Below are 115,343 nucleotides of genomic sequence, written 5' to 3'. Positions count from 1 at the left end.
AGTTTTCCCTATGATGATAATGTTCTTAAGACCTGTATTTGAAAGAAAAGAGAAGTTCTTAGATGCTATAAAAAGATTTTTCTTAGATGGAAAGTATTTATTATCATTTTTACTTGTTCCATCAGGAATATTTGCATATATGGTTTATCTATATAACAAAGTAGGAGATCCATTTGCATTTAAAAATATCCAAATAGCTTGGGGAAGAGAAAATAGTAACCCTATAGATGTTTTAATCGGTGGGTTTGTTACTTATGATGGAAAAATTAACTCTCCATTTTGGATTTACCTAGGGGTCTGGGCTATATTTGGGATAGTTATATCTTTATATATGTTTAAAAAGAAAAAGTTTGAAGAAGGAATATTTTCACTTATAACAATAATAATCCCGATGTTATCTAGTCTTCAATCAATACCTAGATATGTTATGGGGAATGTTTTAGTTATAATATTCTCAAGTTTATTTATAGAAGAACATTTTAAAAAATCTAGATGGATAGTTTTAGGATTGCTTATAGTATACAACGCCGTATTATTGTGGCTTTGGTTTAATGGAAATCCTATTATGCCTTAAGGAGGAATACTATGAAAAAGAAAAATATAATTTGTTATAGTATATCGATAGTATTAATAGTTTCTTATTTTGCTATATTAGGATTAAATTTAAAAATTAAAGCGCCAATAGAGTACAAGCTATATTATATTAAAAAAGAAATTGCAGGATGGCCTGGATATGGCGGAATGGAAATAGACTTTAATACTAAAAAATACTTTAATGAAGATGCTTTTGAAGATAAGGAAATTTATCAAGCTGTAAATAAAGGAATGATGAAAGACGAGTTAGGTAAAAAAATCCACGACGTAGGAGAAGTTTACTTTACAGTTCCTAAAGATTATACAGGAAGCAAAATTAAAGTTAGAGTTAATATGAAAGGTTTAGAAGATGATAATACAGTTTCTATAACTTTAAACGATCAGGAAGTAACTACTGTTAAAACTAGTAATGAATATAAAGATTATGATTTTGTAATAGATGAATCAATGCTAAATAGTGATAAAAACATTTTAAGATTCACACCTACAAAACATACTAATTTAAAATCAATTGAGTTTTTCAAAGATTAAATAAAAAGCAGACAAGCCCTAGTGGTTTGTCTGCTTTTTTATATATTGAATTATAGAAAAATTAAAAGTTTATCGGAGTTAAAAGGGTTTAAATAAATTTTTAAAAGCAAATTTAGTTTGGTGAAAGTTTAAATATCGTTTAAATGAGTTTATTTAGTTCTAAATGATTAAATTTTTTAAAATACGCTTTTAATTTAAAACTATAATTCTATAGTAATATTTTGATTATGGACAAAAATTTTTATTTATATACAAGCTTTAGAAAATTAATTCATAAATTTTCTTCTTTTGTGGAAACTAAAAAAAAGAAGACTTTCAAAAGGAGTAGATAATTGTGAAGAAAACAGATGTATACAAAAGTAGAAATTATGTTTTAAAAGAATTAAAAGAAAGTTTCTATAAGATAAATAGGAATTATAGATATATTAAAAAACTATCAGTTGACGGAGAAGAGATAATAGGTTCAGGGGAATGGCTTTTAGATAATATCTATCTTATAGAAAAAGAATATAAGGCAATTAAATTTAATATGCCTATAGAATATTTTGAAAGCTTACCTAAAAAAAATAATTCAAACTCTAAAACTCCTAGAGTTTTATGTTTTGCAAACGAATTTATAAGTAAAGAAAATTTAAAAATAAGTAAAGAGGAAGTTATAAAATATCTTTTAAAGTGTGAGCAAGATTTAAATATGGGAGAGATTTGGGCATTTCCTATAATGCTTAGGATTGGAGTTATTAAAAGGCTCGCTAAAATTACAGAAAATCTTAGATTAATTCAAGAAAATAAGTTTAATGGAAAAAGACTTGCCTACAAGCTTATAAGAAATAAAGAAGATAAAGAAAAAATAATAGAAATATTAAATAACAAAGAAGGTAAAAAAGAAATATTTTATAGCGAGTTTTATAAAGCATTAAAAGATAACTCTTACGGAGACAAAGATATTCTTAATGTTTTAAAGAAGACTTTAAAAAGAAGTGATAACGATATGGAGCTTCTAAAATCTAAGTTTTTAGATGGAAATTTAGAAGAAGAAATCGGGCACTCTATTATTTCTTTAAGAGAAATAGAGAGTATAGATTGGACTTACGTATTCGAAAAAACATCAGTGATAGAAAAGATTTTATTAAAAGATCCTGATGATACTTACGCTTTGATGGATTTTAAATCTAAGGAGTATTACAGGCACAAAATCGAAGATTTAGCAAAAGAATTTAGTATAACTGAAAAAGCAATAGCAGAGAAATCATTATTTTTAGCTAAAAGAGCTAAAGAACAAGGGAAAAGATTATATAAATCTCACGTAGGCTATTACATAGTAGATGAAGGAATAGAAGAATTATCAGAAAGTATATCGAAGGCTTCAGTAAAAAAAGATACTATGAGCCATAAAAAGTTTTGGGCTTTAAATATTTTAGGTACTTTATTTATAGTTTTTCTTACACTTCTTATAAGTAGATTATTTAAAGTTAATTACACAAAGCTTCAATACTTAATAGCAGGGCTTATAATTTTAATTCCAGCTAGTGAAATAGTAGTTGCACTTACTAACTACATAACATCTAAAAAAGTTAAAGTTAGGCATATTCCAAAGATTGACTTAAAAAATATATCTACAAAAGATAGAACAGTAGTAATAGTTCCAACTATGATTAACACTAAAAAGAAAATAGATTCTTTAATAAGTAAACTAGAAGTAGCTTACCTTGGAAACAAAGAAGATAACTTGTATTTTGCAATACTTGCAGACTTTTCTGATAGCAAGGAAGCGACCTTAGAAAAAGACGTAAAGTTAAACGAATACGCTCTCTTAAAAACTAAGGAATTAAATAAAAAATACAAAAAGGATAAAGAAATCTTCTTCTTTTTAAATAGAAAGAGAAAGTTTAATAAGAGTGAAGGGGTTTATATGGGCTGGGAAAGAAAAAGAGGTAAGATAATGGAATTTATCACGCTTCTTAGAGAACCTGAAACCTTAACTTCATTTAATGTAATTAGTACTTCTTTAGAAGAAGTTAGAAAATCTAAATACATAATAACTTTAGACACTGACACATTTATAAAAAGAGATACTTGCAAAAAGCTTATAGGAAGTATGAAGCACACTTTAAACAAAGCATTCTTAAAGGATAAAAAAGTAAGAAGAGGCTACGGAATCTTGCAGCCTAAAGTTAGTATTTCTCTTGAAAGTATGAATAAAAGCAGATTCTCTAAGGTATTTGGAGGAGAAGGAGGGGTAGACGGCTACTCTACAGCTTATTCAGACACTTACCAAGACCTCTTTAAAGAAGGTTCTTTTACAGGTAAGGGAATTATAGATATTGATGTTTTTTATAAAGTTTTAGATATGAAAATAGAAGAAAACAAAGTTTTAAGTCACGATCTTTTAGAAGGGTGTTATGCAAGGTGCGGTTTAGTTTCTGATGCAGAACTTATAGACGATTATCCTAGTACTTACCTTAGCAGTTCTAAAAGGCTAGAAAGATGGGTAAGGGGAGATTGGCAGCTTATAGGGTGGCTATTTAAAAACGACTTATCATCTCTTTCAAAGTGGAAAATTTTCGATAACCTAAGAAGAAGTCTTTTAGCTCCTTCTATACTAATCGGATTATTTATTACAGTATTTTATTTAAGAGGTGGAAAGGCAGTTACTATACTTTTATTTTTAGCGCTTATAACACCGCTTTTGTTTTCAATTACTGATTTTGTTGTAACGCCTAAAAACAAACTAAACGGAACCTTCAAAAAAACAGAAGAGATACTTCTAATAATCAGCTTTATTCCTTACCAAAGTTTAGTTATGTTTTTAGCTATAGTTAGAGCTATCTATAGGATGGTATTTAGTAAAAAACACCTACTTATGTGGCAAACAGCAGAAGATATAGAAAACAATATAAAAAATACTTTAAAAGGATATTATCTAAAAATGTGGATTTCACCACTTTTAGGTGTAATATTTTTCGCTTTAGGTTTAACAACTTCACCTCTACTTTCTATTTTGATTGGAGCTATATCTATTTTGTGGATAATAGCACCTTATATAGCTTTTAAAATAAGTAAGCCGATAGAAAAAGAAGAGATAGAAATCTCTAAAGAGGAAGAAAGCTATTTAAGAAACATTTCAAGGAGAACTTGGGCTTACTACGAAGACTTTGTAAATAGTGAAAATAACTACTTAGCACCAGATAATTATCAAGAAGAACCATTTAAAGGAGTAGCTTATAGAACTTCCCCTACAAATATCGGAATGGGGCTTATAAGTAATATAGTATCTTATGATTTAGGCTATATAACTATAGGAGAAGTTATAGATAGGTTAGAACTTATTTTAAGTAACATGAAAACTTTAGAAAAATATAAAGGCCATTATTACAACTGGTATGATACTAGAACAAAAGAACCCTTAACTCCTAGATATATTTCAACTGTAGACAGTGGAAATCTTTTAGGATATATGTGGATAATAAAAGACTTTTTAGAGAAGTCTTTAGATTACAAACTTATAAGAAAAAGCGAGATATCTAGCCTTAAAGATATCTACAAAATATTAAAATTAGAAGAGAAAGATCTTTTAGATAACCCTAAAGGATACAACATAAAATCATATATAAACACTTTAAAAGAAGAATTAAATAACTTAGAACAATTAGATTTTGAAGAAGAAAAAGAAAAGGAATATTGGCTAAACAAATGCAAAGCTGAAATAAAGAAAAAAATAGGGTATTTTGAGTTTTGTTACGATGGAATAAACAAATTATTTAAAAGTGAGTGGGAGAAAAACCCTCCTTCAATTAACGAAATTGAAAAACATATGGCATTACTTTATAACTCTTCAGGAGAAGAATATAAAGATACTATTATGCTTATGTCAGAAAAGATTATAACTTTCAAAAGCAGAATTTTAAATTTAATAAACGAAATAAAAGAAGATATGGATAATATGAAATTTGATTTTCTATATAAAAAAGAGAGAGGTTTATTTTCTATAGGATATAACTTAGAAGAAGATTCTTTAGGGAATTCTTATTATGACCTTTTAGCATCAGAATCAAGAATAGCTTCATTTTTAACTATAGCTAGAAGTGAAATAGATGAAAAACATTGGTTTAAACTAGGTAGAGCTATGACTAATGCTTACGGAATAAAGAGCTTAGTTTCTTGGAGTGGAACTATGTTTGAATACTTTATGCCATCTCTTATTATGAAAAATTTCGAAGGAACACTTTTAGATATAACTTACAAATCAGTTATAAAGGCTCAAAGAAGATTTGCAAAAGATAAAAGAATTCCTTTTGGAATATCAGAATCTGCATACTTTGGATTTGATGTAGGAGAAAACTACCAGTACAAAGCCTTTGGAATACCAGGAATAGGACTTAAAAGAGGGCTTGAAAACGAACTTGTAATTTCACCTTATTCAAGCATTATGACATTACCTTATGACTTTAAAAATTCTTATTCTAATTTAAAACTTTTAGAAGAAGTAGGAGCCATTAAAAGATATGGTTTTATTGAAGCTATAGATTACACTCCAAACAGAGTAAATAAATACCTAAACGAAGATATAGTACACAAAGAAATAGATAAAAAAGAAAAAGGAATAAGAAAAGGTGGAAGAAAAGTTAATTGCTATATGGTTCACCATCTAGGGATGTCTTTTTTAGCTTTAGATAATATTTTAAATAAAAATATTATGCAAAAGAGATTTCATAGTATCCCAGAAGTTAAGGCAACTGAAACTATCTTAAAAGAAAAAGTTCCAAAAGTAATAACTTTTGAAAGAGAAGAAGAGTTTATTCCAAAGAGGGATGTACTTATAAGAGAAGAATTTGAACACAGGATATTTAAAGGGGCTAAAAGGGAAAACCCAGAAGTTAATATTTTATCTAATGGGATATTTAGCACTATGGTTACTTTAACTGGTAGCGGGTACTCTAAGAAAAATGATGACTTGTTATACAGGTGGATTGGAGATAGCACAACTGACGATAGCGGATCTTTTATCTACATCAAAAACTTAAACTCTAACGAGTTTTGGAGTGCAACTTACGAACCTTGTAAGAAGGAAAACGAGGATTATTTAGTAGACTTTTCTATAGATAGCTCTAAGTTTTCAAAAAGCGAAGGTTCTATAAAGAGTGAATTAGAAATAGTGGTTTCACCTGAAGATAATATAGAAATAAGAAAATTAAAAATAAAAAATACAAGTGATAAAATTCGAGAAGTTGAACTTACAAGTTATATGGAAGTTACCCTTACAAGCTTAGCTTCTGATACAGCTCACCCTAGTTTTTCAAACCTATTTATAGAAACAGAATACGATGACTCAAATAAAATCTTAATAGGAAAGAGAAGAGCTAGAGTAAAAAACGGCAAGGTGCCATACATTTTCCACAAGCTTATATCAGAAGAAGACACTGATATAAGTTACGAAACTTCAAGGCTAAACTTTATAGGAAGAAATAGAAGCTTAAAAGAACCAGAAGCTTTAGATAACGACAACAGTTTAAAAAACAATACAGGTATAGTTTTAGATCCTATATTAAGTTTAAGAAGCAGGGTTTCACTTGAAGGAAATGAAGAAAAAACAGTTTATTTTATTACAGGTATAGCCCTTTCTAAAGAAGAGGTTTTAGAGTTAAGTTCTAAATATTCTTTAGATTTAAAACTAGAGAGTACTTTTAATATTTACAACAAATCTATGCAATTAGAACTAAAATCTTTAGCTATAACTTCAAAGATGGCAAACATCTACCAAAGATTAGCATCATATATTCTTTTCTTAAATGATGGAAGAAGAGACAGAGAAAAATTTATAGAAAATATAAGTAAGCACCAACAAGACCTTTGGGCATTTGGTATTTCAGGAGATTTAAATATTATAATGCTAGAAGTGGATTCAGAAGAGGATATTGATGACGTTAGAGTTTTAGTTAAAATGCATTATTACTTCAAACTAAAAGGGATTAAAGTAGATTTAATAATCTATAATAACGAAGAAGCAAGCTACGAAGAGCCTATGCAAAAGGCAATCCTTCAAGCTATCCACCTTCTTAGAACTGACGACGTCTTAAATAAACAAGGAGGAATATACCTTCACAACAAATCTACTATGGGAGAAGATATTAGAGATTTCTTAGTTGGAATTTCATCTCTTTACATCAAAAGTAAAAAGGGAAGTGTTTTAAACCAATTAGAAGACAGAATAATAGAAGGTGAAACTTTAAGAAGGCATAAAGAACTTGGAGAAATAAAACCTTTAAAAAATAGATTAAACGAAGAATCTATAAAAGAAGATAAGGATTTTAATTCAGTAAGGTTAAATAACAACTTACAATTTGAGTTTGGAGAAGAGATAGATTTTAAAGAAGATGACTTAGACTTTTTTAACGGCTACGGAGGCTTTAATAAAAAAGATGGAAGCTACGTTATAAAGCTAAAGGACTTCAAAAATACTCCAGCTCCTTGGATAAACGTTATTTCAAATAAGGAATTTGGTTTTCATATATCAGAATTAGGCTCAGCTCACACTTGGTGTAAAAACAGTAGAGAAAACAAGATAACTCCTTGGAATAACGACCCTGTAAAAGATAAACTTTTTGAAGCATTATATATAAGAAACGATGAAGATTATAAGTTTTCTTCTATCACTCCAGAACCAGTTAGAGATGGTGGAGAATATATTATAAATCACGGCTTTGGTTATTCTTCATTTAAACATAGGATGGGTGATATAGATGGAGAGTTAATAACTTTCGTTCCAACTAAAGAAAAGCTTAAAATAAATAAAATAAAACTTAAAAATAATTCTTCTAAAACTAAAAAGTTATCAATCCTTTATTATTTAGAATTAGTACTTGGTGTAACTCCTAGAGATACAGCGCGTTTTATAACTACCTATAACAAAAAAGATTATGTTTACGGGCAAAACAAATATTCTAAATACTTCGGGGAAGATAAAGCTTACCTTACAGCAATAGGAGGAGAGTCTATTACTTTTAGCTGTGATAGGAGAGAATTTATTGGAGTTTCAAATGATATATCTTCTCCTAGTGCCTTAAACAAAAACATATTAGAAGGGACTTTCGGAAGTATATACGACCCTTGCTTAAGTTTAAATTTAAAAGTAACATTAGAACCTTTTGAGACTAAAGAATTAGTTATTCTTTTAGGAGAAGAAGAAAGTGAAGATTTAATAGAAGAAAAGATAGAAAAATATAAAATTATAGAAAATTCCTACAAGGAACTAGAAAAAACAAAAGAATATTGGAGTAATTTCCTAGGAAATATTAGAGTAAAAACTAGAGATAAGTCGATGGATTATCTTTTAAACGGGTGGCTACTTTACCAAAACTATAGCTGCAGGTATTTAGCTAGAACTGCATTTTATCAATCAGGAGGAGCTTATGGTTTTAGAGATCAGCTTCAAGATTCCCTTTCTTTAGGGCTTATAGACCCTAAGATTACTAAAGAGCAAATTCTTAAAAATGCTAGTAGGCAATACTTAGAAGGAGACGTTCAGCACTGGTGGCACCCTGTTATAAATAGCGGTATAAGAACTAGATTTTCTGATGATTTACTTTGGATGCCTTATGCAGTAGTTGAATATATAAATATGACAGGAGATTATAGCATATTAGAAGAAAAAGCACCTTATTTAGAAGATGCTCCTTTAAATGAAGGTGAAGATGAAAGATATACTATAGTAAATCAATCAAACAAAGAAGGAACTATCTACGAACATTGCCTAAAGGCTATAGAAAGAGGTCTTCGATTTGGAGAGCATAACATTCCTTTAATGGGAAGTGGTGACTGGAACGACGGTATGAGTACTGTTGGAAACAAAGGAAAAGGAGAGAGTGTTTGGCTTGGGTGGTTCTTATACAAAATCCTTAAAGGATTTATACCTTTATGCGAAAGAAAAGAAGATTTAGAAAGATCAGAAAAATACTTAAAAGATTCAGAGTTTGTACTTAGAAACCTTGAAAAGAATGCTTGGGATGGAGGCTGGTATAGAAGGGCGTACTTTGACGACGGAACTCCTTTAGGTTCTAGAGAAAACGGAGAATGCAAAATAGATTCTCTAGCTCAAAGCTGGTCTATCATATCAGAAGGCGGAAAAAGGGAGAGAACTATTGAAGCTATGGAAGCTGTAGATAGAAATCTAGTAGATAAAGACTTAGGTCTTATAAAACTTCTTTCACCTCCTTTTGAAAAGTCAAAAGAAGAACCAGGTTATATTAAAGGGTATGTTGCTGGGGTTCGTGAAAACGGAGGTCAATACACTCACGCTGCAACTTGGGTTATACTAGCTTTAACAAAACTAGGTATGGGCGATAAAGCTATGGAATATTATCATATGATAAACCCTATAAACCATACTGAAACTGAACTTGAGTGCAGAAGATACAAACTAGAACCTTATGTTATGGCAGCAGATGTTTATATTAGAGAACCACACGGCGGAAGAGGTGGTTGGAGCTGGTATACTGGAACTGCTGGTTGGATGTATAAAGTAGGACTTCAAAACATCTTAGGTTTTGATAAAGTTAAAGATGAAGGCTACTCTATAAACCCTTGTATTCCTAAAGAGTGGGATGGATTTGAGATATTTATAAAAAATGAAAAAGAGGATTACTCTATAGAAGTAAGAAGAGGAAGTTCTAAAAAGATAATAATTGATGGAGAAGAAATAAAGGGAGAACTTATTCCAAGAAACTTAGGAAAAGCAAATATAAAAGTAGAATTTTGATTTAAAAGCAAGCCAAAAGAGACTAACTTTAAGATAAATTAAAGAGTCTTAAAGGGCTTGCTTTTAAATTTGTAAATATATTCATTCTTATTTTAGATAAAACTTGATAATACTTTAGAAACAAATAAAAGAGAAAAAGGTGATAGAATATAAAGATAACAACAAAGAGGAGACTAAAGATGAGTAAAACCTTAAATAAAAAGTTAGAGAAATACATCACAGTCCTTTTAATTATGGGATTGTTTTTATTATTTGGAAGTAAAAATTTAATAGTTGCCTTTGGGACAATCATAATAGCAGTACCATTTTATAGGGAGGATTATACTTCAAAACCATTATTATTTATAAATAAGATGGTTTTTATTCAAGTATCACTAGGAATAGCAGCCTATGTTTCAAATTTGAATATATACCTAAATATAATAATCTCATTTATAGTAGTATTTTCTTTATGTTATGGATTCAGTTACGATTTTAAGCCTGCGAAAAGTTCGGGATTTGTAATGATGTATCTATTCTTACTATATTCTAATGTACCTCTTGAAGAAATGCCAAAAAGACTTTTAGCACTCGCTTTCTCAGGACTCGTTATAATAGCCCAATATTATTATTTTACTAATCATAATTTTGAAAAGAAGATTAATTTAGAGATAAAAAAGATAGCAGAAGCTATAAAAAAAGAACTTGAAAGTATATTAGAAGGAGAGGATAAAGATAATTCTAATATAAATATACTTATAAAAAATGCAGAGGTAGAAGTTCATGATAGATTAGAAAATTCAAAAAAAGATACTGAAAAATCTATAGAAAAGTCTATTGTATTATTTACTTTATCTAACCTAAAGAGGAATATAAAAAAAGTAAAAAGAACAGATCAAAACGAGTTTATAATAAGAGAAATAATATTATTTGTAGACCAAATAATACTTTATTCAATCGGAGAACTTACTTTATTAGATATAAAAAATGATATTTTAAAATATCATATATTAACTAAAGATATAAAAGAAACTAAAGGGATAGATAAATACAGATTCTATAATATTTTACTTACAGTTAAAGAGTTTATAAAAGCTATAGATAATAAAGAAAATTATATAAATTTATATAATGATGATAGGGTAAAAAGATTAAAGATAAATAGAAAAAAAGTAGCAAATAAATCAATAAGATATAACTTAGCACTAAAGACTTCAATATTACTATCAATTTCGATTTTTTTAGTTGATTTTTATGGGGTTTACGTAGGTAAGTGGTTACCTTTTACTATTTCTGTTTTAGTTTTACCTTTTGTTGAAGAGATAAATAAAAAGATAAAAGACAGGGTTTTTGGAACTGTTATAGGTGTAATTTCTTTTGAAATTTTATATTTAATAGGAAGGGAAAATAAGGTTGTACTTTGGATAGCTTTTGCTGTAGGTTTATTTTTTACCTTTACTACTAAAGAATATAAAAGGCGTGCGATTTTTATAACTATAATGTCATTAAGTATGGTAGTTCTTTTAGTTCCTAGCAGCCAAAGTGATAAGGTCGGAATTTATAGGTTAGCATTAAACTTTTTAGCTATAATAATAGTAGCTTTAGTTACAAATAATATTTTTCCTTTTAGCGTAAAAGACGATACTATTAGGGCTATAGAGGAAATTATAGAAAATAACAAAGAGGTATTAAAGGCTGTACTTAATAACTCAAAAGAAGTTAAAAATATAGATAATTTAACTCTTATGAGTAACCACTATTATAGAAGGTTAAGTTATAACAACTTACTTATTAAAAGTGAAAACTTAAATATTCTCTTAAGCTATGAAACTGAATTCTTATCTGACGTTAAAGTTATATATAAAAATAATAAGCAAATGAAGGCATTTGATATATATTATAAAAATGTCTCAATAATAGAGAAAAACTTTAAGGGTGATGATATTTTAGAAAAAATAAGAGAATTATTTTATAAAGCGGATAATGATAAAGAAAGATTAATAATAATTAGTATCTTTAGATTATACAGAGATTTTAATTGTATAAATGAAACTGTCCTAAAAATAAAAGAAGAATTAAAATAATAAAAGCCTCTTAGCGTTTTAATGCTAAGAGGCTTTTAAAACCTAATTGAAATTATATATTTTTTTAGTTAATAAATTTCCGTAACCTAAATCATTAAATAACTTTACGTAGTAAGTTAAATCAAAATTACTAGTTAAAACAACTGGTTTATTATTCTTTAGATAAATAGTTATAATATTTTCTTTGTAGTTAAGATTGAAGTAATCTATATCAGATTTTTTAATTATCTTAAACCCTTTAATTATATATTTATCATTTATAAACACGTTTAAATGCTTATAAAGTAAAAATAAAAATGAATATGTAAAAGCTACAGTATAAAATACGTCAGATAATGAATTAATAATAAAAGAAATAAGTATAAAAATAAAGGCAGTAGCACTTTGAAGAAAGTAGTAATAAGCCTTATTTAATTTTGGTTTTTTATTTGCGTATACATAATATGTAGTATTGTCTTTAATAAAATGATAATAATTTACTATGTCTTTATATAATATAAAGGCAAAAAATAAAATAAGTAGCACATAAATTATAAAAAATAAATTAAATTTCATGAAAAATCCCCCTATATTTTGAAAAAAATAGTTACTTTGTTAATTTTCTTACAAAGTCAAATCAGTAAAGTATTTTTAAAAAGCAACTTCTATATTAATAATTACAAAAAAATTTTAAGTAATATTAGAGAAAAATAAGAAGTAGAATTTAGTATTTTTAAATCTCTTTAGTAAAACAAAAGTAGTTATAATTGTAAAAAAGAAATAAAGCTCCATTAAAATTAAAAATTATAAAGTAATAAATAGATTAAACTTATCTCTTTATATTGAATAGAAAATTTGTTGTTCATATTATATCAATAAAATATGTATATAATGTAAATGAAAGGAAGGTGTAATTGTTAATTTAATAACGTTAGGAAACTTATTAAAAATGTGATAATATAGTTAAGGAAAATGTTTACACAAAGGGGATATTCGATGAATTTTAGAAGTATTTTAGAAGATAATCCGATAATAGCTGCAGTTAAAGATGCAAACGAATTAAAGTTAGCTTTAGAGTCAAACTCAGCTGTGATATTTGTTTTATTTGGAGATTTATTAAACATCAGAGGGATAAGCAAATCAATTAAAGAAAATGGGAAAATAGGAATCGTTCATATTGATTTAATCGATGGTTTAAGTCACAAAGATGCAGCCATTAGATTTATCAAAGAGGAAACTGAATTTGAAGGAATTATTAGCACTAGAAGCCAATCTATTAGAAGTGCTAAAAATCAAGGACTTATAGCTATACAAAGAACTTTTATTATAGACACAATCTCACTTGAGAACGCAACTAAGATAGTTAATAGTGATGTTGATGCAGTTGAAATTTTACCTGGTATTATTCCAAAGGTAATAGAAAAACTTGATAGTATGGCAAGAACTCCTATAATAGCTGGAGGTCTTGTAGAAGAAAAAGAAGAGGTTATGCTTGCTTTAAGTTCAGGCGCGACTTCAGTATCTTCAACTAAGTCTGAGATTTGGGATATGTAATTTGTTAATTAATCGATAGCGACAAAAGATTAAAACAAATTTATGTTAGGGGAGTTTTTTTATGAATAAGTATATAATCGCATTAGACCAAGGAACTACAAGCTCGAGAGCTATAATTTTTGATAAGGATCAAAACATATTAGGAATAAGTCAAAAAGAGATAACTCAGTTTTATCCAAAAGAAGGATGGGTTGAACATAACCCTATGGAGATTTGGGCTAGTCAATATGGTGTTTTGCAAGAAGCTTTAGCAAAAGCAAATATAACTCAAGAAGAAATTGCAGCTATTGGTATCACAAACCAAAGGGAAACTACTATCGTTTGGGATAAAAATACTGGAGAACCTATTTATAATGCTATAGTTTGGCAGTGCAGAAGAACTGCTAAAATTTGTGATGAATTAAGAGAAAGAGGTCTTGAAACTTACATAAAGAAAAGTACTGGGTTAGTTTTAGATGCTTACTTTTCAGGAACTAAGATTAAATGGATTTTAGATAACGTAGAAGGTGCAAGAGAAAAAGCAGAAAAAGGAGAACTGCTTTTTGGAACTGTAGATACTTGGTTAACTTGGAAACTTACAAACGGTAAGGTCCACGTTACTGATGTAACTAATGCATCAAGAACTATGATTTTTAATATTGATAAGTTAGATTGGGATGAAAAACTTTTAAAAGAACTTGATATTCCAAGGTCTATGCTTCCAGAAGTTAAAAATTCTTCTGAAGTATACGGATACACAAACCTTGGAGGAAAAGGTGGCGTTAGAGTTCCTATAGCAGGTATTGCAGGAGATCAGCAAGCGGCACTGTTTGGGCAAGCTTGTTTTACTAAAGGTTCTGCTAAAAACACTTATGGAACTGGGTGTTTCTTACTTATGAATACTGGAAATGAGAGAGTAGAAAGTAAAAATGGACTTTTAACTACTATAGCTATTGGAATGAATAACGAAGTTCAATACGCTTTAGAAGGTTCTGTTTTTGTAGGTGGAGCTGTTATTCAGTGGATAAGAGATGAGCTTATGTTAGTTAGTGATTCTAGTGATACAGAATACTTTGCAAGAAAGGTTTCTGATAATGGTGGAGTTTATGTTGTACCTGCTTTTGTAGGACTTGGTGCTCCTTATTGGGATATGTATGCAAGGGGTGCTATCTTTGGGCTAACTAGAGGTGCAAATAGAAATCACATAATAAGAGCAGCACTTGAATCTATAGCCTACCAATCAAAAGATGTTTTAACTTCTATGGAAGAGGATGCTGGATATAAAATTGAGCATTTAAAAGTTGATGGTGGAGCAAGTAAAAACGAATTTTTAATGCAATTCCAAGCAGATATGATAGATTCAGAAGTTACTAGACCTATAATAACAGAAACTACAGCACTAGGTGCGGCTTATTTAGCAGGTCTTGCAGTAGGATATTGGGATAGTAAAGATGATATATCAAAATCTTGGTATGTAAGTGAAACTTATAAACCAGTTATGGAAAAAGAAGAAAGAGAAAAGCTTTATAAAGGTTGGAAGAAAGCGGTTAAGAGAACTGCTGAGTGGGAAGAAGAATAAATTTTTAAGAAAATGTTTTCATTTAGTTGTAGACAAGGGTTAATAATTAGTTTATAATAAAGACATAAATAAATATTAGTGTTTAAGAGAGTTAGAGTCAAGCACGTAAATTAGAGGAATCGGTTCCTCTAGTTTCTGCTTGGCTTTTTTTATTAACAAAAGCTTATGTCGCTATCGCTTAGTTAATTAATTCATGGAAATTAGGAGGAATTGTTATGGTAGATGTTGCAATTATAGGAGCAGGTGTTATAGGAGCATCTGTATTTAGGGAATTAACAAAATACAACTTAAAAGTTTTAGTTTTAGATAAGGAAAACGACGTTTCAATGGGAACTAGCAAAGCGAATTCAGCTATTGTTCACGCTGGGTATGACCCAAAGATAGGAACTCTTATGGCAAAGTACAACGTAAAAGGAAATGAAATGTTTGAAGAGCTTTGCAAAGAGTTAGATGTTCCATTTAAAAGAAATGGATCATTAGTATTAGCTTATGACGAGGAAGATTTAAAAACTGTTAAAGACCTTTGTGAAAACGGTACAAAGATAGGCGTAAAAGGTTTAAGAGTTTTAAGTAAAGAAGAGGTTTTAGAAAAAGAACCAAATATTAATAGAGAAATCGCTGGAGCTTTATATGCACCAACTGGTGGTATAGTTGGACCATTTGAATATACTATAGCACTTATGGAAAATGGTAGAGATAATGGTGGAGAAGTTAGATTAAATAGCGAAGTTATAGGAATTAAAAAAGTAGATAATATATTTGAAATAAATTTAAAAAATGGTGAAACTGTAAAAGCTAAATATGTTGTTAACGCAGCTGGAGTTTATGCAGATAAAATTCACAACATGATTTGCAAAGAAGATTTTAAAATAATCCCAAGAAAAGGTGAGTACTTCGTAATGGATAAATCACAAGGGGATGTAGTAAGTCACACAATCTTCCAATGCCCATCAAAACTTGGAAAAGGTATTCTAGTTACTCCTACAGTTCACGGAAATCTTTTAGTTGGACCTAACGCAGTAGATATAGAAGATAAAGAAGAGTTAAAAACAGAAGGAGATCACTTAGATTATATAAGAGAGACTTCTATGAGAACTACAGATAAGATTAATTTTAGAGAATCTATAAGAAACTTTGCAGGTCTTCGTGCAACTCCAAGTACAGGAGATTTTATAGTAAGAGAAGACGAAGAAGTTAAAGGTTTTGTAGATGTAGCTGGAATTAAATCACCAGGGCTTTCATCAGCACCTGCAATAGCTTTAGATGTAGTTGAAATCTTAAAAGATTCAGGACTTAAAGAAGAAAAGAATGAGAACTTTAATCCAATAAGAAAAGAAATTAGATTTATAGAGTTAAGTCCTAGCGAAAAAGCAGAAATAATTAAAAAAGATAAAAGATACGGAAATATAATCTGTAGATGTGAAAGCATAACAGAAGGTGAAATAGTAGATTCTATAAAAAGATGTTTTGACGGAATGACTTTAGATGGAATTAAAAGAAGATGCAGACCAGGAATGGGAAGATGCCAAGGTGGTTTCTGTGGACCTAGAGTTCAAGAAATTATAGCAAGAGAATTAAACATGAACTTAGAAGATGTAAGACAAGAGAAAAACGGTTCATATATCTTATTAGGAAAGACAAAGTAGGAGGGATTTAGTATGTACGATTTAATAGTAGTAGGTGGAGGTCCAGCTGGACTTGCAGCAGCAAATGAAGCTTATGAAAACGGAGTTAGAAATATTCTTATTTTAGAAAGAGATAAAGAACTTGGAGGAATACTAAATCAATGTATCCACAACGGATTTGGACTACATACATTTAAAGAAGAACTTACAGGTCCTGAATACGCTCAAAGATTTATAAATATGTTAAAAGATACTGACGTTTCAGTTAAACTTGGAACTATGGTTTTAGATATAGAGGATTCTAATGATACTAAAAAAGTCCACGCTATAAATCCAGAGGAAGGATATATGGTTCTAGAAGGAAAAGCTGTAGTTTTAACTATGGGTTGTAGAGAAAGAACTAGAGGCGCTATAAATATACCAGGTGATAGACCAGCTGGAGTATTTACAGCAGGTGCAGCTCAAAGATATATAAATATGGAAGGCTTTATGCCAGGTAAAAATGTATTAATCTTAGGTTCAGGGGATATCGGGCTTATAATGGCTAGAAGAATGTCACTTGAAGGAGCAAAAGTGCACGGAGTTGTAGAACTTATGCCTTACTCAAACGGATTAAATAGAAATATAGTTCAATGTTTAAATGATTACGATATTCCATTATACCTATCACACACAGTAGTAGATATAATAGGAAAAGAAAGATTAGAAAAAGTAATAATCGCAGAAGTTGGACCTGACAGAAAACCTATAAAAGGAACTGAAAAAGAGTTTGACGTAGATACATTACTTCTTTCAGTAGGATTAATTCCAGAAAACGAACTTTCAAAGGGAGCTGGAATAGAAGGAGATAGAAGAACTAACGGACTTGTAGTTTCAGAAAGTATGGAAACTTCAATCCCAGGAATATTCGCAGCTGGAAACGTAGTTCACGTTCACGATTTAGTAGATTTCGTAACTCAAGAATCAAAACATGCAGGAGTTTCTGCAGCTAAATATATAAAAGGTGAATTAGTTAGAGGAGATGTTGTTGAGATTAAAAACGGTCAAAACATAAACTATACAGTACCTCAAAAATTCACAGCAGAAAATATAGATGGAAATATGACTGTTTTCATGAGAGTTAATAATATTTACCACGATAAAGAAATCGTAGTTAGAAATGGAGATAAAGTTATCGCTTCATTTAAAAGAAAACACTTAGCACCAGCTGAGATGGAAAAAATAAATTTACCTAAAAAACTTCTAGAAGGAGTAAAGGGAGAAATCGTAATATCTTTAGAATAATGAAGCAAAAATAAATTTAACTATAAAAATAATGGTGGTGGAATAAATGATAAGAGAATTAATTTGTATAAGTTGCCCAATGGGGTGTCATTTAAAAGTAGATGTAGAAAATAAAACAGTAGAAGGAAACACTTGTAAAAGAGGAGAAATCTACGGATTAAACGAAGTTACAAACCCAGTTAGAGTTATAACTTCAACAGTTAAAGTTAATAATGGTGAACTTCCAGTAATACCAGTTAAAACTACAGGCCCAATCGGCAAAGGATTAAATATGGAATGTATGGAAGCACTTTCAAAAGTTAATATAGAAGCTCCTGTAAAAATGGGAGATATAATAATAAGTGATGTTCTAGGAACAGGCGTTGACGTAGTTGCTTCTAGAGATATTAAAGCTATCTAAATTAAAGGAATTTTCCTTAATTTATTATATAATCAATCAAGTACCTAAAAGAGTTGATAAGATTTTTCTTATCAACTTTTTTGATTTTATGATTAGATGTTTTATAGTAGTTTATAGATAACATGAAGAATCAAATACGTAATAGATAATATAAAGAATCTAATGAGTAAATATATAAGGAAAACCTTACAATAGATAAATTTGGAAAAACAAAGATAGAGAAATTAGGAGAACTAAAGATAGATATTCAGGCTTATAAAATAGTCTTTTAAATAGTCCTTTATTTAGTATTTATATAGCCGTTTAATTAGCCTTCTATATAGTATTATTAATTAAAAATTTTATAAAAATAGTAAAAAACAGCATAACCAACAATTTAGCATAACATTCCTATGGGGCAAGAGAAAAAATAAGTATAAGAAGAGCTAAAAAGCTTGTCTTTAAGGGATATAATCATAAATTAAGATTGTCCTAATCTTGTCCTAAAGAAGGATTTGAGTAGAAAATTGATAGTATATATAAAAAATCAACCTACCAACAATTAAGCAAAACATTCCCATAGGGTGAAAAATATTTATATTATACTAACATAAGAAGAGCTTGTCTTTAATTATATAAGAAATAAAATTTAAGTTAGTCTAAAAATAGTTTATAGTACAAAATTAACTAGTCTAAGTGAGGTATTAATTATACCAACACTAGAATATAACATTCCTATAGTAAAAGAAATAATTCTATACTAAGCCTAATGAAGATTGTACCAAAAGCATATATAATCCTATAAATAATCTCCTATAAAAGGTGGATTAGGTGTGGAAAATTAACAGTATATATAAAGATTTAAAAACTACCAACACTGTAGTATAACATTCCCATAGTAAAAGGGAAAAAATAAAAATACATAGTAAGTAGTAAAGGGGAGTGCTTGTCTTAAAAATTAAAAAACTCCTAAAAAGGAGTTTTGAAAAAGTCTATATTAATCTTATATTTCTTTTAATTGAAGAAAAGAGTTCTAGTCCTATTTCCTCTAAGGATTTATTCTTACTCCACAAAAACCAAAGAGAAGGGCTTATAACTTCCTTGTCTTCTTCAAAGGGGATTATCTTTATATTATCTAATTTATCGTAAAAATCATTAACTATAGCAAAAGAAGGCCCAAAGGATATAGCGATATTTTCATTTACACTATTCATTATTGAAATGAAATTATTAGTTTTAAATAAAATTCTAATATCAGAATCTATCTTATCCTCTGCGTGACTTATAAAATTTAATAAGAATTTATCATCATATATAGCGATTCTTTCGTCTTTAAGGTCCTTGTAAGTTATAATTTCTTTTTTTGAGAGGTTAGATTTATTGTTTACGGAACAATAAAATTTACCTTCAGTAATATTTTTATAATTATAGTTTATATTATGATTTTTTAAATTATCAGTAAAAGCAAGTAAGGCAAAATCACATTTTTCTTCTTTTAATTTATGTAATATTTCATCTGTATTTCCTTCTGAAATGCTAAGTTCAACAAAGGGGAATTCTCTTTCTAAATCCTGTATAGCCTTAATTAAAGGATAATTAATTCCAGGGATTGAACCTATTCTAAGCTTAAGCTTTGGAAAGTTATTTTTATTTTCTGCATAGTTATAAATCTCACGCTTTTTGTCTAAAATAAATCTAGCTTTATTTATAATGTATTGACCTTGGGTTGTAGGGAAAGTTCCGTTTCTTGATCTTTTAAAAAGCTCTATCCCAAGCTCATTTTCTAAAGATTTTACGCCTTGGCTTACAGCAGAAGTTGTAAGGCTTAATTTGTTTGCAGTTTTTGAAAAACTTTTTTCTTCAGATAGGGTTGTAATTATATTTAATTGTTCAAAATTCAACTTTAACACCTTCTTTAAGTTTTACTTAACTTTAAGTTTAATTAATTTAATTTTACTTAAATTAGTCATAGTTGTAAACTAAAAATATAATAAGAAACGAAAAAAGGAGATTGTGATTATGTGTACGAGTTTAACATTAACTACTAAAGATAATAAGCATTTATTAGCTAGAACTATGGATTTTCCTATGGAGTTTGGGCAAAGTGTTCACTTTATGCCAAGAGGTTATAAATGGATAAATGCTATAGATAATTCTGAAAACAAAACAAGATTTGCATTAGTTGGAATGAGTGCAATAATTGATAACCACCCAGTATTTGCAGATGGTGTAAATGAAAAAGGATTAGCTTGTGCGACTCTTTATTTACCAGGCTTTGCAAAATATGATTTAGAGAGTGGAGAAAAATTTGGCTTAGCTTCATACGATTTTGTGCTTTGGATGCTTAGTAAATACTCTAATATAGAAGAAATAAAAGAAGATATTAAAAACATCACTTTTGTAGAAAGAGAATTATCATTATTAAAAATAGCGCCGCCGTTGCATTGGATAGCTACAGATAAGAGCGGAAAAAGTATAGTTGTAGAAAAAACAGAAGAGGGGCTTGAGGTACACGATAATCCTGTAGGAGTTATGACAAACAGTCCAAACTTTAAGTGGCATTTAGAAAATCTTCGTCAATATATAGGAGTTCATCCTATGCAAAACAGCAAGATAAAACTAGGTGAATTAGAACTTTCAGCTTTCGGTCAAGGTTCTGGAACTTTCGGACTTCCTGGAGATTACACTCCACCTTCACGTTTTGTTAGGGCTGCATACTCTAGGCAAAACATATTAGATATAGAAGGGGAAGTTAAGGGGATTTCAGGTGCTATTCATGCTTTAAATTCTTGTAATATTCCAAAAGGAATAGTAATGACTACTGACAGGGGAACTGATTTTACTATTTATACTTCAGCAATGTGCACAGAAAGTGGAAAATATTATTACTCAACTTACGAAAATAGAAGAGTAAATTGTATAGATTTATTTAAAGAAGATTTAGATTCAAAAGAAATTAAATCATATCCTTATAAAAGGGAAGAAGATATAAAATTTTATAATTAAAAACAGGCTTGCAAAAGGCAAGCCTGTTTTTAGTTAAAGCACTTATTTATTCCGTTAGCTATAGATTCTGCAATCTCGTTATGATTTTTAGGATCACTTATAAATAAATCCTCTTTAGGGTTAGAAATAAATCCAAGTTCAAGTAAGACAACAGGAACTTTAGACCAGTTAAAACCAGTTAAATCACTACGAGTCACTAATCCGCGGTTGTAGATTCCAGTTTTTTCAGTGTAAGCATCTATAATTTTCTTTCCGTATTTAGAACTTTTTTTAGATATATCTGAATTTACATATCCTCTGATTTCAGGAACTAGCATCGATGCACCGTACGCTTTAGGAGTATCAACAGCATCACAGTGCAGTCTTATTAAAAGGTCAGCATTTGAATTATTACCAACATCAGCTCTTTCAATATTACTCATTTGATCTGAAACAGAGTCCTTAGTTAATATAACGTTATATCCAAGGGCTTCAAGCTTATCTTTTAATTTTAAACCTACAGAAACAGTAGTCTCGTATTCTGGAGTTTTAGTTTTAACTCCGACAGAACCTGAAGTATCCTTTAGTTTCATCTCTTTTGAATCAGGAGAAATCGGTTCTTTAGAGTTTGATGACTTGTTTGAATGTCCTGGGTCTATAACTATAGTTTGCTTTATTACTTTTTCTTCTTTAATCTTTTCTTTTTCTGTATTATTTAAATCTTCTTTTTTAATGGGCGGTTTTTCATTATCTTTGTTACCTTCAGAAGTAGATTCTGTTTTAGGATTTTCAGGCACGCTTGCAGTAGTAGTATTTTCCTTATTATCTGTAGGTTGTTTTGAGTTAGAACAACCTACAAATATAAAGATAGGCAAGATTAGAGATAATATTATTTTTTTCATATTAGTTATTCTCTAACTTTTTAATTAAATCTACATTTGCTTTTTCGTATTCATTTAAATCACTATCATTTCCTTTAAAAGAAGGGTTTGGTTGATACCAACTCTTTGAATTAAAGTAAGATTTAAATGGTTCTTGATTAAATACGTAACCGTGTCTTGCGTAAATTTCATTTCTTATAAGTGCAAGTGAGTCTTTGTTGTAGCCTGATAATTCTGCAGGTGTTATATAATCTGTATCACTGTTATAGATTATATAGTCACCAGAATATTTATAAATATCCTTAGGGTCTTTTGATGGATTATTATTTTTAAATGAATACTTAGAATCTAATTTATCAGAACCTAAGTTAGCTTCTTCTAAGCCTTTTTGTATTTCATCGAATTTAGGATAAGATTTTAGTTTATAACCATATTTTGATGCAAGTGTTAATGATTTTAATGCTGAATCATAGTTTTTTGAATCACAATCTTTATCAGCATTATTCAAGCATATTTTAATTATAAGATTTGCTTTATCTTTATCTTGTAAGTTAGATAAAGAATTTATTTCAGTTTCAAAATAAGCATCATCTTTTAAAAGGTTATAAATATCATCAATTACAGTATTGTTATAGTTATATTTTAAAGCTTTATTATAATCATATAGTTTTTCAGAAGTTGAATGTTCTTCTGCTGCTGAATTTAAGTAATGGTTATAAAGTAAGTCATCTTTTCTGAAAAATAAGAAAGTACCAATCCCAATAATTAAAAGAATTATAGGGATTGCTATAAATAAAGCTTTCTTTTTTGACTTTCTTTTAGGCTCTTTTGAAATTTCAGAAGGGCTTTCAAAAACTTCTTCTATCTCTTCAGTTTGGATAATTTCTTCTTTAAAATCATCTTTATTAATTTCAGTTTTTGAGACTTCTTCAAAAACAGTATTAGTTTCTTCTAACTTTTCGATATTATCATTTATTTCAAGTGAAGTATCTTTAGTTATTTTATCTTCATTTTTATCTTTTTCTGTTAGCTTTGTACCACATTTATTACAAAACTTAGCGTTATCAGAAAGTTTAGCGCCACATTTATTACAAAATTTCATTATATAAATCCCCCTAGTTTAAACATCTTCTATTTTTGTTAAAAGGAATTCACCATTTGCATCAACCTTAAAAGTATATTTGTTTTTAAAACTTTCTACCTTTGTAGGGTTTACACCTCTTGTGATTCCGTAAACTTCATTACAAATTATAGTTCCTTCATTCTTTTCTTTATCGTATGTATAGTTTAAAAAGTCTATAGAATCGAATCTTTCACGAATATTTTCGTTATAAATTTGAGGAACTACTTTTTCTTGTTCTGAGTATATTTGACTTCCGTACTCTAAATAACCTGAAATAGTTTGGAATGAGTTGTTATTAACAGAGTATGCAAAGTCTTGTGAATAACCTTTAACGAAAGAGAATAATCTTTGTTTAAAATCATCTTCCATAAGCTTTACGTTTTTAAAATCTAAGTAAGCAGAATTATCGATAATAGAAGTAGGTTCTGTAACTAACTTTTTAGTACCTTCTTTTACAACACCAACTATTTTACTGTCATAAGATACTGGGCCAAAGTTTGAGCAATCCTTTACTTTTTTACCTGTGTTTACGTTATTTATATAAACCTCAGCATCAGGTCTATCACTAGTTATATTTATAGTTTTTAAATCTTCAAAAAGATTAAGTTCTATCTTATTTTCTTTAAATAAATTTAATGTTTTATCTTCAGTTGTATTTAAATATTTCGTATTAGTATTTGCTGTTAATTTATAAGTTCCAGGCATTAAAGGCCCTATTTCAGAAGTTTTATCAAAATCTGAATATGTTTTATTATTTATCATAACTTGTATCTTTGGAAAGCTTGTCTTTATATCAACATAAGATGGTTTTACTACAACTCTATATTTAGAGAAGAATAAATATTCATTTGAAACCTTTTCTAAAGATAGAGGAGCATTTGAATCTAGATTATTTAAATTATCATTTACTGAATCTAATGCTGATGGATTATTTTTAAAATAATCTAAAAGTATAGTACAGTTTTCTTTATTTATTTGTAATCTAGAATCCTTAGAATATAAGACTTTCTCAAGCTCTTCATCATTATTAGTAGTTATAGCGGAGTTGAATGTTTTAAAAACTTCATCTTTGCTCATAACTTGAGATTTAGCAAAAAAGAATCCACCGATCAATAGTAAAGCGATTAAGATGGCTATAGGAATCAGTTTTTTGTTTTTATTATTGTTTTTAGTAGTATTTGTCTTTTGTGATGAACACTTACAATTTTCTATAAGTTGTCCACACTTGTTACAGTATTTCACTTTTAAAATCCCCCTTAATTTGTAAAAATATATATTACATTAGTTAATTTATCATTTTTTAGGGAGTTTGACAAATTTATTTAATTATTTTATAATTTTTTGGAAAATCAAATAATAGGGGGAAATTAAAATGTTTTGCAGAAATTGTGGAAAAGAAATTCCAGATGATTCAGTTTTCTGTCCAGAATGTGGAGGAAAATGTTCAGACGAGAAGGCAGAATCTAAAATTCCTAAGGTAGATCCGCATAAAATTTTAGGGTATTTCTTAGGTGCATTAAAAAAACCAGTAACTACTATAAAAGAAAAAGGGGAAGAGCTAAGTTCATCTATTCATATCGGAATTATTGCAGTAATTACTTTATTAATACCACTAATTCATTTAGGCGTATTAAAAACTTTTATCGGTAAGATTATGAATCTTTACGCTAGCATATCACAGATATATAGTTCACATAGTGTAAATTTAAAGGATAGATTAGAAACTCAAAAAGGTTTAAATGAGTTTGTTGATACTTACGTTCCTTTTGGGAAAATTTATACATTAGATATATTAAGTTTTGTTATCTTCTTTGGATTAATGCTTTTACTAATATACCTAGTATATAAATTTGTATTTAAAGCTAATATAGAAACTAAAAAGTTTTTAGGAATAATATCAGTTGCACTTATTTTAAGATTAGCTTTTACAATAGTAAGTACAGTATTTTTATTAATAAGTATAGTGCCAGCTATAGTGGTTAATGTAATTGGAAGTGTTGTAATTTTAGCTGTTGTTATTTTAGGAATGAGAGAAGTAGCACATGAAGAGGACAAGTTAATTTATGTTGTTGCTATTTCTTACGGAATAGGAATAATAGCATCATATTATTTTACAGTAAATTATATAATATCAACTATACAAAGTTACTTTATTTCGTTAGCACCATCACTATTTTAATAAAGAGGTAAAAGAGGCTTGCAAAATGCAGGCCTCTTTTTTAGGTTATACAAATGAGTTTTAAATTAGCATTTGTCTTTTTCAGACATGCTTTGAATGTAGTCAAACTCAGCTGTGACTATATTATTAGAAACAATAGGGTCAGTAGCTGGGTTTGGTAGAGGAGTTATATCTCCGTTTGGAGCTTCGCTGATTAAATCTCTTTCATCAGGAGCATAACCAGCTCTGTCCTTAGGTAAATAACAATTTGATTTATTTTTACTCATAAAACATCACTCCTTAATATATAGTATGGTTAAATTTCAATAAATTATAACAGGGTTATTTTAGGAATTTATATTAAATCCAATATAATTGAAAAGATTGTCGTAAACTGGTATAATTAAAATGTTTTTATAAATTAAAGAAGGTACATGGAGGAGATATCATATGCCAAAAAGAATAGCCATCTTAGGTGGTCCAAGATGTGGTAAAACTACATTAATACAACAACTTTATGTTGATTTAAAAATAAGAGACTTAAATGTAGGTGTAGCTACAGAATATAGCACAGACTATTTAAGAGATAAAGGTATGATAGAAACTATTGCAGAGCAATACGGTATATACTTAGGACAACTTCAATTAGAAGAGTCACTAAACTGTTTTGATTATGCAATAACTGATTACGCAACATTTGTTCCATATATATACGGAAGATTTATGTTAGGCGATAAAAAAAGAACTCAAAAAGAAATTGAGATTCTAAAAGATTTATACATATTAGCATTAAGAGACTTACCAAAGTACGACCACATTTTCTTTGTTCCAAGAGAGTTTGGATATACTAGAGATGGAGTAAGATGGCAAGATGAAGAATTAGCAGAAGCTATAGATAGAGCTATATTATCATTCTTAGAAGCTGAAAATGTTAATTTTGATATAATAACTGGTTCAACAAAAGAAAGATCAGAGAAGATTTTAAAGATTGTAGGATTAGATAAATTTGAAGTAAAGGCTGCAATGCCTGAAAAATAGAATTTTAAGGTTTGGGGTGTTTAGCTTTTAGTCAAAACATCCCAAAATTTATATATTTAAGAGTATAATAGATTTATATAGAAGGATAATAAATAATAAGAGCATAAGAGGCTTGGATTTTGGAGGAATAAATATGAGAAAGATTAAGGTTTTATCAGTATTTGGTACAAGACCTGAGGGGATAAAAATGTGTCCTTTAGTTAAAGCTTTAGAAAAGGATGAAAGATTTCAGTCAATAGTATGTGTTACAGCACAACATAGAGAAATGTTAGATGCAGTTTTAGATATTTTTAAAGTTAAGCCAGATTTTGATTTAGATATAATGGCGCACGGACAGACTATAATAGATATCTCAACTAAAGTTTTAAGAGGAGTGGACGAAACTATAAAGGAATGTAAACCGGATATAGTATTAGTTCACGGAGACACTTCAACTACCTTAAACGGAGCTCTTGCAGCATTTTATAACAAGGTTCCAGTAGGGCACGTTGAAGCAGGACTTAGAACATATGATATATATTCACCATTCCCAGAAGAAGCTAATAGAAAATTAACAGGAGCAATAACAGAAATGCACTTTGCACCAACTAATACTAATAAAGCTAATCTTCTTAGAGAGGGAGTAGATGGAGAAAAGATAATAATAACTGGTAACACAGTTATAGATGCTCTTTTAAGTGTTATAGATGAAGATTTAAAATTCGAGCAAGAAGAATTAAACGATATAAACTACAAGAACAAAAAAGTAATTCTTTTAACAACACATAGAAGAGAAAACTGGGGAGAGCCTATGGAAAACATCTTTAAAGCGATGATAAGATTAGTTAAAGATAACGAAGATGTTGAAGTAATTTTCCCAATGCACAAAAACCCTTCAATAAGAGAATTAGCTCATAGATATTTCGATGAATATAAAGGAAGAGTTCATTTAATAGAGCCTTTAGAGTACGTAGAATTTGCAAACCTTATGGAAAGAGTATACTTAATAATGACAGATTCAGGTGGAATTCAAGAAGAAGCACCAACACTTGGGAAACCAGTAATGGTACTTAGAACTGAAACAGAAAGACCAGAAGCTGTAGAAGCAGGAACTATAAAGCTTGCAGGTGTAGAAGAAGATAATATCTACAACTTAGCAAAAGAGCTTATAGAAAATAAGGAAGAGTACGAAAAAATGGCTCACTCTGCAAACCCTTACGGAGATGGGAAAGCTTGTGAGAGAATATTAGATAGTATATTCAAGAAATTTAATTAGAAGTGATAAAGTGGTATTTTTATACCACTTTTTTTATTTTTCAAAAGAACAATTATATAGGGGGAATACATTTTAGAAAGAAGGGGTTTTTATAATAACTTTAGATGCTAGGTCAAACGAAAAGAAATTAATAGAAAAAACTATAAAAGAATGTTTAAAAAAAGAAAATATTAAGATAGATAACTTTATAAGAGTAGGCGGAATGACTAATAAGAATTATAAAGTTAAAACTTTAAATGAGAGTTTTGTTCTTAGATTTCCAGGAGAAGGAACAGAAAAAATAATAGATAGAAAAAGCGAAGTTTTAAATGTAAAAGCAATTTCAAATAAAGAAATAGATGTAAAAACTTTATATATTAATGAAGAAACGGGAATAAAGATAACTAAATATATTGAAGACGCGGAAACTTTAAATAATGATACAGCAAAAGAAGATAAAAACTTAAAATTAGTTTCAGAGCTTTTATTAAAATTACATAATTCAAAAATAGAAATGATAAATGAGTTTAATCCATTCTATGAGATTAAAAAATACGAAGATATAATAATTAAAAATAGATACGAATTTTACAAAGGGTATGACTCAATTAGAAATAAGGTATTAAATCTTAAAAATGATTTAGATACAAGTCTTGTACCTTCACACAATGATACTTTACCAGATAATTTTATTAAAGATAAAGATGGAAAATTATATTTAATAGACTGGGAATATAGCGGTATGAATAATAGACTTTGGGATCTAGCTGCATATTCTTTAGAAGCTGAATTATTAAACTTTGAGGAAGATAGATTTTTAAAATACTATCTTAATAGAGAAATAGAAGAAAAAGATAGACTTAATTTACTTATAAATAAAATCCTTCAGGATATTCTTTGGTCACTTTGGACAATCATTAAAGAAAACGAGGGAGTAGATTACGGTCTTTACGGTATAGATAGATATAACAGAGGTATAAAGAATTTAGAAAAGTACACTAAAGGGCTAATTTATGAATAAAAAATTTTTTAAAATAAATAAAGGTATAAGAAATGGTTTATTTTCAGCTATAACTTGGGGCGCAGATACTGCATTAGTTGGAATAGTTATAACATCGATTTCTAATATAAATTTTTATAAAGCTATATTTTTAGCGCCATTTATAACAGCATTTTTGCATGATTTATTTTCAGTTATGTGGGTAACGATTTATTTATTTTTAAGAAGAGAGTTAAAAAACTCTATTTCTAAATTAAAACTTAAAAACACAAAAGAGATTATTTTAGGAGGGTTACTTGGAGGTCCTATCGGAATGACTTGTTACCTCTTATCTATAAATTATATAGGTCCTTCTTATACAGCCTGCATTACTTCACTTTATCCAGCCTTTGGAGCCCTTTTAGCTAAAGTGATTTTAAAAGAAAAGCTTAATAAAAAGGCTTGGATAGGGATTTTACTAAGTCTTATAGGGATAGTATTTTTAAGTGATTTTATAACATTTAAAGATATAAATATATTAGGATATACTTTTGCGGCTATTTGCCTTGTAGCTTGGGGGAGCGAGGCTGTTTTATGTTCTTTAGGAACTAGAGGAGAAGAATTAGATACAGATACAGCTTTGTTTGTAAGGCAATTAACTTCAGCTATAGTGTATGGATTTTTGATAATTCCTATAATAGGAGGACTTGATTTAAATATTGCTTCTCTTTTAAAACCGGAAGTTTTAATTATTATATTTATATCACTTCTTGGAACTTCATCGTATTTGTTTTATTATAGTTCAATAAAAAAGATAGGTCCAAGCAAGGCTATGGGTATAAATATAACTTACTTTTTGTGGGCAGTTATAATTGATGCTGTAATATTAAATTCAAATATTTCATTAAAAGTAATAATAAGTGGCTGTATGATTTTGCTAGGTTCATATCTTATAGCTAAGGATTGATTAGGAGATTAATTATGAGAGCGATTATTTTAGCGGCAGGGATGGGCACAAGGCTTAGACCATTAACTATAAAAACACCTAAATCTTTAATAAAAGTTAAAGATAAACCTTTAATTGAAAGACAGATAGAATACCTTAAAGAAAAGGGAATAGATGAAATAATAGTAGTAACGGGGTATTTAAAGGAAAGCTTTGAATATCTTAAAGAAAAATATAACGTAGAACTTTTTTATAATGATAAGTATGATATTTATAATAATATTTACACTATGAATTTAGTTAAAGATTATTTAGGGGATTCTTACGTTATAGATGCAGATATATATCTAGATAGAAATATCTTTAAAAATGATATTAAAGATTCTACATATTTTTCAGTCTGCAAAGAAAAATTTAATAATGAATGGAAAATAGTATTTGATGAGAATAATAATATAGAGAAAATAGATATAGTAGAAGAGGGATTCGGCTACATCTTATCTGGAGTGTCGTATTGGAGCATTGAAGATTCTAGAATTATAAAAGAAGAGCTTGAAAGAATTATGAAAACTTCTGATTTTTCTAAGTTTTACTGGGATGATATAGTTAGGCTTAATATAGGAAAACTTAATGTTAAAATAGATAAATTAAAAGAAGATGATATTTTCGAAATAGATTCATTAGAAGAACTAGAAGAACTTAAGAGAAAACTTAACTTTTAAGGAGTTACCAAAAAAGATAATATTGTGATATAATCGGTAATAGATTATTTTTAGAATAAATTAAAGTTAATATAAATTTAAGGAGGAAAAACCTTGGCTGATTTTATAAAAGAAATAGAAAAAAGAAGAACCTTTGCGATAATCTCTCACCCTGATGCTGGTAAAACTACATTAACTGAGAAATTCCTACTTTACGGAGGAGCTATAAGACTTGCAGGTTCAGTAAAAGCAAGAAAGGCTTCAAGTCATGCAGTTTCAGACTGGATGGAGATTGAAAAACAAAGAGGTATCTCAGTTACTTCTTCAGTTATGCAGTTTAACTATAGCGGTCACTGCATAAATATATTAGATACTCCAGGGCACCAAGACTTCTCAGAAGATACATATAGAACACTTATGGCTGCGGATTCAGCAGTAATGGTAGTAGATGCTGCTAAAGGGGTTGAGGCTCAAACTAAAAAATTATTCCACGTTTGTGCACTTCGTGAAATGCCTATATTTACTTTTGTAAATAAAATGGATAGAGAAGCTAAAGATCCGTTTGGACTTTTAGAAGATATAGAAAACGAACTTGGAATTAAGACTTACCCTATGAACTGGCCGATAGGTTCAGGTAAAGAATTTAAAGGTGTTTACGAAAGAGACAATAAAAGAATCATAGCTTTTAGTGGCGGAAAACACGGATCAGAAGAAGTTGAAGCTATAGAAGGTTCTGTAGATGATCCTAAATTCAAAGAGATTTTAGGAGAAGCTCTTCACGAAAAGCTTATGGAAGATATAGAACTTTTAGATATAGCAGGGGATGAGTTTGATGTTGAAAAGGTAAGAAACGGAGAATTAACTCCAGTATTCTTTGGATCAGCACTTACAAACTTCGGGGTTGAACCTTTCTTAGAGCATTTCTTAGAGATGACAACTTCACCTTTATCAAGACATTCAAGCATAGGAAATGTAGATCCTTTTGATGATAGTTTTTCAGCTTTCGTATTTAAGATACAAGCAAATATGAATAAAGCTCATAGAGATAGAATAGCATTTATGAGAATTTGTTCTGGAAAATTCGAAAAAGGAAAAGATTATTTCCACATGCAAGGAAACAAAAAAATAAAATTAGCACAGCCTCAACAATTTATGGCTCAAGATAGAGAAATAGTTGAAGAAGCTTATGCAGGAGATATAATCGGAGTTTTCGATCCAGGTATATTCGCTATAGGAGACACTATCTGTACTCCAAGCAAGAAGTTTAAGTTCGATGGAATACCAGCCTTTGCTCCAGAGCATTACGCAAGAGTTAGACCTATTGATACTATGAAGAGAAAGCAATTCGTAAAAGGTGTTACTCAAATAGCACAAGAAGGTGCAATTCAGGTATTTAAAGAACTTCATATAGGAATGGAAGAAATAATAGTTGGTGTTGTAGGTGTAATTCAATTCGAAGTTTTAGAATACAGACTTAAGAGTGAATACAACGTAGACATCAAAATGGAAAGACTTCCTTATAGATTCGTAAGATGGATAGAAAATGATAACGACATAGATATAGAAAAACTAAACCTTACTTCAGACACTAAAAAGGTTAAAGACTTCAAAGATAGAAACCTTCTTATATTCCAAAATACTTGGGGAATAAGCTGGGCTTTAGATCACAATAAAGGTATAGTTTTATCAGATGTTGGTAAATCAGAAGAATAGAAATTTTAAGGAGGAGGGCATAAGCTTTTCTCCTTTTAACATTACTAAAGAAAAATTGGGGGATAAAATTGAATAGAGATACAAGATACATAGATGAATCAATTAAATTAGAGGGAATATACAGTGAATGCAATGAGCATTTAAGAGAACAATCTTCAAAGAGAGATCAAATTTTAGCTTTTTATGGAGCTGCTATGGGTTTTGCTATAGCAAATCTAGATAACCTTAAAAAGATAGAAAATATTTCGTATGTTTTTGTGATTATATCTTTAAGTAGTTTAATTTTAGCATTTGTAATAAAGAATTATATTTTCTGGCATGATGTTTACGTGTTTTCGGCTAGGACTTTGCAGCATATAATGTTTTTTGATCAAGGTAGAATAACAAACAATATAATAAGAAAAACATATAAGAATACACTGAGGAAGAACTTCGGTATAAAAAATTATTTTGGTAAAACAGAAGTCAAAATGTTAAACATATATTTACTAATTAGTTCTTTAAATATATACTTAATATTCTATTTTAGTGATAAACTAGGGGGATATTTTATTGTTGCGGTATGTTTAAACATTGCATATATAACATGGATTAATATCAATACATTTAAAATGATTGAGAAAAATTTTGTTGCATACGACAAAGAGAGTAATCACAAAGAAAATATATTTTTTCCTTGGTGCATAGATTTATACTCTAAAGAAAAAGACATTGTAGAAAATATTGATGTTTTTTATTCGAAAACTAAAAATTGAGTTGTTATAAGTAAAAAAGTGTAATCAGTATTAACAAAAAGAGTTAGTTATGGTACACTTTTAAGTGTTGATTTATTATAAAAATTGTAAAATTTTGCAATGTGGAGGAAAAAATGAAATTAAAAATTGAATACGACAGATGGAAAAATGATGAAATTTTCGATATAGAAACTAGACAAGAAATAAGAAGTTTAGTAGACGAAAAGGAAATTGAAGACAGATTTTATAAGGAACTAGAATTTGGTACTGGAGGATTAAGAGGAATAATAGGTGCTGGAAGCAACAGACTTAATATATATACAGTAGGGAAAGCAACTGAAGGTTTAGCAAGATATCTTTTAGATAAATATAAAGAAAACATATCAGTTGCTATAGCATACGATTCTAGAAATATGTCAACTGAATTCGCAGAGTATTCAGCAAGAGTTCTTGCTGCAAATGGGATAAAAGTAAATCTTTTTGAAAGTTTAAGACCCACACCAGAATTATCATTTACAGTTAGACATTTAGGGTGTAATGCAGGGATAGTTTTAACAGCTTCTCACAATCCTAAAGAATATAATGGTTATAAAGTATATGGTGATGATGGATGTCAGATTACAGATGAAGCAGCGAAGGCTATAATAGGGGAAATTAATAGCGTTGATTATAAAGATGTAAAAGTTATGGCTAAAGAAGAAGCTTTAGATAAAGATCTTATTAATATAATAGGTGAAGATATAGATAAAGAATTTATAAATAAACTTAAGAATTACACTATAAGAAAAGACTTAGTAAAGGCAAAGGCTAAAGAATTAAAAATCATATATACGCCGATTCATGGAACTGGATTAATGCCTTTAAAAAGAATCTTAACAGAGCAAGGATACGAAAACTTATACATAGTTAAAGAACAAGAAAAACCAGATGGAAATTTTCCAACAGCACCATATCCTAATCCAGAAGATCAAAAAGTTTTTGAATTAGCGTTAGATATGGCAAAATCTATTCAGCCAGATCTTATATTTGGAACGGATCCAGATGCTGATAGAATTGGAGTAGTTGTTAAAGATTCACTAGGAGATTATAAAATTTTAACAGGAAATCAAATAGGAACTCTATTAACTCATTATATAATAAACTCATTGAAAGAAAGTAATAGTCTTCCAAGTAATGGAGCTGTCATAAAAACAATAGTTACAACTGAAATGGCAAGAAACATATGTGAAGAAAATAATATAGAGATGTTCGATGTTTTAACAGGTTTTAAATATATAGGGGAAATGATGGGAAGATTCGAAAAGGATAATTCAAATGAATTTATTTTTGGATTTGAAGAAAGTTACGGATGCTTATATGGGGATCACGCTAGAGATAAAGATGCTATTGTCACTGGACAAATGATTTGTGAGATGGCTTTATATTATAAAGAAAAAGGACAAACTCTATATGATGCATTTAATTCTTTATGTGAGAGATTTGGATACTATAAAGAGAAATTGATATCTATAGAACTTAAAGGAAAAGAAGGACAAGAGAAAATATCTAAATGTATATCAGACCTTAGAGAGAATCCTATTTTTGAGGTTTCAGGTATTAAGGTTAAATATATAAATGATTATAAAGAATCAATATGCACTGATTTTGTAAATCAAAGCAATGAAGAGATATTATTACCTAAATCAAATGTATTAAAATATATTTTTGAAGATGATTCTTGGTTTGTTGTAAGACCTTCAGGTACAGAGCCTAAGATGAAGATTTATATAGGAATAAAGGGTTCAGATGAGAAATCATCAGAAAATAAAATTGAAAATCTAGAAAATGAAATAATGAAATTGCTTAATAAAAGTTTATAGGTAATTATTTGTTTTTTAGATAAGATTGGGAGTGAAAGAGTGGAAATTAGTAATACAGATACATCAAAAAATATACTTTATGAAATATTTAAAAGATTTATAGATATATTTGCATCACTAGTTGGGTTGATAATTTTATCACCAGTTTTGTTAATTGTATCATTGTTTATAAAGCTTGAATCCAAAGGACCTGTAATTTTTTCACAAGTTAGGGTAGGAAAAAATCTAAGTGAATTTAAGATGTATAAATTTAGATCTATGGTAGTCAATGCAGAGGAACTGAAAAATAAATTAAAAGAACAAAATGAAATGTCAGGACCTATGTTTAAAATGAAAGATGATCCAAGAGTTACTAGAATAGGCAGATTTATAAGGAAAACAAGTATAGATGAACTACCGCAACTAATTAATGTATTAAAAGGTGATATGAGTTTAGTAGGACCTAGACCATCACTTCCAAAGGAAGTCAAAGAATTTGAGCCTTGGATGCTTGAAAGGTTTAGTGTTAAACCAGGACTTACTTGTTTTTGGCAAGTTTCAGGAAGAAATAATATAGATTTCGAAGATTGGATGAAACTAGATATAAAATATGTAAGAGAAAGAAGTACATTAGTTGATATAAAGTTAGTTTTTAAAACTTTCTTTGTTTTATTCGGAGACGAAAATGCATCATAAGGGAGGAAATAAAGATATGCTATGTGCACTAATTATGGCTGGAGGAAAAGGGACAAGATTTTGGCCACTATCAACAGAAGAAAAACCAAAGCAATTTCTAAATTTAATAGGTGAAAAGACGATGATACAAATGACGGTAGACAGAGTGAAACCTATTATACCTGTGGAGAGAATATTTGTTTGTACTGGAGAACAATATGTTGATTTAGTAAGAGAACAGTTACCAGAATTACCTGAAAGAAATATAATAATTGAACCTGAAGGAAGAAATACAGCACCATGTATAGCTTTATCAGCATTTGTTATAAAAAGATATTATAAGGATGCTAGTATGATAGTTTTACCTTCAGATCATTTAATTAAAGATGAAGAAAAGTTTAGAGAAATAGTTAAGGATGGGGAAGAATATCTAAATGAAAATAATAAAGCTATAATAACTTTAGGTATGGAACCAACAAGACCAGAAACTGGATATGGATACATAAAATTTACAGATAATATGGAAAAATCTAATGAAAGTGATGTAATAAAAGTTGATAAATTTGTTGAAAAACCTTCTTTTAAAACTGCACTTGAATATTTAAAAGAGGGAAAATACCTTTGGAATGGAGGTATGTTTATTTGGACTATTGATAATATACTTTCAGAAATGAAAAAATATGCCTCTAGAACTTATGAAGCATTAAGCAACATAGAGTTATCAGAGGAAAGTGAATTACAAGATACTATAAATAAGTCATACGGCAACACAGAACCTATATCCGTAGACTATGCTATATTAGAAAAATCTAATGATATATATGTTATACCAAGTAATTTTGGATGGGATGATGTAGGTAGCTGGGAAGCACTTGATAGATATAGAGAAAAAGATACAGATGGTAATATATATATAGGTGAAGTTAAAGGGGTAGATTCAGAGAATAACTTAGTAATTTCATCACAAAACAATGTAATTATCCACGGATTAAAAGATATATATGTTATTGAAAATGATGGGCATATAATTATTGGTAAAAAAGAGGAAGTTTCAAAAATAAAGGAGCTAAAAGCAAAAATATATGGATAATAAAATCAAAGTTCTTCATATAGCACAAGCTAATGGTGGGGTTTCACAATATATAAAAACTTTTTTAAAGTATGTTGATAAAAAAAATTATCAGCATACTATTTTAGTATCAAACCAATATAGAGACGAAGAAAAAGAATATAGAGAATTGGTAGATAATATAGAATATGTAGAAATGGTAAGAGAAATTTCTTTAAAGCAAGATTTGAAATCTATTTTGTGTATTAGACGAATAATTAAAAGGTTGAATCCGGATATTATATACATGCATAGTAGTAAGGCTGGAGCTATAGGAAGAGTTGCAAGTGTTGGTAGTAAGGCAAAAATAATTTACAATGCCCATGGATGGGCGTTTGATATGGATATTAGCAATAAGAAAAAAAATATGTATATTTTTATTGAAAAAGCTTTAGCTAAGGTTACAGATAAAATAGTTTGTATTTCTAAAAATGATTATGATGTTGCAATAAAAGAAAAAATAAGTAATAAGAGCAAGTTAGAATTAATTCCTAATGGTATTGATATAGAAAAATTCGAAGAAACAAAACTTGATAATAGTATCAGAAAGAGCTATAACATACCAGACAATAATAAAATAATAGGTATGGTAGCAAGAATAAGTGAACAAAAATCTCCAAGAACATTTGTAGAGGTTGCTAAAGAAATTTTAAAGAAAAGAAAAGATGTCACATTTATTATGGTTGGTGATGGTGAGCAAAGGGCTGAAATAGAAGAGTATATTTTTCAAAATAATTTAGAAAATAATATAATTATTACAGGTTGGGTTACAAACACTATACAAATAACTAAAGGTTTTGATATTGCTATGTTAACTTCTAATTGGGAAGGGTTTGGGCTTGTAATTCCAGAGTATTTTATTTCAAAAGTACCAACAATAGCATCTAATGTTGGAGGTATAAGAAATATAATAATAAATGATAAAAATGGTATTTTAGTATCAAACCAAGATATAAATGAATATTGCAAATCAATTGAAAGGTTATTAGATGATGATAAGTATTATAACAAAATAATGAATAATGCTTATAAAGATGCCAAAGAAAATTTTGATATAAAAAGGGTTGTAAAACAACATGAGAAATTTTTTGGTGAAACTTAATTAATGATTGTGAGGAATAAAATTGAAAAAAACAGTTATTTTTAATGCGTTGCAAACAAGCTTGAGCGGTGGGATAGGTAGATATTGCTATGAAATATCTAAATCAATGTATGATAATAAAGGGGATATTAATTTAAAAATTGTTATAAGAAAAGAAGATAAGGATAAATATCTATTTGCGGAAGATAAAGATTTAATAATAATAGAGGGTATAACTAATGGGATAAAAAGAAATATTTTTGAACAGTTTAAATTACCAAAGCTTATAGAGGGAAATTATCCAGATGCATTAATTCATTATCCAGATACTATGGCACCAATTTTCTCCAAGAATAAAATAGTGACTACAATGCATGATATGGCATTTAGAACTTTAGAAGATGAATTTTCATTTAAAACAAAACTTTGGAAAAAATTTATTACAGGAAAATCTGTAAAAAAAGTTGATAAAATTGTTGCTATAACTAATTTTACAAAAAGTGAAATAGAAAAATATTATCCAGAGCAATCAAATAAAATAAATGTAATTTATAATGGATTTAATGATTTTAGCAGTGAGCCAATAGTAATTAAAAATATTAATGAAGGTATAAAAAATATTTCTGGAAAATTTATTTTATCTGTAAACACTATTACGCCAAGAAAAAATATATCCGGTATAATAAATTCTTTTAATCTAATCAAGGAAAAAACAGATGCAAAACTTGTTATAGCAGGCGGAAATGGGTATAAATCTGAAGAAATATTTGATTTGAGTAAAAAATTAGATTTAGAGGATAGAATAGTTTTCACAGGAAAAATTAATGATGACGAACTTAAATATTTATATAAAAAAGCTGCTTTATATATCTATATATCATTTTACGAAGGGTTTGGATTATCGCCGTTAGAAGCTATGAGTTATGGAGTGCCTACTATAGTTTCAAATGTAACTTCGATTCCAGAAGTAGTTGGTAATAGAGCTATAAAGGTAGCACCAAATGATACAGAAGAGATTGCTAAAAATATGTATAAATTATTAGAAGATAACAAGTTTAGAGAAAGTATACTAGAAAAAATGTATACAGAAAAAGTTGGATTTTCGTGGGGGAAATCAGGGAAAGAAATGATAGAATTATATAAAAATATTTAATTAAAGGAGACGGTATGGAAGTAACAGTAATTGGATGGATTGTTATAGCACTATCTATATATGGATTAATAAAAAGTGAAAAATTCTTGTTATATATTACTGTATTTTTTTCAACATTTACAGCAGCATCAGCTTTAAATATAGAAAAGACAGTTACAGGAATTGCTCCATTTTATATTTGTGGAGGACTTTGGATAATAAAAACAATAATATCGAATAAAAATTTATTTACACTTAATAATTTAAAATTTGAATTAAAAACTAATAAATTAATACGCGCATTATTAATTTTTATTATTGTAATAGTAGTTGGAGAGTTATTAAGATTTTTTAATTTTATGCCAATTACATATAATGATCTTAATGCAAATACATCTAATAATATTAGTTTTACGGGGAGTAATATTACGCAACCTATATATTTGTTTTTTATGTTAGTTATAGCTATGCTAATAAGCATAACTGTAAAAGAAAAAAGAGTATTTAAAAATATTATTATTTCATTTGCTATGAGCAGTATTTTTGCTATAGTTTGGGGTATATTACAGTTCTGTATGTATTACTTGAATATAGAATATCCCGCATATCTATTTAATAATAATATTGCACTTGGACAATTATATTTTCAAATGGTTTATGGAATAAAAAGAGTAAATTCAATAGCGTTAGAACCTTCTACATTTGCACTTAATTTATTGCAATTCTTACCTTTAATTTTGGTGTTATGGCTAGCAAATAAAAAAATAAGTAAAAGTGAAAAAAAATCAAATATTGTATTAATATTAATAATTTTTATAACACTAGCAGTTGCAGTTTTAACAACTTCATCTACAGCATATTTAGGTATAGGAATACTTATAATTGCAACAACTATATATGTTTATGTATTTTCAATAAAAGGCGAGGAGTTATATCAAAATCGTAATAGGATTTTGATATTTTATATAATAGGTTTAATCAGTTTAATTGCAATATATATTTTGGCGGTTAAGGTATTTAATATATATTGGGGAACTTTAGTAGATGCCTTTAGAGATATGACCGTAAATAAAAAGAATTTGGAATCAGGACAGTTAAGAGGGAATGCTGTAGAGATGTCATTGAGTATTTTAAAACAATCACCTCTTTTTGGGGCAGGATTTGGTTCATTTAGATCTCTAGATACTATTACGAATTTATTAGCTAATACTGGTATATTAGGTATATTATCATATATTTATATTATCTTTATTACAATAAAGCAAGCATTAGTAAAAAGAAAAAATAATGAAACTATGAGCGTTATATTAATTCTTATGGTACTTATGCCTACGATAGGGTTATGCATATCTATACCTGATCTTAATTTCGGATATTATTGGATAATTATATCTGTTACTTATAGTTACTTTAATTTAAAAAGGAGAATTTGATTTGAAAATAGCAATTGATGGTAGACCACTAATCGAAAAAAAAACTGGAATAGGATATTACTTAGATTACCTTTTAAGAAATATTCTAGAAAATGATAAAGAAAATGAATATTTTTTGTTTTCGGATAGGAAAGTTTATTTTGAAGGTGAGAAATATAAAAATTTAAAAATAATAGAGGATGATAAAGGAAAGTTTAAAAAGACTATTTGGTATTTAATTAAGACAAAATCCTTATGTAATAAATATAAAATAGATGTTTTTTGGGGAACTCAGCACGTATTACCTTTTAACATGAGTGGATTAAAACAAATCCTTACAGTACATGATTTAGTTGCTTTTGATTTTAAAGATACAATGAGTACTTATAATAAAATAATAAATAAATTACTTATTCCTAAATCAATAAAGAAAGCAGACAAAATAATAGCTGTTTCTAAATCAACAAAAGAGAGAATCAATTATCATTTTCCTAAAATTAAAAATGATAAAATAAAAGTTATTTACGAAGATGTTGTAGTTGAAAAGAGTAAAGACCCTATAAATGATAGTTTATTAAGAGATAAAAGTATAGAAAAAAAACAATATTTAATGTTTTTAGGTACAATAGAACCACGTAAAAATATAAAAACACTGATAAAAGCTCTAGATATAATAAATAAATCAGAAAATTTAAAACTTGCAATATGCGGTAAGTATGGTTGGAAATGTGATGAAGAAAGAAATTTAATAGAAAAAAATAAAAAAAATATAGTATTTTTTGATTATGTAACTGATGATGAAAAAAATTATTTAATGAAAAATTCTTTCGCATTTATTTTCCCATCTTTATATGAAGGATTTGGGTTACCAGTTTTAGAGGCGATGAGAAATGGAACTATTGCTATAGTTTCAGATAACACTTCTCTTAAAGAGCTTATAGAAATAGATGAATTAAAGTTTGATACTATGGATTATGAAGAGCTAGCAGATAAAATATTAAACCTTTATAAAGATAAAGAACTTTATAATAAAGCATTAGGCTATTGTGAAAAAAGAGAAAAAGATTTTTCTTGGGATAATATAGCTAAAGAATACATTGATGAGATAACTAGGTGGTAATATGAAGATTTGTTTTATAGTAGGTGCATTTCCTAATATGAAATGTGGTGTTGGAGATTACACACACATGTTAGCAAAATGCTTGTCAGAAGAAAATGATGTTGAAATAATAACATCATCTAAAGTCAAATTTAAAAATAATGACAATACCAATAGAGTAAAAGTTCATGGGATAGTAGATACATGGGATTATTCTTCAAAAAAAATAATATTAAAAAAGATATCTGATATAAATCCTGATATTGTGCATATACAGTATCCAAGTGATGAGTATGGAAAATCATTTTTTATAAACTTCTTGCCAAGATATATAAAAAAAAGAGTTGGGTGTAAGGTAGTTCAAACAGTACACGAGTACTTAAGTTATACTACTAAGGGTAAATTGAGGAATCTTATTAATTATAAAAATGCTGATAATATAGTAGTTGTTGAAAAGCAGTACAAGCCGATGATTAAATCATTTGGAGGTGTATTATCGAAAAATTTACCATTAAAATATATACCAATAAGTTCTAACATACCTAAAAGTGAAATAAATGATACGGGAATTTCAGAAATTAGAGAAAGATTAAATTCTAAAGAGTGTATATTGATTTCATTTTTTGGATTTATTAATGAATTAAAGGGGATAGAAACTTTAATATCATCTATATCAGAACTTATTAAAAAAGGTGAAAATATAAAACTTTTAATTTTGGGAGAACTGAATTTAGAAAACGAATATCATAAAAAAGTATTAAGTTTAATAGAAAACAATAATATTAAGGATAATGTTATTGTTACCGGATTTGTTGAGTCAATACATGAGGTTTCTGATTATCTTAAATCAAGTGATATGAGTATATTGCCTTTTAGAGATGGAGTATCAGAAAGAAATGGAAGTTTTTTAGCAGCGTATAGTCAGGATATTCCTATCATAACTACATCTAATGAATTACAAGATTTTGATGGCGTGTTTTATGTTAAACCTGGTGATTCAAAAGGGATAGTTAATAAATATTATGAAGTGAAAAATAGCAATGAAAAATATAAAAGAAACATCATCTCTTGGGATGATATTAAAGAAGAACATATTGATATATATAAGCAAGGAGATATAGATAATGAATAAAGTAATAGCAGTTACTGTTACATATAATAGGGCGGATACACTAAAAAAGACAATTGATGCTTTAACTAATCAGGAGTATAAGTTAGAGAAAATAATAGTTGTTGATAATGATAGTAATGCAGAAAATAAAAGAAAACTTAGAGAAATTGCTAGAGAGAATGAGTTAGTAGAAGTAATATGGAAAGAAGACAATCTTGGTGGTGCTGGTGGGTTTTATTATGGAATGAAACTAGCTAAAGAAAAATATAACCCGGATTGGTACTGGATTATGGATGATGATGCTTATCCAACAAAAGAATGCTTAAAAAAATTAATTGAGGCTAACATGGATTTAAAAGATGTTGGATTTCTAGCTCCTGCAATTTATGGTATAGATAATGAAGAATATCAAATGTACCATCATAAATTTATATCAGGTGATAAAGTTAATGATGTTACAGCGGTAGAAAAATATGATAATTTAGATAATATAACAGAGATTGAAGCAAATGCATTTGTGGGGCCGTTGTTTTCAAAAGAAGCAGTTGAAGCAGTTGGATTACCTGATAAAGGGTTATTTATCTATGGGGATGATACAGAGTACACGTATAGAGTATCAAGAAAATACAAAGGATATGTGGTAAAGTCAGCGATAATAAATCATCAGGATCCACCATATCAAGGTAAGGTTGTAGCACCAGAGGGATGGTGGAAAGAATATTATATGTTTAGAAATAGATTTTTCTTTATAAATGAATTTATTGAAGATTCAGGTGAAAGGAAAAAATCACAAAGAACATTAAAAAAAGAATTATATAGAAGAATTTTAGCCACATGCATAAAAGGACACTATAAAGGGTTTAGAAAATTAAGAATAGGAACTTTAAAAGCTGCTATTGATGATGGAATGAACAATAACAGTGGTAAAACTATAGATCCAGGAAATTATATTGGTAAAGTAAAAGACTTGAGAAAGAAAATCGAGGGATAGAAATGAGTCTTAAGAAGAACTTCTTTTATAATACAATTTATCAAATATTAATATTACTATTACCAATGGTAACTGTACCCTATATATCTAGGGTATTAGGACCACAAGGAATAGGGGAGTATTCTTATACTAATTCTTATGCACAATATTTTGTTTTGCTAGGAATGATAGGGATATCACTTTATGGAAATAGACAAATTGCATATACTAAAAAGAATAAGGAAAAAATGTCATTAGAGTTTTGGAATATTTATACATTGCAATTATTGACGACTATTCTTTCCTTAGTTGTATATATAATAATATTTGTAATAATTAATAAAGATAATAGGCTATTATATGGAGTACAGGCAATAACAATAGTTTCAGCAACATTTGATATATCATGGTTCTTTATAGGATATGAAGATATGAAAAGTGTTGTATTAAGAAATACAATAGCTAAAATTATAGGTGTATTATTAATTTTTATCTTAGTTAAAGATAGTAGTGATGTAGTTATTTATGCAGCTATAATGGCTATAACTATGCTACTAGGACAAGTTATTATGTGGAAAGAGCTGAAGGGAAAGGTGATATATAAAAAACCATGTTTTAAATATATGGTTAAGCACCTTAGGCCTTCATTAGCGTTATTTATTTCTCAATTAGCTATGCAGGTATATGTTCTTTTAGATAGAACTATGCTTGGGTTTATGACAAATGATTCACAGGTAGGACTATATGATAATTCCCAAAAAACCATTAAGCTTGTTTTAGCATTAGTTACATCAGTAGGGACAGTTATGTTGCCTAGAATGAGTAGTCTTTATTCAGAGGGGAAAATGGATGAATTTAAGGACATGGTATATAAAGCCTTTTCTTTTATAAACTTCGTAGCATTTCCAATGACATTCGGGCTTTTAGCTATATCTAAGGATTTTTCAAGTTGGTTTTATGGACCTAGTTTTAATGGGATACAAATATTACTAATTATCGGCTCTTTTTTAATTTTAGCAATTAGTTGGAGTAATATATTAGGTATACAAGTAATGCTCCCTATGAGGATGGAAAGACAATTTACAATTTCTGTTTGTGTTGGTGCAGTTGTAAATGTTATATTGAATATACTTTTAATTCCTACATTATTTTCTTTAGGTACAACATTTGCATCAGTTATTGCTGAATTTGCAGTTACCTTAGTACAAGTATTATTTTTGAGAAAATTTGTAGATTTGAATAAAATTATTAGAACTGTATGGAAGCCATTAGCAGGATCTATAATAATGATGACAGTAGTTTTTATAGTAGAAAAATATATACATATTAATGGGATTTTAGCAACAATAGTTCAGACTGGAATAGGGATAATAATATATATTTTAGTTATGGCAATTTTAAAAAGTAGTGTTTTAAATTTTGCATTAAAAGAAATTAAAAGTAAAATTGGAGGAAAGTAATTATGAAAAAATATGACTATCTAATAGTAGGTGCGGGACTATTTGGAGCTGTATTTGCTTATGAGGCGAAGAAAATCGGAAAAAAATGCTTAGTTATTGATAAGAGAAACCATATAGGTGGAAATGTATATTGTGAAGAAATAGAAGGAATAAATGTACATAAATATGGAGCTCATATTTTTCACACAAGTAACAAAAAAGTTTGGGACTATGTAAATAGTTTTGTAGAATTTAATAGATATACTAATTCACCGGTAGCGAATTATAAAGGAGAATTATATAATTTACCTTTTAATATGAATACATTTTATTCATTATGGAAAGTTAAAACTCCTAAAGAAGCTTTAGAAAAAATTGATGAACAAAGAAGAGAAGCGAATATAAAAGAACCTAAAAACTTAGAAGAGCAAGCTATAAGTCTAGTTGGAAATGATATATATCAAAAACTTATAAAAGGTTATACAGAGAAGCAGTGGGGGAAAAAAGCAACTGAATTACCTGCTTTTATAATTAAAAGATTACCTGTAAGGTTAACTTTTGATAATAACTATTTCAATGATAAATATCAAGGTATCCCAATAGGAGGATATAACAAAATAATAGAAAAGATGTTAGAAGGAATAGATGTAAAGCTTTCTACAGATTATTTCGATAATAAAAGTGAATTAAATAGTGTTGCAAACAAAGTGATTTTTACGGGAATGATTGATGAGTATTATGAGTATAAATTTGGGACTTTAGAATATAGAAGTTTAAAATTTGAAAATGAGACTTTAGATGAAGGAAATTATCAAGGAAATGCTGTAATAAACTATACAGAATATGAGGTTCCATATACTAGAATAATAGAACATAAGCATTTTGAATATGGAACTCAAGAGAAAACTGTAATTACTAAGGAATATCCTTCTAATTGGGAAAAAGGTGATGAACCGTATTATCCTGTTAATGATGATAAAAACACAGAGATATATAATAAATATAAAGAAGAAGCTGATAAAGAGGAAAATGTTATTTTTGGTGGCAGATTAGCAGAATATAAGTATTATGATATGCACAATGTTATAGAAAGTGCTTTAAATTTATGTAAAAAAGAATTATATTAAAAAATAATGTAAAAAAATTCATAAAATGATATAATAAAAAAGGTTAAAATTATTCATAATTTTAACTTTTTTGATGTATTTTTCAATAATACATCAATCTAAAACTTAAATGTCGTTTAGTACATATTCAGGGGGGAATTATGAAAAGAGTATTAATTAGTATTTTAATCGCATCTTCTGTAGTTTTCGGAGCTCAAGAGGTTGCAAGTGCAGCAAATCAAAAAAATATTGAAGTAAATCAAAATCAAAGTAAGAGTAGCATAAATAATTGCGAGATATTTATAACTAGATTATTCCAAGGGTTCTTAGGAAGACAGCCAGATAAAGGTGGACTAGATTACTGGTCAAATGAACTTTATAAAAATAATGCCTCAGTTTCAGATGTGGTTGTTCAAATGATTAACAGCGAAGAATTTAAAGCCAAAAAATATAGCAATAGAGAATTTGTTGATTCTATATTTAAAGGATTATTCGGTCGTGAAAGCGATAAAGCAGGGTTAGATTATTGGACAAAATCTTTAAATAGTGGGAATTCAAAAGAGTTTGTGTTATCTAAAATGATGAATTCAGAGGAATTTAAGGAGTATCTTTCAGGACTAGGTATAAACAATATAGGTACAATAAAATTAGATAGAAACGATAAAAAAGGTGAAATATCAGGATTAGTAAATCAATTTTTCATAGGTTTCCAAGGTAGAGAAGGAGATAAAGGAGGATTAGATTACTGGACTTGCGAAATAGTAAATAATAGAAGAAGCATAGCTAATGTAATTGAAGGTTTTATGGATAGTGATGAATTTAAGAGTAAAAATTACACTAATTCACAATTTGTAAAAGCAATGTTTAAAGGTATTTTAGGTAGAGATGTAGATAAAGCTGGGCTTGAATATTGGACTGAATCTTTAAATAAAGGAAATTCTAAAAGGTTTGTTGTTTCAAGAATGATGGATTCAAAAGAATTTAAAGAAAAACTTAATGATTTAAGCATAGATAACATAGGATCAATTAAGGTTGATAGATATGATAAAAAAGGAGAAATATCAGGAGTTGTAAACCAATTCTTTATAGGTTTTCAAGGTAGAGAAGGGGATAAAGGCGGTTTAGATTACTGGACTGGAGAAATAGTAAATAATAGAAGAAGCGTTGCAAATGTAGTAGAAGGATTTATGTATAGTGAAGAATTTAAAAGTAAAAACTATACAAATTCACAGTTTGTAAAAGCAATGTTCAAAGGGATTTTAGGTAGAGATGTTGATAAAGCAGGACTTGATTATTGGACAGACTCTTTAGAAAAAGGTAATTCAAGAAAATTTGTAGTATCTAGAATGATTCAATCAGAAGAATTTAAAAATAAATTAAATGAATTAGATGTTACTAATATAGGTTCAATATCTATTGATAGATATGATCAAAAAGGAGAGATATCAGGGGTAGTAAATCAGTTTTTCCTAGGATTCCAAGGAAGAGAAGGGGATAAAGGTGGTTTAAACTATTGGACTGATGAAATAGTAAACAATAGAAGAAGTGTTGCAAATGTAGTTGAAGGATTTATAGATAGTGATGAATTTAAAAGTAAAAATTATACTGGTGAAGAATTTATAAATGCTGTTTATACTGCAATACAAGGTAGAAAACCTGGAAGAGATGAATTTAATTATTGGTTAGGTGAATTAGTTAATGGTAAGAGTCAAAAATATATAATTTCATCTATATTTAGCTCAGAAGAATTTAGTAATAAATTAAAAGGGTTAGGCATCGATAATATTGGTAAAATAGCCCTTTCTGATAAAGATGTACAAGCTAATATAGCGAAAGCAAAGATAATTAATGCAACTATGAATCTAAGAAGCAAGCCGAGTTTACAATCTCAAGTACTAACTACTATGAAGCCAGGATCAGATGTAGTTGTTCTTGAAAGAGTAAAAGGTGATTTAACATATTACAAAGTAAGATATTTAAGTGATGGAAAAATATTTGAAGGTTATGTAAGTAATATGCTAAATGGAATGACTGTAGTTCAGGTATATAAAGATAATAATAGCAATGACTTTTTAGGAGTCTTATCTGAAAAATATGAATCAAATGGAGATCCAGGAAGTGTATCTTCTGGGGTAGGTGATTATGGCGGTAAGTCTTATGGTGCTTGGCAATTCTCATCTAAAATGGGATCTTTAGATGGATTTGTTAATTGGTTACAAAATCATAATTATGGATTTTATAAGAGTCTTATGGATGCTAGAAAAAAAGATGGGAATACTAATTGTGGACCTGAATTTGATAAAGCTTGGAAAAAATTAGCTAATGATCATTATAACGATTTTTATAATTTACAACATCAATATGTAAAAGAAAATTTTTATGATCAACTTTTAACAAGATTATTAACAACTGGCGATTACTCAAAAGTTTTATCAAGCTTTGCTGTTAGAAATGCAATTTGGTCAACTGTAGTGCAACACGGAGTAGGTGGAGCATATAGTATAATAAGTCCTTTAAAATTTGAGAAGGATCCAGCTCAATTTGTAAAGAAAATTTATGCTGAAAGAGGAAGAACTAATTCTGATGGAGTTTTAGTACATTTCTATAGTAGCTCACCTGCAGTTCAAGCTGGAGTAGCTAAAAGATTTAAAAACGAAGAAAAAGATGCTTTACAAATTTATAATTACGAAAAGTAAAAGAATTTAAGAGGTTTTAAAATGTCTAAAAAAACAAAGATAATCACTTTTTCATTAGTTATAGTTGCTATAGTAATAGGAATTTGTAGTTTTAGTTTATTTTCTGATGGAAAAAAGACAGAAGAAAATAATAATCAAAACACAATAACAAAGACTGATGAAGATAAAAAAACTGATAATACAGATAAGAAAAATATAGATACAAAAAAAGAAGATGAAAAAAAAGATAAAAAAACTGAACCTAAAGAATAAGTAAAAAAAGAACCTAGTAAACCTAAAAAAGAAGAAATAAAAAGTGGGTTTACAAAGGATAAAGCTATATCTTTAGTGGAAAAGAAATATGGTAAAGACGACGATACTATATATTCATCATCGGATAATATTCAAAATTTGAATGGAAAAGAAGGATATATAGTTCAAGTAAAATCTAAAAGTTTAATGAAGCAAGGCGGAACGGGTGTGGTATTCACGGTTTTAGTTACACCTAGTGGAGAACTAATAGAAATGTAAATAAAAGAAGCAACTAACAATAGATGTTAGTTGCTTCTTTTTTATTTTGTTAAATTAATGCCTAGAGCTTTCGAGTTAAAGGCTAATGTAAAACCATTTACATTAATAATATCTAAATCTTTAATTTTTTTAGATTTAAGTTCAGTAATTAATGAATAATCAGTTAGTATGAAAAGAGTATTAACATCGTAATTACCTTTTAATAAATCGTCAAATGATTTGTTAGTTTCATTATTTAAAACTGTATTATCGGCGTGAGCGACATATCCTATGTTTAATGTAATATTATTAGGAGCCGCAAAATATGAAAAATTATCGTAGTTGTTTTGGCTAAAAGGAACAACTATAATATGCTCTATTTTTTTTGATAATTCAGACCATAAGTTAGATTGTAGCGGGTTCGCATGAGATATTTCATTAGTGAAAAAAGCATTTTTTGACTTTAGAACAGACGAAATATCATATATTTGAATAAATGTAATAATAAATATCACAATACAAGCCACAAATTTTGATTTGAATTTCTTATACATAGATATTATTAATATAAAAGTAAAAATATAAGTACAAGCCCAAAATAATCTTCCACTTGATCTAAAGATAGACCAAACCTTTAATATACTTTCAGGTAAGGCAAAAGTTAATATTTTATGAGAGTTAAAAGTAATACATGGGCTTAAAGAGGATATAAGTGAAATTAAATATATTGCTCCTAAAGGAATGAGATATTTTAAGTACTTATTTTTAAATTTCTTAAAATCTGATAAATTAGGAGTAAAGTCTTTAAAATATAGTCCTATACATATTGGAATAAGTAAAATTACGCCAAGCCCTAAATATTGAAATCCTTCGTACTGACCTTCTGTAGCGGTAGCTAATGGGTTTAAAATTCTTGACCAATCTAAAGGGTTAAACCATGCATTTAAATTCATAGAGTAAATTCCGAGACCATAAACCACTTCTTGATTTGTATTTAAAAACCCACCTATAATCCAAAAAGTTATACCTCCAAAGATGGATGGCAGAAGAAAATTGATTAATGACTCCTTTATTGACTTATTGATTATATAAGTATATATGCTAACACCTAAGAGTAAAACTAGTACAATAAATGTTAGATAGGGATGAATTAAAACAGAACATATAACAATTAATGACCAAGTTAAAATTCTTTTAAATGTGGTTTTAAAACTATCTGTATATACCATAGCTGCGATAGCTGCTAATATAATCCAATGACTAGCTAAAGCGGTATGAATAAACATTTTCATTAAGCAGGTTGGACTTAATATTATTAATATAGAAGAGATAAATATATAGAACCTGTTTTTTATATATTTTGATAATATTAATACTGAAAACAAACCTGCAAGCATAAATGATATGCATCCCCAGATTCCAAAATACTGAAAGGATTCTGGAAGTACGGGTGATAGAAGTTTAAAAATTATAGCGAATAATGGAATTGAATCCATATAGGTTATGCTAGTTCCAAATGGGTAAATAAGGTTTGATATTTTACCTATAGGAAAGGTCCAAGGTTCGTTTCTAAAGTAATCCCAACCTATATAATGCTGAGTTAAATCTCCAGAATTTTTTAGCCAATCAACATTGGTTACATCTAAAACTTTAAATCCATAAATCGATACAAAGCATATAAAGCCTAAAACTAGACCTATAATGAGGTTTGTAAGTACATACGTATTTTTTTTCATAAGTTAAATTTCTCCTTAATTTCATTCTTTATAAATTATAGTATAAAATTCATATATTAAAAAGATATTTAAAAAAAATGCTAAAAAATGTTATACTAAACATATAAAAAATAGGAGGTAATTTATGAAAATTTTAATTACAGGTGGACTTGGATATATAGGAAGTCATACTACGGTAGAGCTTTTTAAACAAAATGATGAGATTATAGTAGTAGATAATTTAATTAATAGTAGAATAGAAATATTAGATCAAATCGAAAAAATATCTGGAAGAAAACCTAAGTATTATAATGTTGACGTATTAGATAAAGAAAATTTAGATAAAGTATTTAAAGAAAATGAAATAGATGCAGTAATTCACTTTGCAGCACTTAAGGCGGTAGGAGAATCTGTAGAAAAACCATTAGAATATTATCATAATAATATAAGTGGAACTATAAACTTATTAAATGTTATGAGAGAAAATAATGTAAAGAAAATAATATTTAGTTCTTCGGCTACAGTTTATGGAGATAGCGAAGTAATGCCAGGTCATGAGGAACTGCCACTTATGCCAGCTACAAACCCTTATGGAAAAACTAAGGTTATGATGGAAGAAATTTTAACAGACGTTCAAAAGTCTGATGACGAATGGGATGTTGTCCTATTAAGATATTTTAATCCAGTAGGAGCACACGAAAGTGGACTTATAGGAGAATTACCGAATGGAATTCCAAGTAACTTAATGCCTTATGTTTCTAAAGTTGCAGCAGGAGAATTAGAATTTTTAAATGTATTCGGAGATGATTACGATACTATAGATGGTACTGGGGTTAGGGATTATATCCACGTTGTAGATTTAGCTAAAGGGCATGTTGCTGCAATTAATCTTTTAAGAGAAAGATGTAATTTAAAAGTATATAACCTAGGAACTGGTAACGGATATAGCGTTTTAGAAGTTATAAAAGCTTTTGAGAAAGCATCAGGGAAAAAAATTAATTATAAAATTGCACCTAGAAGAGCTGGGGATATCGGAACTTGTTATGCTATTCCGACTAAAATTGAGGCAGAATTAGGTTGGAAAGCAGAAAAAGATATAGATGATATGTGCGAAGATTTTTGGAGATGGCAAAAAACAGGATTAAAAGAAATTATTAATAAAAAATAAAGATTTTTTAAAAAAATACGATAATAATTTAAAAAGAAAAAGCTAAGAATAGAAACTTAGCTTTTTTATTTTGATTATCCAAAAATAATAAAGTTGATTAAAGTCGAAATATTAACTGCTTTTTTGAAATATTTTAAAAATATAATAAAAATTATAGAAAAAATAAGAAATTTTATTTTTTTAATAGAAAAGACAAAAAGTTTTAAGAAAAACTTAAGTATTGATGTTAAAATTATTATTGGCTTTAATTGGTTTTGATTTAGTCAGAGATGGAGGAATTTTAATGAACGAAGAAAATATCAATATTAGCGAAATAATTGATTCCCTGAAAAAAAGGTGGAAGATGATAGTTTTAATAACTCTTCTTTTTACTTTAGCTTCAGGGTTAATCAGTTTCTTTGTAATCAAGCCTGAATACAAGGCTACGACGAAATTATTTATAGGAAAACAAGAAAGCAATAATCAAGATTATAATAGTAATGATGTAATGATGTATCAAAAGTTATTAAGTACTTATTCAGAGGTTATTAAAACTGATGATTTAATTTCTAAAGCCTTAACAAAATCTCATATAGATAGAGAGTCTAAAAAAGTTTTAGAAAAATTAGTAGTCACTCCTAGAGCTGACACTCAGATCTTAGAAATTTCATACGAAGATACAGACCCGTATACTGCAAAAAATGTAGTCACTTCAGTAACAGACGAATTTATAAAATATAGTAAGACTCTTATTAAAAATGGTAACGTTCAAATAATTCAAAAAGCTCAGGTTCCAGAAAAACCTGTTAGCCCTAATAAAGTGCTTAATATAGCTGTAGCGTTTATCGTAGGATTAATGTTAAGTATAGGATTAGCTTTAATTTTAGAATTTATGGATAATACTTTTAAAACAAAAGAAGAGTTAGAAAAAACTATAGGATTACCAGTTATAGGGGTAATTCCAGAACTAAGTGAAAAAGATATTAAAAGAATTAATAAAAAAAGAAGGTAGGGTAGAGTATGTTAATAGTTGAAGCACAACCAAAGTCAATCTCAGCAGAAAAATACAGAGTATTAAGAACTAACATTCAATACTCTTCTATAGATAAAGAAATAAGAAGGATAGTAGTAACTAGCGCAGAGCCAGGAGAAGGTAAATCTACTACAGCTGGAAACTTAGCCTTAGCTTTTTCTCAAGATAATAAAAAGGTTTTATTAATAGATTGCGATTTAAGAAAACCTAGTGTACATAAGAAGTTTAAGATTTCAAATAGTATGGGATTATCAGATGTAATTATTAATAGAGAAAAGATACAAGAAGCTATTCAAGAAAGAAATGAAAATTTAGATGTTCTTTCAGCAGGAAAGTTACCTCCAAACCCTTCAGAGCTTTTAGGGTCAGTAACTATGGATAAGCTTTTAGAATATTTTGAGACTATTTACGACGTAATAATACTAGATAGTCCTCCGCTTCACGCTGTTACTGACGCTCAGATTCTTTCAAAGAAATCTGACGGTTTAGTTCTAGTAGTAAGAGCTGAAAAGACTAAGAAAGATTCGGTACTAGCAGCGAAGGCGCTTTTAGAAAAAGTGAACGCACCGATTTTAGGAGTAGTATTAAACGGTGGAGAAAGCACTAAAGAAAAGTATTATTACTACTACGGACATTAAGGAGGAAGTTATGATAGATATTCATTCACACATCCTTCCAGGAATAGATGACGGAGCTAAGAAGTTATCAGACTCTTTAGAGATGATAAAGAGAAGCTTTAGTGAGGGAAGTACGCACTTAGTTGCGACTCCTCACTACAAAAAAGGACACTTTGAAGTTACATACGATGAAGTTAAAGAAATAGTAAAAGGGATAAATAAATTAATAGAAGAAGAAAACCTAAAGGGTAAGGTATACGCAGGGCAAGAGATTTATTTTACTGAAGAGTTATTAGAACTTTATAAAAAAGGTATTATAGGGACTATTAATAACAGTCGTTATATGCTTATAGAGTTCTCTATGAGTAAGATAGATAAACAAGAAGCTTTGGATTGTATGTACGAACTTAACCTTTTAGGAATAACACCTATAATAGCACATCCTGAAAGGTATAGAGACGTTATGAAAGATCCTAGTTTTCTTAATGACTTTATCGACGAAGGGTGTCTTTTTCAACTTAATGTCGGAAGTCTTAGGGGGGACTTCGGGAAGGAAGTTAAAAAAACCGCTGAAAGAATCGCAAAGCACAGAATATATAGCTTTGTAGGATCGGATGCACATAATAATATAAATAGAGTTACAGGGATTAAGGACGGTATAGAAGAATTAAATTCTATCTATAAAAATTATTGGAAGATACTTCAAAAGAATTCAATAGATTTAATAGAGAATTCAGAGATAGAATTTGAAGGAGAAATTATAAAGACTAAGAAAAAATTTATATTTTTCTAATTTAAGGGGACGGTGTTAATGGATAAAATAAGAAAAATTAGAGTGCCAATTTTAATAATAGCTGATATTATTTTTATAAACTTAGCTTTTATATTTGGGTTTATAGTAAGATTTGATTTTGATGTTCCTAAAGAATATATAGCTAGCTATTTCAAATTAGTACCTATTTTCACTATAATATATATAGTTTTTTTATATATATTTAAAATGTATAGAACTCTTTGGAGTAACGCGAGTATAGATGAGTTTGTTAAAGGACTATTTGCCTGTATTATAGCAGGGACTACAACCGTTATTTTAAATAATATATTATCAACTAGAATTCCAAACAGTATAGTGATTTTAAGTAGCGCTTTGATATATTTAATGGTAGTAGGTTTAAGATTATCTTATAGAATCTATAGAAGACTAGCTATATACGGAAGTGTAAAGGTTAAAAAGGCAAGTCAAAGGGTTTTAGTAATAGGGGCTGGAGCTTGCGGGCATATGGTTATAAATGAGATGTATAAAAACAAGCAGATTAATATGAGACCTGTTGCTATTATAGATGATGATAAAAATAAATTAGGAAAATTCCTGCAAGGGGTTGAAATTGTAGGCAATAAAAATGATATCGAAAATGTAGTTGAAGATTTAAATATAGATACTATAATTATTGCTATTTCTAGCACTTCAGCTAAAAACAAAAAAGAAATTATAGAAGAGTGTCAAAAGACTTCAGCAAATATAAAAATCATACCTGGAGTATATGAGATAATGGGAGGAAAAATCTCACTATCAAAAATGAGAGACGTAGATTTAAAAGATCTTTTAGGGAGAGAAGAAGTAGAACTTGATAAAATCGGAGTTTCTAGCTATTTAGAAGGCAAGACGGTATTAGTAACTGGAGGCGGAGGGTCTATAGGGTCTGAGCTTTGCAGACAGATAGCTAACTTTAAACCTAAGAAACTTTTAATATTAGATATCTACGAAAATAGTGCTTACGATATTCAAAACGAATTAAGAATGAATTATAAAGATCTAGATCTTTTTACAATAATAGCATCGGTTAGGGATAAAAAAAGAATAAGAAAAATATTTAAAGAATATAGCCCTGACGTAGTTTTCCACGCAGCGGCGCATAAACACGTTCCACTTATGGAAGATAACTCAGAGGAAGCTATTAAAAATAACGTTGTCGGTACGCTTAACGTTTGCGAAGTTTGTGATGAGTTTAATGTAGATAAATTCGTATTAATCTCAACAGATAAAGCAGTAAATCCTACAAATATTATGGGAGCGACTAAAAGGCTTTGTGAAATGATAGTACAAGCTATGAATAAAAAGAGCAAAACAGATTACGTTGCAGTAAGGTTTGGAAACGTACTAGTAAGTAACGGGTCAGTAATACCACTTTTTAAGAATCAAATAAAAAATGGAGGACCGGTAACTTTAACTCATAAAGAGATTATAAGATATTTTATGCTTATACCAGAAGCTGCGCAACTGGTGCTTCAAGCAGGAGCATTTGCAAAAGGTGGAGAAATATTTATTCTTGATATGGGAGAACCAGTTAAGATATATGATTTAGCAAAGAAGCTTATAAAACTATCAGGTTTTGAGCCAGAAGTAGATATTAAGATAGAAGTAACTGGGCTTAGGCCAGGTGAAAAGCTTTATGAAGAGCTCTTAATGAATGAAGAAGGATTAACTGAAACAGAGAATAATAAGATTTTTATAGGAGTACCTTCTGAATTTGATATAAATGAACTAAAGTTAAAAATAAATGATTTATTAAAAGTTGCAGTAAATGAAGACAAAGAATCTTTAAAAGTTAAAATGAAGGAAGTAGTTCCAACTTTTAAAGAGCCTGATGAGGCTAATTCAGAAAAAAAGATTGCAAGTTTAGCAATCTAAGGGGGAATCAAAATGGAAAAGAAAAGAATATTTCTAGCATCACCTCATATGGGTGGAATGGAAAAAGAATTTATACAAGAGGCTTTCGATACAAATTGGATAGCGCCTTTAGGACCAAATGTAAATAATTTTGAAAAAGAGGTTGCAGACTATGTAGGTGTTAAAGATGCTGCTGCATTAGCATCAGGAACTTCAGCTATTCATCTAGCACTTAAAGCAGTTGGAGTAGAGTCTGGGGATTATGTTTTTTGTTCTAGTTTAACATTTTCAGCTAGTTGCAATCCTATTATTTATGAAAAGGCAATACCAGTGTTTATAGATTCAGAAAAACAATCTTGGAATATGTCTCCGAAAGCTTTAGAAAAGGCATTTAAATGGGCAGAAGAAAATAATTGTATACCTAAAGCTGTAATAGTTGTACATTTATATGGACAAGCTGCAGATATGGATAAGATATGTGAAATTTGCAATAGGTATAATGTACCTATAATAGAAGATGCGGCTGAGAGCTTAGGAGCAACATATAAAGGAAAACAAACTGGAACTATAGGGTCTTATGGAATATATTCTTTTAATGGTAATAAAATCATTACTACATCTGGTGGTGGAATGCTAGTTTCAGATAATGTTGAGGGAATTGAAAAAGCAAGGTTTTGGGCAACTCAGGCTAGAGATAATAGACCTTACTATCACCATACAGAGTTAGGATACAACTATAGAATGAGTAATATTGTTGCGGGTATCGGTAGAGGTCAAATTAGAGTTTTAGATGAAAGAATAGCTAAAAAAAGAGAGATTTTTAATATCTATAAAGAAGCATTTAAAGATATAAATGATATAGAAATGATGCCGATAAGGGAGTATGGAGAAGCAAATTACTGGTTAAGTTGCATTACAATAAAGGAAACTTCAGTAGTTAAACCATCTGATATTATAAATGGGTTAGAAGATAACAATATTGAAGCAAGACATATATGGAAACCTATGCATTTACAACCTTTTTATAAAGAATATAAGTATTTTACGGATAACGGTGAGTCAGTTTCTAAAATAATTTTTGAAAGAGGGGTATGTTTACCATCTGATACAAAAATGGGAGTTAAAGATCAAGAAGAAGTAATAAAAATAGTGAAAAAAGTATTTAGTGAGGCTTAATAGAAGATGAAAATATTAAAAAGAGTATTTGATTTAAGTTTTGCAGTATGTGTTTTAATATTATTTTCTCCAATTTTTATCATAGTAGGGATATTAGTTAGAGTAAATTTAGGAAGCCCTATATTTTTTACACAAGAGAGAATTGGATACAAAAATAAGAAGTTTAAAATGTATAAATTTAGGACTATGAAAGATGCAAAAGATAAACACGGAAATTTGCTACCTGATAGAGATAGAATGACTAAGTTTGGTAAGATTCTAAGAAGTACTAGTTTAGATGAATTACCAGAATTTATAAATATACTAAAAGGTGAAATGAGCTTAGTAGGACCAAGACCTCTTTTAGTTGAATATTTACCTTTATATAACGATGAACAAATAAAAAGGCATGAAGTTTTACCAGGATTAACAGGATGGGCACAAGTTAATGGTAGAAATAGTTTGAGTTGGACTGAGAAGTTTAACTTAGATGTATGGTATGTAGAACATTGGAGTTTAAAGTTAGATCTTAAGATTTTCTTTTTAACAATATATAAGGTTTTGAAAAAGGACGGAATAAGTGAAGAAGGTCAAGTTACAATGACAAGATTTAATGGAATGAATTAGGAGAAAAAGATGATTGGAAATTTAAATAAAGAATGTATTTGTGAAGAACTAGTTATAATTGGTGCTGGTGGATTTGGTAGAGAGGTTTTATGGTTAATAGATGAGATAAATGAAAAACAAAAGAGATGGAAAGTGGTTGGATTCATTGATGAAAACAAATCATTACACGATAAATATATTAATGGGAAAATTGTCTTAGGTGGATTTGAATATTTAAAGTTAAATAAAAATGTAAAGTATGTTTGTGCTATAGGAAATGCTGATATTAGAAAAAATATAGTAAAAAGTTATTGTAGCGATTTAACGGCGGCGACTCTTATTCATCCTAAAATAAAAATATCAGAGTTCAATAAAATTGGAGAAGGAGCAATTATTTGTTCTGGAACAATATTAACTGTAAATATTAATATAGGAAGTCACTCAATAATAAATCTAGATTGTACAATTGGACATGATGTTGTTATGGAGGAATTTGTAACAGTATATCCGGGATGCAATATATCGGGAAATGTGCTTCTTGAAAGCGGATGTGAGATTGGAACAGGGACACAAATTATACAAGGAAAAACTGTTGGAAATAATTCTATAATTGGTGCAGGAAGTGTAGTTGTTAGAGATATTGCGAAGAATAAGGTAGCTGTAGGAATTCCAGCAAAAGAAATTAAGAGTATAGTATAGAATTATTCATAAAAAGGAGAAATTATGAAAAAAGTGTTATATATAACGACAGTTAGCAGAACCATTAATGCATTTTTAATACCTCATATAAAAATGCTAGTAAGCAATGGGTATAAAGTAGACTGTGCTTGTTGTATAGATAAAGAAATAAATAATGAATTAACTGATTTAGGGGTAGAAATTTTTGATTTACCTTTTTCAAGAAATCCTTTTAGCTATGGAAATTTAAAAGCGTTTAAGAAATTGATAAATATACAAAAAGAAAAAAAATATGATATAGTTCATGTTCATACTCCAGTAGCATCTATATATGGAAGAATGCTGAAATTAAAATTCAAAGGAATAAAAACTATTTATACAGCTCATGGATACCATTTTCTAAAAGGCGGATCAAAGATTGGATGGATAATATATTATCCTATTGAGAAAGTTATGGCAAAGTTAACTGATGTGACTATAAATATTAACATAGATGATTATGAGATAACTAAAAAAAGATTAAAACCAAAACAATGTTATTTAGTTCCAGGTGTTGGTATTAATCTAGAGGAATATAAACCTTTATCAGAAACTGAGAAAGTAAAGAAGAGAAAAGAACTTAAAATTAATGATGATGATTTTGTAATTATAATGATTGCTGAATTAAATAAAAATAAAAACCAAATTCAATTAGTTAATGCTATGGAGTTGCTAAAGGATAAATATCCCAATATCAAAGCTATATTAGTTGGTGAAGGTCAAAATAGAAATTTATTAGAAAAGGAAGTTGAGATTAAAGGTCTTCAAAATAATATTATATTTCTTGGATTTAGGAATGATGTGAATGAACTAATAAATATAGCAGATATAGGAGTGCTTCTATCCTATAGGGAAGGACTTCCTAGGAATTTGATGGAATTAATGGCTAATAATAAAAAAGTGATTGCAACTAAAATAAGAGGTTGCAAGGATATTATAACTAATAATAATATAGGTAGGTTGGTAGATATTAATGATTATATAGATACTGCTAACAAGATTGAGGAATTATATCTAGATAAAGAAAATAGCAATAATTTTGTAAAGTATTTAGAAAAATATGAAGAAAAAAATATTTGTAAAAAGTTAAAAGATATAATGAGATAATTTGGTATTCTTCGAAAAAGGATAATTTATTACTTAAAGTTAGTTAAATATATAGCAGATTTATGTATTATAAGAAAGAGAGATGAAGTTAGGTTTTTATTAAATTTTTTAATGTTATGGAGGAAAGACAATGGTTATTTTATTAAGATGTATAGATTTAAATATAGATCCAAGAGTTCAGAAGTATGTAGACTTCTATGAAAAAAAGAATATAAAGTATAAATTAATAGGGTGGAATAGATCTGTTGAAAAAGTATATAAAAAAAATACCGAATATTTTAATCTGCCAGCAGAATATGGAGGGGGAATAAAGAATTTATTTAAGAGGATTAAATGGACTATATTCATAATAAAAACATTAATCAAATACAAAGATAAATATAATACTATACATGCATGTGATTTTGATACTGCAATACCATCTATTTTCATGAAATTATATAATAAAAAGATTGTTTTTGATGTATTTGATTGGATTGATAATGATAGAAATCCAATTAAAAAAATTATCTTCCATTTACAAAAATTTACAGCTAAGCATTCAGATACTATTATACTATGCGATGAAAAGAGGAAAGAACAAATAGAAATTAACCATGACAATATAATTATACTTCCCAATATACCTCCAGAAATAAGGTTGAATGAATTTGATGAAAACTTAATTGTGAATACGAATAGCATAACAATATCATATGTTGGAATTTTTGATAGAAATAGAAATATAGAAGTTCTTTTGAGTGTTGTCTCAAAAAATAAAAATATAACTCTAAATATTGCTGGATTTGGGGCATTGGAGGAGTTGATAGTAAATTATTCTGAAAAAAATGAAAATATAAATTATTTTGGAAAAGTTGTTCATGAAAAAAGTTTAGAAATAATGAAAAAGTCAGATGTTATTTTTGCTATGTATTGTACAAATGTAAAAAATCACAAATATGCTGCACCTAACAAATATTATGAGGCCCTAATGCTAGGAAAAGCAATTATAACAACAAAAAACACGTTGGTTGGCAATAATGTTTTGGAAAATGAAGTAGGATTTGTAATAGGTGAAGATGAAAAAGATTTAGAAGAACTATTGAATTCAAAAGATTTAAAAGAGAATATTATAGTTTGTTCAGAGAATGCAAAAGTATGTTGGGAAGAAAAATATAAGAATTATGTTGATCAATTTATGAATAATGAATATTATAAAAATATTATTTAGGAAGGATAAATATTATGATTACACTACAACTTTTAGACTCTGTTGGATTAGGTGGAGTCGAAAAAATTGCATATTATATACATCAAAATAATTTAAGATTAAATAGTCAATCATATATTGCAATAAATAAAGATTACTATTATAAGTTTACTGACTATTATAACTTAAATGATAATAAAAATATTATATTGTTGGATTTTAGTTCTAGTGATGCAATTATTAAAAAAATAATTGCATATATAAAGGTTATAAATTATGTAAAACCAAATATAATACATACTCATGCAAGAAGAGAATGTATTTCTATATGTTTAATAAAAAAAATTTTTAGAAATATTAAGCACATCAGGACTCAGCATATGGAAGAGTTGGGCGGGAGAAAAAAAACATACGTTGAGAAAAAACTTTATAAGAATGGCGTTGATGAATGGATAGTCACATCTAATAAGTTATTGGAGGATTATTTGTTTAAATATGTAGGTAATATAAGAAATGCAAAAATTATATACAATGGGATAGAAAGCAATGCTAGTATAAAAAAAGAAAGTAAAAAATCTAATGTAGTAAACCTTGGATTTGTTGGAAGAATAACCAGGCAAAAGGGATTGGATATATTAATAAAAAACTTAAATAATCTAAATGATACGTACTTGAAAAAAATAAAGCTAGATATTTATGGTGATGGACCAGAATTAGAAACCTTGAAAGTATTAGTAAACGACGCAAAATTAAATAGGAATATAGAGTTTCATGGGTATACCAAATTGCCTTTAGAAAAAATAAGAGAATTTGATATATTAATTATGCCATCAAGATATGAAGGGGTTCCATTAGTCATGTTAGAGTCAATGTCTATAGGTGTTCCTGTAGCCATAAGTAATGTTGGTGGGGTATCAGAAATCATAGATACAGAAAATGATGGATGGATAATATATAATAATAAGTGGGATTCCTTTTTAAAAGATATAATAAATGGAAAATATGATATTGAGGAAATAGGTAAAAATTCAATTAGAAAATATAATAAGAGATTTACAAAAGATATAATGTGTGAAAATTATTATAAAGAATATGGTTTTATTATAGAAGGTAAATATGAATAAATTGCTATTAAAAATAACATGCACAACATTATTTTTATTTCCGTTTTTACCTTATATAAAAGAGTTTAATTTCTATTTAGGAAATGCTATAGAGTTTCTTTTATTATCATTTTTAATTATTATGAATATATGTACAAGTTTCAATACTATTAATAAGGTAGTATTTAAACAGATGATAATAATTTTATTTTTCATTTTATTTTTAATTCTTAATATTAAAAGTAATAATTTGAGTGATGGATTATCAGCATTAAGAATATATATTGAGCCATTTATAATAGGGCTATCATTCACTAATATATATAGTAAGTTTGGAAAGCTAGGAGTACTTAAGGTTATATCATCTATAATTTTGAGTGTGGTTATTATGTGTATACTAGGTATCATTCAATTTATATTTCCAGATATAATATTAAAAATAAGACCAAGTGGAATGTATAATATTTTGAGACCTAAAAGTGATTTTGTTTCGCTATCTATATATAATAGGGTTATGTCATTAATGAATGATCCTAATGTATATTCAGTGTTTTTAGTTGTTGTTTACCCTGTAATTGATTTATTTCAATATAGAGAAAACAAGAATTCAAAAAAGATCATTGTATATAAAGTATTGATAATATCAAATATAGTGCTAACTAATTCAAGACAAGGAATGATATTGATATTATTTTATATTTTATTAAGTAAAGTTTGTGAAAAAATAATTTCTAAGAATTCAGATATAACTTTAAGTATAAAGAATATATCTAAATATATTTTAGGTACTGTAATTTTAATAGTATCTATGCTCAATATTGATAAATTTATTAATTCAATTTTAAAGATGTTTAGGATAGATACTCTCCATAATCTTAATGGTAGAGAAGAGAAAAATGAATTTGTTAAAAGAATGTTATTTCATAATTCATGGACACATACATTTTTTGGTGGTGGATTAAATACTGGAAGAGATTTTATATTTGAGAATTCATTTAATTTAATAATATCCCAAGTTGGTATAATAGGTATTTTTGTTATGATTATAGCATATTTTTTGTTCTATATAACTTTTATACCAATAAACAAAAATTTAATAAAAAAAGAATATGTCTATATTTTAACATTTTTAATACTTATGTATTCAGGTGATTACATACTAATACCACAAGTTAGCATATACTTTTTTGTTGTTGTATTTTCGTTTGCAATATTTCAAAAGAGAGAAATAGAAATTAAAAACATGGAGAGCGCGATATGAGAACTAAAAATTCAATAAAGAATATTAGTTATGGACTAGTAGGGCAAGCAATGGCGATATTAATTAGTTTTTTTGCAAGAATAATATTTTTAAAGTACTTAAATGAACAATACTTGGGTATTAATGGATTATTTATGAATATAATAAATGTATTATCATTAGCAGAACTAGGAGTTGGGCCGGCAATAATATTTAGTTTATACGATCCTTTAGCTAAAAATAATAATGAAAAAGTTAAATCGTTAATGATGTTATACAAAAAGGTATATATAGTAATAGGAACAGTAATAGGAATATTAGGGATTTCTATAACACCATTTATAGGTTATTTTACAAAGGGTGTAAATGATATAAAAGATATACACTTGATATATATATTATTTGTACTAAATTCAGCTATAAGTTACTTTTATTCATATAAAAGATCATTATTGATAGCTGATCAAAAAAAGTATATAGCTACAATTTATAGATATACATTTTTTATAATGTTGAATATTTTTCAAGCGATTATTTTGATATTCACAAGAAATTATATACTATTTCTGATTTTACAGATAATTAGTACATTTTTAGAGAATTTATTTGTTGCTAGAGCAACAGATAAGCTTTTTCCATTTATTAACGATAAAAATTACACAAAAATTGATAATAAAACAAAAAATGTTATCATTAAAAATGTTAAAGCTATGATGATGCATAAGGTTGGTGGGATTGTAGTAGGTTCAACTGATAATATTATAATTTCAAAGTTTGTTGGGATAGCCTATGTTGGGCTATATTCTAACTATTTATTAATTATAAATGCACTTAATATAATAACAGGTGTCATATTTGACGCATTAACTGCAAGTGTTGGAAATTTAAATTCGTTAGAAACTGATGAGAAAGTAGAAGAAATATTCAATGTAATAAATTTTTTAGGAACATGGATATTTACTTTTGTATCTATTACATTATATATAATGATTAATCCATTTATAGAATTATGGATTGGAAGTAAATATTTGTTTAATAACAACATAGTACTAGTATTAATAATAAGTTTTTTTATAACGGGAATGAGAAAGTCAGTCTTGACATTTAGAGATGCTATAGGATTATATTGGTATGATAGATATAAAGCGATTTTCGAGGCTGTAATTAATTTAATATTATCAATAATTTTAGCACAAAAATTTGGTATTATTGGAGTATTTATTGGCACTATTATTAGTACGTTAACAACATGTTTTTGGGTAGAACCATATATTCTATATAAATATGGTTTTAATAAAAGTTCTAAAGGATATTTTCTAACATATATAAAATCAGTGATTGTAACAATAATAATAGGTATTGTTACATGGATGGCAACACAAAATATTGAAGGTAATATTTTAATTGTGTTTATTTTAAAATTAATTTTATGTTTGATAATACCAAATTTAATAATAGTTATTATATATAGAAAGTCAAAAGAGTTTAAGTATGTTTTAAAGACAGTTAACAATATTAAAATAAGGAGAAGTTTATGAGAAATGTAGTAGTTTTATCAGTATTTGGTACAAGACCTGAGGGGATAAAAATGTGTCCTTTAGTTAAAGCTTTAGAAAAGGATGAAAGATTTCAGTCAATAGTATGTGTTACAGCGCAACATAGAGAAATGTTAGATGCAGTTTTAGATATTTTTAAAGTAAAGCCAGATTTTGATTTAGATATAATGGCGCACGGACAGACTATAATAGATATCTCAACTAAAGTTTTAAGAGGAGTGGACGAAACTATAAAGGAATGCAAACCGGATATAGTATTAGTTCACGGAGACACTTCAACTACCTTAAACGGAGCACTTGCTGCATTTTATAACAAGGTTCCAGTAGGACACGTTGAAGCAGGACTTAGAACATATGATATATATTCACCATTCCCAGAAGAAGCTAATAGAAAATTAACAGGAGCAATAACAGAAATGCACTTTGCACCAACTAATACTAATAAAGCTAATCTTCTTAGAGAGGGAGTAGATGAAGAAAAGATAATAATAACTGGTAACACAGTTATAGATGCTCTTTTAAGTGTTATAGATGAAGATTTAAAATTCGAGCAAGAAGAATTAAACGATATAAACTACAAGAACAAAAAAGTAATTCTTTTAACAACACATAGAAGAGAAAACTGGGGAGAGCCTATGGAAAACATCTTTAAAGCTATGATAAGATTAGTTAAAGATAACGAAGATGTTGAAGTAATTTTCCCAATGCACAAAAATCCTTCAATAAGAGAATTAGCTCATAGATATTTCGATGAATATAAAGGAAGAGTTCATTTAATAGAGCCTTTAGAGTACGTAGAATTTGCAAACCTTATGGAAAGAGTATACTTAATAATGACAGATTCAGGTGGAATTCAAGAAGAAGCACCAACACTTGGGAAACCAGTAATGGTACTTAGAACTGAAACAGAAAGACCAGAAGCTGTAGAAGCAGGAACTATAAAGCTTGCAGGTGTAGAAGAAGATAATATCTACAACTTAGCAAAAGAGCTTATAGAAAATAAGGAAGAGTACGAAAAAATGGCTCACTCAGCAAACCCTTACGGAGATGGGAAAGCTTGTGAGAGAATATTAGATAGTATATTTAAGAAATTTAATTTCTATAATAAAAGTAATCTCAGATGATAATAAATTTTACACAATAAGTATTTTTTTATTTTGGAATAATAGGGTTACTAGTACGTTTTATTTAAAATAAAAAAATAGAAAATAAATTATGGACTCTGATTAAATTATGTTTTGGTGTATATGTTATAAAAGTTTTATCTTTAGTTTTTTCCAATAGAGCTTGTTATAGGTGAAAGTGCAGTTAATCTTAAACAAATAGTATGGATAAATTCGTTTGATAGTATAGATATATTTTTAAATACAATTGGAGGAGCTATAGGATATATCTTGTATGATAAGCATATACGAGGGATGTTATAAATAGAAGGGATGAAATTCTATGAAAAGTAGTAAACGTAAACTAAAAATTGTTATCATAAGTATTATAGGTATACTTGTTCTTGCTTTAGGTGGAGGATATATGTATATCAATTCAAAACTAAATAAAATGGAAAAGGTTGAGATAAATAATGACAATTTATCTATAGATCAGAGTATTGAAAATAACAAAGAAAAGTCAAAAATAAAGAATATTGCTTTATTTGGGATAGATGCACCTCAAGGAAAAGTCGGAAGATCAGATGCGGTTATGGTACTTACTATTGATGAAAAAAATAAAAAATTAAAATTAACATCAATAATGAGAGATTCATATGTTAATATTCCAGGGCATGGTGATGATAAATTAACTCATGCTTATGCATTTGGAGGGCCAGAGTTAGCTATTAAAACTCTTAACGAGAATTATAAACTTAATATTAAAGATTTTATGGCAGTTAACTTTACATCTATGCCTGAAATAATTGATAAATTAGGTGGAGTAGAGATAGAAATCACAAAAGAAGAAATACCTCATATTCCAGGAGTAACTCATCCGGGAAAACAAAACTTAAATGGAGCAGAGGCACTTGCATATTCTCGTATAAGGCATGCAGCAGGTGGAGATTATCAAAGAACTAACAGGCAAAGAACAGTCTTAGATGCTATATTTAATAAGGTTAAAAATACAAGCATAACAGAAATACCAGGGTTTATAGATAGCTTCTTACCTTACGTAAAGACTAATATGTCAAGTTCTGAATTAATAGGACTTGCTACTGATGTAATTCCTTTAATGAGTAACGGATTAGAGTCAGCTAGATTCCCTTTAAATGGTTATTGTGAAGGAAAGATGATAAACAAGGTTTGGTATCTTGTCTTTGATAGAAAGGCTACTTTAAATCAGATTCAAGATTATATTTATGAAAATAAACCATTACCAGAACATAGTAATGATAATACTTAAATAAAATAAAAAATGCATCTCTTTCGAGATGCATTTTTTTAGTTTTCAAATATGAATTTGTGCATATTATTAGTTACAGCTTCTTTGTTGATTACTTGATAGTAAACTCCTTTAATCATTTCACCGTGTCCGTTTTCGTCATTCGGGAACATCTTTTGTTCCATAGTGCTAACGTTCATTCCTAATATATCAGTTCCTATCCCTAAAAGCTCTGTAGAAGACATATTAGTATCTACTAAAGGTAGTAGTTCACTTAAAAGTCCAGGAAGCTTAGTAGGAGATGTTTTTATAAGTTTTGAGAATAATGCTTCTAAAACAGTTCTTTGTCTTGAAGTTCTCATTTGATCTCCACCGTCGTATCTAATTCTTGAATAAGCAGTAGCTTGAGTACCATCTAAGTTTTGCATACCAGTACTACTTATATGAGATGAATTAGTTTTATTATAAGCATTAAGATTATCTATATAACCATTAATATATTTAAGATCTCCGTTAGTTATGTTTATATCTACTCCACCAAGTTCATTTATAATCTTTGGCATTGAACTAAAGTTTACAGTGACAAACTTATCTATATTTAAATCAAAGTTAGTATTTAAAGTGTTTATAGCAAGTTCTGGTCCGCCGTAAGCGTAAGCGTGAGTAAGTTTAGTTTTACCGTGACCTTTAACGTCTACGTAACTATCTCTCATAAGAGAAGAAAGCTTAAGCTTATTATGCTTTTTATCTATAGTTAAGATCATTACAGCATCAGAACGCCCAGGCTCGCCTTGAGGAGCATCAACTCCAAATAAACCTATATTAATAAAATCTTTTGTATCATATTTTTGATTTAAATCAGAATTTATTCCTAAGTTTTCTTTATTTAAATCAATCTTATTAGTTTTACTTAAAAGGTAGAAAGCATATCCTCCACCTGCAACTATAATAGCTATAAGTGCTATTAAAACTCCTAATAAAACTTTTTTAGTAGTTGACATCTTTCTTTTAGGCTTCTTGTTTGCAGATCTTTTATTTGAAGTATCTACGTTAGAATCTCTCATAATTTGTCCTCCTTAAAATTACTCTAAGTAATATTTTAACATTTTAAAAGGATTAATATATTTCTAAAAAATTAAATCCTTTAATATTTTAACAGTTTTCATAATAGAATTTGTTTCTAAAATGAAAACAATAGATTTCATTTTAGAAACAGAAATTATTCGTATATAAATTCGTGAATTTCTTTAGTTTCTTCTTTTATATTAAAAGTTTGATAAGAAACTCCTTTAATCATTTCACCTTTTCTGTGAGTATCACAAGGAAATCTTTTTTCAGAAATTTTAGTGGTTTTGAAACCTAAAACATCTGTACCTAAAGACATAAATTCAGTAGGTGAAATATTCGTATCTACTAAAGGAAGCAGAGTATCTAAAAGGCTAGGGATTTTAGTAGGTGAAGTTGATACAAGTTTATCAAAAACATCCTCTAAAACGTTACGTTGCCTTTGAGTTCTCATTTGATCTCCTCCGTCATAACGGATTCTAGAATAAGCTAAAGCTTCAGCTCCGTTTAGAGTCTGAGTTCCTGAGTGAGTAACTCCTGGTATATATTTAATCTCAGCTTCAGTTATATTTACTGTAATACCGCCTAGTGCATCTATTATCTTAGGAAGTGTAGTGAAATTAACTGTCATAAATCTACTTATATTTAAATCAAAGTTTTGATTTAAAGTATTCATAGCGAGTTCAGCGCCCCCGAAAGCATAAGCGTGAGTTATCTTATCTTTTCCGTAACCTTCGATATTAACGTAAGAATCTCTCATAATAGAAGAAAGCTTAAGCTTTTTGTTAGTTTCGTCTATTGAAAGAATCATTATAGCATCAGACCTTCCACGAACCCCTTCAGGTGCATCTATTCCAAATAGTGCTATATTTGTAACTTCAGAGTTAGTGTTTTGCTCTAAAGAAGTGTTGATACTTAATTTACTTTCGTCTATTTCGATTTTGTTTGGCTTATTTAAAAGGTAATAAAGGTATGAAAATCCAGAAAGTAATAATAGAACTACGATACCGATTACTATAAGTGCAATTTTTTTCTTATTTAAAGCTTTAATATTTTTTCCCATAATTCCTCCATAAAAAATCAATCAATTCTATTTTATAACATAAAAAGGAAAAAAACTACGCTAAAGCGCAGTTTTTTCTATTTTTCACGGAAAATTATGTTTCCTATTATTATCGCTATTACAGTTGGGATAAGCCAAGCGAATCCAACACCGGCTAAAGGAATAAAGCTTAAATTTATGCTAGGGATTATTCCAAGTATTCCAAACACTAAAGAAGTATATACCCCAAGTCTTATAGCTTTTACGTTAGTTAATACTTTATCTAAAAGAGTAGTAAGTATTAAAGTTATAGCTACAGGGTAAAGTACGTTTAGTATAGGGCCTGAAATTCCTATTATGTTATCTACTCCAAGTCTTCCGATAAATACGCTTATAATTGCTATAACTACAGCGTTGATTTTGTATGGAAGTTTTCCTTTACTTAATTCTTCAAAGAATGCAGCACCTGCTGTTAAAAGTCCAACAGAAGTAGTAAGACAAGCTAGTCCCATTGCTATTCCGATTAGCGTAGGGCCGAAAGTGCCTAAAAGATTCTTTGATATAAGAAGTAATAATGCAGTTTTTGAGATGTCGTGTCCTATAGCACCTGCAGATTGTGCTCCTATATAAGTTAAACCACCGTATACAAAAGCTAGTCCTATAGCTGCAACTAAGCTTGCTTTTATAGTCATAGGGAACATCTTTTCTTTTCCGTAGCCTTTGTTTATAATATTTCCACTAACTATAGCTGCAAAAAGTAAGGCTGCAAGTGCGTCCATAGTTTGGTAGCCTTCAAGGAATGATGTTGAAAAAACGCTAGTTGCATCAGTAGAAACTACAGCTGCAGTAGGGCTTATTATTCCTCTTATAATAAGGAAAGCTAGTATTACAAATAATGCTGGAGTAAGGTACTTACCTATAGCATCGATTATTCCTGATTTACTAAATACAAAAATTAGATTTATAGCAAAATATATAATCATCCAAGTTAAAGGAGCTACGTTTGGGAAAAGTGGACTTATAGTAAGTTCGTAAGTTGTAGCTGCTGTTCTTGGAATTCCAAGCATAGGGCCTATAGCTATAAAAAGTAAAGTTGCAAATATAATTGCAAACTTTGGTCCGATTTTTGAAGCCATAGTTTCAAAAGTTCCGTCACCTTTAGTACAAGCGATTATTGCAAGTAGAGGTAAACCTACACCAGTTAGGATAAATCCTAACATAGCTATTAAATATTGATCTCCCACTAAATTACCAAGGTAAGGAGGGAAAATTAAGTTACCAGCGCCGAAGAACATTGCAAAAAGTGCAAAGCCAACTACTAGAAAATCTTTAGTACTTTTTTTCATTTTTAAAACCTTCTTTCAAATTCTGTCGTATCGATTGTATTATAAATTTTTAAATAAATTTCAATCATTTTTAATATATCAGTAATAATACCATTCAATTTTACACAAATCAACAATTAATACCTTTTATTTATAAAAAATATTAAATTGATAATATAAAGGGGGTTTAAATTTCAAATAGATAAAATAAAAATTATTGTTGAATCTAAGTAAACGTTGTATAAAAAATATGGATTTATGAGTAATTTTGTATGAAATATGGTATAATACTTATTACCTAATTAAAATACACAGGGGGTATAGAAATGAAAGTTAAAAAGGCGATAATACCAGCAGCTGGACTTGGAACTAGATTCCTTCCTGCGACAAAAGCACAGCCTAAAGAAATGCTTCCTATAGTTGACAAACCAACTATCCAATATATTATTGAAGAAGCTATCGCATCAGGAATTGAAGAAATTCTTATAATTACAGGAAGAAACAAAAAATGTATAGAGGACCACTTCGATAAATCTATCGAATTAGAGATGGAACTTGAAAAGTCAGGTAAAACTGAGCTTTTAGAAATAGTTAGAGATATCTCAGATATGGTCGATATTCACTACATAAGACAAAAACAACCTAAAGGTTTAGGTCACGCTATCCATTGTGCAAAGACTTTCGTTGGAAACGAACCATTTGCAGTACTTTTAGGAGACGATATAGTAGATTCAGAAAAACCTTGTTTAAGACAACTTATGGATTGCTATGATGAATACAAAACTTCAGTTTTAGGAGTTCAAACTGTTCCTGAAGATCAAGTATCTAAATACGGAATAGTTGATGGAATTCACATAGAAGACAGAGTTTACAAAGTAAAAGGTTTAGTTGAAAAACCTGCTGTTGAAGAATCTCCAAGTAACGTAGCTATCTTAGGAAGATATATTATAACTCCAAAGATATTTGAAATATTAGAAAACACAGACCCAGGTAAAGGTGGAGAGATCCAACTTACAGACGCGCTAGAAACTTTAATATCTCAAGAAGCTATGTATGCTTATAACTTCGAAGGAAGAAGATACGATGTTGGAGATAAGATGGGATTTATGGAAGCTACTATAGAATTCGGTCTTAAAAAAGAAGGATTGAGAGATAAACTTTTAGAGTATATAGAAAACAAAGAATACGAAAAAGTTCTAAAATAATAAAATCAAACGAGAAAATTTATAAGCACTAACGTTTAGTTAGTGCTTATTCTATGAGAAATATGAAAAATTAAATTAATAGTTCTTAAGGAGTTTAAATAGTGAAATTTATTGACAAAGTAAAATCAAATAAAACAAAGTTACTAGCTTTTTGTATACCTGTAACTGTAATGGTAATTGTTTATTATATAATTGGTATCTACCCTTTTGGAGAGAAAAGTCTACTAACACAGGATTTAGATGGACAGTATATTCAATATTTTGGGGCATATAAAGATGCTTTTTTAGGGGGGAAAAGCATCTTTTACACTTTTAGTAAGGCATTAGGAGGAAATATGATAGGGCTGTTTGCCTATTATCTAGCTAGTCCTTTGAATATAATTTTTTTGATATTTCCAAAGGAGAATTTTACAGAAGCAGTACTTTTATTAACTTTATTAAAAGTAGGATTATGTGGATTTACATTTAATTTTTATTTGCAATATAAGTTTAAAAGAAAAGGATTATATAATTTAATCTTTTCAACCACATATGCACTTATGACTTACAATATTGTGTATCAACAAAATATAATGTGGTTAGATGGAGTTATATTTTTACCACTAATTATGATAGGTATACTAAAGTTAGTTGAAAATAAAGGGTTAGTAATGTATATAGTTTTTTTAGGAATATCTATAATATCTAATTGGTACATAGGGTATATGCTATGTATTTTTTCATTAATATATTTTTTGTATGAGTTAGTTATTGTTAATTTTATAGATAATAAGGGGAAAATTAAATCTATTTTTAAATTTATAGGAAGTTCATTATTAGCTGTAGGATTATCAGCTTGGATATTAGTACCGTCAGCGATGTCGTTACAAAATGATAAAGGAAATTTTAATCTACAAGATTTAAAATTGAATTCAAATTTTGATATATTTGATATATTTTCAAAATATATTATAGGGTCTTACAACTTTAGAGAGATGGTTGATGGATTGCCAAATATATTTTGTGGGTTTTTAATATTAATACTAGTTATAGTTTATTTTTTCAATAATAAAATAAATAAAAAAGAAAAAATCGCATCAATGTGTTTGATTGGTATTTTTATATTATCATTTAACATAAGTACTTTTAATGTAATTTGGCATGGATTTAAATTTCCGTCATGGTTTACTTACAGATATGCTTTTTTATTTAGTGCAATTTTAATTATAATTGCATATAAGAGTTATATAAATTTAAATAATGATACTAATAGAAATATCATCAACTCAGCTATTTTTATACTGGTAATTATTCTAATTGTTGATAAATTTAATTATGACTATTTAAATGACTGGAGACAGGTATGGTTAAGTTGTTTATTTGTTATATTGTATAGCATTATTTTATTGAGTAAAAAGAATAGTATAAGAAAAACACTATTGATGGTTATAGTGTTTGAGTTAACACTTAATGCAACTATTTGTTTGAAAAGAGTAAATTATACTGAAAGAAGTAATTATAAAAATTATGTTTCTGCAATTAACCAAATTAAAAGTACTTTGGATGATGAGAGTAACATATACAGAACTGGGATAAAAGCCTATAGAAGCCCAAATGATTCAATGTTATTTGGAACAAACGGTATAAGCCACTTTAGTTCAACAGGTGAAAAATATATAAAAGATTTTATTGGATATATAGGGATGCGAAATCAATCAATAGCTACAGTATATTCGGGTGATACGCCTGTATCAAATTCATATTTGGGGATAAAAAATATTATAACAAGAGATGAAACAAAAATATATGAATATAAAACACAAAAAGATGGGTTAAAATTATATGAAAATAAATTCGCATTACCGTTAATATTTACAGCAGATAATGATTTAATTTATGTAAATTTAAATAGGGAAAACCCTATATTATTACAAAATAATATTTTAAAAGGTATTACAGGAAACGATGTCTTAGCATTTAGAAATATAAAGGCATGTAAGATAACTAAAAAAAATGCAGAAGAGAAAAATGGAAAATATAAAAAAATTAACATCAATGAAAATGCAAGTATTGAATTAGAATTTGATTTGAAAGAAAGAAAAGATATATTTACTTATTTAAATAAAAATATAGTAAATCAGGCTAAAATAATTATTGATGGAAAAGAATTGGATAGCTTTGAAGGTCTTGAGGGAAATTATATTTTAAATATCGGAAGTAAAGAAAAGTTCAATGTTCGCTTAGAATTAAAAAATGAAATGATGAATAAGGATATTTTTAGTGTATATTGGTTGAACATAGATGATTATGAAAATCAGATGGATAAAATTAAAAGTAATAATTTGAAAGTAATAAGAAATACTGGAGATTGTATTCAAGCAGAAATAAATGTTGAAAAAAATAGATTTATAGCATCTACAATACCATTTAGTGAAGAGTGGAAAGTAAAAATAGATGATATTAAGGTTAAACCTATGAAGATTCTAGATACGTTTATTGGTATAAAAGTAGAACCAGGATACCATAGAATAGAACTTATATATGTGCCAAAAGGACTTAAACTAGGAGTTATAGTTAGTATAATAAGTACTTTAGTGGTTATCTATATATCAATAAAATCAAGATTAAATAAAAAACCGACTGATTTATAGTCGGTTTTTTATTTCAAAGATAGCAAGAGAGTCTAAGGGTAGAGGTTTTGAATAATAATAACCTTGGATAAAAATCTTTTTATAATCTATATTTTTAATAAAGTTTCTTTGCTCTAAGTCTTCAATACCTTCGCAGACTATAGACTTTTCTGAAATCTCAGATACATCACAAATAAAATTTAAAATTTTCTGATTTAAAATAGATTCTGTTATATCATCCATAAAATATTTATCAAGTTTTACTATATTAGAATCAATTGAAGTTAAAAGGTTAAGGTTTGAATAATCTACTCCGAAATCATCTAAAGCTATTATATAGCCGGCTTCTTTTAATTTTAAAATAGACTTTTGTATCTTTTCTATATCTGTAGTTTTGAATTTTTCTACGATTTCAAGACATATAGTCTTTTTAATAAATCTTTTTTCTTTGCTTATTTCTATAAGTCTTTTTACAAACTCTTCGTTTTCTATTTCTATAAAAGATATATTTACAGAGATATAGAATTTCTTTTCTTCAAAGCTTTTAAAAGTTTTAATTATGTTATAGTCATGGATTGCATTATTAACTAACCAAATAGAAAGTTCAAAAAACATACTATATTTCTCAAAATCTTTTATAAAAAGGTTAGGAGTTAATATCTTATCTTCTGCGACCTTCCTAAGTAAAGATTCTATTCCTACTATTTTGTTGTGTTTAGGATCTATTATCGGCTGATAGAAAGTAATATATCTTCGATTAAGTAAATCTTCAGATATCTGTTTTCTATTTTTGTTATATCTTCTTTTAGCTTTTAGTTTCTTTATAAAAATATAATTGATAAATATCAAAAGCAGTATAAATAGAGAAATTATAATTACATTCTTTCTAACGGTTTTTTGAAAATACTTATTGAAGTACTTATTATATAAATTAGATTGGGATTCATTTTTTAAAAGAACGGTATCTATTTTATCTATTAAAGCTGCATCCTTTTTAGGGGCTACTATATAAACAGGTCCACAGGAGAATTTATAGAAACTATTAAATTTTTCTTTTTCTAGATTGCTAGATATAGTTGATACTATAAAATCTACTTTCTTTTCTCTTAAAGCCGTTTCAGTTTCTTTATATGAATCACAATTTACTAAATCAACTGGTATATTCTTTTCTTTTAATATTTTTAAGAGATAGTCATTATTAGACTCTCCTTTTATATAACCAAACTTTAAACCTTTTAAACTTTGTAAGTCACTACTTTTTATATCTTTATTTGTATATATAGCATAATCTTCGTTTGCAATATAGTGATTAGTGAATGCGAAATATTTTTCACGTTCAGGAGTTTTATTTAATCCAAATAATAAATCAATATCACCATTTTTTAAATCTTTTAGAGCATCATCAATCGGTACATTTACATATTCGTAATTCATACCTAATTCTTTTGATATGTACTTAAGTAATTCATCATAATATCCAGTAGGGTTCTTATTTTTATCATAATAATAATAAGAACCCTACTCATAAAATCCTACTTTAATAACTTTATTTTCTTCATCTGCGTTGCAGCTTAATGGAATTAATAGAGATAATGATATTGATAAAAATAATATCTTATAGAATCTACATAATTTCTTATTCATACAATACCCCCTTATACAGATATAATTATACTAACAAAAATAGATAGAAATTAAAAACTGATTAAAATTAACAGTTATTAAACAAATTATTTATAGAGAAAATAGATAAGATACTACTATAAGGTTCAAAATCTAAACAAAATTTATTCACAGTTAGTTCATTAAAATGTAAAAAAGAGTAAAAACGAGAGAGGTAGCCTCGGTGGAAGAAATGTAAAATATAGTATTTGAAGAAGAGTGTTGCATATGCAACTAATTAAAAATATTCTTTCATAAATTATATTCAATATATTAGTTAAAGTCAGTAAAATCAATAAAACTGGCTTTTTTTTATTTCCCAAAATTTTAGAAAAATGAATGAAAAAAATCACGAACGATGTCTAAGTTTTCATTTCATAAACATATGTATTTTTCTCAAAAACAAAGAAGGAGATTTGTACTGGAAAATTTGCAGAATGTAAATAATTTTTTTACCCAAAATTTGATAGAATTATAAAAAAGGGGGAGTTAAGAAATGAAACTTAAAAAAATAGCATCTTTCTTTTTGATTGGAACTATATCAGTTCTAACATTTACAGGATGCGGTGATTCAAAACAAGACTTATCAAAAAAAGACAGTTTAGTAATGACAACAGGGGCAGTTAGGACTTTAGATTCCGTTAAAGCTTCTGATAGTGAATCTTTTAATATGATTCAAAACACGCAAGAGACTCTACTTGTTTACAACCATGATAAGCCTTATCCAGGGGCAGCTAAGAGTTTTGATGTAAGTAAAGACGGTTTAACATATACCTTCCACTTAAGAGACGGTCTTAAATGGAGTGATGGAAAACCTCTAACTTCAGAAGATTTTAAGTATTCATGGATGAGATTATTAAATCCAGATGTTGGGGCAAGTTATGCATTCTTCTTATTCCCTGTAGTAAATGCGGAAAAATATTACACAGGAAAAGGAAATGCAAAAGATGTTGGTATAAGCACACCAGATAAAAATACTCTTGTTGTTAAATTAGAACACAGAGTTCCATATTTTGATCAGGTAGTAGCTTTTTCAGCGTTATCTCCTCAAAGAGAGGATATAGTTAAAAAGTTTGGAGAAGAGTACGGAACTAAACCTGAAAAATTAGTTTATAGTGGACCTTATGTTGTTAAGGAATGGAAAAAAGGAGCTAAGGTTGAATTACAAAAGAATCCAAACTATTGGAATGCTAATGAAATTAAAGTTCCAACTATAAGATTAATGGAAATAAAAGAATTTAATACTAAGTATCAAATGTTTGCAAATGATCAACTAGACGTAATAGAAGGCGGTACTGGTGATTACATAAACAAACTTAAAGAAGGAGAAAAAGAAGGAAAGTGGAAGATTGATTACTCTGCTATGCCTAGTATCTTCTTTACAAAATATAACGTAAAAAGTGAAAATAAAGCTCTAGCAAACTCTAAAGTAAGACTAGCACTTTCTTTAGCAGTAGATAGAAAAGGCTTTACAGATATGATTATAAAAACTTGTATACCAGCTTATGGATTCGTTCCACCTGGAATACTTGAAGGTGATTTAGATTACAGAAAAGAAGTAAAACAGCCTTTAAATGAAATTAAATTTAAAGACCCTAAAGATTTATTAATAGAAGGGTTAAAAGAAGAAGGTTTAGATCAAGATCCTTCAAAATATACTTTTAAATACTTACTTCAAGGAAGTACAGCAGGAACTAAAACTCAAGCTGAATTTATGAAAGATGTTTGGGAAAAGAAATTAGGAATTCATATAGAAATTGTTCCTACAGCAGATTTCTCAGATTATCTTCAAAAAGAAAATAATGGAGAATATGATTTAGCTTTTTCAGGTTGGTCTGGGGACTATAACTCTCCTTTAACTTTCTTAGATTTATTTATGAAAGGTAACGGAAGTAATACTGGAGGATACAATAATAAGAAAGTTAATGAGCTTCTTAAAAAGTTGAATAATGAAGGAGATCAAAAGAAAAGAATTGAGATTTGTAAAGAAATTGAGCTTGAAGAGGTAGTTAAAGATCCAGCAATGGCACCAATCTATTATCAAGATATGAACTCTTTCCAAAAGAATTATGTAGAAGGATTACAGTTTACAAAGTTTGGTGGAAGATACCAATTACGCTGGGTAAGTATTAAAAAGTAAGGGGAGAAGAATATGGTTAAATATCTTTTAAAAAGATTAGGATTAATGATAATAACTTTATTTGTAGTAGTAACTGCAACATTCTTCTTAATGAGTAGCATGCCAGGAAATCCTGTGCGTGCTCAAGCTAAGAAGCTTCCAGAAGAGGTTGCAAAGCAAATGGAGATTAAATACGGACTTGATAAACCTATAAGTGAAAGATATGTTATATATCTTAAAAACTTAGTTAAAGGTGATTTTGGAGATTCTTTTGTAACTCCAGGAACTACAGTGGTTGATAAAGTTCACGATAACTTACCTGCATCAGCTACATTAGGATTATTATCAGTAGGTTTTGGACTTTTAGTAGGTGTAACTTTAGGAATAATTGCAGCCTATAGGAGAGGAAGCAAGATAGACTTTGTGGTAATGTTTATAGCAATACTTGGGGTATCTATCCCGAGTTTCGTTTTAGCAACTCTTCTTCAAACGACTTTAGGAGGGGTAGGAGGTTTACCTATTGCAGGTTGGTATGACAGTTCTACTCCGTTTTTAGAAAGAATAAGGTTTGTTATACTTCCAACTTTAGCTTTAAGTTTTGGAGGAATAGCAACATACGCAAGATATATGAGAGCATCTGTTTTAGATGTAGTAGGACAAGATTATATTTTAACTGCACAAGCAAAGGGGCTATCATCTTTTAAAATATCAATCAGACATATTTTAAGAAATGCAATACTACCAATAATCACTATAGTAGGACCACAACTTGCTGTTATCATAACAGGAACTGTTGTAATTGAAAGGATATTTGCAATACCAGGGCTTGGTAACGCACTTATAGATGCGATATATACTAAAGACTACAACATAATTATGGGTCTTACAGTATTTTTCTCAGGGCTTTATATACTTTCAATATTAATAGTAGATATTCTATATAGTGTTATTGATCCACGTATTAAGCTTGAAGGTTAGGGGGAAAGGCTATGGAATTAAATAGAGATAAATTTAAGATAGTTGGAATAGATAAGTCTAAGTCAGAATCAATCGAGAGGCCGAATCTAACTTATTGGCAAGATGCTTGGATGAGACTTAAGAAAAATAAGGTTGCTATGTTTTCACTTGTATTACTAGTTTTAATAGTATTAATGTGTGCAATTCAGCCGCTTATAGCTGGAGATAGTTATAAAATTCAAAATATTTATAATATGAACCAAGGACCATCAAGTGAACATATCTTTGGTACTGATGCTTTAGGAAGAGATATTTTCGATAGACTTTGGGTAGGTGGTAGAGTATCACTTATCATAGCATTTGTTGGTACTGTAGTAGAATGTGTTTTTGGAACTATTTATGGTGGTATTAGTGGATACTTTGGTGGAAAAGTTGATAATATCATGATGAGAATTGTGGAAATTTTAAATAGTATTCCATACTTAATAGTTGTTATATTAATTTCTGTAAGACTTGGAAATGGTATAGTTCCACTTTTAATAGCGCTAGTATTAACAGGTTGGACAGGTATAGCTAGGATGGTTCGTGGTCAGGTTATGCAACTTAAAGAATCAGAATATGTTATGGCGGCTAAAACTTTAGGTGCAAGTCCTATGAGAATAATATTTAAACATATGCTTCCTAACACTTTAGGAATAATAATAGTTTATATTACTTTCGATATACCAAGTTATATATTTGCAGAAGCTTTCTTAAGCTTTATAGGACTAGGAATTCAACCACCTCAAACTAGTTGGGGTGCTATGGCATCAGAAGGGCAACAAATGATGTTATTTTATCCATACCAAGTAATATTCCCAGCACTTGCAATTGCACTTACAATGCTTGCATTTAACCTTTTTGGTGACGGACTTAGGGATGCACTTGACCCTAAATTAAGAAAATAGTGAAATGGAGGAGTTTAGGATATGAAAAAATTATTGGATGTTAAAAATTTAAAAGTATCATTTCACACTTATGCAGGGGAAGTAAAAGCTGTGAGAGGTATAAGTTTTGATTTAGATGAAGGAGAAACTCTAGCTATAGTTGGAGAGTCAGGTTCAGGGAAAAGTATTACAGCTAAATCAATAATGAAGTTATTACCTAAAGATATATCAGATATAAAAGAAGATTCAGAAATAGATTTTAATGGAACAAACGTATTAAAACTAAGTGATAAAGAGCTTCAAAAAGTAAGGGGAAGGGAGATAGGGATGATATTCCAAGACCCTATGACTTCTTTAAACCCTACTATGAAAATCGGAAAACAAATAGAAGAGGTTTTAAAAATCCACAGAGGCTTAAATAAACTAGAAAGCAAAGAAGAAATTATAAGACTACTTAAATTAGTTAACATACCAAACCCAGAAAAAAGATTAAACCAATATCCTTTTGAGTTTTCAGGTGGTATGAGACAAAGAATGATGATTGCTATGGCCCTTGCTTGTAGACCAAAGGTTTTAATAGCAGACGAACCTACAACAGCATTAGACGTTACTATTCAAGCTCAAATTATGGACCTTATAGATAAATTAAAGGTTCAAATGGGAACAGCAGTAATTCTTATAACTCACGATTTAGGAGTTGTATTTGAACATGCAGATAAGATTCAAGTTATGTATGCTGGAGTTATAGTTGAAAGAGGTACAGTAAAAGATATCTTTAAAAACGCAAAGCACCCTTACACTTGGGCACTTTTAAAATCAATGCCTACTTTAGACACAGAACATAAGGGTGAACTTTATTCAATAAGTGGTACTCCACCAGATCTTTTAAATCCTCCTACAGGATGCCCGTTTGCAGCAAGATGCGAATATGCTATGGAGGTTTGTAAAGAACAAAGACCAGAGGAAACAGTAATATCTGATACTCACAAAGTAGACTGTTGGCTTATGCATGAATATGCGCCTAAAGTTAAGTCACCTTTAGAGGAGGTTTAGGTTATGGAAAATAAAGAAGTTTTATTAGAAGTAAAGAATTTAAAGAAATATTTTAATGTTGGAAAAGGGAAAACATTAAAAGCTGTAGATGATGTAAGTTTTGTAATAAATAAAGGTGAAACTTTAGGATTAGTTGGAGAATCAGGTTGCGGAAAGACTACTTGTGGAAGAACTGTTATGGGATTATACGAAGCTACAGGCGGTGAAGTCCTTTTAGAAGGAAGAGATATTTCAAAATTATCAAATAAAGAAAAGCGTGAATACTCAAAAACAGTTCAAATGATATTCCAAGACCCGTATGCTTCTTTAGACCCACGTATGACTGTTGGGGATATAATAGCAGAGGGAATGGATATACATAACATGTATAGTGGAGATAAGAGAGTTAAGAAGATATATGAGCTTTTAGAAACAGTAGGTTTAAATAAAGAACATATCTCAAGATTCCCTCACGAGTTTTCAGGAGGACAAAGACAGAGAATAGGAATAGCTAGAGCACTTGCAGTTAAACCAAAGTTTATAGTGTGCGATGAGCCGATTTCAGCACTAGATGTATCAATCCAAGCTCAAGTTATTAACCTTTTAATAGACCTTCAAAGAAAATATGATCTAACTTATCTTTTTATAGCCCACGATTTATCAATGGTAAGACATATATCAGATAAGATAGGAGTTATGTACTTAGGAAAGCTTATGGAAATTGGGGAAAGTAATGAAATCTACAAAAATCCAGCTCACCCTTACACTCAAGCTTTAATGTCTTCAATTCCAGTTATGGATGAAGAGGAATTAGAACACAAAAATAGGATAGTTTTAGAAGGCGAAATAACAAGCCCTATAAATCCTAAAGAAGGGTGTATGTTTGCAAGTAGATGCAAATACGCTGAAGATGTGTGCCTTAAAGTTACTCCAAAATTAAGAGAACTAGATAAAGGACATTTTATAGCATGCCACATAAAATAAATTTTAATATAAATCAATTTATGAGAAACTCCTTTTAGGAGTTTCTTTTTTTGCCTCTTGGAAAGGCGGTACAAGCTCTTATAAAAACGTGTTTTAATCGTGATAAAATTGTAATTAAATCGCAAAAAAACGTCAGGTACAAGCTATAATAACCACTTATACAAGATTTTAGCATGAGTGTACAATCTTTACCTAAGCAAGCATAAAAGCTTGAGTTATATGAATGTACAATCCTTTGTAATATGAGTGTACAAGCTTTTGAGAGCATTAGTAGTAATACATAGTTTGAAATATTTTAAGTTAACTACAGGAATGTTATATTCTAGTGTTGGTGGATTTAATAGAGTAGATATTGTAACTTAAATAGGTATTTTAATATATAAATATTTCATAAATTGAGTTTTATTAATTTAATACAATTTAATGAGATTTAGTATAATTTTTAGAACAACTTATATATGATGTAGAAAATGGAAGAAATATAAAAAAGAGAAATGTGAAAAAGGGGAGGACAAGCCTGGGTAGGGTATAGCAATAAAGATAAAAAAGTTAGCTATAGAAATGTTATATTCTAGTGTTGGTAATTACATTTGATGAATTAAATAGAAGTTTAGAATAGAGTTATTTTTATTAAATTACGATATAAAGAATTTTATATTTAAGGACAACCTATAATTTGACATAAAATATATTTATTAAAAGTTAACTATAAGAATGTTATGCAAAATTGTTGGTATTTTAAAAGAGTAAGTAAAGAGATTAATTTAAAGTTTGGAGAAGATAGTAAAACATATAATTCAAAAGATTTTTGTTAGAAATAATACGGTAGTTTGGCATACTTAGAATTAATTTATAGATTTTATAAATATATTTTTTTATTTATGTAAGACATATTTTAGAGGTAAATATACAAGCTTTTAAATTAAAATAAAAAACCAACACAGTAGCATAACATTCAAGTAGTTTTTTTATGATTTTTAAATTTATAACATATATAACTAGAGGTAAAAGTATTTTATGAATCAAGTTTTTAGCCTAAAAAGAGTTAAATAAAAACTTTAAAAGCCCCTGATTAAAGCTTAATCAGAGGCTCTTAAGTTTTACTGCTTCTTTAAATTCTAAATGACGAATTTAAAAAAATCAGCTTTATATTAAAGGTAGATATAAAGGAAATTTATTAAAAATAATTATAAATTATTTTTAAGCTTGTGCTTGTCCGTCAGATGATGCTTCGAGTGCTACATCAGAATTAGCCTCTTCTTTATCATCTTCTGGTAGTCTATTATATTTTTTCATATAGATAACTAATAGCATTACGCAAGCGATTGTGTATATTATAGCTGTTATATAGTAAGCTTTTCCGTAACCATTAGTTAAATTAAATATAAACCTTTCTCCAATTAGCCCAGCTACTACTTGTGCTAAACCTTGTGCAACGTAGATTACTGCGTTGTATGCTGGACGCGCTTCTTTATCTACGAATTCCATTGGTAATGATTGTTGTACAGGAGAGGCTGCATTCATAAATCCGGAACGGAAGAATAAGCCTAGACCTACTGCCATTACCATATGTGTTCCAAAGGCAGCACCATTAGCTATTATAAGCATAAATGGTATTGATACTAGTGATAATCCTCCTAAAGCACCGACTCTTCCTAGTTTTTTAACTATCCAAGGTGATGCCATCATAAAGATTACCATAGCAAAGTATTGATATGATATAAGAGCTGATGTTGTAGCTCTATCAATACCCATCCTACTTAGGAAAACTGAGAAATATGGAGTTATAAGTGAAGCACCAAATCTTATTAAGAATGAAAATACTATAAAGAAAAGTATGTATTTAGTTAAAAATGGTTTCCAATTAATTTTTTCTTTCTTTTTACTAGCATTTACATTCCTATAATCAGCTGGAATTTCTTTTATAAAAATAAGTGGAATTAAACATAATACCGCAACTACAGTGTAAATTAAAAGTGCATCTCTATGTGCACCAACATAAGCATTTAACTGTAATGAATTAAATTTATCTACACTTTCTGTTAAAGTTTTTGCGCTGTCATAGCTAACATGGAGCCTATCTGCAAATCTTAAAGCAATAAGTTTACCTCCAGACCATGTACCTATAACCATACCAACAACGTTTGTCCACATAGTAGTTGAAAAGACCTTATCTCTATCTTTTTCTGTTGTATAACAAGTCAAATAGGGAGATAAAATAGCATCAAACATACAAACACCTATCATAACTATAGAAGCTGATATTGCAATTATTAAAGGTGATGTAAATTTAACTAAAATAATAGTCCCGATAATATAAAATACTGGTGAACATATCAATGTCTTTTTGTAACCGAATTTAGGTATTACTAAAAGAAGTATAGCACCGCCATAAAACCCAATCCCCATAATTACAGACATACCTGCTGCAATTGTTTTAGTAGCTGGGTCGGCGTCTAAAAAAGTAACCATAGTATCTAAGGTTACACCTCCTAAAACACCCATAAAAACATAAGAGATAATAAAAATTATACTGTTTATCTTAGATCTCCTATCTATATCCAAAAAGTATCCCTCCTTTTATTGATTAAAGTTAAAATTGAGCCTTAATATAAGGATACTCTTCTCATAAATTGAAGTAAATTCTAAAACTGTAAACAAAGTAAACATTTACAATAAAAAGGGTAAATTTTAGATTAATACAAAAAGAAACCCTCCTAGAAAAGGAGAGTTTCTTTAGAATTTTAAAGTGCATTTTTAAAATAAAATTATCTTGGGATAAATCCTATTTTCTTTTGCATTTTACGTAGAGTTTTAGTCGCTACGTAAGATGCTTTTTCTGCACCTTGTTTATAGATAGCTTCTAAAGCTTTTTTATCGCTCATTAAAGCTTTAACTTTTTCTTGGATTGGAGAAAGTTCACCTATGATAGCATTTGCAGCATCTTCTTTAAGGTCTGCATATCCTTTGCCTTCGTAGTCTTTTACAAGGTCTAAAGGAGAAACCCCTTTTATAGCTGATATTATATCAAGAAGGTTTTTAACTCCAGGTTGTTCGTCTGTGTAGTTAATAACACCTAAACTATCAGTTACAGCTCTTGAAATTTTCTTTCTTATAACTTCTGGTGGGTCCATTATAAGAATAAATGAGTTTACGTTATCGTCTGATTTAGACATTTTTTTAGTTGGCTCTTGAAGACTCATAACTTTAGCACCTATCTTTGGAGTGTATCCTTCAGGGATAGCAAAAGTCGGGCTGTAAGTGTTATTAAATCTTGTTGCTATATCACGTGCTAATTCTAAATGTTGAAGTTGGTCTTTTCCAACTGGAACTAAATTAGTTTGGTAAAGCAGTATATCTGCTGCCATGAGTACAGGATAAGTGAATAATCCAGCGCCTATAGAATCACCAGCTTTTTGAGACTTATCTTTGTATTGAGTCATTCTTGACAATTCACCTACGTATGAGTTACAAGTTAAAAGCCAAGCGGCTTCTGAATGTGCTGGTACGTGAGATTGAATAAAGAATGTGTTCTTTTCAGGGTCAATACCAGATGCTATATATATTGAAAGCAGTTCAAGAGTTCTTCTTCTTAAATCTGCAGGTTTTTGACGTACAGTAATTGCATGTAAATCAACAACACAGAAGTAGCAGTCATATTCTTCTTGTAGGTTTACCCAGTTTTTAAGGGCCCCTAAATAGTTTCCTAGAGTAAGCTCACCAGAAGGTTGCATGCCACTAAAGATTACTTTTTTTGAATCTGTGTTTTCCATTAAATTCAACTCCTTTTTAGTTATATAATATAAATTATAAAATCGTTATCTTATTATGTCAATTTGATGTGAAATTATCAAATTTTTAAGGGTATTTAAATAAGAATAAACAAAAACCCTAGCAAAATTGCTAGGGCACTAATAGAAAAACTAAAATTATCTGTTGTTTCTTTCAGCTTTTCTTTTTCTTCTACAATCAAGACATCTAACTGGCTCGTTATCGAATCCTTTTTCTTTAAAGAATTCTTGCTCACCTACAGTGAATACGAATTCAGCTCCACAGTCTTTACATACTAATTTCTTATCTTCCATTTTGAAATACCTCCTTAAAAACTAATAGGAAAATTGACTTTGATAATTTCTAAACCTTAGTTTTTAAGGGGATAGTTATTATCTTAGAGAAATGTCCTATTTGATACACATATATTATATCATATTTTCTAAAAAAATGGTAATAATTTTTATCTTAAAATTGGAGGAAATGCACTTTGAAAATCTATTTTTTTCTAGTTTCTTTGAAGTAGTATATACTATATGTCAAAAGTGGCACAACAAGTAGTGTTACGAGGGATATTAACTGATAAAAATCAAGTATATAAAACAGTCTGTACTGCTTACTTCCAACTAAATATGATATAGCAAATACAGAAATAGAGAACAATATTGAAAATGTTTTCTTACTGTTAATTTTATCTTTGTATAAATATATAATTGCTGTTGCGCAAAGAAGGTATTTTATAAACCAATTACATACTGTTCTAAATAGAAACATTAAGTTTCCAAATTCAATAAATCCATAAAGCTGAACCCTTTGAGATTGTATAAACTCTGGGTAAAAAATATTAGAAGCTCTATTTGGACCAAATGTTGAAATTACTGAAAGAACACTGCTTGAGCTAATTAAAATTATAAGAACAGAAGTAACGATTGAATACTTTAAGATTTTTCTATCATTTTTTAAAAGTTTAAGGTATGGCAAAAATATAAAAATACAAGAAAGCCCACCTAAAGAAAATAATAAAGTAATTAAAAAGTCGCTTAAAACTGTTTGCCCAAGGATTGGCATTATGTAATCTATTTTTACGTATTCATAAAGGAAAATTGCTAAGAGGATGTTGTTTATAAATACTGCAATAACTATTAAAACTGTAATAGATAAAATACTTCTAAAGGATTTAGTTATAGCGTATCCAGCAGGAACTATAAAAAATATTAAGCAGTACCAGTAGGGAGTTTCTAAAAATATGTTTGTGTGGATTGAGCTGGTTTCAACGGCTGCTGTTTCTATACACGTAATAAATAAACCTATTGCAAATAAAAAGCAAAGAAGTTTACTTAAAAATTTAGGGTAAGTTTTATCTAATACCTCTTTAAAATTAAAGGAGTCAGTCTTCTTTGAAACATAAAGTACGAAAAACAAACAAAGGGAAATGATGACTCCAGCTAAAAGCACAGCTATCCAAGTATCTCTGCCCCCTAAATTTATAAAAAGAGAAGAGTAGGTTCTAATACTTATAGTAGAGATTGCAAAAATTATTATCATAAGATGTTTAGTTGTGATTTTGTTCAAATTTCTCACTCCTTTTTTAGAAAAAAATTAAATACACAAAATTAGTATTTACATAAATGTGAATATTAAACATGGATAAAGGAATAATATTTTTATAGCAAATTAGAAATTGGAGGGAGAGTTATGGGCAAGTCATTAGATTACATAAAAAGAAGATTTTCAGATTGCTTTGATGTAAAGTACAGAGAAATTGAAGGTGTACTTGGAAAAACAACTCTTGTATTTATTGATAATCTTTGCAGCACTGAATTTATAAGTGATTACATAGTAAGTCCTATCAAAAATAGAGAATATCATTGTAAAGATTTAGATGAACTTATAACTAATGTTTTAGAGATTAATTTAGCAAGTTACGTTAAAAATAAGAGAGATTTAGACGATGCTATGCTTCATATACTATCAGGGGATGTAGTTATATTTGTAGAAGGATATGAAGATATAATCTATTGTGAAGCTAAGGGGTTTGTAAGAAGAGGGATTGGGATTCCTGAAACAGAAGCAGTCGTTAAGGGACCTAGAGAAGGGTTTAATGAGCTATTTGTTGATAATATCTCATTAATCAGAAGAAAAATCAAAAATCCAGACCTAAAGTTTGAACCTATATACGTTGGAAATAAGAGTCAAACTGTAGTTTGTCTAGGATATATAAAAGGTGTTGCAAAAGACGAACTTATAAAAGACGTAAAAGATATAGTGAAAAATTTAGATGCAGAGTTTTTATTAGATACAAATTACGTAGAAGATAAATTAAAGGGTTCACAGTCTGTATTTGATACGGTAGGTTACTCTGAAAAACCAGATGAAGTTGCATCTAAAATAATGGAAGGAAGAATAGCGATACTAGTAGATGGAACTCCATTTGTTGTAACAGTTCCATATTTCTTTTTAGAGAATTTTCAAGCACCTGATGATTATTATTTAAATAGAAAGTTTGCAAATTTCACTAGAATTTTAAGGTGGATAGCATTCTTTTTAGCAACATTTCTTCCAGCATTTTACGTTGCAGTTGTCACATATCACTTTGGACTTATTCCATCATTATTTTTGTTTAGGCTTGCAGTATCTAGAGCTGGAATACCGCTTCCAACAATAATCGAAGTTTTAATTATGATGATAACTTTTCAGATTATTAAAGAAGCGGGACTTAGACTTCCTCAACCTATAGGAAGTGCTATGAGTATTGTATCTGGACTTATCTTAGGAGAAGCTGCAGTTGGTGCCGGTATCGCATCTAGGATAACGGTTATAGTGGTTTCTTTAAGTATGATAAGCTACTTTTTAATTCCTAAACTATACAGTTCAGTTACCTTATCAGCATTAACCTTTGTTATAGTTAGTTCTTTGTTTGGACTTCCTGGATTGTTTGTATCTATTATCATATTTTTTATGAATTTAGCTGACTTAGATAGTATGGGATATTCTTATCTTTTCCCTATAGGAAGCAAAGAAAACTATTCATTTAGAGATACTATCTTAAGAGGGAAGTTAGATAGGATCTCTAGAACTATAGTTAGGGAGGATGGAAAAAATGAAAAGGAAAATAAGTAAAGTTTTATTAATAGTATTTATATTACCTTTAATTATTTCAGGGTGCTATAACTATAGAGAAATAAACTTAGTAACATTTACAACAAGCATAATTTTCGATATAGATGACGTAGGGAACGTTATAACTTATATGGATTGCGTAAGGCCTTACAGAAACGAAAACGAATCTTCAGATAGCGGTAAAAGAATTATTTATAAAGGAAAAGGGAAAACAGCCTTAGAAGCTATAAGAGATTTAAATATGGCAGCTAGTTATAAAATAAATTTCACTCAAAATAGGGCATTGATATTTACAGAAACTGCAGCAAGGCAAGGGATAGATAAGTTTTTAAGTTTAATTAATAACGACCAAGAATTTCAAGCAAAGCCTTATGCTTTTGTTTACTTTGGAGATGTAGATGAACTTTTAAATATAACTGCAAGTGATGAAGAGTATCTTGGAGTATTTTTAAATGATTTAGTTCAAAAAAATAAAGTTAATTCTAGGACCATAGCAACGAATATAAGTGATTATTTAGCTGAAAGCCAAATAGGATCTGACTATGCACTTTTAGGTGCACTAGAACTTCGTGAGGATTTAGGGCAAAAGAGAGTAGAATTAAAAGGTGGAGTTCTTATGAAAAATAGCGTTATGCTAGAAAAAATAGATGTAACAGAAGGTCTTAGTTACAATTTTCTTATGGATAACTTAAGCGCTGGAACTCTTGAAATCCCAAACCCTCAAATGAAAGACGGGTTTATAACTTTAGAAATTTTAAACAATAAAACTAAGACGGATATAGAATATAATGGAAGTCGCGTTTTATTAACTAAAAAGATTAAAACTAGAGTTGTTTTAGCAGAGGAACAGGGAAGGTTTATATATAATAGAGAAGCTATTAAAAATTTAGAAGAGGAAGAAGAAAAAAGGCTTGCTTTATATCTTCACTCATTTTTTGATAAATTTAATAAAAAGAATATTGATATCTTAGGAATAGAACATACCCTAGAAAAAAAGTATCCAAAGCTTATAGTTAAAAATATACTTTCTAAAATTGATTTAAAGATAGATGTTGATGTAAATATAGAGGGAACTAATAGGGTGAAAAATAGCACGATATAAATTAGTAAACATTTGATAAATATCAAAAATAAGGTTATTATATACTCATAAATATTTATATTTGGTGTGGGGGAAATAATGGATAAATATAAGGAACGGTATGAGGAATTAAGGAAAGAGTACGAGGGATATCAAAAAGTTGTAGAAGATAATATGCAACAAATCAATACAAGGAATATTAAGCTAGAGAAAGATATAGATGCATTAGTAAATATAGTAGAAATTAGCAAATACGTTAACTCATATTTAAGTAGTAAAAATTTAGTCTCTATGATAAATGATATGATAGTTGGACTTTTAGGGGTATCTCATTCTACAATTCTTCTAGAAGAAAATGGTGAATTAAAGGTAAAAGCAACTAATATTAGAGGTGGTGATATAGTTTTAAATGAGGAAGAAAAATTCTTTATAAAAAATAAAAAAGAATTTTTATTCAACTCAGATAAACCTTTAAGATCCTACGAAAAATACGGAGTAGCTGTAAGGTCTATAATGGGAGTTCCTATTAAAATTAGAATTAAATTTATAGGATACATAATAGTAGATAGCGTAATTAAAAATTCTTTAAATGAAGACCAAAAGGTATTTTTAACATCTATATCAAATCAAATTGCGATTTCTATTGAAAATGCAATGCTTTATAAAGAATTAAAAGATTTAACAAAGAGAGATCCTTTAATCGGGATTTACAACAGAAAATACTTTTTTCAAAAGATAAGTGAATATGTAGAATTTAATGACAATCCTTATGCGGTTGTTATGATAGATTTAGATAATTTTAAAAAATTTAATGATACTTACGGTCACCAATTTGGTGACGAAGTTTTAATTCAAACTAGCAAACTAATTTTAAGTAAATTAGATAAAAGAGCTATTCTTGCAAGGTATGGAGGCGAAGAATTAGCGATTTTTATAAAAGATATAAAAAACACAGAAGAGATTTATGAAAAAGTCGAAGATATAAGAAAATCTATAGAAGAAAATATAATAGAGATGGATGAAGATAAAGCTAGTATAACTGCAAGCTTTGGAATAGGGTTTTATCCAATAGACGGTAAAAATTTAACTAAAGTAATCAAAAAGGCAGACATACTTCTTTATAGAGCTAAATCGTCTGGTAAAAACAAAGTTATAATTAGTGACTTTATTATTTAGATATGCAAACATTTGCATATCTTTTTTTGTTATGAATATAAATTAACTATAACTATAAATAAGGAGTGGTCCTAAGTTGATTCAAGTGTTTTGTGATGAGAGAGGTTCGGGAAAAACTAAAAGACTAATTGAACTTGCAAATAACGGTGTGATGAATTCAAAGGGGGAAGCTGTTTATATTGACTACAGCAAAAAGAATAGGTCTAACATAGATACTAAGATAAGGTTTGTGTCAGCATGTGACTTTAAAGTATCTAATTGTGAAGATTTCTATGGGCTTTTGTGTGGAATTGTCTCTCAAAATTACGATATTGATAAAATATATGTTGATGAATTATTAGACATAGTTTCCTGTGACATAAGTGAAACACATAATCTTTTTGAGAGAATGAAATCTTTAAGCAGTAAGTTTAACGTTAGTATGTATGTAAATATAAACGCAGATTCAAAAACAGATGTTCCAAAATTTTTAAAATCATCATAAAATAACCCTATATAGATTTAATTTAAATAAAAACAAAATAGAATTAGAAGTAATATAGAAGAAAAAAGTAAATAGTAAAAAATAAATGGTAATATAAGGAAAATAGAAGGATGCTAAAATTATAGTATCCTTCTATTTTATTTAAGTAATATATTCTTTTACTTTATCAACTACATCATTATTACAAACATAAACTAAAATATCGTTTTGAATAATTTGAAAATTAGGTCCAGGAGATAAGAAAAGTTCTTCTTTTCTTTTAACTCCAACTATAGTAGCACCTGTTTTATGCCAAAAGTTAAGTTCTCCTAAAGTTTTACCAATCATTAAACTGTTTGGTTCTACTAAACTTTCATAGGGGATGATCAAACCTACATTTCTAAGGCTAGTTGCAAAATCTATTAGGTTAGAAACCTTATCTTCTAATTCTTTTTCAATTGATTTTTTTTCTTCTAATATATCATAAATATCTTTTTTTATTATTGCAAATTCATTTTTTCGCTTAAAAGCTTTTAAAAATTCACTAGCATTTTCTTTGCTTTGAATTCTAATTCCAGACTTCTCAAAAACATCTACCACATTCATATCTTTAAGTAGGGCTAGAGAACGCCTTATAGTTTCTGGAGAAACATTATATATACTAACAAGTGTTGAGCGGCCAGATATTTTTTCGCCTTCTTTAAAATCTCCATTCACTATCCTAGAAGCTATATCCATAGCAATTTTTAGATAGGTTGGAGTTTGGATTTTTTTTGCCATTTTAAAATCACTCCTATCAATGATTTATTTTAACATAAATTATTTTTTTTATATATAATTTTAAGTAAGTGTTTTAAGGATATACATAATACTCTTAAATGGCTATAAAAAAAAGTATAATAAATACGATAATTAAAGAACAAGAAGACGATTTTGGAGGAATAATTATGCCAAGCATTTGGGGTGTTAATAACGGATATAACGTAGAGAATAAGAAAATTTCAAGTAAGATAACTTTTAAACTTGGAGAAAAATTCAAAGGTAAGATAACAGCAAAAGGTGAAGGAAATGAGGTTACCATTAAAACTTCGGACGGTTGGCAGTTTAAAGCTGAAATAGATGGTGATGTAGATTTAGAAAACGGGAAAAATCTAAAATTTGAAGTAAGTGAATTTAAAGATGGAAAAGTTAAGCTTAAAGTTGTAAGTGAAGAAGCGAAACCTTCTTTAGATACAATAAAAGATAATCTAGATGAGATAATCAAAAAAGAGGGATTATCAAAAGATGATGAAAAGCTTTTAAGAGAGATGATAAAAAGGGACATTCCACTAACTAAGGAAAACATAAAAAAGTTTAAATCTATTATTCAGTTTAGTGAAAAGTTAAATATTAATCCTAAAGAAGGAGAAGATTTTATTTTAAAGTATCTTCAAAGTAAGGGTATTGATTTAAAGAGCCCTGAAGGTCAAAAGATAAATGACTTGCTTAAAAACTTTTTTAGTTCCTTTAAAACTATGTCAAAAGAAGACATAATGATTTTTTTAGAAAATAATATTGATTTAACTAAAGAAAATATAGATAGTTTTAATAAGTTATTTAAAGAAGATGGCGGAGTTAGTAATTTATTTAAAGAACTTGGCAAAAAGCTTATAGAAAATCCAGATATATTAAAAGATATATCTTTAAAAGAAGAAAGTGAATTAACTAAAGAAATTAAAAATGGTGATGTAACCCCTAAAGACATCCAAACTACTAAGGATATAGAAGGCAATTTAAAGGAAAACACAAGTACTTTAAAAAATACTGAAAATATTAATAGTGCTTTATCTAAAGTTTATGAAGGTTCTGGTAAGGTTAGTGTTTTAGAGATATTAAAAAATATTGTTTCAGAAAGTGGAAGCAAAGATTTAACTAATCTAACTAAAGATATATTAAGTAAAGATATTAAAAATAATAGCAGTATAGGAAATGAAGATTTAAATAAAATACAAAATCTATTAAGTAATATAAATGATGATGAATTTATAGAAGTTTTAAAAAATAACCTAGGTGAAGATAAAACAGTTTATGACTTTACTAAAAAGGATTTAGAGAAATCTTTAAGCAATATCTTTAAAAGTGATATAAAGCTTACTGAGGCTGAATTTAGCTCTATTAAATCTGTAATAAATGAAAAGGTTGACTTAAGCAGTTTAATTACAGAAGAAAATAAGAATATATTATTAGAGGATGGAAATAATACAGAAGCAGTAGATACAGAAGACTATAATTTAAAATTATTAAATAAAGATTCAAGTTCTGGATTAAAGCCTGATTCTAAACTAGATTCCTCTGTTTTAAAGGATTCAAATTTAAAAAACTTAGAAAATGAGATTAAATCTTTAGAGGATTTGATTTCACCAAAAGCTAAAGATGAAATAAAAGAAGCACTTTTAAAAGGAATGCAAAGTAAAGATATAGTAAGGCTTGAAGCTGAAGCTAAAATTGATGTTATGAAAGATATAATAAATAAAACATTAAAAGGATTAGATACAAGTGCAAGTGAAAAAGTTATGCAGTTAATAAAAGAAAACATAAGTGATTTTAAAGTATTTAATTCAATTAGTAACGAATACTATTATTTAGACCTTCCTATTCAAAGGGAGGAAAGGGAATACCCGTGTAAACTTATAATTAAAGATGATAGAAAAGATGGTAAAAAGATAGATAAAACAAACGTTAAGCTTGTAGTTAGTGTAAAAACTATAAACTTAGGTATGATAGATAGTTATCTTACAGTAAATAATAAAAATCTTAAAGTAGATTTAAAGTGTGAGAATGAGTACGTAACTCTCTTAAAAACTGGTAGAGAAGCTTTAGTAGAAGGGCTTAAAACTTTAGGATTTTACCCAAGCATCGAAGTAAGTATGAAAGTATCTTTAAGTGATTGTAGAGAATTTTTCGCAGATGATAATAACAGAGCACTTGATATAATGGTATAAAACTATATATAATTAAAGAAGTATTTAAGGCGAAAAATGATTTGGAGGTGTATAAAAGTGTCACAAAGAAGAAAAGCAGCAGCATTAAAATATGAAATGAATATAGAAGCACCGGTAGTAACAGCAGCTGGGATGGGACATATTGCAGATAAGATTTTAGAAAACGCAAAAGATAATGATGTTCCTGTAGTTTACAACAAAGAGCTAACAGACCTTTTATGCAACGTAGATGTAGGAGATAACATCCCTCCAGAACTATACGAAGCAGTTGCTCACGTAATTGCCTATGTTACAGATTTAGATAAAAGAATGGAAAGGTGATAAGAATGGCATTATATGCTATAGCAGACCTACATTTATCTCTTAATACAGATAAGCCTATGGACATATTTGGTGAAAACTGGGCAAATCATGATGAAAAGATAAAAGAGAATTGGTTAGAAAATATTACAGAAGAAGATACTGTTTTAATAGCTGGTGATATTTCTTGGGCGATGAGACCTAATGAAAGCGAAGAAGATTTAAAGTGGCTAGACAGTCTTCCAGGTAAAAAAATAATCTCTAAAGGAAATCATGATTATTGGTGGAGCAGTATAACTAAACTTAACAAGATGTTTGAAAAAACTAAATTTCTGCAAAATAATTTTTATGTATACGAAGATTATGCTATTTGCGGAACCCGTGGATGGCCTTGTAATTTAGGAGATAGACACACAGAACACGATAAGAAGATATTTGATCGTGAATGTATAAGACTTAAACTTTCTTTAGATGAAGCTAAAAAAGCTGGATATGAAAAGCTTATAGTAATGCTTCATTATCCGCCAACAAACGAAAGATTTGATGATTCTGAATTTACAAGAATCGTAGAAGAATACAAAGTAGAAAAAGTTATTTATGGGCATTTACACGGTCCAGCTTTAAATAGAGTTTTAAATGGACTTAGAAACGACGTAGAATACATTATGACTTCTTCAGATTATTTAAACTTTATGCCAAAAAAGATTTTAGATTAAAATAAAAAAACTCAAGGAAAATTCCTTGAGTTTTTGTTTTTATAAAGATCTTTCAATTGAACTTATACTATGATTTAATGAATTAATTGATGAGACCTGTAAGTCCATAGTTGATGCTATTTCCTCAGTTAAAGCAGTATTTTCTTGAATTAGTGAATTTACTTTCTCAACAGAAGAAACAACTTCACGAGTAGAAACAGATGCTGAAACAACACTCTCAATACATTCATTTATATCTGCTGTTGAAGCATCTATTGATGATTTTATATTTGTGAAACTATCTTTAGTTACTGTAATAGTTTTATGTTGAATTTCAACTGCGCTGTTACCATTTTTCATTGCAGAAGAAGCATTTAATATATCATGCTTAATTTCTTCTAAAATAGAAGTTATACTCTGAACAGCTTGTTTTGAGTTTTCGGCAAGTTTTCTAACTTCACCAGCAACTACAGAAAAGCCTTTACCAGCTTCACCAGCTCTTGCAGCCTCTATTGCAGCATTTAGTGATAAAAGGTTAGTTTGACTTGCGATTTGGCTTATAGAGTCAGTAATTGAGTTTACAGATTCTAGTTTATCAACTAACGCATCTACAGTATTACTTGAAACAGAAAATGCCTTTTCTAAGTCATTTAAAGATGTATCAAGTTCATCTATAGTTTTTAAACCTGTATTTGCAAGTTTATCTGTATCTAATACTTTAGTATGAACTTCATTTATACTAATAGCTATATTTTCAATTGAACTATTAAAATCTTTTAAAAGATTTGAAGCAGAATTGATTTCATGTCCTTGTGATACAGTAGCATTACTTAATGTTGATAATGAAGAATTTATATCTCTTGCATTATTTGAAATTTCATTACTTGCAGCGCTAATACTTTGAATGTCAGAAATAATCTTATTTGATATTCCTGAATTTTTGTTTGTGTCTTTAGTTTCTCGTGTAGCCTCTACGGGATTTGTAGTTTGTGTTTCTGCTACAGAGGTTTTTTTAAATAATCCCATAAATAATCCTCCTTTTATAAATCGAAATTTTTGATTGTAATTTATGATTTAATTAAATCTTTACCATTTCTAGCAAGTTCCTTAACTCTATGTGAAGCACCAACAGTCATTATAACTTTTGAATACCATATAAGAGCATTTTCATTATCATCTGTTCTTCTAAATAACTCTCCAATTAAATAATTAAAAGAATCTCTATCCATACCAAAGATAGGAAAGTCTTCAACTGAATAAGCTTTTAAAAACCCATTTAAAGCTTTCTTTAAAAATGATAATTCGCTTTTAGTGTCGTTTTTTATACGATACATCCAAGCTATTTTAAGTGAAATCATAGATGGGGAACTCATACTTTTGTTTAAAGCTAGAGCAGTTACAAGGGCAAGCTTGTACCTTTCTATAGCTAAATCAACATCTAAAAAGTAAGGATAAGTTTTTTGTTTCCATCTATCAGTTATTTTATTTATTATAACTGGTTTTTCAGAACTTCTTAAATTATTGAATTCACTTTTCATAGCTGCATAACCACACCTTGGGCATATCCATACATCATAAAAATAAGGGTTTATAGCTTTATATCGTATAAAAAAATCACTATCTTTAGAGGTAATTCGTGGGGAATTCGTTTTCACAGCAGTTTCTGTGAAATTATTTTGGCAAACTGGACAAGTAATGTTTTTTGTAAACGTGTCATTGATGTAATTTGGTTCTGTCATTTTTAGAGCACCTCGAGATAAAAATTTGTTCATAATAATAATACAACATTTGTAATAAAAATAGAATAGAAAACATAGTTACAGGAAAGACTTGTTTTTGATATAATAAAGTGTAGAATTGAAATAGGGTGGTTAAAATGGCTATAAATAACTGGAAAAGTTTCTTAGTTCCATACGAACAAGCGGTAGATGAACTAAAAGTTAAATTTAAAAGTATTAGAAAAGAATATAGAAAGAAAAATGAATATTCTCCAGTAGAATTTATAACTGGAAGAGTTAAGGAAATTTCTAGCATATTAGAAAAAGCAAATAAATTTGGGATACCTGTAGATAGAGTAGGATACGAAATGGAAGATATCGCAGGGCTTAGAGTAATGTGCCAATTTGTTGATGATATAGATAGGGTTGTTGAACTTATAAGAACTAGAAAAGATATGCAAGTATTATATGAAAAAGATTATGTTAGAAATGTTAAATCTAGTGGTTACAGAAGTTATCATATGATTATAAAGTATCAAGTTAATATGGCTGAAGGGCCAGTCGATATCCTTGCAGAATTTCAAATAAGAACTTTAGCTATGAACTTTTGGGCAACTATAGAGCATTCTTTAAATTATAAATATAAAAAGAGAATCCCAGAAGAACTTCAGTGCAAGCTAAAGACAGCTGCAGATGCTGCATTTACTTTAGATGAAGAGATGCTTATGATTAAAGATGAAGTAAAGGATGCACAAAAATTATTCGAAGTTAAATCTGCAATAATCTCAGATATAATGAATAAGATCTTAACTTTAATTTCTTTAGGTAAAATACCAGAAGCTAGTAGATATGAAAAATCATTAAATAAACTTATTGATGAAGGGGATGTATCAGAATTAAGTCATCTTTTAAATTCAATAAAAAAAGAAGTAGATAAGTATAGAGATTAAGTTATATAAAATTTAAGAAATTTAATATAAACTCTTAAAAAAGAGTTATTTATTTATAAAAGTGGTTAAGCTTAAAAGAAGTTTAGTCACTTTTTTTACGTTGGAAAATTATAAAATTATATAGTGTGCTTAAAGCTAGTTTTTTTTTATTGAGAAAATATTAGATTGAAGCGGTAGCTTTAGCATGTTACTGTTTGGTAATAAATGGGCGGTAGGAGCTGATCAATAACAAATAATAAATAATGAAAAAAACTACAACATTGTTACGAGATATTATTGGTACAAGGGATTTTCGCTATATTTGGGTAAAGTTTTGATATTTTGGACAAGTACAAATTGTCAAGACAAGCTACCTGAAAAAAGATAAAAGTAGACAAGTAAAATTAAGAAGGACAAGCTCTTAAAATACAAATATATTAGGAGCTATTTTAAGGAAAACTAAATCACTTTTACACAAAAAATAGAACTTATTAAATTAGATAAAATAGTATGTTTTTCATAAGATCCTTCGTAAATATATACGAACCAATTTAAATAAACTTGAAGATATTTTGTAGCAACACTTCTAAATTTTTTAAGCCATCTTCTTAAATTCAATATAAAATCAGAGCAGTGACTAAGTAAAATTTCACCCTCTTCTTTAGAAATCTCTAATTCTTTCTTTTTATGAAGAGCATAGTTTAATTTCTTCGATACGAGGTAAGAAAACCTATCTTTTCCAGGCAAGAAATAAGTATTAAATACAGGGTTAAATTCATTTAATAAATTCTCTATAGATTCATTTGTAGGGCTCATAGAATCAAAGGATATCTTAGCTAGAGAGTAATTGTTTTTATTGATAGTAGTAGCTACGAATATATTTTTTCTTCTAGAAATAGTGCAAACGGGAGGAGTCTTTTGCCCTTTAAAATTTTCTAAGAATTTAGTATGTCTTATAGCTGTAACGATATGAGTTCTTCTAGAATCTGTATAAGTTCCGATGTGCTTTAAGATTTTATGTCTCCATCTAAAAGAAGTTTCTATACAGATATTTAATCTATCTGCACAATCTCTTATAGTAGCACCAGATAGCATAAGACGAGTATATTTATCCCAAAGTTCTACACGCTTTCTAGTGTTATGCCAGACAAGTCCAGTCCCTTCATTAAATGTTTTAAGACAATCCTTGCATTGATACCTTTGGACGCATCTATATTTACCGTATTTAATAAAATGTTTTGAATTGCAATGGGGACAAGTAGATGTATGTACCATAATCTCACCTCGAAAAATTTTGATTTTTTTAGTTATTTTGATTATGGACATAAAAAAATGCCTTTATTCAGTCAATTTTAGTAAAATACCAACAAAGAAGCAAAACAATGTTGTAGGGGTGTAGAGAGACTATATAAAGGTTCAAGAAAATTGTATGGACATGGTAGTTAGTACCAGTAGTAAAAAACTTTTTAACTTCAAGGAATATATTTACAATAAGTAGTTTCCACTTAAATTATAAATTAGTATAATTATAATGTTATATAGAAATTTCTTATTAGAGCTATTAGTAATTCAAAGTTGAGTGAAAGGGTAAGAAATGATATAATAATGTAAATTAAAGAATAATTATTATTAAGAGTGGAGAGCGTAAAAATGATAGCTGATAAAAGATTATTAAACGAAATAAAAGAGAACCCTAAAAAAATTTCAGAAATTAAAAATCCAAGTTATGAAATAAAATTAGAGGCTGTTAAAGCTAATGGCATGACTATAAAATATATAGAAAACCCAGATAAAATAATACAAGAAGTAGCAGTTAAGAAGTAGGACTTCTTGCAGTTACAAGCCTTTGGAATTCACTAAAATATATTAAAAATCCAACTAAAAATATTATAAAAAGGGCTATTAAGGCTAAGGGGCTTGCAATTCAATATGTAGAAAATCCTAGTGAAGAATTACAACTATTAGCTGTAGAAAAAGATTATGATGCAATTAAATATATTGAAAATCCAAGTGAAGAAGTCCAGCTAAAAGCTATAAGCAACCACTTTGGAGCTATAAAATTTATAAAATCACCAACTCTTAAGGCGAAAAGATTAGCTATTACCCTAAATGAAGAAGCTATAAATTATTTAGGTAACTATACTTTTGATGAACTTAAGCTATTTATAAAAGATAACATAAATGTTGTTAAGTATATATATGATACTATTGACCCAGAATTAGTTGTTGATGTATTGATAGATAAACTAGATAAAAAAGAAATGACTAGAGAATATATGAAGGCATTTTTAGATTTAGAGATACTTGAAATGAATAAAATTGCATTTGTATATGAATATGGTGATAAGAGCGCTAAAAAGTTATTAATTGACTGTAAGTTATAAGGAGTTAGAAAAATGAAATATTCAGACGTATTAGAAGCATGTATGTTAGTTATAGAATCAAACGATGTCCCATTAATAATAGGTGAAAGTGGTATAGGTAAAACAGCTTTAGCAAGAGAAATAGCAGAGAAGACAAATCATAAGCTTATCACTCTTGATGCTAACCTTTTAAAAGAGGGAGAGATAGGAGGATTACCTGTAGTAGATAGAGGAAGAACTATTTATGCAACTCATAATAAATTATTACAAGTAGAAAATTATGTTCAAAGAGGATATAAAGTTTTATTATTCATAGATGAATTAAACAGGTGTGAACACGCAGTTCAGCAAGAACTTATGAATTTAATATTAAATAGAGAAATAAATGGCTACGAGCTAGGTAAAGACGTAAAAATAATAGCTGCTATGAACCCTTCAAATAAGTATGATAACTTTTTAGATAGTTCTTCTGCAGTAGTTGATATGGACCCAGCACAAGAGGATAGATTTGTTTGGCTAGAGATGGAATCTGACGTAAAAGAATGGATTAAATGGGCTATGCAAAGTAAAAGCATACACGAAGACATAATAGAATTTATATCAAGTTTTCCAGACTATTTACATAGACCTTATTCAAATGAAAGTGTAAAACCTACGCCTAGAAGTTATGAAAGAGTTTCAAAAAGTTATACTATCTACAAAAATTCAAATGGTAAAATTTCTTTTGATACTTTATTAAGTGTTGTTAAGGGTAATATTGGAGTTAGTATTTCAACTGATTTTGCAAACTTCATAAAAGAAAATAGAAAGCCACTAATAAATCCAAAAGATGTATTTAAGTTAGATTCATTACCTGTGGATTTAAAAGAAAGAATACTTAAAGAAAGTAATTCAAGATTATATATTTTAGGAAGAAGAGCTATTAATTATATTAATGATTTAGAAGAATATAAAAATGAATTTAATATATTTGGGGAGATTTTAAAGCTATATCCTAGAGATTTAAGACTTGGGATTATGAAAGAGATAAAACAAGATTGTCCTAAAGAGATATATGAAAAATTATTAGATTCTGATGAATTTATAGATGCATTTTTTGATATATATGTGTAAAGCCTGGAGGTTAGAAAAATGATAGGGTTAAATAGTTTTGAAGATGAAAAAAATCTTTTATTAAAAGAAGTATTAGAATTTAAGAGTATTAATGATGTATCAGATATGTTTAAAAGAAGATTTTTTGATTTAGTTACAAAGGTAATAATAGATAACGTAAGCAGCGATGATAGTTTCTTTGGTAACTTTATGCTAAAAATAGAGAGAAAAATAAGACTTGATATAAGCTACCCTTTATCAACTATACCTGAAATATCAGGGTTTAAGATGAGTTTTAACCCTATATTATTTTTAAATGCAACTAAAAGGGAAATGGAAGCTTTATTTAAACACGAGATATATCATATTATGTTTAGCCACTACATAAGAGAAAAGGAACTTAGAGATTCTTATTCAAAGGAAGCTGTAAATATAGCTTTAGATATCTCTATAAATCAATTTATAAAGCATTTGCCTATGGATTGCAAAAGGCTTGACTCTATAAACTTAGAGTATAATTTAAATATGAAAGAAGATATGCCTATAGATTATTATGCTGAAAAAATAAACGAAGCTATAAAAATTAGAGAAAAGAAATCTAAAAAAGATAGCAAATCAAGTGACAAAGTTAAAAGAGAGTATGATATAGAGTCAGCACACGATGCTTGGGAAGATATAGAGATAGACTTAGATAGAGTAAAAGATTTAACTAAGAAGACAGCCCTAAGTTCTAATAAAGGAGATACTCCTATAAACATACTTAAAATTATAGAGAGCTATAGTGAAAAATCACAAATAACTTGGCAAAAACTATTAAAAAGAATGATTCCAACAGTTAAATCAGGATACAAAAAAACTATAGTTAGAAGAGATAGAAGGCAAAGCGATAGGGTTGACTTAAGAGGAAAGCTTAAAGATTCAGTTCCAGAAATAATAGTAGCTATAGATATAAGTGCAAGTATGACTCAAAAAGATATTGAAAAGATAATCATTGAGGTCCTTGGAATAATAAAAGGAAGAGTTGATAAAATAAAAATAATAGAGTGTGATAACGAAGTAAGAAGAGTTTATAACGTGAAAACTCCAAAAGATATTAAGCCAAGGTTTAATAATTCTGGAAGCACAAAATTTTCACCAGTTTTTGATTATATAAATAGAAATAATTTAAAAGAGAAACTCCTTATTTATTTTACAGATGGAGTCGGTGAAAAGGAACTTTTAGTTTCTCCTAAAAGTAAGAGGATAATCTGGGTTTTAACTGGAAAAGATGAACTTTCTTTAAATAACAGCTTCGGTATAATTAAAAAATTAAATAAAGATTCTGTAGAGGGTGAAGGTGGCTCTGCGGCTTTAAATATGATAAGAGGAGTTATCCACGATTGGGCTAGATAGAAGGGTTTAAAAGCCAAATATGAATAAATTGTTAGGAAAATATTCATCTTTATGATAGAATACTATTAGATAGGGAGGATTTGTTTTGAAAAAATATAGATCGTTATTATTAATAGTTCTTATTATTAGTTTTGGAATGAATATATATTTATCATACAAAAGAGATAAAGATGAATATAGAATAGGTGAGAAATCCTACAAGAATGCAGAGCTTATAAACACTAGAAATTCTAAAAATTTAGAAATTCTTAAAAATGCTATAGATAGTGGTAGTATACCAAACAGCAAATTATTAAATCTTTATTCAAACTATAAAACTATAGATGAAGCTTTAATAGAATTAATAAATGATTACTCATTTTACAGACAAAACATCATATTTAATTTTAATAAAAAAGATGTAAATGGTCTTAAGGTTTTAGAAAATGATATTTATGCAAGAATTTCTACATATTTAGAAAATATATTATTAAATATTATGAATACAAAAAAAGATAAGCTTGTTTTAGAGGGGAAATCTTTAGAAGATTTTAAAGTTTTATATGAATTAGCTTTAAACACAAATAAAAGTTATGTAGACTTTACAAATAATTATTTGAAAGATTTACAAAGCGAAGAAAAGCTTAAAAAATTCATAGATAAAAGGTATTATATAAATGTTATAGATAACATAAATACCATAAATTCAGAGTATAATGATTATGACTTTGTAAGTGAAATAAAAGTGCAAAAATTAAATTAAATTGTTTATAAACTCCTTTTGGGAGTTTTTCTTTTTATAAAAAAGCTTCCCCTAAATCTTAGAGGAAGCTTTTCTTAAAATTAGTGGCATCCGCCACCGCAAGAACCACAACCGTCTGATTCAGGTGAGTTGTTTGGTTTTAGAGTTAAACCTCTATCCCCATTTTCTTCTGATGATAATATAGTAAATCCACCATATTCATCAATCAATTCCTTTTTAGCTATAAAGTTAATATCAGCTATTTTTTCTAATAAGTCGCTATCTGATTGTTCATCCAGAACAATATTAAATACTGGGCCTCCTCAGCCAACGCCTGCTAAATTAATTCTGATATTAAAATCTTTAACTTCGTTTTGAACTAAAAAATCTTTAAATTCGTTGTAAGCTTCATCGCTTATAGTCATAAACTTCATAATCTTTTCCTCCTTTTCAAATATAAAAAATAGTGTATCAGTAATATTTTTTACTGATACACTACATAATATTACTACAAAATATTCCTATAGTAAATTAGTGACATCCACCACCGCAAGAACCGCATCCGCCTTCTGGTGCGATAACTGGTTTTAAGCTTAAGCCTCTTCCTTCATTTTCTTCTGATGATAGGATTATGAATCCACCGAAATCATCTATTAATCTTTTTTCTACGATAAAGTTAATATCGTTTATAGTTTCAACTACGTCGTCATCAGTAGCTTCGCTTATTTCGATGTTGAAAACAGGACCGCTACAAGCCATTCCGCCTAAATTAATTCTTATGTTGAAATCTTCTACTTTATTTTCTTCTAAGAAAGCTTTAAATTCGTTAAATGCTTCTTCACTTAAGTTTATGTTTTTCATAAAATAACCATCCTTTATTAATAAATTTTCTTAATAATATTGTATCATAATTTAAATCAAAGTCAAATGGTCGGAATTAAATAAAATAAAAACTATTTATTAAAAAGGTTTTTGGTTATAATATTATTAGATATAAAAGATTTGTGGTAATAGAAAGGATGGTTTTAGTGAAACCATATGAAAAAGAATTTGTTTTAGAAAAAATAAATGAATATAATAAAAAAATAAAATTAGGTAAAAGTGGAAAGCACGAAATTCTAAAAAAAGATGGGATAAAGGAAAATATGAATGGATATCTTCATGATATAGATGAAGATATAGATATACCAATTTTAGAACTTAGAAGTGATGATAAGTATTGGATGAGACTTGATATAAGAGAAGTTGAAAGTACTTATTTTATTATAAAAAATGCACATGGAAATGTTGGAGTAGTAGGTCTTGGACTCGGGTACACAGTAAACGAGATTGCAAAAAACCAAAAAGTTAAAAGCGTAACTGTATACGAATTTTCAGAAGATGTAATAAAACTTTACGAAAATAGTTTTAAAAAGAATCCTAAGATAAAAATAGTAAAAGGTGATGCTTATAAAGCTAAGGCTAAGACTTTTGATTATTTCTTTGTAGATATCTATGAATATAAACTAAGTGATAAAGTAGTTTCTGATTACGAATTTTTTAATAAACTTCACAAAATAGAAGATTACGTATTTTGGGGAGTAGAACACTTCTTATTAAGCTGTAGCTACGAAGAGATAGTTTGGGTTTATATCCCAGAGCTTTGGATGGATTTAAGTAAGAATATATTTTCGAGGGTACAAGAAGCAGGCTACTTAGAAACTTACAAACAATTAGATTCTAGTCTTGTACGAGAAGTATTAAGTAAATTTAAAAAGGTTTTAAATAGTGATATGGAATAAAGGTATTAGCACTAAAAATTTAGTGCTAATACCTTTTTATCTATATATTTAAAACTGTATTTATGATAAATAGATAGATATATTTAAAATTATAATTTTAAATTAGGATGTATGTCATTTTCATTTTTATAGTAGTAATTTATCTTATCATCTATTTTCTTTAGATTTAATTTAAGAGCGTCTAATTCTTTTAAGACCTCTTCTCTATGTTTAATTAGCATCTCTTTTCTAAGATTAAAAGTACTAGAGCCTTCAACGTACCAATCTATATACCTTTTTATTTCTTTTAATTGCATTCCTGTGTTTTTAAGGCAATGAATTAAACTTAACCATTCTAAATCTTGATCATTAAATATTCTATTTCCTTTTTCATTTCTCTTAATAAAAGGAAGTAAACCTTCTTTATCATAATATCTTATTGTGTATGAACTTAGCCCTGTTTTATCAGATACTTGCTTTACTGAATAACCCATAATAAATCCCCCTTAAGAAACATAAACTTATACTTAGTATACTATATATTTAAAAAAATAAAAAAAATAATAAAAGGTTGTTGACTTAGAGTTAACTCTAAAGTGTAGGATTTATATAAAGGATAAATTTTATAAGAATTTAGGAGGAATTAAAAATGAATTTTAATTATCACATGCCAACAAAATTACTTTTTGGAAAAGGGCAATTAAATAATTTACACAAAGAGGAATTACCAGGTAAAAAAGCTTTAATAGTAGTTTCATCAGGTAAATCAGTTAAAAAATATGGTTATTTAGAAAGGTTAGAAAAAGAATTAGAAAAAGCAAATGTTTCATATGTTGTATTTGATAAAATTCTTCCAAACCCAATAAAAAGCCACGTTATGGAAGGGGCGCTTTTAGCAAGAGAAGAAAAGTGTGACTTTGTTATAGGTCTTGGTGGTGGAAGCAGTATTGATAGTGCTAAAAGTATATCAGTTATGGCTACAAACGACGGAGATTATTGGGATTACATATCAGGGGGAACTGGAAAAGAAAAGCCTGTTAAAAATGATCCTTTAAAAGTTATAGCAATAACTACTACAGCTGGAACTGGAACAGAAGTAGACCCTTGGACAGTAATAACAAATGAAGATACAAATGAAAAAATAGGATTTGGATATGAAAAAACATTCCCAAGTATTGCAGTAGTTGATCCAGAACTTATGCTTTCAGTTCCTAAAAAGCTAACAGCTTATCAAGGATTTGATGCTTTATTCCATAGTACAGAAGGATATTTAAATAAAACTGCAAATACTATGAGTGATATTTACGCACTTAAAGCAATTGAACTTATAGGAAAGTCACTTAAAAAGGCTGTATTAAATGGAAATGATATAGAAGCAAGAAGTGATATAGCACTTGCAAACACTTTATCTGGGTTTGTTGAATCTACATCAGGATGTACTTCAGAGCATTCTATAGAGCATGCTTTAAGTGCTTATCATCAAGATTTAACTCATGGTGCTGGTCTTATAATGATAAGCGAAGCTTATTACACTTTTATAGCAAAAAGTGGAAAGTGTAATGAGAGAATGATTGATATGGCTAAGGCTTTAGGAAAAAAAGATGCAAAAGAAGCTATGGATTTCGTTAAAGTTTTATTAGAACTTCAAAGAGAGTGTGAAGTTAATGAATTGAAGATGAGTGATTTTAATATTGATAAGGATAATTTAGAAAAATACGTTAAAAATGCAAGAGAAACTATGGGAGGCTTATTCTTAGTAGACCCTATAGAAATAAATGATGAAGCGGTACTAAATATATTAAAAGATTCATATAGATAAATTAGATATACCTAATTTAAAAATCTTTATAAATAAAAAGAAGTTAAGAAAGCTAGGACTTTCCTAGCTTCTTTTTTATGCTTATAAAAATTAAAGTTAATATAAGAATAAATTTAAAAGAAAGAAATAATCTTAATTAAAAAAGTAAAATTTAAGATTTACTAAATTAAATTTCGTAATTATCCTTGATAAGTATTGAATAAATAGTGAGTTTTAAAATTTAGCTAGTTAAACTTTAAATCCTTAGTATAAAAAACTAGAAGTAGTAATAAACTAATCCTAGATTTTATTTAAGGAGGAGATTAATTCATGAAAGTAACTAATTCACAGGAATTATCAAAAAGAATAGAAGATTTAAGAGTCGCCCAAAGAGAATATGCAAAATATTCTCAAGAAGAGGTAGATGAAATCTTTAGAGCAGCTGCTATGGCTGCAAATAATGCGAGAATAGAACTTTCTAAAATGGCAGTAGAAGAGAGTGGGATGGGAATTGTAGAAGATAAAGTTATAAAAAATCATTTTGCAGCTGAATATATCTACAATCAATACAAAGATATGAAAACTTGCGGAATAATAGATGAGGACGATAGTTTTGGAATAACAAAGGTTGCGGAACCTATAGGAGTAGTAGCTGCTATAGTTCCTACTACAAACCCTACTTCAACAGCTATTTTTAAAACATTGATAGCTTTAAAAACTCGTAACGCAATCATTATTTCCCCACACCCTAGAGCAAAAAATGCAACTATAGCTGCTGCAAAAGTAGTTTTAGATGCAGCTGTTAAAGCTGGCGCACCAAAAGGAATAATAGGTTGGATAGATGAACCTTCTGTAGAGTTATCTCAAAAGGTTATGCACGAATCAGATATAATCTTAGCTACTGGGGGTCCTGCTATGGTTAAAGCAGCTTACTCTTCAGGAAAGCCAGCTATAGGGGTTGGTGCAGGAAACACTCCAGCTATCATTGATGAAACTGCACACATAAAAATGGCAGTTAACTCTATCCTTTTATCTAAAACTTTTGATAATGGAGTAGTTTGTGCGTCAGAGCAAAGCTTAATAATTATGGACGAAATTTATCACGAAGTTAGAAAAGAACTTATGGATAGAGGGGCTTACATATTAAACGAAAAGGAAAGAGAAGCTGTAGGTAAAATCATTCTTAATGAAAAAGGTGGACTAAACGCAAATATAGTTGGTCAATCAGCTTTTAAAATAGCAAGTCTTGCTGGAATCAAAGTTCCTGAAAACGCTAAAGTTTTAATAGGTGAAATTGAATCAGTAGAACTTGAAGAACCTTTTTCTCACGAAAAACTTTCTCCAGTTTTAGGGATGTATAGAGCTAAAACTTTTGAAGAAGCACTAAAAAAAGCTAGTAGGCTTATAGAACTTGGAGGTTTTGGTCACACTTCTGTTCTTTACACAAATGGAATTAAAAGTAGAGATAGAATAAAACTATTTGGTGAAACTATGAAAACTGCTAGAACTTTAGTTAATATGCCAGCTTCTCAAGGTGCTATAGGTGATATCTACAACTTTAAACTAGCTCCGTCTTTAACTTTAGGTTGCGGTTCTTGGGGAGGAAACTCTGTTTCAGAGAACGTTGGACCTAAGCATTTATTAAACATAAAGAGTGTAGCTGAGAGGAGAGAAAATATGCTTTGGTTTAGAGTTCCAGAAAAAACTTACTTTAAATATGGATGCTTACCTGTTGCCCTTAAAGAATTACATGATTTAGGTAAGAAAAAGGCATTTATAGTTACAGACAAAGTTTTATTTGAGTTAGGATATACAGATATAATAACTGAAGTTTTAGAGAGCTGTAACATTGACTTTAAGATATTTACAGACGTAGAGCCAGACCCAACTTTAGCAACAGCTAAAAAGGGTGCAGAAGATATGTTAAAGTTTAAACCAGATGTAATAATATCAGTAGGTGGCGGTTCACCTATGGATGCAGCTAAGATAATGTGGGTAATGTATGAACATCCAGACGTTAGATTTGAAGATTTAGCTATGAGATTTATGGATATAAGAAAGAGAGTATTTAAGTTCCCTGAACTAGGTCAAAAAGCTATGATGGTATCTATCCCAACTTCAGCTGGAACTGGCTCAGAAGTTACTCCGTTTGCAGTTATAACAGATGGAGATACAGGAGTTAAATATCCTTTAGCTGATTACGAATTAACTCCAAACATGGCTATAGTAGATGCAGAACTTATGATGAGTATGCCAAAGGGATTAACAGCAGCTTCAGGAGTTGATGCTTTAACACATGCTTTAGAAGCGTACGCGTCAGTATTAGCTTCTGAATACACTAACGGGTTAGCTTTAGAATCTATAAGATTAATATTTAAATATCTACCAGTAGCTTACGAAAACGGAAATGAAAACATCAAAGCTAGAGAGAAAATGGCACACGCAGCATCTATGGCTGGTATGGCATTTGCAAATGCATTCTTAGGCGTTTGTCACTCTATGGCACACAAACTAGGTGCATTCCACCACATACCTCACGGAGTTGCAAATGCGCTTTTAATAAACGAAGTAATTAAATTTAATGCAGAAGATGCACCTAAAAAGCAAACAGCATTCCCTCAATACAAATATCCTAATGCAAAATGGAGATATGCAAGAATTGCTGATTACTTAAACTTAGGTGGAGAATCAGAAGATGAAAAAGTAGAATTACTTTTAAAAGAAATAGATAACTTAAAAGAAAAGGTAGGAATGCCAAAGAGTATAAAAGAAGCTGGAGTTTCTAGAGATTCTTTCTATGCAACTTTAGATCAAATGGTTGAGCAGGCATTTGATGACCAATGTACAGGTGCAAACCCTAGATATCCTCTTATGAGTGAAATGAAAGAAATCTATATTAAAGTTTTTGAAAATAACTCTGTAACTAGTGAGGAATCAGAAGAAGTAGAATCATTAACTTTAGAAGAAGAGTCAGAAAGAGAATAAATCTACAAATTAAATGCTATTGCAAAGTTAACTTTGCAATAGCATTTTTTGTTTTATATAATTAAATAAGAATAAATGTAAAATTTATACAAATGAAACATAAAATAATATAAATCAAAAATGGGGGTAAAATAATGAAAAATTTCAAAGTCGGGATAGTTGGTTTTGGAAATCTTGGAAAAGGAGTCTTAAAAGCTATAAAGCAAAATGATGATATAGACTTAGTTGCTATTTTTACAAGAAGAAAACCAGAAGAATTTAAGGTCGAGGGGGTAAAATTTAAACATATATCTGAAATAGCAGATTATAAAGAGGAAATTGATGTAATGTTACTTTGCGGAGGCTCAGCTACAGACCTTCCAGAACAAGGACCTATGATAGGAGAGATATTTAACACTGTAGATAGCTTTGATACTCATGCTAATATACCTATGTATTTTAGCAAAATGGATAAGGTGTGTAAAAAGAATGATACATTAAGCCTTATATCAGTAGGCTGGGACCCAGGATTATTTTCTTTAAATAGACTTTTATCTTCTGTAATTTTACCAAAGGGCAAGGAATATACTTTTTGGGGAACAGGTGTAAGTCAAGGACATTCTGATGCTATAAGACGAGTTATTGGAGTTAAGAAAGGAATTCAATATACTATCCCTAAAGAAGAGGCTTTAAAAAAAGTAAGAAGCGGGGTAAACCCAGACCTTACAACTAGAGAAAAACATGAAAGGGTATGCTACGTTGTACCTTTTGATGGGGCTGATTTAAAATCTATAGAAAAAGAAATAAAAGAGATGCCTAATTATTTTTCAGATTACGATACTACGGTACATTTTATTTCAGATTCAGAATTTGATAAAAATCATAATACTATGAAGCATGGTGGATTTGTAATAAGAACAGGTGAAACAGGAAATGGCAACAAACAAAGAATAGAGTTTTCATTAGAACTTGAAAGTAACCCAGAATTTACATCAAATGTTTTAGTTTCTTATGCTAGAGCTATAAATAGACTTCAAAGAGAAGGTAAAAGAGGCGCTTTAACTGTGTTTGATATTCCTTTTTCATATTTAACAAATAAAACTAGTGAGGAATTAAGAAGAGATATGCTTTAAAAAGAGTGGCGATTGCCACTTTTTTTATTATTATTTAGTTTAATTGTAAATAAATTCTTAATATAAAAATAACTTGATGAAATAAGTAAAAATATGATATAAAATATACATAAGTAGTATAGAGTACTACATAAAAGGGACTGATAAACAACAAACTAAAGAGTAAGAAAGGTAAGGGGTTTATATGCAATTAGGATATTTAGATGAAAAAAAACTTTACAAATGGGAAAAAACTAGAAGAATAGGGAAAACTGGTTTTATTGCATCAAGAACGGGGATAGTAGCATTAGTTTATTTAATTATGACATTTTTAGTTAATAAAGGCTTTGGAAATATAACATTAAATGAAATAATAATATTCGTTTTATTTATAGCAGTAGTTTGTTATATGAATATCTCTACTTGGGCAAAACAAGAAAATTTATTTTTTCAGACTATAGCATTAAAAAAATATCAAAAAAAGTTTAACAAAGACGGCACTTTAAGATAAAAAGTGACAAAAAGATTTCAAACATAGGGCTAAAAATTAGTTTTTTTGTAAAGAAATAATTAGATTATATAGTTATAATAATATTAATTTAAGGCAATAATTGTAGATAGTAAAATTTAAATAGATATAAAGGATGTGTTTTTAATGGGCCACGATTTTTTAGAAATTAAAATTAGTTTAGTAGATTTATTAATGGAAAGTGCAGATGAAGAAAGAATAAGAGCTTTAGAGAGAAAAGCTATTGAAAATGATATTTTTGATACAGATAACGGAAAACCAATAGTTAGAAAAAATAAAGAAAGCTTAGGAGCTTATATAAATAGATATTCTTCAGAAATAATGAAGAACTTTTCAGAAGAAAAATATAGTATATTAAAATCTTTATACAGAGATTACAATAAATCTGGGGATAAATCACTAGTTAGTCCAGAGATAACTAAGAAAAAGAGTATTAAAGATTATAAGAAACATATAGCGGCAGGGGCTACAGCTACAGCAGTAGGGTTAGCTATTTTTAAAATGTTTAAAAGCAGAAAAAAATAGTTTTTCTCTGAAAATTGTGTGCCGCATTTTAGGGCTATATAAAGCTAGAGTACTAAAAGTATTCTAGCTTTTTTTTCGTTTTAAAACTAAAAATGATTATAAAAAGCTAAATATTAGATAGATTTAACTTAAAGTGATATTTAAACTTTTATTTTTATTTAAAATTATAGATTAGTAAAAATAAATTAAAGTAAATTAAAGTGGTTTAATTAATAATAATATGGGTAATTAATGTAAAAATGTAATATAATAGTTATGAGGAGGGTGGTATGAGAAAATTTATTGGTATTATTTTAGGGGTAATTGCTTTTGGTTTTATCGGTTTTACCTTGGCTGTTTTAGATGTTGGGAGTGTTAGTGGAGTTAAGATGGATGAAAATGTTGAGGATTATAAAAATAATAATATAGAAAATACTAAGCCCTTAGAAGAAGAACCTATAAGGGAAGAAGTTTTAACAGAAAAGGAAAAGCCAAAGGATACAAGTGATGAGGATTTTTTTAAGGCTATTAATGAAATTATAGTAGAAGAGTGCAGTAAATATGATTTTGATTATTCAGCAAGCTTTAGAGATATAAAAGAGGATAAGCATATTTATATAAAAGAAAGAAGAAGTAAATCAGCAAGTATGATAAAACCTTTTATTATGGTTGAAGTTTATAATCAAGTATCATATGGAAATCTAAAAATATTTGATAAAGTAAAATTAAAAGAAGAAGATAAGGCATTAGGAGATGGAGTATTAAAAGGAAAAGACGTAGGTAGTGAGTATACAGTTCGTGAGTTAGTAGAATATATGATTTCAAAAAGTGATAATACAGCTACAAACATGCTTATAGATTTAGTTGGTATGGAGAACATAAATAATACTATAGAAAGCTTAGGATTTAAAGATACTATTCTTAGAAGAAAGATGATGGATGAAGATAAAAAGGATGAAGGAATAGATAATTACACTTCTGTAAAGGATCTAGATAACCTTTTTTATAAATTATATAAAGGTGAATGCTTAGGGAATGAATATGATAAAGTTATGCTAGAGATGCTTATTAAGTGCGAAAACAACTCTAAGATTTTAAATAAATTACCTAAAAATATAGTTAGTGCACACAAAAGTGGTGAACTTAGAGGTGTGCAAAATGATGGTGGAATAATTTTCACGCAAAACGGAGACTACATTTTAAATATACTTATAGAGAGATGTAAAGAAAAAGAAGCTATAGAAGCTATAAGTACAATATCAGAAAAAATTTATTTTTTATTTCAGAGCAAAAAATAGCAGGTATTTAATTATGCCTGCTATTTCTTTATTGAAATTAAGGAGATGTTTTATGAAAAATCAAATCACTAAGTATAATTTAATATATCTATATGTAAAAAAAGGAATGAGGTTACAAATAAACTTAAAAAAAATTATAATATAAAATTAAACAAATGGTTAATAATAGAATTAAAGCCTTTTAAAAGCATTATAAGTAAGTATAATACTATTGTAGAAAAGTTTAGATTTTTTTGAAAATTTCAAATAATTTTTATAATTAGAAATATAAGTTTATAAAAACTCTAGGTTTGCATATTATACCTAAATTTAATGAAGAATTAAGGTTATTATAAGGTAAAATACTCAAGTCTAAAGTTTGAATTACGAAAATCTAATAGTGAGATAAGGTTAATTAATAAATAGTTTAACCTATACTCATAAAAATATATTTTTATTAATTAGGGGGAATTTCTATATATAAGGTTTAATGTTAATTCATAAATTCACATTTGTTTTAAGGAAAATATAAAGTTCTTGGGGAAGATACTAAATTTTAATTAAACAATAATACATTCATGCATTTAAAACTTAAAACTTAAAATTAAAAGTTATATAATGCTCTGGACAAGCAATATATTTTATTCTATATATTAAGATTGGACACCTTAATTTAAAGAAGTTTTTAATTTTAAGACTAAAAGGAATTTAGCGAAGTAAAAGGAATTAACTATCATTTTAAGTTATTAAAAGCACATATAAACATTAAATTAAAATCTTAGAAATTAATAATTAAAAATATATTTCTACTTTAATCTATAACGTAAATAAAAAGAAAAGCATTGATTTATAGAAGCAGAAATTGAAAGATTAATCTTAACAAAAGTTGATATTAGTAATAAAAATTATTTTATTAACAGTAACAATATTTCTTTAGGCAAGTATACAACGGGTAATTATGAAGCTAGATGTTTCAAACTTAACTAGTACGATATAAGTTATTAAAGTACAAGTTGGATATGAGTTAGATAAGGAAAAAAAGTTTGTATAAAAAGATAATATCTAAGGATATGATAACAAAGTCTGTTATCATTAGCTCCGAATACATGATTAACAACAGATAAGATATTAGTTTTAAACTAATAATTAAGTTAACTAAAGACAAAATGAAAAGATAATTAAAGACCTCTTTTTAATGAACACAAAAGTATGAAATATAATACTTTAATTTAGAATATACTTTTAAAGAACCTTTCAAGTTAAAAGCTAGAAAGGTTATAAAGCGTATTAAAAATAAAAAAAATTATTAAAAAATAAAAAAGCTATTTACAACGGATAATAATTATTATATAATAAAAAATGTAGAAGGGGTTGACGCCCAGATACATTAAAAAGTAAGTAGTAAATTAATAAATATTAAATATAAATGTGTTATAAGAAGAGGAGAGATTATTATGAAAAAATTTGTATGTACAGTTTGT

Annotated in this window: 95 protein-coding genes and 2 pseudogenes (1 of these 97 running past the window's edge); 73 read left to right on the top strand and 24 right to left on the bottom strand. The window is 28.5% G+C overall.

The window, feature by feature from the left end:
- From M4I33_RS02595 to M4I33_RS02580, 4 genes are all read left to right on the top strand, one after another.
- Window positions 1-574: the 3' portion of a mannosyltransferase family protein gene (locus M4I33_RS02595; protein WP_257915316.1), read on the top strand. 584 nt of this gene lie to the left of the window's left edge; the window shows 574 of its 1,158 coding nt (coding positions 585-1,158); its start codon lies beyond the left edge, outside the window; it ends in the stop codon at window positions 572-574.
- Between the two features lie 11 nt (window positions 575-585).
- On the top strand, window positions 586-1,125 hold the full coding sequence (locus M4I33_RS02590; protein ID WP_257915315.1) for a hypothetical protein: 540 nt from the start codon (window positions 586-588) through the stop codon (window positions 1,123-1,125).
- A 334-nt stretch (window positions 1,126-1,459) separates the two neighbouring features.
- Window positions 1,460-9,877, top strand: coding sequence for a GH36-type glycosyl hydrolase domain-containing protein (locus tag M4I33_RS02585; RefSeq protein ID WP_257915314.1), 8,418 nt, complete (start codon window positions 1,460-1,462; stop codon window positions 9,875-9,877).
- 179 nt (window positions 9,878-10,056) lie between these two features.
- The gene (locus tag M4I33_RS02580) at window positions 10,057-11,940 is read left to right on the top strand and encodes an FUSC family protein (RefSeq protein WP_257915313.1); all 1,884 of its coding nucleotides are present in this window, start codon (window positions 10,057-10,059) and stop codon (window positions 11,938-11,940) included.
- Window positions 11,941-11,982: 42 nt separating this feature from the next.
- Here the strand turns inward: M4I33_RS02580 and M4I33_RS02575 are convergent, their stop codons facing one another.
- The gene (locus M4I33_RS02575) at window positions 11,983-12,495 is read right to left on the bottom strand and encodes a hypothetical protein (protein ID WP_257915312.1); all 513 of its coding nucleotides are present in this window, start codon (window positions 12,493-12,495) and stop codon (window positions 11,983-11,985) included.
- Between the two features lie 420 nt (window positions 12,496-12,915).
- Between M4I33_RS02575 and M4I33_RS02570 the strand changes: the two genes are divergently transcribed.
- From M4I33_RS02570 to M4I33_RS02550, 5 genes are all read left to right on the top strand, one after another.
- On the top strand, window positions 12,916-13,473 hold the full coding sequence (locus tag M4I33_RS02570; protein ID WP_257915311.1) for a glycerol-3-phosphate responsive antiterminator: 558 nt from the start codon (window positions 12,916-12,918) through the stop codon (window positions 13,471-13,473).
- Between the two features lie 61 nt (window positions 13,474-13,534).
- The gene (glpK, locus tag M4I33_RS02565; RefSeq protein ID WP_257915310.1) at window positions 13,535-15,031 is read left to right on the top strand and encodes a glycerol kinase GlpK; all 1,497 of its coding nucleotides are present in this window, start codon (window positions 13,535-13,537) and stop codon (window positions 15,029-15,031) included.
- A gap of 215 nt (window positions 15,032-15,246) precedes the next feature.
- Entirely contained in the window at window positions 15,247-16,677 is a 1,431-nt protein-coding gene (locus M4I33_RS02560) for an NAD(P)/FAD-dependent oxidoreductase (protein WP_257915309.1), read from the top strand.
- Window positions 16,678-16,689: 12 nt separating this feature from the next.
- Window positions 16,690-17,940, top strand: a complete 1,251-nt coding sequence (locus tag M4I33_RS02555; protein WP_257915308.1) for an NAD(P)/FAD-dependent oxidoreductase — start codon at window positions 16,690-16,692, stop codon at window positions 17,938-17,940.
- A 46-nt stretch (window positions 17,941-17,986) separates the two neighbouring features.
- Window positions 17,987-18,340 (top strand): DUF1667 domain-containing protein, encoded by a 354-nt coding sequence (locus tag M4I33_RS02550; protein WP_257915307.1) that lies wholly within the window; start codon window positions 17,987-17,989, stop codon window positions 18,338-18,340.
- Between the two features lie 971 nt (window positions 18,341-19,311).
- On the opposite strand, the gene M4I33_RS02545 is transcribed toward M4I33_RS02550, so the two are convergent.
- Window positions 19,312-20,220 (bottom strand): LysR family transcriptional regulator, encoded by a 909-nt coding sequence (locus tag M4I33_RS02545; protein WP_257915306.1) that lies wholly within the window; start codon window positions 20,218-20,220, stop codon window positions 19,312-19,314.
- 118 nt (window positions 20,221-20,338) lie between these two features.
- Between M4I33_RS02545 and M4I33_RS02540 the strand changes: the two genes are divergently transcribed.
- Window positions 20,339-21,325, top strand: a complete 987-nt coding sequence (locus tag M4I33_RS02540) for a choloylglycine hydrolase family protein (protein WP_257915305.1) — start codon at window positions 20,339-20,341, stop codon at window positions 21,323-21,325.
- 29 nt (window positions 21,326-21,354) lie between these two features.
- Here M4I33_RS02540 and M4I33_RS02535 read toward each other — a convergent pair whose 3' ends face one another.
- The 3 genes from M4I33_RS02535 to M4I33_RS02525 are packed head-to-tail and all read right to left on the bottom strand — an operon-like array spanning window position 21,355 to window position 24,550.
- A complete protein-coding gene (locus M4I33_RS02535) occupies window positions 21,355-22,206 on the bottom strand; it encodes an N-acetylmuramoyl-L-alanine amidase (protein WP_257915304.1) in 852 nt (283 codons plus the stop codon).
- A 1-nt stretch (window position 22,207) separates the two neighbouring features.
- On the bottom strand, window positions 22,208-23,287 hold the full coding sequence (locus M4I33_RS02530; RefSeq protein ID WP_257915303.1) for a YARHG domain-containing protein: 1,080 nt from the start codon (window positions 23,285-23,287) through the stop codon (window positions 22,208-22,210).
- Window positions 23,288-23,305: 18 nt separating this feature from the next.
- Window positions 23,306-24,550: a hypothetical protein gene (locus M4I33_RS02525; RefSeq protein ID WP_257915302.1), complete on the bottom strand. Its 1,245-nt coding sequence runs from the start codon at window positions 24,548-24,550 to the stop codon at window positions 23,306-23,308.
- 130 nt (window positions 24,551-24,680) lie between these two features.
- Between M4I33_RS02525 and M4I33_RS02520 the strand changes: the two genes are divergently transcribed.
- Window positions 24,681-25,487 (top strand): zinc ribbon domain-containing protein, encoded by an 807-nt coding sequence (locus M4I33_RS02520; RefSeq protein ID WP_257915301.1) that lies wholly within the window; start codon window positions 24,681-24,683, stop codon window positions 25,485-25,487.
- 65 nt (window positions 25,488-25,552) lie between these two features.
- On the opposite strand, the gene M4I33_RS02515 is transcribed toward M4I33_RS02520, so the two are convergent.
- Window positions 25,553-25,753, bottom strand: coding sequence for a hypothetical protein (locus M4I33_RS02515; RefSeq protein WP_194191018.1), 201 nt, complete (start codon window positions 25,751-25,753; stop codon window positions 25,553-25,555).
- 163 nt (window positions 25,754-25,916) lie between these two features.
- Here M4I33_RS02515 and M4I33_RS02510 point away from each other — a divergent pair, with 163 nt between their 5' ends.
- From M4I33_RS02510 to M4I33_RS02410, 21 genes are all read left to right on the top strand, one after another.
- Entirely contained in the window at window positions 25,917-26,504 is a 588-nt protein-coding gene (locus M4I33_RS02510) for an AAA family ATPase (RefSeq protein WP_194191019.1), read from the top strand.
- 133 nt (window positions 26,505-26,637) lie between these two features.
- Window positions 26,638-27,759 (top strand): non-hydrolyzing UDP-N-acetylglucosamine 2-epimerase, encoded by a 1,122-nt coding sequence (gene wecB / locus M4I33_RS02505; RefSeq protein WP_257915299.1) that lies wholly within the window; start codon window positions 26,638-26,640, stop codon window positions 27,757-27,759.
- A 202-nt stretch (window positions 27,760-27,961) separates the two neighbouring features.
- On the top strand, window positions 27,962-28,759 hold the full coding sequence (locus M4I33_RS02500; protein WP_257915298.1) for a phosphotransferase: 798 nt from the start codon (window positions 27,962-27,964) through the stop codon (window positions 28,757-28,759).
- Window positions 28,752-29,684, top strand: coding sequence for a DMT family transporter (locus M4I33_RS02495; protein ID WP_257915297.1), 933 nt, complete (start codon window positions 28,752-28,754; stop codon window positions 29,682-29,684). Before M4I33_RS02500 ends, M4I33_RS02495 begins: the two co-directional genes overlap by 8 nt.
- Before the next feature lie 14 nt (window positions 29,685-29,698).
- Window positions 29,699-30,385 (top strand): sugar phosphate nucleotidyltransferase, encoded by a 687-nt coding sequence (locus tag M4I33_RS02490; protein ID WP_257915296.1) that lies wholly within the window; start codon window positions 29,699-29,701, stop codon window positions 30,383-30,385.
- Between the two features lie 93 nt (window positions 30,386-30,478).
- Window positions 30,479-32,077 (top strand): peptide chain release factor 3, encoded by a 1,599-nt coding sequence (locus M4I33_RS02485; protein WP_257915295.1) that lies wholly within the window; start codon window positions 30,479-30,481, stop codon window positions 32,075-32,077.
- Between the two features lie 68 nt (window positions 32,078-32,145).
- Window positions 32,146-32,832: a hypothetical protein gene (locus tag M4I33_RS02480; protein WP_257915294.1), complete on the top strand. Its 687-nt coding sequence runs from the start codon at window positions 32,146-32,148 to the stop codon at window positions 32,830-32,832.
- A 113-nt stretch (window positions 32,833-32,945) separates the two neighbouring features.
- On the top strand, window positions 32,946-34,670 hold the full coding sequence (locus M4I33_RS02475) for a phospho-sugar mutase (RefSeq protein WP_257915293.1): 1,725 nt from the start codon (window positions 32,946-32,948) through the stop codon (window positions 34,668-34,670).
- 39 nt (window positions 34,671-34,709) lie between these two features.
- On the top strand, window positions 34,710-35,345 hold the full coding sequence (locus tag M4I33_RS02470) for a sugar transferase (protein WP_257915292.1): 636 nt from the start codon (window positions 34,710-34,712) through the stop codon (window positions 35,343-35,345).
- A gap of 16 nt (window positions 35,346-35,361) precedes the next feature.
- Entirely contained in the window at window positions 35,362-36,414 is a 1,053-nt protein-coding gene (locus M4I33_RS02465) for a mannose-1-phosphate guanylyltransferase (protein ID WP_257915291.1), read from the top strand.
- The gene (locus tag M4I33_RS02460; protein WP_257915290.1) at window positions 36,407-37,534 is read left to right on the top strand and encodes a glycosyltransferase family 4 protein; all 1,128 of its coding nucleotides are present in this window, start codon (window positions 36,407-36,409) and stop codon (window positions 37,532-37,534) included. The genes M4I33_RS02465 and M4I33_RS02460 overlap by 8 nt, the downstream gene beginning before the upstream one ends.
- A 22-nt stretch (window positions 37,535-37,556) precedes the next feature.
- A complete protein-coding gene (locus M4I33_RS02455; RefSeq protein WP_257915289.1) occupies window positions 37,557-38,666 on the top strand; it encodes a glycosyltransferase family 1 protein in 1,110 nt (369 codons plus the stop codon).
- Window positions 38,667-38,680: 14 nt separating this feature from the next.
- Window positions 38,681-40,078, top strand: a complete 1,398-nt coding sequence (locus tag M4I33_RS02450) for an O-antigen ligase (protein WP_257915288.1) — start codon at window positions 38,681-38,683, stop codon at window positions 40,076-40,078.
- Between the two features lies 1 nt (window position 40,079).
- Window positions 40,080-41,177 carry a glycosyltransferase family 1 protein gene (locus M4I33_RS02445; RefSeq protein ID WP_257915287.1) on the top strand — a complete coding sequence of 366 codons (1,098 nt, stop codon included), beginning with the start codon at window positions 40,080-40,082 and terminating at the stop codon, window positions 41,175-41,177.
- A 1-nt stretch (window position 41,178) separates the two neighbouring features.
- Window positions 41,179-42,288, top strand: a complete 1,110-nt coding sequence (locus tag M4I33_RS02440; RefSeq protein WP_257915286.1) for a glycosyltransferase — start codon at window positions 41,179-41,181, stop codon at window positions 42,286-42,288.
- Entirely contained in the window at window positions 42,281-43,258 is a 978-nt protein-coding gene (locus M4I33_RS02435; protein ID WP_257915285.1) for a glycosyltransferase family 2 protein, read from the top strand. The genes M4I33_RS02440 and M4I33_RS02435 overlap by 8 nt, the downstream gene beginning before the upstream one ends.
- A 2-nt stretch (window positions 43,259-43,260) precedes the next feature.
- The gene (locus M4I33_RS02430; protein ID WP_257915284.1) at window positions 43,261-44,697 is read left to right on the top strand and encodes a flippase; all 1,437 of its coding nucleotides are present in this window, start codon (window positions 43,261-43,263) and stop codon (window positions 44,695-44,697) included.
- 2 nt (window positions 44,698-44,699) lie between these two features.
- Window positions 44,700-45,803: a UDP-galactopyranose mutase gene (gene glf, locus M4I33_RS02425; RefSeq protein ID WP_257915283.1), complete on the top strand. Its 1,104-nt coding sequence runs from the start codon at window positions 44,700-44,702 to the stop codon at window positions 45,801-45,803.
- Between the two features lie 140 nt (window positions 45,804-45,943).
- Window positions 45,944-48,478, top strand: a complete 2,535-nt coding sequence (locus M4I33_RS02420; RefSeq protein WP_257915282.1) for a DUF4214 domain-containing protein — start codon at window positions 45,944-45,946, stop codon at window positions 48,476-48,478.
- A 21-nt stretch (window positions 48,479-48,499) separates the two neighbouring features.
- On the top strand, window positions 48,500-48,730 hold the full coding sequence (locus tag M4I33_RS02415) for a hypothetical protein (RefSeq protein WP_257915281.1): 231 nt from the start codon (window positions 48,500-48,502) through the stop codon (window positions 48,728-48,730).
- 75 nt (window positions 48,731-48,805) lie between these two features.
- The gene (locus tag M4I33_RS02410) at window positions 48,806-48,988 is read left to right on the top strand and encodes a hypothetical protein (protein WP_257915280.1); all 183 of its coding nucleotides are present in this window, start codon (window positions 48,806-48,808) and stop codon (window positions 48,986-48,988) included.
- A 41-nt stretch (window positions 48,989-49,029) separates the two neighbouring features.
- On the opposite strand, the gene M4I33_RS02405 is transcribed toward M4I33_RS02410, so the two are convergent.
- Entirely contained in the window at window positions 49,030-50,703 is a 1,674-nt protein-coding gene (locus M4I33_RS02405; protein ID WP_257915279.1) for a DUF6311 domain-containing protein, read from the bottom strand.
- A gap of 124 nt (window positions 50,704-50,827) precedes the next feature.
- Here M4I33_RS02405 and galE point away from each other — a divergent pair, with 124 nt between their 5' ends.
- From galE to M4I33_RS02330, 15 genes are all read left to right on the top strand, one after another.
- Window positions 50,828-51,850, top strand: a complete 1,023-nt coding sequence (gene galE / locus M4I33_RS02400) for a UDP-glucose 4-epimerase GalE (RefSeq protein ID WP_257915278.1) — start codon at window positions 50,828-50,830, stop codon at window positions 51,848-51,850.
- A 283-nt stretch (window positions 51,851-52,133) separates the two neighbouring features.
- On the top strand, window positions 52,134-52,841 hold the full coding sequence (locus M4I33_RS02395) for a YveK family protein (RefSeq protein ID WP_257915277.1): 708 nt from the start codon (window positions 52,134-52,136) through the stop codon (window positions 52,839-52,841).
- A gap of 8 nt (window positions 52,842-52,849) precedes the next feature.
- Window positions 52,850-53,500 carry a CpsD/CapB family tyrosine-protein kinase gene (locus M4I33_RS02390; protein WP_257915276.1) on the top strand — a complete coding sequence of 217 codons (651 nt, stop codon included), beginning with the start codon at window positions 52,850-52,852 and terminating at the stop codon, window positions 53,498-53,500.
- 10 nt (window positions 53,501-53,510) lie between these two features.
- The gene (locus M4I33_RS02385; RefSeq protein ID WP_257915275.1) at window positions 53,511-54,272 is read left to right on the top strand and encodes a tyrosine-protein phosphatase; all 762 of its coding nucleotides are present in this window, start codon (window positions 53,511-53,513) and stop codon (window positions 54,270-54,272) included.
- 18 nt (window positions 54,273-54,290) lie between these two features.
- Window positions 54,291-56,168, top strand: a complete 1,878-nt coding sequence (locus M4I33_RS02380; protein WP_257915274.1) for a nucleoside-diphosphate sugar epimerase/dehydratase — start codon at window positions 54,291-54,293, stop codon at window positions 56,166-56,168.
- A gap of 12 nt (window positions 56,169-56,180) precedes the next feature.
- Complete coding sequence (locus M4I33_RS02375) at window positions 56,181-57,323, top strand: DegT/DnrJ/EryC1/StrS aminotransferase family protein (RefSeq protein WP_257915273.1); 1,143 nt, start codon at window positions 56,181-56,183, stop codon at window positions 57,321-57,323.
- Window positions 57,324-57,329: 6 nt separating this feature from the next.
- Window positions 57,330-57,929, top strand: a complete 600-nt coding sequence (locus M4I33_RS02370; protein WP_257915272.1) for a sugar transferase — start codon at window positions 57,330-57,332, stop codon at window positions 57,927-57,929.
- A gap of 9 nt (window positions 57,930-57,938) precedes the next feature.
- Complete coding sequence (locus tag M4I33_RS02365; protein ID WP_257915271.1) at window positions 57,939-58,607, top strand: acetyltransferase; 669 nt, start codon at window positions 57,939-57,941, stop codon at window positions 58,605-58,607.
- A 24-nt stretch (window positions 58,608-58,631) separates the two neighbouring features.
- The gene (locus M4I33_RS02360) at window positions 58,632-59,732 is read left to right on the top strand and encodes a glycosyltransferase family 4 protein (RefSeq protein ID WP_257915270.1); all 1,101 of its coding nucleotides are present in this window, start codon (window positions 58,632-58,634) and stop codon (window positions 59,730-59,732) included.
- Window positions 59,733-59,862: 130 nt separating this feature from the next.
- Window positions 59,863-60,942 (top strand): glycosyltransferase, encoded by a 1,080-nt coding sequence (locus M4I33_RS02355; RefSeq protein WP_257915269.1) that lies wholly within the window; start codon window positions 59,863-59,865, stop codon window positions 60,940-60,942.
- Window positions 60,943-60,956: 14 nt separating this feature from the next.
- On the top strand, window positions 60,957-62,045 hold the full coding sequence (locus M4I33_RS02350; RefSeq protein ID WP_257915268.1) for a glycosyltransferase family 4 protein: 1,089 nt from the start codon (window positions 60,957-60,959) through the stop codon (window positions 62,043-62,045).
- Window positions 62,038-63,285, top strand: a complete 1,248-nt coding sequence (locus tag M4I33_RS02345; RefSeq protein ID WP_257915267.1) for a hypothetical protein — start codon at window positions 62,038-62,040, stop codon at window positions 63,283-63,285. Before M4I33_RS02350 ends, M4I33_RS02345 begins: the two co-directional genes overlap by 8 nt.
- Window positions 63,282-64,802, top strand: coding sequence for a lipopolysaccharide biosynthesis protein (locus M4I33_RS02340; protein WP_257915266.1), 1,521 nt, complete (start codon window positions 63,282-63,284; stop codon window positions 64,800-64,802). The genes M4I33_RS02345 and M4I33_RS02340 overlap by 4 nt, the downstream gene beginning before the upstream one ends.
- Complete coding sequence (gene wecB, locus M4I33_RS02335) at window positions 64,799-65,944, top strand: non-hydrolyzing UDP-N-acetylglucosamine 2-epimerase (RefSeq protein WP_257915265.1); 1,146 nt, start codon at window positions 64,799-64,801, stop codon at window positions 65,942-65,944. Before M4I33_RS02340 ends, wecB (M4I33_RS02335) begins: the two co-directional genes overlap by 4 nt.
- 322 nt (window positions 65,945-66,266) lie before the next feature.
- Window positions 66,267-67,211, top strand: coding sequence for an LCP family protein (locus M4I33_RS02330; protein WP_257915264.1), 945 nt, complete (start codon window positions 66,267-66,269; stop codon window positions 67,209-67,211).
- Between the two features lie 38 nt (window positions 67,212-67,249).
- Here M4I33_RS02330 and M4I33_RS02325 read toward each other — a convergent pair whose 3' ends face one another.
- The 3 genes from M4I33_RS02325 to brnQ all read right to left on the bottom strand — a co-directional run bounded on the left by M4I33_RS02325 (window position 67,250) and on the right by brnQ (window position 70,643).
- Window positions 67,250-68,254 carry an LCP family protein gene (locus M4I33_RS02325; RefSeq protein ID WP_257915263.1) on the bottom strand — a complete coding sequence of 335 codons (1,005 nt, stop codon included), beginning with the start codon at window positions 68,252-68,254 and terminating at the stop codon, window positions 67,250-67,252.
- Between the two features lie 155 nt (window positions 68,255-68,409).
- Window positions 68,410-69,318: an LCP family protein gene (locus tag M4I33_RS02320; RefSeq protein WP_257915262.1), complete on the bottom strand. Its 909-nt coding sequence runs from the start codon at window positions 69,316-69,318 to the stop codon at window positions 68,410-68,412.
- Between the two features lie 77 nt (window positions 69,319-69,395).
- Window positions 69,396-70,643: a branched-chain amino acid transport system II carrier protein gene (gene brnQ / locus M4I33_RS02315; protein ID WP_257915261.1), complete on the bottom strand. Its 1,248-nt coding sequence runs from the start codon at window positions 70,641-70,643 to the stop codon at window positions 69,396-69,398.
- A gap of 305 nt (window positions 70,644-70,948) precedes the next feature.
- On the opposite strand from brnQ, the gene galU reads away from it, so the two are divergent.
- Together galU and M4I33_RS02305 are read left to right on the top strand one after the other, a co-directional pair.
- Window positions 70,949-71,827 (top strand): UTP--glucose-1-phosphate uridylyltransferase GalU, encoded by an 879-nt coding sequence (galU, locus tag M4I33_RS02310; protein WP_257915260.1) that lies wholly within the window; start codon window positions 70,949-70,951, stop codon window positions 71,825-71,827.
- 101 nt (window positions 71,828-71,928) lie between these two features.
- Window positions 71,929-74,457 (top strand): YfhO family protein, encoded by a 2,529-nt coding sequence (locus M4I33_RS02305; protein ID WP_257915259.1) that lies wholly within the window; start codon window positions 71,929-71,931, stop codon window positions 74,455-74,457.
- Here M4I33_RS02305 and M4I33_RS02300 read toward each other — a convergent pair.
- From M4I33_RS02300 to M4I33_RS02290, 3 genes and pseudogenes are all read right to left on the bottom strand, one after another.
- A complete protein-coding gene (locus M4I33_RS02300; protein WP_374707687.1) occupies window positions 74,452-75,510 on the bottom strand; it encodes an EAL domain-containing protein in 1,059 nt (352 codons plus the stop codon). The genes M4I33_RS02305 and M4I33_RS02300 overlap by 6 nt on opposite strands.
- A gap of 9 nt (window positions 75,511-75,519) precedes the next feature.
- A pseudogene (locus M4I33_RS02295) lies at window positions 75,520-75,933 on the bottom strand (substrate-binding periplasmic protein); the annotation flags it as partial.
- A 21-nt stretch (window positions 75,934-75,954) separates the two neighbouring features.
- Complete coding sequence (locus M4I33_RS02290; protein ID WP_257915258.1) at window positions 75,955-76,080, bottom strand: hypothetical protein; 126 nt, start codon at window positions 76,078-76,080, stop codon at window positions 75,955-75,957.
- A 514-nt stretch (window positions 76,081-76,594) separates the two neighbouring features.
- Here M4I33_RS02290 and M4I33_RS02285 point away from each other — a divergent pair.
- Genes M4I33_RS02285 through M4I33_RS02265 form a run of 5 tightly spaced genes read left to right on the top strand, consistent with a single transcriptional unit; the run spans window position 76,595 to window position 82,116 of the window.
- Window positions 76,595-78,238 (top strand): peptide ABC transporter substrate-binding protein, encoded by a 1,644-nt coding sequence (locus M4I33_RS02285; RefSeq protein ID WP_257915256.1) that lies wholly within the window; start codon window positions 76,595-76,597, stop codon window positions 78,236-78,238.
- Between the two features lie 12 nt (window positions 78,239-78,250).
- A complete protein-coding gene (locus tag M4I33_RS02280) occupies window positions 78,251-79,195 on the top strand; it encodes an ABC transporter permease (RefSeq protein ID WP_257915255.1) in 945 nt (314 codons plus the stop codon).
- Window positions 79,196-79,206: 11 nt separating this feature from the next.
- Window positions 79,207-80,121, top strand: a complete 915-nt coding sequence (locus M4I33_RS02275) for an ABC transporter permease (RefSeq protein ID WP_194191088.1) — start codon at window positions 79,207-79,209, stop codon at window positions 80,119-80,121.
- Window positions 80,122-80,142: 21 nt separating this feature from the next.
- Window positions 80,143-81,153: an ABC transporter ATP-binding protein gene (locus M4I33_RS02270; RefSeq protein ID WP_257915254.1), complete on the top strand. Its 1,011-nt coding sequence runs from the start codon at window positions 80,143-80,145 to the stop codon at window positions 81,151-81,153.
- A 3-nt stretch (window positions 81,154-81,156) separates the two neighbouring features.
- Window positions 81,157-82,116, top strand: a complete 960-nt coding sequence (locus tag M4I33_RS02265; protein WP_257915253.1) for an ABC transporter ATP-binding protein — start codon at window positions 81,157-81,159, stop codon at window positions 82,114-82,116.
- A 1,200-nt stretch (window positions 82,117-83,316) separates the two neighbouring features.
- Here the strand turns inward: M4I33_RS02265 and M4I33_RS02260 are convergent.
- From M4I33_RS02260 to M4I33_RS02245, 4 genes are all read right to left on the bottom strand, one after another.
- Window positions 83,317-84,681, bottom strand: coding sequence for an MFS transporter (locus tag M4I33_RS02260; protein ID WP_257915252.1), 1,365 nt, complete (start codon window positions 84,679-84,681; stop codon window positions 83,317-83,319).
- Between the two features lie 203 nt (window positions 84,682-84,884).
- Window positions 84,885-85,889 (bottom strand): tryptophan--tRNA ligase, encoded by a 1,005-nt coding sequence (gene trpS, locus M4I33_RS02255; RefSeq protein WP_257915251.1) that lies wholly within the window; start codon window positions 85,887-85,889, stop codon window positions 84,885-84,887.
- Window positions 85,890-86,045: 156 nt separating this feature from the next.
- On the bottom strand, window positions 86,046-86,201 hold the full coding sequence (locus M4I33_RS02250) for a zinc-ribbon domain-containing protein (RefSeq protein ID WP_194191094.1): 156 nt from the start codon (window positions 86,199-86,201) through the stop codon (window positions 86,046-86,048).
- Between the two features lie 184 nt (window positions 86,202-86,385).
- The gene (locus tag M4I33_RS02245; RefSeq protein WP_257915250.1) at window positions 86,386-87,459 is read right to left on the bottom strand and encodes an endospore germination permease; all 1,074 of its coding nucleotides are present in this window, start codon (window positions 87,457-87,459) and stop codon (window positions 86,386-86,388) included.
- Window positions 87,460-87,582: 123 nt separating this feature from the next.
- On the opposite strand from M4I33_RS02245, the gene M4I33_RS02240 reads away from it, so the two are divergent.
- The 4 genes from M4I33_RS02240 to M4I33_RS02225 all read left to right on the top strand — a co-directional run bounded on the left by M4I33_RS02240 (window position 87,583) and on the right by M4I33_RS02225 (window position 91,748).
- Window positions 87,583-89,007 (top strand): spore germination protein, encoded by a 1,425-nt coding sequence (locus M4I33_RS02240; protein ID WP_257915249.1) that lies wholly within the window; start codon window positions 87,583-87,585, stop codon window positions 89,005-89,007.
- Window positions 88,988-90,109, top strand: a complete 1,122-nt coding sequence (locus M4I33_RS02235) for a Ger(x)C family spore germination protein (protein WP_257915248.1) — start codon at window positions 88,988-88,990, stop codon at window positions 90,107-90,109. The genes M4I33_RS02240 and M4I33_RS02235 overlap by 20 nt, the downstream gene beginning before the upstream one ends.
- A 78-nt stretch (window positions 90,110-90,187) precedes the next feature.
- Complete coding sequence (locus M4I33_RS02230; RefSeq protein WP_257915247.1) at window positions 90,188-91,264, top strand: sensor domain-containing diguanylate cyclase; 1,077 nt, start codon at window positions 90,188-90,190, stop codon at window positions 91,262-91,264.
- A 76-nt stretch (window positions 91,265-91,340) separates the two neighbouring features.
- Complete coding sequence (locus M4I33_RS02225) at window positions 91,341-91,748, top strand: hypothetical protein (protein ID WP_257915246.1); 408 nt, start codon at window positions 91,341-91,343, stop codon at window positions 91,746-91,748.
- 141 nt (window positions 91,749-91,889) lie between these two features.
- On the opposite strand, the gene M4I33_RS02220 is transcribed toward M4I33_RS02225, so the two are convergent.
- Window positions 91,890-92,507 (bottom strand): TrkA C-terminal domain-containing protein, encoded by a 618-nt coding sequence (locus M4I33_RS02220; RefSeq protein WP_257915245.1) that lies wholly within the window; start codon window positions 92,505-92,507, stop codon window positions 91,890-91,892.
- 167 nt (window positions 92,508-92,674) lie between these two features.
- Between M4I33_RS02220 and M4I33_RS02215 the strand changes: the two genes are divergently transcribed.
- The 3 genes from M4I33_RS02215 to M4I33_RS02205 are packed head-to-tail and all read left to right on the top strand — an operon-like array spanning window position 92,675 to window position 95,724.
- Complete coding sequence (locus tag M4I33_RS02215; protein WP_257915244.1) at window positions 92,675-94,708, top strand: hypothetical protein; 2,034 nt, start codon at window positions 92,675-92,677, stop codon at window positions 94,706-94,708.
- A gap of 57 nt (window positions 94,709-94,765) precedes the next feature.
- Window positions 94,766-95,029 carry an EscU/YscU/HrcU family type III secretion system export apparatus switch protein gene (locus M4I33_RS02210; RefSeq protein WP_194191102.1) on the top strand — a complete coding sequence of 88 codons (264 nt, stop codon included), beginning with the start codon at window positions 94,766-94,768 and terminating at the stop codon, window positions 95,027-95,029.
- A 5-nt stretch (window positions 95,030-95,034) separates the two neighbouring features.
- Window positions 95,035-95,724, top strand: a complete 690-nt coding sequence (locus M4I33_RS02205) for a metallophosphoesterase (RefSeq protein ID WP_257915243.1) — start codon at window positions 95,035-95,037, stop codon at window positions 95,722-95,724.
- A gap of 39 nt (window positions 95,725-95,763) precedes the next feature.
- Here the strand turns inward: M4I33_RS02205 and M4I33_RS02200 are convergent, their stop codons facing one another.
- Entirely contained in the window at window positions 95,764-96,729 is a 966-nt protein-coding gene (locus tag M4I33_RS02200) for a methyl-accepting chemotaxis protein (protein ID WP_257915242.1), read from the bottom strand.
- Window positions 96,730-96,770: 41 nt separating this feature from the next.
- Window positions 96,771-97,442 (bottom strand): DUF2225 domain-containing protein, encoded by a 672-nt coding sequence (locus M4I33_RS02195; protein WP_257915241.1) that lies wholly within the window; start codon window positions 97,440-97,442, stop codon window positions 96,771-96,773.
- 137 nt (window positions 97,443-97,579) lie between these two features.
- Between M4I33_RS02195 and M4I33_RS02190 the strand changes: the two genes are divergently transcribed.
- Window positions 97,580-98,371 (top strand): GTP pyrophosphokinase family protein, encoded by a 792-nt coding sequence (locus M4I33_RS02190; RefSeq protein ID WP_257915240.1) that lies wholly within the window; start codon window positions 97,580-97,582, stop codon window positions 98,369-98,371.
- Between the two features lie 438 nt (window positions 98,372-98,809).
- On the opposite strand, the gene M4I33_RS02185 is transcribed toward M4I33_RS02190, so the two are convergent.
- Complete coding sequence (locus tag M4I33_RS02185) at window positions 98,810-99,625, bottom strand: hypothetical protein (protein ID WP_257915239.1); 816 nt, start codon at window positions 99,623-99,625, stop codon at window positions 98,810-98,812.
- A gap of 375 nt (window positions 99,626-100,000) precedes the next feature.
- Between M4I33_RS02185 and M4I33_RS02180 the strand changes: the two are divergent.
- The 4 genes and pseudogenes from M4I33_RS02180 (at window position 100,001) to M4I33_RS02165 (ending at window position 103,939) form a co-directional block, all read left to right on the top strand.
- Window positions 100,001-100,734: pseudogene (locus M4I33_RS02180) on the top strand (hypothetical protein).
- Window positions 100,735-100,746: 12 nt separating this feature from the next.
- Entirely contained in the window at window positions 100,747-101,826 is a 1,080-nt protein-coding gene (locus M4I33_RS02175; protein WP_257915238.1) for an AAA family ATPase, read from the top strand.
- A gap of 18 nt (window positions 101,827-101,844) precedes the next feature.
- Window positions 101,845-103,197, top strand: coding sequence for a VWA-like domain-containing protein (locus tag M4I33_RS02170; protein WP_257915237.1), 1,353 nt, complete (start codon window positions 101,845-101,847; stop codon window positions 103,195-103,197).
- Window positions 103,198-103,282: 85 nt separating this feature from the next.
- Window positions 103,283-103,939: a hypothetical protein gene (locus M4I33_RS02165; protein WP_257915236.1), complete on the top strand. Its 657-nt coding sequence runs from the start codon at window positions 103,283-103,285 to the stop codon at window positions 103,937-103,939.
- Between the two features lie 80 nt (window positions 103,940-104,019).
- Here M4I33_RS02165 and M4I33_RS02160 read toward each other — a convergent pair whose 3' ends face one another.
- Both M4I33_RS02160 and M4I33_RS02155 read right to left on the bottom strand, forming a co-directional pair.
- Window positions 104,020-104,352, bottom strand: a complete 333-nt coding sequence (locus tag M4I33_RS02160) for a HesB-like protein (protein WP_257915235.1) — start codon at window positions 104,350-104,352, stop codon at window positions 104,020-104,022.
- Window positions 104,353-104,449: 97 nt separating this feature from the next.
- The gene (locus tag M4I33_RS02155; protein ID WP_257915234.1) at window positions 104,450-104,779 is read right to left on the bottom strand and encodes a HesB-like protein; all 330 of its coding nucleotides are present in this window, start codon (window positions 104,777-104,779) and stop codon (window positions 104,450-104,452) included.
- A gap of 158 nt (window positions 104,780-104,937) precedes the next feature.
- Between M4I33_RS02155 and M4I33_RS02150 the strand changes: the two genes are divergently transcribed.
- Window positions 104,938-105,699 carry an rRNA adenine N-6-methyltransferase family protein gene (locus tag M4I33_RS02150; protein WP_308367038.1) on the top strand — a complete coding sequence of 254 codons (762 nt, stop codon included), beginning with the start codon at window positions 104,938-104,940 and terminating at the stop codon, window positions 105,697-105,699.
- Between the two features lie 89 nt (window positions 105,700-105,788).
- Here M4I33_RS02150 and M4I33_RS02145 read toward each other — a convergent pair whose 3' ends face one another.
- On the bottom strand, window positions 105,789-106,172 hold the full coding sequence (locus M4I33_RS02145; RefSeq protein ID WP_257915232.1) for a MerR family transcriptional regulator: 384 nt from the start codon (window positions 106,170-106,172) through the stop codon (window positions 105,789-105,791).
- A gap of 155 nt (window positions 106,173-106,327) precedes the next feature.
- On the opposite strand from M4I33_RS02145, the gene M4I33_RS02140 reads away from it, so the two are divergent.
- From M4I33_RS02140 to M4I33_RS02115, 6 genes are all read left to right on the top strand, one after another.
- Entirely contained in the window at window positions 106,328-107,497 is a 1,170-nt protein-coding gene (locus M4I33_RS02140; protein WP_257915231.1) for an iron-containing alcohol dehydrogenase, read from the top strand.
- A 309-nt stretch (window positions 107,498-107,806) separates the two neighbouring features.
- Window positions 107,807-110,461 (top strand): bifunctional acetaldehyde-CoA/alcohol dehydrogenase, encoded by a 2,655-nt coding sequence (gene adhE / locus M4I33_RS02135; RefSeq protein WP_257915230.1) that lies wholly within the window; start codon window positions 107,807-107,809, stop codon window positions 110,459-110,461.
- A 134-nt stretch (window positions 110,462-110,595) separates the two neighbouring features.
- Window positions 110,596-111,573, top strand: coding sequence for a diaminopimelate dehydrogenase (locus M4I33_RS02130; RefSeq protein ID WP_257915229.1), 978 nt, complete (start codon window positions 110,596-110,598; stop codon window positions 111,571-111,573).
- Window positions 111,574-111,757: 184 nt separating this feature from the next.
- Window positions 111,758-112,063, top strand: a complete 306-nt coding sequence (locus M4I33_RS02125) for a hypothetical protein (protein WP_257915228.1) — start codon at window positions 111,758-111,760, stop codon at window positions 112,061-112,063.
- A 144-nt stretch (window positions 112,064-112,207) separates the two neighbouring features.
- A complete protein-coding gene (locus tag M4I33_RS02120; RefSeq protein WP_257915227.1) occupies window positions 112,208-112,606 on the top strand; it encodes a hypothetical protein in 399 nt (132 codons plus the stop codon).
- A 269-nt stretch (window positions 112,607-112,875) separates the two neighbouring features.
- Window positions 112,876-113,883: a serine hydrolase gene (locus M4I33_RS02115; protein WP_257915226.1), complete on the top strand. Its 1,008-nt coding sequence runs from the start codon at window positions 112,876-112,878 to the stop codon at window positions 113,881-113,883.
- The last annotated feature ends 1,460 nt before the right edge of the window (window positions 113,884-115,343 follow it).

Origin of the sequence: Clostridium sp. LY3-2 (assembly GCF_024705715.1) — a bacterium.
Lineage (GTDB): Bacteria > Bacillota > Clostridia > Clostridiales > Clostridiaceae > Clostridium.
This window is presented reverse-complemented; position numbering and strand designations above follow the sequence as displayed.

What these genes read in the sequence shown, in the direction of transcription:
- M4I33_RS02590 (WP_257915315.1), top strand. Translation starts at nt 586, where the DNA reads ATGAAAAAGAAAAATATAATTTGTTATAGTATATCGATAGTATTAATA.
- M4I33_RS02580 (WP_257915313.1), top strand. Translation starts at nt 10,057, where the DNA reads ATGAGTAAAACCTTAAATAAAAAGTTAGAGAAATACATCACAGTCCTT.
- M4I33_RS02575 (WP_257915312.1), bottom strand. Translation starts at nt 12,495, where the DNA reads ATGAAATTTAATTTATTTTTTATAATTTATGTGCTACTTATTTTATTT.
- M4I33_RS02570 (WP_257915311.1), top strand. Translation starts at nt 12,916, where the DNA reads ATGAATTTTAGAAGTATTTTAGAAGATAATCCGATAATAGCTGCAGTT.
- glpK (WP_257915310.1), top strand. Translation starts at nt 13,535, where the DNA reads ATGAATAAGTATATAATCGCATTAGACCAAGGAACTACAAGCTCGAGA.
- M4I33_RS02560 (WP_257915309.1), top strand. Translation starts at nt 15,247, where the DNA reads ATGGTAGATGTTGCAATTATAGGAGCAGGTGTTATAGGAGCATCTGTA.
- M4I33_RS02555 (WP_257915308.1), top strand. Translation starts at nt 16,690, where the DNA reads ATGTACGATTTAATAGTAGTAGGTGGAGGTCCAGCTGGACTTGCAGCA.
- M4I33_RS02550 (WP_257915307.1), top strand. Translation starts at nt 17,987, where the DNA reads ATGATAAGAGAATTAATTTGTATAAGTTGCCCAATGGGGTGTCATTTA.
- M4I33_RS02540 (WP_257915305.1), top strand. Translation starts at nt 20,339, where the DNA reads ATGTGTACGAGTTTAACATTAACTACTAAAGATAATAAGCATTTATTA.
- M4I33_RS02535 (WP_257915304.1), bottom strand. Translation starts at nt 22,206, where the DNA reads ATGAAAAAAATAATATTATCTCTAATCTTGCCTATCTTTATATTTGTA.
- M4I33_RS02530 (WP_257915303.1), bottom strand. Translation starts at nt 23,287, where the DNA reads ATGAAATTTTGTAATAAATGTGGCGCTAAACTTTCTGATAACGCTAAG.
- M4I33_RS02520 (WP_257915301.1), top strand. Translation starts at nt 24,681, where the DNA reads ATGTTTTGCAGAAATTGTGGAAAAGAAATTCCAGATGATTCAGTTTTC.
- M4I33_RS02515 (WP_194191018.1), bottom strand. Translation starts at nt 25,753, where the DNA reads ATGAGTAAAAATAAATCAAATTGTTATTTACCTAAGGACAGAGCTGGT.
- M4I33_RS02510 (WP_194191019.1), top strand. Translation starts at nt 25,917, where the DNA reads ATGCCAAAAAGAATAGCCATCTTAGGTGGTCCAAGATGTGGTAAAACT.
- wecB (WP_257915299.1), top strand. Translation starts at nt 26,638, where the DNA reads ATGAGAAAGATTAAGGTTTTATCAGTATTTGGTACAAGACCTGAGGGG.
- M4I33_RS02500 (WP_257915298.1), top strand. Translation starts at nt 27,962, where the DNA reads ATGACTAATAAGAATTATAAAGTTAAAACTTTAAATGAGAGTTTTGTT.
- M4I33_RS02495 (WP_257915297.1), top strand. Translation starts at nt 28,752, where the DNA reads ATGAATAAAAAATTTTTTAAAATAAATAAAGGTATAAGAAATGGTTTA.
- M4I33_RS02490 (WP_257915296.1), top strand. Translation starts at nt 29,699, where the DNA reads ATGAGAGCGATTATTTTAGCGGCAGGGATGGGCACAAGGCTTAGACCA.
- M4I33_RS02475 (WP_257915293.1), top strand. Translation starts at nt 32,946, where the DNA reads ATGAAATTAAAAATTGAATACGACAGATGGAAAAATGATGAAATTTTC.
- M4I33_RS02465 (WP_257915291.1), top strand. Translation starts at nt 35,362, where the DNA reads ATGCTATGTGCACTAATTATGGCTGGAGGAAAAGGGACAAGATTTTGG.
- M4I33_RS02460 (WP_257915290.1), top strand. Translation starts at nt 36,407, where the DNA reads ATGGATAATAAAATCAAAGTTCTTCATATAGCACAAGCTAATGGTGGG.
- M4I33_RS02450 (WP_257915288.1), top strand. Translation starts at nt 38,681, where the DNA reads ATGGAAGTAACAGTAATTGGATGGATTGTTATAGCACTATCTATATAT.
- M4I33_RS02440 (WP_257915286.1), top strand. Translation starts at nt 41,179, where the DNA reads ATGAAGATTTGTTTTATAGTAGGTGCATTTCCTAATATGAAATGTGGT.
- M4I33_RS02435 (WP_257915285.1), top strand. Translation starts at nt 42,281, where the DNA reads ATGAATAAAGTAATAGCAGTTACTGTTACATATAATAGGGCGGATACA.
- M4I33_RS02430 (WP_257915284.1), top strand. Translation starts at nt 43,261, where the DNA reads ATGAGTCTTAAGAAGAACTTCTTTTATAATACAATTTATCAAATATTA.
- glf (WP_257915283.1), top strand. Translation starts at nt 44,700, where the DNA reads ATGAAAAAATATGACTATCTAATAGTAGGTGCGGGACTATTTGGAGCT.
- M4I33_RS02420 (WP_257915282.1), top strand. Translation starts at nt 45,944, where the DNA reads ATGAAAAGAGTATTAATTAGTATTTTAATCGCATCTTCTGTAGTTTTC.
- M4I33_RS02415 (WP_257915281.1), top strand. Translation starts at nt 48,500, where the DNA reads ATGTCTAAAAAAACAAAGATAATCACTTTTTCATTAGTTATAGTTGCT.
- M4I33_RS02405 (WP_257915279.1), bottom strand. Translation starts at nt 50,703, where the DNA reads ATGAAAAAAAATACGTATGTACTTACAAACCTCATTATAGGTCTAGTT.
- galE (WP_257915278.1), top strand. Translation starts at nt 50,828, where the DNA reads ATGAAAATTTTAATTACAGGTGGACTTGGATATATAGGAAGTCATACT.
- M4I33_RS02395 (WP_257915277.1), top strand. Translation starts at nt 52,134, where the DNA reads ATGAACGAAGAAAATATCAATATTAGCGAAATAATTGATTCCCTGAAA.
- M4I33_RS02390 (WP_257915276.1), top strand. Translation starts at nt 52,850, where the DNA reads ATGTTAATAGTTGAAGCACAACCAAAGTCAATCTCAGCAGAAAAATAC.
- M4I33_RS02385 (WP_257915275.1), top strand. Translation starts at nt 53,511, where the DNA reads ATGATAGATATTCATTCACACATCCTTCCAGGAATAGATGACGGAGCT.
- M4I33_RS02380 (WP_257915274.1), top strand. Translation starts at nt 54,291, where the DNA reads ATGGATAAAATAAGAAAAATTAGAGTGCCAATTTTAATAATAGCTGAT.
- M4I33_RS02375 (WP_257915273.1), top strand. Translation starts at nt 56,181, where the DNA reads ATGGAAAAGAAAAGAATATTTCTAGCATCACCTCATATGGGTGGAATG.
- M4I33_RS02370 (WP_257915272.1), top strand. Translation starts at nt 57,330, where the DNA reads ATGAAAATATTAAAAAGAGTATTTGATTTAAGTTTTGCAGTATGTGTT.
- M4I33_RS02365 (WP_257915271.1), top strand. Translation starts at nt 57,939, where the DNA reads ATGATTGGAAATTTAAATAAAGAATGTATTTGTGAAGAACTAGTTATA.
- M4I33_RS02360 (WP_257915270.1), top strand. Translation starts at nt 58,632, where the DNA reads ATGAAAAAAGTGTTATATATAACGACAGTTAGCAGAACCATTAATGCA.
- M4I33_RS02355 (WP_257915269.1), top strand. Translation starts at nt 59,863, where the DNA reads ATGGTTATTTTATTAAGATGTATAGATTTAAATATAGATCCAAGAGTT.
- M4I33_RS02350 (WP_257915268.1), top strand. Translation starts at nt 60,957, where the DNA reads ATGATTACACTACAACTTTTAGACTCTGTTGGATTAGGTGGAGTCGAA.
- M4I33_RS02345 (WP_257915267.1), top strand. Translation starts at nt 62,038, where the DNA reads ATGAATAAATTGCTATTAAAAATAACATGCACAACATTATTTTTATTT.
- M4I33_RS02340 (WP_257915266.1), top strand. Translation starts at nt 63,282, where the DNA reads ATGAGAACTAAAAATTCAATAAAGAATATTAGTTATGGACTAGTAGGG.
- wecB (WP_257915265.1), top strand. Translation starts at nt 64,799, where the DNA reads ATGAGAAATGTAGTAGTTTTATCAGTATTTGGTACAAGACCTGAGGGG.
- M4I33_RS02330 (WP_257915264.1), top strand. Translation starts at nt 66,267, where the DNA reads ATGAAAAGTAGTAAACGTAAACTAAAAATTGTTATCATAAGTATTATA.
- M4I33_RS02325 (WP_257915263.1), bottom strand. Translation starts at nt 68,254, where the DNA reads ATGAGAGATTCTAACGTAGATACTTCAAATAAAAGATCTGCAAACAAG.
- M4I33_RS02320 (WP_257915262.1), bottom strand. Translation starts at nt 69,318, where the DNA reads ATGGGAAAAAATATTAAAGCTTTAAATAAGAAAAAAATTGCACTTATA.
- brnQ (WP_257915261.1), bottom strand. Translation starts at nt 70,643, where the DNA reads ATGAAAAAAAGTACTAAAGATTTTCTAGTAGTTGGCTTTGCACTTTTT.
- galU (WP_257915260.1), top strand. Translation starts at nt 70,949, where the DNA reads ATGAAAGTTAAAAAGGCGATAATACCAGCAGCTGGACTTGGAACTAGA.
- M4I33_RS02290 (WP_257915258.1), bottom strand. Translation starts at nt 76,080, where the DNA reads ATGAATAAGAAATTATGTAGATTCTATAAGATATTATTTTTATCAATA.
- M4I33_RS02285 (WP_257915256.1), top strand. Translation starts at nt 76,595, where the DNA reads ATGAAACTTAAAAAAATAGCATCTTTCTTTTTGATTGGAACTATATCA.
- M4I33_RS02280 (WP_257915255.1), top strand. Translation starts at nt 78,251, where the DNA reads ATGGTTAAATATCTTTTAAAAAGATTAGGATTAATGATAATAACTTTA.
- M4I33_RS02275 (WP_194191088.1), top strand. Translation starts at nt 79,207, where the DNA reads ATGGAATTAAATAGAGATAAATTTAAGATAGTTGGAATAGATAAGTCT.
- M4I33_RS02270 (WP_257915254.1), top strand. Translation starts at nt 80,143, where the DNA reads ATGAAAAAATTATTGGATGTTAAAAATTTAAAAGTATCATTTCACACT.
- M4I33_RS02265 (WP_257915253.1), top strand. Translation starts at nt 81,157, where the DNA reads ATGGAAAATAAAGAAGTTTTATTAGAAGTAAAGAATTTAAAGAAATAT.
- trpS (WP_257915251.1), bottom strand. Translation starts at nt 85,889, where the DNA reads ATGGAAAACACAGATTCAAAAAAAGTAATCTTTAGTGGCATGCAACCT.
- M4I33_RS02250 (WP_194191094.1), bottom strand. Translation starts at nt 86,201, where the DNA reads ATGGAAGATAAGAAATTAGTATGTAAAGACTGTGGAGCTGAATTCGTA.
- M4I33_RS02240 (WP_257915249.1), top strand. Translation starts at nt 87,583, where the DNA reads ATGGGCAAGTCATTAGATTACATAAAAAGAAGATTTTCAGATTGCTTT.
- M4I33_RS02235 (WP_257915248.1), top strand. Translation starts at nt 88,988, where the DNA reads ATGAAAAGGAAAATAAGTAAAGTTTTATTAATAGTATTTATATTACCT.
- M4I33_RS02230 (WP_257915247.1), top strand. Translation starts at nt 90,188, where the DNA reads ATGGATAAATATAAGGAACGGTATGAGGAATTAAGGAAAGAGTACGAG.
- M4I33_RS02220 (WP_257915245.1), bottom strand. Translation starts at nt 92,507, where the DNA reads ATGGCAAAAAAAATCCAAACTCCAACCTATCTAAAAATTGCTATGGAT.
- M4I33_RS02215 (WP_257915244.1), top strand. Translation starts at nt 92,675, where the DNA reads ATGCCAAGCATTTGGGGTGTTAATAACGGATATAACGTAGAGAATAAG.
- M4I33_RS02205 (WP_257915243.1), top strand. Translation starts at nt 95,035, where the DNA reads ATGGCATTATATGCTATAGCAGACCTACATTTATCTCTTAATACAGAT.
- M4I33_RS02200 (WP_257915242.1), bottom strand. Translation starts at nt 96,729, where the DNA reads ATGGGATTATTTAAAAAAACCTCTGTAGCAGAAACACAAACTACAAAT.
- M4I33_RS02195 (WP_257915241.1), bottom strand. Translation starts at nt 97,442, where the DNA reads ATGACAGAACCAAATTACATCAATGACACGTTTACAAAAAACATTACT.
- M4I33_RS02190 (WP_257915240.1), top strand. Translation starts at nt 97,580, where the DNA reads ATGGCTATAAATAACTGGAAAAGTTTCTTAGTTCCATACGAACAAGCG.
- M4I33_RS02185 (WP_257915239.1), bottom strand. Translation starts at nt 99,625, where the DNA reads ATGGTACATACATCTACTTGTCCCCATTGCAATTCAAAACATTTTATT.
- M4I33_RS02175 (WP_257915238.1), top strand. Translation starts at nt 100,747, where the DNA reads ATGAAATATTCAGACGTATTAGAAGCATGTATGTTAGTTATAGAATCA.
- M4I33_RS02170 (WP_257915237.1), top strand. Translation starts at nt 101,845, where the DNA reads ATGATAGGGTTAAATAGTTTTGAAGATGAAAAAAATCTTTTATTAAAA.
- M4I33_RS02155 (WP_257915234.1), bottom strand. Translation starts at nt 104,779, where the DNA reads ATGAAAAACATAAACTTAAGTGAAGAAGCATTTAACGAATTTAAAGCT.
- M4I33_RS02150 (WP_308367038.1), top strand. Translation starts at nt 104,938, where the DNA reads ATGGTTTTAGTGAAACCATATGAAAAAGAATTTGTTTTAGAAAAAATA.
- M4I33_RS02145 (WP_257915232.1), bottom strand. Translation starts at nt 106,172, where the DNA reads ATGGGTTATTCAGTAAAGCAAGTATCTGATAAAACAGGGCTAAGTTCA.
- M4I33_RS02140 (WP_257915231.1), top strand. Translation starts at nt 106,328, where the DNA reads ATGAATTTTAATTATCACATGCCAACAAAATTACTTTTTGGAAAAGGG.
- adhE (WP_257915230.1), top strand. Translation starts at nt 107,807, where the DNA reads ATGAAAGTAACTAATTCACAGGAATTATCAAAAAGAATAGAAGATTTA.
- M4I33_RS02130 (WP_257915229.1), top strand. Translation starts at nt 110,596, where the DNA reads ATGAAAAATTTCAAAGTCGGGATAGTTGGTTTTGGAAATCTTGGAAAA.
- M4I33_RS02125 (WP_257915228.1), top strand. Translation starts at nt 111,758, where the DNA reads ATGCAATTAGGATATTTAGATGAAAAAAAACTTTACAAATGGGAAAAA.
- M4I33_RS02120 (WP_257915227.1), top strand. Translation starts at nt 112,208, where the DNA reads ATGGGCCACGATTTTTTAGAAATTAAAATTAGTTTAGTAGATTTATTA.
- M4I33_RS02115 (WP_257915226.1), top strand. Translation starts at nt 112,876, where the DNA reads ATGAGAAAATTTATTGGTATTATTTTAGGGGTAATTGCTTTTGGTTTT.